The organism is Bradyrhizobium manausense (assembly GCF_018129685.1).
GTDB classification, from domain to species: Bacteria; Pseudomonadota; Alphaproteobacteria; order Rhizobiales; family Xanthobacteraceae; genus Bradyrhizobium; species Bradyrhizobium manausense_D.
Genome location: NZ_JAFCLG010000015.1, coordinates 1 through 110,041, shown reverse-complemented (window position 1 = coordinate 110,041; position 110,041 = coordinate 1). Strand labels below are relative to the sequence as shown.

Annotated in this window: 116 protein-coding genes, 4 tRNA genes and 2 pseudogenes (1 of these 122 cut by a window edge); 53 read left to right on the top strand and 69 right to left on the bottom strand. The window is 63.3% G+C overall.

What is annotated here, in order from left to right; translation table 11 throughout:
- Positions 1 to 927, bottom strand: the 5' portion of a protein-coding gene (locus tag JQ621_RS26920) for a hypothetical protein (protein ID WP_212238800.1). The gene continues 444 nt to the left of window position 1, outside the view; 927 of the gene's 1,371 nt are visible here — the first part of the coding sequence; it begins with the start codon at positions 925 to 927; the stop codon falls past the left edge of the window.
- Between the two features lie 271 nt (positions 928 to 1,198).
- Between JQ621_RS26920 and cysE the strand changes: the two genes are divergently transcribed.
- Positions 1,199 to 2,023, top strand: coding sequence for a serine O-acetyltransferase (gene cysE / locus JQ621_RS26915; RefSeq protein WP_212238797.1), 825 nt, complete (start codon positions 1,199 to 1,201; stop codon positions 2,021 to 2,023).
- Positions 2,024 to 2,147: 124 nt separating this feature from the next.
- The gene (locus JQ621_RS26910; protein ID WP_007602550.1) at positions 2,148 to 2,366 is read left to right on the top strand and encodes a DUF3126 family protein; all 219 of its coding nucleotides are present in this window, start codon (positions 2,148 to 2,150) and stop codon (positions 2,364 to 2,366) included.
- A gap of 162 nt (positions 2,367 to 2,528) precedes the next feature.
- Here JQ621_RS26910 and JQ621_RS26905 read toward each other — a convergent pair whose 3' ends face one another.
- A complete protein-coding gene (locus JQ621_RS26905) occupies positions 2,529 to 2,924 on the bottom strand; it encodes a PaaI family thioesterase (protein WP_312015450.1) in 396 nt (131 codons plus the stop codon).
- Between the two features lie 153 nt (positions 2,925 to 3,077).
- Positions 3,078 to 3,797, bottom strand: coding sequence for a hypothetical protein (locus JQ621_RS26900; RefSeq protein ID WP_212238794.1), 720 nt, complete (start codon positions 3,795 to 3,797; stop codon positions 3,078 to 3,080).
- A 224-nt stretch (positions 3,798 to 4,021) separates the two neighbouring features.
- On the opposite strand from JQ621_RS26900, the gene JQ621_RS26895 reads away from it, so the two are divergent.
- From JQ621_RS26895 to JQ621_RS26880, 4 genes are all read left to right on the top strand, one after another.
- Entirely contained in the window at positions 4,022 to 4,351 is a 330-nt protein-coding gene (locus tag JQ621_RS26895) for a DUF6949 family protein (protein WP_212238791.1), read from the top strand.
- 88 nt (positions 4,352 to 4,439) lie between these two features.
- Positions 4,440 to 4,970, top strand: coding sequence for a gamma carbonic anhydrase family protein (locus JQ621_RS26890; protein ID WP_212238787.1), 531 nt, complete (start codon positions 4,440 to 4,442; stop codon positions 4,968 to 4,970).
- A gap of 150 nt (positions 4,971 to 5,120) precedes the next feature.
- Positions 5,121 to 5,429, top strand: coding sequence for a hypothetical protein (locus JQ621_RS26885; protein WP_212238784.1), 309 nt, complete (start codon positions 5,121 to 5,123; stop codon positions 5,427 to 5,429).
- Between the two features lie 103 nt (positions 5,430 to 5,532).
- Positions 5,533 to 5,886 carry a hypothetical protein gene (locus JQ621_RS26880; RefSeq protein ID WP_212238782.1) on the top strand — a complete coding sequence of 118 codons (354 nt, stop codon included), beginning with the start codon at positions 5,533 to 5,535 and terminating at the stop codon, positions 5,884 to 5,886.
- A gap of 215 nt (positions 5,887 to 6,101) precedes the next feature.
- On the opposite strand, the gene JQ621_RS26875 is transcribed toward JQ621_RS26880, so the two are convergent.
- The 7 genes from JQ621_RS26875 to JQ621_RS26845 form a co-directional block, all read right to left on the bottom strand.
- A complete protein-coding gene (locus tag JQ621_RS26875; RefSeq protein WP_212238870.1) occupies positions 6,102 to 6,596 on the bottom strand; it encodes a hypothetical protein in 495 nt (164 codons plus the stop codon).
- A gap of 274 nt (positions 6,597 to 6,870) precedes the next feature.
- Positions 6,871 to 7,062, bottom strand: coding sequence for a hypothetical protein (locus tag JQ621_RS26870; protein WP_212238780.1), 192 nt, complete (start codon positions 7,060 to 7,062; stop codon positions 6,871 to 6,873).
- Between the two features lie 113 nt (positions 7,063 to 7,175).
- Positions 7,176 to 7,907 (bottom strand): aspartate/glutamate racemase family protein, encoded by a 732-nt coding sequence (locus tag JQ621_RS26865; RefSeq protein WP_212238778.1) that lies wholly within the window; start codon positions 7,905 to 7,907, stop codon positions 7,176 to 7,178.
- A gap of 21 nt (positions 7,908 to 7,928) precedes the next feature.
- Positions 7,929 to 8,807 carry an ABC transporter permease gene (locus JQ621_RS26860; RefSeq protein ID WP_212238777.1) on the bottom strand — a complete coding sequence of 293 codons (879 nt, stop codon included), beginning with the start codon at positions 8,805 to 8,807 and terminating at the stop codon, positions 7,929 to 7,931.
- A 3-nt stretch (positions 8,808 to 8,810) separates the two neighbouring features.
- Positions 8,811 to 9,770 carry an ABC transporter permease gene (locus tag JQ621_RS26855; RefSeq protein ID WP_212238868.1) on the bottom strand — a complete coding sequence of 320 codons (960 nt, stop codon included), beginning with the start codon at positions 9,768 to 9,770 and terminating at the stop codon, positions 8,811 to 8,813.
- Positions 9,770 to 11,059, bottom strand: a complete 1,290-nt coding sequence (locus JQ621_RS26850; protein WP_212238767.1) for an ABC transporter substrate-binding protein — start codon at positions 11,057 to 11,059, stop codon at positions 9,770 to 9,772. Before JQ621_RS26850 ends, JQ621_RS26855 begins: the two co-directional genes overlap by 1 nt.
- Positions 11,060 to 11,102: 43 nt before the next feature.
- Entirely contained in the window at positions 11,103 to 12,089 is a 987-nt protein-coding gene (locus JQ621_RS26845) for an ABC transporter ATP-binding protein (RefSeq protein ID WP_212238765.1), read from the bottom strand.
- Positions 12,090 to 12,353: 264 nt separating this feature from the next.
- Here JQ621_RS26845 and JQ621_RS26840 point away from each other — a divergent pair, with 264 nt between their 5' ends.
- Positions 12,354 to 13,061: a GntR family transcriptional regulator gene (locus JQ621_RS26840; RefSeq protein WP_212238763.1), complete on the top strand. Its 708-nt coding sequence runs from the start codon at positions 12,354 to 12,356 to the stop codon at positions 13,059 to 13,061.
- Between the two features lie 136 nt (positions 13,062 to 13,197).
- On the opposite strand, the gene JQ621_RS26835 is transcribed toward JQ621_RS26840, so the two are convergent.
- The 6 genes from JQ621_RS26835 to JQ621_RS26815 all read right to left on the bottom strand — a co-directional run bounded on the left by JQ621_RS26835 (position 13,198) and on the right by JQ621_RS26815 (position 17,702).
- Entirely contained in the window at positions 13,198 to 13,824 is a 627-nt protein-coding gene (locus JQ621_RS26835) for a transglutaminase-like cysteine peptidase (protein WP_212238761.1), read from the bottom strand.
- A gap of 330 nt (positions 13,825 to 14,154) precedes the next feature.
- Complete coding sequence (locus tag JQ621_RS26830; protein ID WP_212238759.1) at positions 14,155 to 14,766, bottom strand: PilZ domain-containing protein; 612 nt, start codon at positions 14,764 to 14,766, stop codon at positions 14,155 to 14,157.
- A 69-nt stretch (positions 14,767 to 14,835) separates the two neighbouring features.
- Positions 14,836 to 15,999, bottom strand: a complete 1,164-nt coding sequence (locus JQ621_RS26825; RefSeq protein ID WP_212238754.1) for an MFS transporter — start codon at positions 15,997 to 15,999, stop codon at positions 14,836 to 14,838.
- Between the two features lie 69 nt (positions 16,000 to 16,068).
- Positions 16,069 to 16,347 carry a hypothetical protein gene (locus tag JQ621_RS26820; RefSeq protein WP_249125598.1) on the bottom strand — a complete coding sequence of 93 codons (279 nt, stop codon included), beginning with the start codon at positions 16,345 to 16,347 and terminating at the stop codon, positions 16,069 to 16,071.
- 35 nt (positions 16,348 to 16,382) lie between these two features.
- Positions 16,383 to 16,520, bottom strand: coding sequence for a hypothetical protein (locus JQ621_RS35595; RefSeq protein WP_249125597.1), 138 nt, complete (start codon positions 16,518 to 16,520; stop codon positions 16,383 to 16,385).
- 159 nt (positions 16,521 to 16,679) lie between these two features.
- Positions 16,680 to 17,702 carry an AraC family transcriptional regulator gene (locus tag JQ621_RS26815; RefSeq protein WP_212238750.1) on the bottom strand — a complete coding sequence of 341 codons (1,023 nt, stop codon included), beginning with the start codon at positions 17,700 to 17,702 and terminating at the stop codon, positions 16,680 to 16,682.
- Between the two features lie 313 nt (positions 17,703 to 18,015).
- On the opposite strand from JQ621_RS26815, the gene JQ621_RS26810 reads away from it, so the two are divergent.
- From JQ621_RS26810 to JQ621_RS26790, 5 genes are all read left to right on the top strand, one after another.
- The gene (locus JQ621_RS26810; RefSeq protein ID WP_212238747.1) at positions 18,016 to 18,855 is read left to right on the top strand and encodes a class I SAM-dependent methyltransferase; all 840 of its coding nucleotides are present in this window, start codon (positions 18,016 to 18,018) and stop codon (positions 18,853 to 18,855) included.
- Between the two features lie 122 nt (positions 18,856 to 18,977).
- Positions 18,978 to 19,736 carry a methanethiol S-methyltransferase gene (gene mddA / locus JQ621_RS26805; RefSeq protein ID WP_212238744.1) on the top strand — a complete coding sequence of 253 codons (759 nt, stop codon included), beginning with the start codon at positions 18,978 to 18,980 and terminating at the stop codon, positions 19,734 to 19,736.
- A gap of 151 nt (positions 19,737 to 19,887) precedes the next feature.
- Entirely contained in the window at positions 19,888 to 20,235 is a 348-nt protein-coding gene (locus JQ621_RS26800) for a nuclear transport factor 2 family protein (protein ID WP_212238741.1), read from the top strand.
- A 577-nt stretch (positions 20,236 to 20,812) separates the two neighbouring features.
- Positions 20,813 to 21,964 carry a zinc-binding dehydrogenase gene (locus tag JQ621_RS26795; RefSeq protein WP_212238738.1) on the top strand — a complete coding sequence of 384 codons (1,152 nt, stop codon included), beginning with the start codon at positions 20,813 to 20,815 and terminating at the stop codon, positions 21,962 to 21,964.
- Between the two features lie 116 nt (positions 21,965 to 22,080).
- Positions 22,081 to 22,593 carry a hypothetical protein gene (locus tag JQ621_RS26790; protein WP_212238735.1) on the top strand — a complete coding sequence of 171 codons (513 nt, stop codon included), beginning with the start codon at positions 22,081 to 22,083 and terminating at the stop codon, positions 22,591 to 22,593.
- A gap of 14 nt (positions 22,594 to 22,607) precedes the next feature.
- Here the strand turns inward: JQ621_RS26790 and JQ621_RS26785 are convergent, their stop codons facing one another.
- Positions 22,608 to 22,961, bottom strand: coding sequence for a cupin domain-containing protein (locus JQ621_RS26785; protein WP_212238732.1), 354 nt, complete (start codon positions 22,959 to 22,961; stop codon positions 22,608 to 22,610).
- Between the two features lie 140 nt (positions 22,962 to 23,101).
- Here JQ621_RS26785 and JQ621_RS26780 point away from each other — a divergent pair, with 140 nt between their 5' ends.
- A complete protein-coding gene (locus JQ621_RS26780; RefSeq protein ID WP_212238729.1) occupies positions 23,102 to 23,719 on the top strand; it encodes an invasion associated locus B family protein in 618 nt (205 codons plus the stop codon).
- A gap of 9 nt (positions 23,720 to 23,728) precedes the next feature.
- Here JQ621_RS26780 and JQ621_RS26775 read toward each other — a convergent pair whose 3' ends face one another.
- Positions 23,729 to 24,238 (bottom strand): hypothetical protein, encoded by a 510-nt coding sequence (locus JQ621_RS26775; protein ID WP_212238715.1) that lies wholly within the window; start codon positions 24,236 to 24,238, stop codon positions 23,729 to 23,731.
- A 286-nt stretch (positions 24,239 to 24,524) separates the two neighbouring features.
- On the opposite strand from JQ621_RS26775, the gene JQ621_RS26770 reads away from it, so the two are divergent.
- A complete protein-coding gene (locus JQ621_RS26770) occupies positions 24,525 to 26,519 on the top strand; it encodes a DEAD/DEAH box helicase (protein ID WP_212238712.1) in 1,995 nt (664 codons plus the stop codon).
- Positions 26,520 to 26,534: 15 nt separating this feature from the next.
- On the opposite strand, the gene JQ621_RS26765 is transcribed toward JQ621_RS26770, so the two are convergent.
- The gene (locus JQ621_RS26765) at positions 26,535 to 27,038 is read right to left on the bottom strand and encodes a GNAT family N-acetyltransferase (RefSeq protein WP_212238708.1); all 504 of its coding nucleotides are present in this window, start codon (positions 27,036 to 27,038) and stop codon (positions 26,535 to 26,537) included.
- A gap of 143 nt (positions 27,039 to 27,181) precedes the next feature.
- Here JQ621_RS26765 and JQ621_RS26760 point away from each other — a divergent pair, with 143 nt between their 5' ends.
- The gene (locus JQ621_RS26760) at positions 27,182 to 27,571 is read left to right on the top strand and encodes a COG4315 family predicted lipoprotein (RefSeq protein ID WP_212238705.1); all 390 of its coding nucleotides are present in this window, start codon (positions 27,182 to 27,184) and stop codon (positions 27,569 to 27,571) included.
- A gap of 21 nt (positions 27,572 to 27,592) precedes the next feature.
- Here JQ621_RS26760 and JQ621_RS26755 read toward each other — a convergent pair whose 3' ends face one another.
- Positions 27,593 to 28,147, bottom strand: a complete 555-nt coding sequence (locus tag JQ621_RS26755; RefSeq protein ID WP_212238702.1) for a PAS domain-containing protein — start codon at positions 28,145 to 28,147, stop codon at positions 27,593 to 27,595.
- Positions 28,148 to 28,598: 451 nt separating this feature from the next.
- Between JQ621_RS26755 and JQ621_RS26750 the strand changes: the two genes are divergently transcribed.
- Both JQ621_RS26750 and JQ621_RS26745 read left to right on the top strand, forming a co-directional pair.
- Positions 28,599 to 29,408, top strand: a complete 810-nt coding sequence (locus JQ621_RS26750; RefSeq protein ID WP_212238698.1) for a rhomboid family intramembrane serine protease — start codon at positions 28,599 to 28,601, stop codon at positions 29,406 to 29,408.
- Positions 29,409 to 29,596: 188 nt separating this feature from the next.
- Positions 29,597 to 30,026, top strand: a pseudogene (locus tag JQ621_RS26745) (CBS domain-containing protein).
- 7 nt (positions 30,027 to 30,033) lie between these two features.
- Here the strand turns inward: JQ621_RS26745 and JQ621_RS26740 are convergent.
- Entirely contained in the window at positions 30,034 to 31,053 is a 1,020-nt protein-coding gene (locus tag JQ621_RS26740; RefSeq protein WP_212238696.1) for a patatin-like phospholipase family protein, read from the bottom strand.
- Positions 31,054 to 31,282: 229 nt separating this feature from the next.
- On the opposite strand from JQ621_RS26740, the gene JQ621_RS26735 reads away from it, so the two are divergent.
- Positions 31,283 to 32,368 carry a hypothetical protein gene (locus JQ621_RS26735; RefSeq protein ID WP_212238694.1) on the top strand — a complete coding sequence of 362 codons (1,086 nt, stop codon included), beginning with the start codon at positions 31,283 to 31,285 and terminating at the stop codon, positions 32,366 to 32,368.
- Between the two features lie 59 nt (positions 32,369 to 32,427).
- On the opposite strand, the gene JQ621_RS26730 is transcribed toward JQ621_RS26735, so the two are convergent.
- Positions 32,428 to 33,321, bottom strand: a complete 894-nt coding sequence (locus JQ621_RS26730) for a LysR family transcriptional regulator (RefSeq protein WP_212238684.1) — start codon at positions 33,319 to 33,321, stop codon at positions 32,428 to 32,430.
- Positions 33,322 to 33,421: 100 nt separating this feature from the next.
- On the opposite strand from JQ621_RS26730, the gene JQ621_RS26725 reads away from it, so the two are divergent.
- Both JQ621_RS26725 and JQ621_RS26720 read left to right on the top strand, forming a co-directional pair.
- Complete coding sequence (locus JQ621_RS26725; protein ID WP_212238682.1) at positions 33,422 to 34,405, top strand: aldo/keto reductase; 984 nt, start codon at positions 33,422 to 33,424, stop codon at positions 34,403 to 34,405.
- 234 nt (positions 34,406 to 34,639) lie between these two features.
- Complete coding sequence (locus tag JQ621_RS26720) at positions 34,640 to 34,900, top strand: hypothetical protein (protein WP_249125596.1); 261 nt, start codon at positions 34,640 to 34,642, stop codon at positions 34,898 to 34,900.
- Positions 34,901 to 34,915: 15 nt separating this feature from the next.
- On the opposite strand, the gene JQ621_RS26715 is transcribed toward JQ621_RS26720, so the two are convergent.
- Entirely contained in the window at positions 34,916 to 35,908 is a 993-nt protein-coding gene (locus JQ621_RS26715) for a zinc-dependent alcohol dehydrogenase family protein (protein WP_249125595.1), read from the bottom strand.
- Between the two features lie 104 nt (positions 35,909 to 36,012).
- Between JQ621_RS26715 and JQ621_RS26710 the strand changes: the two genes are divergently transcribed.
- Positions 36,013 to 36,864, top strand: coding sequence for a LysR family transcriptional regulator (locus JQ621_RS26710; RefSeq protein WP_212238680.1), 852 nt, complete (start codon positions 36,013 to 36,015; stop codon positions 36,862 to 36,864).
- A 552-nt stretch (positions 36,865 to 37,416) separates the two neighbouring features.
- Complete coding sequence (locus tag JQ621_RS26705) at positions 37,417 to 39,879, top strand: putative bifunctional diguanylate cyclase/phosphodiesterase (RefSeq protein ID WP_212238677.1); 2,463 nt, start codon at positions 37,417 to 37,419, stop codon at positions 39,877 to 39,879.
- Here the strand turns inward: JQ621_RS26705 and JQ621_RS26700 are convergent.
- The 3 genes from JQ621_RS26700 to thrS all read right to left on the bottom strand — a co-directional run bounded on the left by JQ621_RS26700 (position 39,865) and on the right by thrS (position 43,896).
- Entirely contained in the window at positions 39,865 to 41,133 is a 1,269-nt protein-coding gene (locus JQ621_RS26700) for a serine hydrolase domain-containing protein (RefSeq protein WP_212238674.1), read from the bottom strand. The genes JQ621_RS26705 and JQ621_RS26700 overlap by 15 nt on opposite strands.
- A 63-nt stretch (positions 41,134 to 41,196) precedes the next feature.
- Positions 41,197 to 41,760, bottom strand: a complete 564-nt coding sequence (locus JQ621_RS26695) for a nitroreductase family protein (RefSeq protein ID WP_212238671.1) — start codon at positions 41,758 to 41,760, stop codon at positions 41,197 to 41,199.
- 93 nt (positions 41,761 to 41,853) lie between these two features.
- Positions 41,854 to 43,896 carry a threonine--tRNA ligase gene (thrS, locus tag JQ621_RS26690; RefSeq protein WP_212238667.1) on the bottom strand — a complete coding sequence of 681 codons (2,043 nt, stop codon included), beginning with the start codon at positions 43,894 to 43,896 and terminating at the stop codon, positions 41,854 to 41,856.
- 186 nt (positions 43,897 to 44,082) lie between these two features.
- Between thrS and JQ621_RS26685 the strand changes: the two genes are divergently transcribed.
- Together JQ621_RS26685 and JQ621_RS26680 are read left to right on the top strand one after the other, a co-directional pair.
- A complete protein-coding gene (locus tag JQ621_RS26685) occupies positions 44,083 to 45,255 on the top strand; it encodes an MFS transporter (protein WP_212238664.1) in 1,173 nt (390 codons plus the stop codon).
- 89 nt (positions 45,256 to 45,344) lie between these two features.
- Positions 45,345 to 45,734, top strand: a complete 390-nt coding sequence (locus tag JQ621_RS26680) for a hypothetical protein (RefSeq protein ID WP_212238661.1) — start codon at positions 45,345 to 45,347, stop codon at positions 45,732 to 45,734.
- Between the two features lie 21 nt (positions 45,735 to 45,755).
- Here JQ621_RS26680 and JQ621_RS26675 read toward each other — a convergent pair whose 3' ends face one another.
- Both JQ621_RS26675 and JQ621_RS26670 read right to left on the bottom strand, forming a co-directional pair.
- Positions 45,756 to 46,082, bottom strand: coding sequence for a GrlR family regulatory protein (locus JQ621_RS26675; RefSeq protein WP_212238658.1), 327 nt, complete (start codon positions 46,080 to 46,082; stop codon positions 45,756 to 45,758).
- A gap of 40 nt (positions 46,083 to 46,122) precedes the next feature.
- Entirely contained in the window at positions 46,123 to 47,421 is a 1,299-nt protein-coding gene (locus JQ621_RS26670) for an alpha/beta hydrolase (RefSeq protein WP_249125593.1), read from the bottom strand.
- A gap of 399 nt (positions 47,422 to 47,820) precedes the next feature.
- Here JQ621_RS26670 and JQ621_RS26665 point away from each other — a divergent pair, with 399 nt between their 5' ends.
- Positions 47,821 to 49,176: an APC family permease gene (locus JQ621_RS26665; RefSeq protein WP_212238652.1), complete on the top strand. Its 1,356-nt coding sequence runs from the start codon at positions 47,821 to 47,823 to the stop codon at positions 49,174 to 49,176.
- A gap of 26 nt (positions 49,177 to 49,202) precedes the next feature.
- Positions 49,203 to 50,405, top strand: coding sequence for a hypothetical protein (locus tag JQ621_RS26660; RefSeq protein WP_249125592.1), 1,203 nt, complete (start codon positions 49,203 to 49,205; stop codon positions 50,403 to 50,405).
- On the opposite strand, the gene JQ621_RS26655 is transcribed toward JQ621_RS26660, so the two are convergent.
- Positions 50,406 to 50,618: a hypothetical protein gene (locus JQ621_RS26655; protein ID WP_212238647.1), complete on the bottom strand. Its 213-nt coding sequence runs from the start codon at positions 50,616 to 50,618 to the stop codon at positions 50,406 to 50,408.
- A gap of 91 nt (positions 50,619 to 50,709) precedes the next feature.
- On the bottom strand, positions 50,710 to 51,048 hold the full coding sequence (gene yidD, locus JQ621_RS26650; protein ID WP_212238644.1) for a membrane protein insertion efficiency factor YidD: 339 nt from the start codon (positions 51,046 to 51,048) through the stop codon (positions 50,710 to 50,712).
- Between the two features lie 230 nt (positions 51,049 to 51,278).
- Here yidD and JQ621_RS26645 point away from each other — a divergent pair, with 230 nt between their 5' ends.
- Complete coding sequence (locus tag JQ621_RS26645) at positions 51,279 to 52,181, top strand: COG3904 family protein (RefSeq protein WP_212238641.1); 903 nt, start codon at positions 51,279 to 51,281, stop codon at positions 52,179 to 52,181.
- A 16-nt stretch (positions 52,182 to 52,197) separates the two neighbouring features.
- Here JQ621_RS26645 and JQ621_RS26640 read toward each other — a convergent pair whose 3' ends face one another.
- Entirely contained in the window at positions 52,198 to 52,653 is a 456-nt protein-coding gene (locus tag JQ621_RS26640) for an iron-sulfur cluster assembly scaffold protein (RefSeq protein WP_212238637.1), read from the bottom strand.
- Between the two features lie 243 nt (positions 52,654 to 52,896).
- On the opposite strand from JQ621_RS26640, the gene folE reads away from it, so the two are divergent.
- Positions 52,897 to 53,589 (top strand): GTP cyclohydrolase I FolE, encoded by a 693-nt coding sequence (gene folE / locus JQ621_RS26635; RefSeq protein WP_212238635.1) that lies wholly within the window; start codon positions 52,897 to 52,899, stop codon positions 53,587 to 53,589.
- Between the two features lie 29 nt (positions 53,590 to 53,618).
- Positions 53,619 to 54,041, top strand: a complete 423-nt coding sequence (gene hisI, locus JQ621_RS26630; RefSeq protein WP_212238632.1) for a phosphoribosyl-AMP cyclohydrolase — start codon at positions 53,619 to 53,621, stop codon at positions 54,039 to 54,041.
- 99 nt (positions 54,042 to 54,140) lie between these two features.
- Here hisI and JQ621_RS26625 read toward each other — a convergent pair whose 3' ends face one another.
- Positions 54,141 to 55,622 carry an outer membrane protein gene (locus tag JQ621_RS26625; RefSeq protein ID WP_212238630.1) on the bottom strand — a complete coding sequence of 494 codons (1,482 nt, stop codon included), beginning with the start codon at positions 55,620 to 55,622 and terminating at the stop codon, positions 54,141 to 54,143.
- Between the two features lie 507 nt (positions 55,623 to 56,129).
- On the opposite strand from JQ621_RS26625, the pseudogene JQ621_RS26620 reads away from it, so the two are divergent.
- Positions 56,130 to 57,189 (top strand): annotated as a pseudogene (locus JQ621_RS26620) (lytic transglycosylase domain-containing protein).
- 157 nt (positions 57,190 to 57,346) lie between these two features.
- Complete coding sequence (locus JQ621_RS26615) at positions 57,347 to 58,522, top strand: DUF2336 domain-containing protein (RefSeq protein WP_212238624.1); 1,176 nt, start codon at positions 57,347 to 57,349, stop codon at positions 58,520 to 58,522.
- A 123-nt stretch (positions 58,523 to 58,645) separates the two neighbouring features.
- Here JQ621_RS26615 and JQ621_RS26610 read toward each other — a convergent pair whose 3' ends face one another.
- From JQ621_RS26610 to JQ621_RS26600, 3 genes are all read right to left on the bottom strand, one after another.
- Positions 58,646 to 59,224, bottom strand: a complete 579-nt coding sequence (locus JQ621_RS26610; RefSeq protein WP_212238622.1) for an Hpt domain-containing protein — start codon at positions 59,222 to 59,224, stop codon at positions 58,646 to 58,648.
- Positions 59,225 to 59,254: 30 nt separating this feature from the next.
- Positions 59,255 to 59,800 carry a response regulator gene (locus JQ621_RS26605; protein ID WP_008133731.1) on the bottom strand — a complete coding sequence of 182 codons (546 nt, stop codon included), beginning with the start codon at positions 59,798 to 59,800 and terminating at the stop codon, positions 59,255 to 59,257.
- Positions 59,801 to 59,887: 87 nt separating this feature from the next.
- Positions 59,888 to 60,667 (bottom strand): NAD kinase, encoded by a 780-nt coding sequence (locus JQ621_RS26600; RefSeq protein ID WP_212238620.1) that lies wholly within the window; start codon positions 60,665 to 60,667, stop codon positions 59,888 to 59,890.
- 243 nt (positions 60,668 to 60,910) lie between these two features.
- Between JQ621_RS26600 and JQ621_RS26595 the strand changes: the two genes are divergently transcribed.
- Entirely contained in the window at positions 60,911 to 62,494 is a 1,584-nt protein-coding gene (locus JQ621_RS26595; RefSeq protein ID WP_212238618.1) for a S10 family peptidase, read from the top strand.
- On the opposite strand, the gene JQ621_RS26590 is transcribed toward JQ621_RS26595, so the two are convergent.
- Both JQ621_RS26590 and JQ621_RS26585 read right to left on the bottom strand, forming a co-directional pair.
- Positions 62,484 to 63,869, bottom strand: a complete 1,386-nt coding sequence (locus tag JQ621_RS26590) for a serine hydrolase domain-containing protein (RefSeq protein ID WP_212238616.1) — start codon at positions 63,867 to 63,869, stop codon at positions 62,484 to 62,486. The two genes, JQ621_RS26595 and JQ621_RS26590, sit on opposite strands and share 11 nt — an antisense overlap.
- A 109-nt stretch (positions 63,870 to 63,978) precedes the next feature.
- Positions 63,979 to 64,521 carry a tetratricopeptide repeat protein gene (locus JQ621_RS26585; protein WP_212238614.1) on the bottom strand — a complete coding sequence of 181 codons (543 nt, stop codon included), beginning with the start codon at positions 64,519 to 64,521 and terminating at the stop codon, positions 63,979 to 63,981.
- Between the two features lie 250 nt (positions 64,522 to 64,771).
- Between JQ621_RS26585 and JQ621_RS26580 the strand changes: the two genes are divergently transcribed.
- From JQ621_RS26580 to JQ621_RS26565, 4 genes are all read left to right on the top strand, one after another.
- Entirely contained in the window at positions 64,772 to 65,164 is a 393-nt protein-coding gene (locus JQ621_RS26580) for a His-rich protein BRANT (protein ID WP_212238612.1), read from the top strand.
- A 344-nt stretch (positions 65,165 to 65,508) separates the two neighbouring features.
- Positions 65,509 to 65,943: a hypothetical protein gene (locus JQ621_RS26575; protein ID WP_212238610.1), complete on the top strand. Its 435-nt coding sequence runs from the start codon at positions 65,509 to 65,511 to the stop codon at positions 65,941 to 65,943.
- A gap of 286 nt (positions 65,944 to 66,229) precedes the next feature.
- Positions 66,230 to 66,937, top strand: coding sequence for an outer membrane protein (locus tag JQ621_RS26570; RefSeq protein WP_212238607.1), 708 nt, complete (start codon positions 66,230 to 66,232; stop codon positions 66,935 to 66,937).
- Positions 66,938 to 67,192: 255 nt separating this feature from the next.
- Positions 67,193 to 67,435 carry a DUF6719 family protein gene (locus JQ621_RS26565; protein WP_212238605.1) on the top strand — a complete coding sequence of 81 codons (243 nt, stop codon included), beginning with the start codon at positions 67,193 to 67,195 and terminating at the stop codon, positions 67,433 to 67,435.
- Between the two features lie 33 nt (positions 67,436 to 67,468).
- Here the strand turns inward: JQ621_RS26565 and JQ621_RS26560 are convergent, their stop codons facing one another.
- On the bottom strand, positions 67,469 to 67,723 hold the full coding sequence (locus JQ621_RS26560; RefSeq protein WP_212238603.1) for a hypothetical protein: 255 nt from the start codon (positions 67,721 to 67,723) through the stop codon (positions 67,469 to 67,471).
- A 322-nt stretch (positions 67,724 to 68,045) separates the two neighbouring features.
- Entirely contained in the window at positions 68,046 to 68,435 is a 390-nt protein-coding gene (locus tag JQ621_RS26555) for a hypothetical protein (RefSeq protein WP_212238601.1), read from the bottom strand.
- Positions 68,436 to 68,541: 106 nt separating this feature from the next.
- On the opposite strand from JQ621_RS26555, the gene JQ621_RS26550 reads away from it, so the two are divergent.
- The 3 genes from JQ621_RS26550 (at position 68,542) to JQ621_RS26540 (ending at position 71,568) form a co-directional block, all read left to right on the top strand.
- Positions 68,542 to 68,706: a hypothetical protein gene (locus JQ621_RS26550; RefSeq protein ID WP_212238598.1), complete on the top strand. Its 165-nt coding sequence runs from the start codon at positions 68,542 to 68,544 to the stop codon at positions 68,704 to 68,706.
- A 170-nt stretch (positions 68,707 to 68,876) separates the two neighbouring features.
- Complete coding sequence (locus JQ621_RS26545) at positions 68,877 to 70,574, top strand: methyl-accepting chemotaxis protein (protein WP_212238595.1); 1,698 nt, start codon at positions 68,877 to 68,879, stop codon at positions 70,572 to 70,574.
- Positions 70,575 to 70,860: 286 nt separating this feature from the next.
- Positions 70,861 to 71,568 (top strand): class I SAM-dependent methyltransferase, encoded by a 708-nt coding sequence (locus JQ621_RS26540; protein WP_212238592.1) that lies wholly within the window; start codon positions 70,861 to 70,863, stop codon positions 71,566 to 71,568.
- A 32-nt stretch (positions 71,569 to 71,600) separates the two neighbouring features.
- On the opposite strand, the gene JQ621_RS26535 is transcribed toward JQ621_RS26540, so the two are convergent.
- Both JQ621_RS26535 and JQ621_RS26530 read right to left on the bottom strand, forming a co-directional pair.
- Positions 71,601 to 71,675, bottom strand: a tRNA-Thr gene (locus JQ621_RS26535).
- Positions 71,676 to 71,840: 165 nt separating this feature from the next.
- The gene (locus JQ621_RS26530) at positions 71,841 to 72,287 is read right to left on the bottom strand and encodes a hypothetical protein (protein WP_212238587.1); all 447 of its coding nucleotides are present in this window, start codon (positions 72,285 to 72,287) and stop codon (positions 71,841 to 71,843) included.
- Between the two features lie 270 nt (positions 72,288 to 72,557).
- Between JQ621_RS26530 and JQ621_RS26525 the strand changes: the two genes are divergently transcribed.
- Together JQ621_RS26525 and JQ621_RS26520 are read left to right on the top strand one after the other, a co-directional pair.
- On the top strand, positions 72,558 to 73,043 hold the full coding sequence (locus JQ621_RS26525; RefSeq protein WP_212238584.1) for a hypothetical protein: 486 nt from the start codon (positions 72,558 to 72,560) through the stop codon (positions 73,041 to 73,043).
- Between the two features lie 44 nt (positions 73,044 to 73,087).
- Positions 73,088 to 73,582: a hypothetical protein gene (locus JQ621_RS26520; RefSeq protein WP_212238581.1), complete on the top strand. Its 495-nt coding sequence runs from the start codon at positions 73,088 to 73,090 to the stop codon at positions 73,580 to 73,582.
- Positions 73,583 to 73,635: 53 nt separating this feature from the next.
- On the opposite strand, the gene rlmB is transcribed toward JQ621_RS26520, so the two are convergent.
- Positions 73,636 to 74,466 carry a 23S rRNA (guanosine(2251)-2'-O)-methyltransferase RlmB gene (gene rlmB / locus JQ621_RS26515; protein WP_212238578.1) on the bottom strand — a complete coding sequence of 277 codons (831 nt, stop codon included), beginning with the start codon at positions 74,464 to 74,466 and terminating at the stop codon, positions 73,636 to 73,638.
- Positions 74,467 to 74,674: 208 nt separating this feature from the next.
- Between rlmB and JQ621_RS26510 the strand changes: the two genes are divergently transcribed.
- Positions 74,675 to 74,760: transfer RNA gene (locus JQ621_RS26510), tRNA-Tyr, on the top strand.
- A 111-nt stretch (positions 74,761 to 74,871) separates the two neighbouring features.
- On the opposite strand, the gene JQ621_RS26505 is transcribed toward JQ621_RS26510, so the two are convergent.
- Together JQ621_RS26505 and JQ621_RS26500 are read right to left on the bottom strand one after the other, a co-directional pair.
- Positions 74,872 to 75,903, bottom strand: a complete 1,032-nt coding sequence (locus JQ621_RS26505) for an LLM class flavin-dependent oxidoreductase (RefSeq protein WP_212238575.1) — start codon at positions 75,901 to 75,903, stop codon at positions 74,872 to 74,874.
- A 97-nt stretch (positions 75,904 to 76,000) separates the two neighbouring features.
- Positions 76,001 to 78,058 (bottom strand): ATP-dependent helicase, encoded by a 2,058-nt coding sequence (locus tag JQ621_RS26500; protein ID WP_212238573.1) that lies wholly within the window; start codon positions 78,056 to 78,058, stop codon positions 76,001 to 76,003.
- 126 nt (positions 78,059 to 78,184) lie between these two features.
- On the opposite strand from JQ621_RS26500, the gene JQ621_RS26495 reads away from it, so the two are divergent.
- Positions 78,185 to 78,748, top strand: coding sequence for a TMEM175 family protein (locus tag JQ621_RS26495; protein ID WP_212238570.1), 564 nt, complete (start codon positions 78,185 to 78,187; stop codon positions 78,746 to 78,748).
- A gap of 26 nt (positions 78,749 to 78,774) precedes the next feature.
- Here the strand turns inward: JQ621_RS26495 and JQ621_RS26490 are convergent, their stop codons facing one another.
- A complete protein-coding gene (locus JQ621_RS26490; protein ID WP_212238567.1) occupies positions 78,775 to 79,161 on the bottom strand; it encodes a YciI family protein in 387 nt (128 codons plus the stop codon).
- 207 nt (positions 79,162 to 79,368) lie between these two features.
- Here JQ621_RS26490 and JQ621_RS26485 point away from each other — a divergent pair, with 207 nt between their 5' ends.
- Both JQ621_RS26485 and JQ621_RS26480 read left to right on the top strand, forming a co-directional pair.
- Positions 79,369 to 79,554 carry a hypothetical protein gene (locus JQ621_RS26485; RefSeq protein WP_212238564.1) on the top strand — a complete coding sequence of 62 codons (186 nt, stop codon included), beginning with the start codon at positions 79,369 to 79,371 and terminating at the stop codon, positions 79,552 to 79,554.
- Positions 79,555 to 80,001: 447 nt separating this feature from the next.
- Positions 80,002 to 80,075, top strand: a tRNA-Gly gene (locus tag JQ621_RS26480).
- A gap of 264 nt (positions 80,076 to 80,339) precedes the next feature.
- Here JQ621_RS26480 and JQ621_RS26475 read toward each other — a convergent pair.
- Together JQ621_RS26475 and JQ621_RS26470 are read right to left on the bottom strand one after the other, a co-directional pair.
- Positions 80,340 to 81,131: an HNH endonuclease gene (locus JQ621_RS26475; protein ID WP_212238561.1), complete on the bottom strand. Its 792-nt coding sequence runs from the start codon at positions 81,129 to 81,131 to the stop codon at positions 80,340 to 80,342.
- Positions 81,132 to 81,252: 121 nt separating this feature from the next.
- Positions 81,253 to 82,245 (bottom strand): AlbA family DNA-binding domain-containing protein, encoded by a 993-nt coding sequence (locus JQ621_RS26470; RefSeq protein WP_212238558.1) that lies wholly within the window; start codon positions 82,243 to 82,245, stop codon positions 81,253 to 81,255.
- 417 nt (positions 82,246 to 82,662) lie between these two features.
- On the opposite strand from JQ621_RS26470, the gene JQ621_RS26465 reads away from it, so the two are divergent.
- Positions 82,663 to 82,854: a hypothetical protein gene (locus JQ621_RS26465; RefSeq protein WP_212238555.1), complete on the top strand. Its 192-nt coding sequence runs from the start codon at positions 82,663 to 82,665 to the stop codon at positions 82,852 to 82,854.
- 34 nt (positions 82,855 to 82,888) lie between these two features.
- Here the strand turns inward: JQ621_RS26465 and JQ621_RS26460 are convergent, their stop codons facing one another.
- A complete protein-coding gene (locus JQ621_RS26460; protein ID WP_212238553.1) occupies positions 82,889 to 83,119 on the bottom strand; it encodes a DUF6894 family protein in 231 nt (76 codons plus the stop codon).
- Positions 83,120 to 83,285: 166 nt separating this feature from the next.
- A complete protein-coding gene (locus JQ621_RS26455; protein ID WP_212238551.1) occupies positions 83,286 to 83,855 on the bottom strand; it encodes a hypothetical protein in 570 nt (189 codons plus the stop codon).
- A gap of 262 nt (positions 83,856 to 84,117) precedes the next feature.
- Between JQ621_RS26455 and JQ621_RS26450 the strand changes: the two genes are divergently transcribed.
- A tRNA-OTHER gene (locus JQ621_RS26450) sits at positions 84,118 to 84,189 on the top strand.
- Positions 84,190 to 84,702: 513 nt separating this feature from the next.
- Here JQ621_RS26450 and JQ621_RS26445 read toward each other — a convergent pair.
- Complete coding sequence (locus tag JQ621_RS26445) at positions 84,703 to 85,452, bottom strand: spermidine synthase (protein ID WP_249125590.1); 750 nt, start codon at positions 85,450 to 85,452, stop codon at positions 84,703 to 84,705.
- A 228-nt stretch (positions 85,453 to 85,680) separates the two neighbouring features.
- Between JQ621_RS26445 and JQ621_RS26440 the strand changes: the two genes are divergently transcribed.
- A complete protein-coding gene (locus tag JQ621_RS26440) occupies positions 85,681 to 86,001 on the top strand; it encodes a helix-turn-helix domain-containing protein (protein WP_212238545.1) in 321 nt (106 codons plus the stop codon).
- A 97-nt stretch (positions 86,002 to 86,098) separates the two neighbouring features.
- On the opposite strand, the gene JQ621_RS26435 is transcribed toward JQ621_RS26440, so the two are convergent.
- The 19 genes from JQ621_RS26435 to JQ621_RS26345 all read right to left on the bottom strand — a co-directional run bounded on the left by JQ621_RS26435 (position 86,099) and on the right by JQ621_RS26345 (position 104,277).
- A complete protein-coding gene (locus JQ621_RS26435) occupies positions 86,099 to 86,632 on the bottom strand; it encodes an NADH-quinone oxidoreductase subunit B family protein (protein WP_212238535.1) in 534 nt (177 codons plus the stop codon).
- A gap of 9 nt (positions 86,633 to 86,641) precedes the next feature.
- On the bottom strand, positions 86,642 to 88,153 hold the full coding sequence (locus tag JQ621_RS26430) for a hydrogenase large subunit (RefSeq protein WP_212238531.1): 1,512 nt from the start codon (positions 88,151 to 88,153) through the stop codon (positions 86,642 to 86,644).
- An 18-nt stretch (positions 88,154 to 88,171) separates the two neighbouring features.
- Positions 88,172 to 89,623, bottom strand: a complete 1,452-nt coding sequence (locus tag JQ621_RS26425) for a hydrogenase 4 subunit F (RefSeq protein ID WP_212238529.1) — start codon at positions 89,621 to 89,623, stop codon at positions 88,172 to 88,174.
- Positions 89,620 to 90,282 carry a hydrogenase-4 component E gene (locus tag JQ621_RS26420; protein ID WP_212238862.1) on the bottom strand — a complete coding sequence of 221 codons (663 nt, stop codon included), beginning with the start codon at positions 90,280 to 90,282 and terminating at the stop codon, positions 89,620 to 89,622. Before JQ621_RS26420 ends, JQ621_RS26425 begins: the two co-directional genes overlap by 4 nt.
- A 5-nt stretch (positions 90,283 to 90,287) precedes the next feature.
- Positions 90,288 to 91,244, bottom strand: a complete 957-nt coding sequence (locus tag JQ621_RS26415) for a respiratory chain complex I subunit 1 family protein (protein WP_212238527.1) — start codon at positions 91,242 to 91,244, stop codon at positions 90,288 to 90,290.
- Positions 91,235 to 93,250 (bottom strand): hydrogenase 4 subunit B, encoded by a 2,016-nt coding sequence (gene hyfB, locus JQ621_RS26410; protein WP_212238525.1) that lies wholly within the window; start codon positions 93,248 to 93,250, stop codon positions 91,235 to 91,237. The genes JQ621_RS26415 and hyfB overlap by 10 nt, the downstream gene beginning before the upstream one ends.
- Positions 93,250 to 93,570: a helix-turn-helix domain-containing protein gene (locus JQ621_RS26405; RefSeq protein WP_212238860.1), complete on the bottom strand. Its 321-nt coding sequence runs from the start codon at positions 93,568 to 93,570 to the stop codon at positions 93,250 to 93,252. The genes hyfB and JQ621_RS26405 overlap by 1 nt, the downstream gene beginning before the upstream one ends.
- Positions 93,571 to 94,124: 554 nt before the next feature.
- Positions 94,125 to 94,682, bottom strand: a complete 558-nt coding sequence (locus tag JQ621_RS26400; RefSeq protein ID WP_212238523.1) for a cysteine hydrolase family protein — start codon at positions 94,680 to 94,682, stop codon at positions 94,125 to 94,127.
- Between the two features lie 4 nt (positions 94,683 to 94,686).
- Entirely contained in the window at positions 94,687 to 95,127 is a 441-nt protein-coding gene (locus JQ621_RS26395; protein WP_212238521.1) for a MerR family transcriptional regulator, read from the bottom strand.
- A 312-nt stretch (positions 95,128 to 95,439) separates the two neighbouring features.
- Positions 95,440 to 96,543 carry a trypsin-like peptidase domain-containing protein gene (locus tag JQ621_RS26390; RefSeq protein ID WP_212238515.1) on the bottom strand — a complete coding sequence of 368 codons (1,104 nt, stop codon included), beginning with the start codon at positions 96,541 to 96,543 and terminating at the stop codon, positions 95,440 to 95,442.
- A gap of 137 nt (positions 96,544 to 96,680) precedes the next feature.
- Positions 96,681 to 97,019 (bottom strand): hypothetical protein, encoded by a 339-nt coding sequence (locus JQ621_RS26385; RefSeq protein ID WP_212238513.1) that lies wholly within the window; start codon positions 97,017 to 97,019, stop codon positions 96,681 to 96,683.
- 82 nt (positions 97,020 to 97,101) lie between these two features.
- The gene (locus JQ621_RS26380; protein WP_212238511.1) at positions 97,102 to 97,593 is read right to left on the bottom strand and encodes an Hsp20/alpha crystallin family protein; all 492 of its coding nucleotides are present in this window, start codon (positions 97,591 to 97,593) and stop codon (positions 97,102 to 97,104) included.
- Positions 97,594 to 97,674: 81 nt separating this feature from the next.
- Positions 97,675 to 98,133, bottom strand: coding sequence for an Hsp20 family protein (locus JQ621_RS26375; RefSeq protein ID WP_212238508.1), 459 nt, complete (start codon positions 98,131 to 98,133; stop codon positions 97,675 to 97,677).
- A 228-nt stretch (positions 98,134 to 98,361) separates the two neighbouring features.
- The gene (locus JQ621_RS26370; protein ID WP_212238503.1) at positions 98,362 to 98,550 is read right to left on the bottom strand and encodes a hypothetical protein; all 189 of its coding nucleotides are present in this window, start codon (positions 98,548 to 98,550) and stop codon (positions 98,362 to 98,364) included.
- Between the two features lie 62 nt (positions 98,551 to 98,612).
- Positions 98,613 to 98,942 carry a hypothetical protein gene (locus JQ621_RS26365; RefSeq protein ID WP_212238500.1) on the bottom strand — a complete coding sequence of 110 codons (330 nt, stop codon included), beginning with the start codon at positions 98,940 to 98,942 and terminating at the stop codon, positions 98,613 to 98,615.
- Between the two features lie 112 nt (positions 98,943 to 99,054).
- Entirely contained in the window at positions 99,055 to 100,674 is a 1,620-nt protein-coding gene (groL, locus tag JQ621_RS26360) for a chaperonin GroEL (RefSeq protein WP_212238497.1), read from the bottom strand.
- A gap of 36 nt (positions 100,675 to 100,710) precedes the next feature.
- Positions 100,711 to 101,025: a co-chaperone GroES gene (gene groES / locus JQ621_RS26355; RefSeq protein WP_212238494.1), complete on the bottom strand. Its 315-nt coding sequence runs from the start codon at positions 101,023 to 101,025 to the stop codon at positions 100,711 to 100,713.
- 478 nt (positions 101,026 to 101,503) lie between these two features.
- Positions 101,504 to 101,728, bottom strand: a complete 225-nt coding sequence (locus JQ621_RS26350) for a hypothetical protein (RefSeq protein WP_212238491.1) — start codon at positions 101,726 to 101,728, stop codon at positions 101,504 to 101,506.
- Positions 101,729 to 101,901: 173 nt separating this feature from the next.
- On the bottom strand, positions 101,902 to 104,277 hold the full coding sequence (locus tag JQ621_RS26345; RefSeq protein WP_212238489.1) for a glucose/quinate/shikimate family membrane-bound PQQ-dependent dehydrogenase: 2,376 nt from the start codon (positions 104,275 to 104,277) through the stop codon (positions 101,902 to 101,904).
- Between the two features lie 236 nt (positions 104,278 to 104,513).
- Here JQ621_RS26345 and xylB point away from each other — a divergent pair, with 236 nt between their 5' ends.
- The 5 genes from xylB to JQ621_RS26320 form a co-directional block, all read left to right on the top strand.
- Entirely contained in the window at positions 104,514 to 105,959 is a 1,446-nt protein-coding gene (gene xylB, locus JQ621_RS26340; protein WP_212238859.1) for a xylulokinase, read from the top strand.
- Positions 105,960 to 106,085: 126 nt separating this feature from the next.
- The gene (locus JQ621_RS26335) at positions 106,086 to 107,609 is read left to right on the top strand and encodes a sugar ABC transporter ATP-binding protein (RefSeq protein WP_212238487.1); all 1,524 of its coding nucleotides are present in this window, start codon (positions 106,086 to 106,088) and stop codon (positions 107,607 to 107,609) included.
- Positions 107,602 to 108,642 carry an ABC transporter permease subunit gene (locus JQ621_RS26330; protein ID WP_212238485.1) on the top strand — a complete coding sequence of 347 codons (1,041 nt, stop codon included), beginning with the start codon at positions 107,602 to 107,604 and terminating at the stop codon, positions 108,640 to 108,642. The genes JQ621_RS26335 and JQ621_RS26330 overlap by 8 nt, the downstream gene beginning before the upstream one ends.
- A gap of 77 nt (positions 108,643 to 108,719) precedes the next feature.
- Positions 108,720 to 109,667, top strand: coding sequence for an ABC transporter substrate-binding protein (locus JQ621_RS26325; RefSeq protein WP_212238483.1), 948 nt, complete (start codon positions 108,720 to 108,722; stop codon positions 109,665 to 109,667).
- A 174-nt stretch (positions 109,668 to 109,841) separates the two neighbouring features.
- Positions 109,842 to 110,041, top strand: a 200-nt coding sequence (locus JQ621_RS26320) for a GDP-mannose 4,6-dehydratase (RefSeq protein ID WP_212238481.1), incomplete at its 3' end; no start/stop codon positions are given.

Sequence of the window (110,041 nt, the reverse complement as noted above, 5' to 3'; positions counted from 1 at the left end):
CGGATAGTCGGCGAGCGACCGCTCGACGATGGTGGCCATCTCGTCGTTCATGCCTTCGAAGCGGCCGAGCGTGTTGAACATGCTCTTGCCCCACAGGAACTCGTCGGCCGTCGCCGGCAATTCGTTGCGGTAGGGACAAAGCTTGAAGTTTTCGCGCGGGCAGTGGTCGTTGAGGAAACGCGCGACGATGCCATCCTGCATCATGCGGCCGAAGGCGACACCGGTGCCGCCTGGGGTCCACGCCCATTTGCCTGACAGGGCGTGGTTGGCCGCGATCAGCATCAGGCCGCCCGCAACGATCGTCAGGCTCGCCTGGGTCAGTCCGGCAATCGGCAGACGAGTTCGCAGAAACGGCCGCGCCATCCAGCCGGCGGCGCAAAGCCCGAACAGCACGCCGAGCGTAGCGCTGTGGGTTGCGGCGGCAAAGGCGGTGAAGACGAACAGCGAGGCCTTCTCCAGCCCCGAGATTCGGCCGCCGCCGACGATCAGGAGAAACAGCGACAGCACCGACAGTCCCGCAAAGATGTCGGTGATCAGCATGCTGGCGAGCCACGGCAGCGCCGTCGCCAGGATCAGCAGCAGGCTGATCGCGACGAAGCGGAAGGTCTGCATCATCGCGAGCACGCGCAATGTCAGTTGCAGCAGCCACAGCGTTGCCAGCGACTGGAAGGCAATATTGATCCAGAAGCCGAAACCTTCGCCATAGTGCAGATAGAGGCCGAACACCGTGGAGCGGCTGGGGACGAGATAGCCCTCGTACCAGCGCGCCAGATAGCCGCCGGTATCCCATTGCAACAGCGGGTAGCCGTTCCAGAGCGCCGGTGCGATCATGAGGAGGGGCAAGAGAAGGGGCAAGCCCACCGCCGCCAGCCGCAGCCAAAGCTTACCCGCGGCGCGCGCGCGCAATTGATCGGTGGTGATGCTCAAAACCGTCCCATCCTCGTGCCGGACCATTCCGCAATAAGGGTTGGGACGAAATTCACCAATAGTTTGACGCCGCCCGGCTTGAATTTGGCGAAATGCTGACCATTTCCAACCGACCCTGCCGCTCGGGGGCGTCAGAAGAACCTCTTGTGTTTCAATGCGTTGGCGCACTGGCGCGGGGCAAGGCGCTGTTCACTCTCAGGCAAGCCCGTCAGGACTTTGTCGCTTACTGTGTGTTATAGAACCAGCCAAACGAAATTCGAAAGAGCAATCCATGGCAGTGCATCAGGTCAATCCGGGAGGAAAGCTCGCAACGCTCGATCCGATCTGGGACCGGATCCGCGGCGAGGCCGAGGACATCGTCCACCGCGAGCCCGAGCTTGCGACTTTCATCTATTCGACCGTGCTGCATCACAGCCGCCTCGAAGATTCGGTGGTCCACCGCGTCGCCGACCGGCTCGATCACGCCGCGCTCTCGGGCGACCTCGTGCGCCAGACGTTCGATGAAGCCCTGCGCGACGATCCGGATATCGGCAACGCCTTCCGCGCCGATCTCGTCGCCGTCTACGACCGCGATCCCGCCACCTCGCGCTTCATCGATCCCTTGCTCTATTTCAAGGGCTTTCACGCGATCCAGACCCATCGTCTCGCGCACTGGCTCTATCTGAAGGGCCGCAAGGATTTTGCGTATTACCTGCAGAGCCGTGCGTCCGCGGTGTTCCAGACCGACATCAATCCCGCCGCGCGCATCGGCCGCGGCATCTTCCTCGACCATGCGACTGGCTTCGTCTGCGGCGAGACGGCTGTCATCGAGGACGACGTCTCGATCCTGCATGGCGTCACGCTCGGCGGCACCGGCAAGGAGAACGAGGACCGTCACCCCAAGATTCGTCACGGCGTGCTGATCGGCGCGGGCGCGAAGATCCTCGGCAACATCGAGATCGGCCATTGCGCGCGCATCGCGGCCGGTTCGGTCGTGGTCAAGCCTGTGCCGCACAATGTCACGGTCGCCGGCGTGCCGGCCAAGATCGTGGGTGAGGCCGGCTGTGCCGAGCCGTCCCGCACCATGGACCAGATGATCAACGCGATGGGTCTTTAGACCCGTGAGTTTAAGGGCCGGATCTGCCGGCCCTTTTCGTCCCCACATTCTTTGGCAATTCATGCTGGCGGTTCGTCGCGTCTCGTCCTAAAACCCGCCGACCAAATTTGATCGGAGACTTGCCGTGGACGTCAAAGAAGTCAGAAAGCTCGATGCGTATCTGAAGCGCGTATTCGGCAATCCCAAGATCCGCGTCGTGCCGCGGCCGAAGAAGGACGACAGCGCCGAGGTCTATATCGGCGAGGAGTTCATCGGCGTGCTCTTCGTCGACGACGAGGATGATGATCGCTCGTTCCAGTTCCAGATGGCGATCCTCGAGGACGATCTGGTCGATCAGGAATAGCGTCGACGCCGTCATTGCGGGGCAGCGTCCGGGTTTGCGGACGTTCGCTACGCCTTGCTCGCCTCGACATGCGAGGCGAGCACTTTCCACATCGTCATTGCTTCGCTACGCTCGCAATGACGGATGATGGTCTTGAAGCCGCATCGCTACGGCCGCCTCACTCTATGTCTTTGTAAGAATGCGCAGCCGCGCCGTTGCCTCGGCGACCATGACGCCCTTGGCATCGATGAGCTCGGCCTGCACGACCATGTCGCGCTCCGCCTGCTCCGTCACCCGCGCGCGAGCCGTGATGGCGCCCACCGCCGCAGGTTTCAGGAAGCGCGTGTCGAGGCTCCTGGTGACCACAGTCAGGTCAGGCGAGAGTTTTGCCAGCGCGCAAAGCCCGGTGGCGGAATCCAGCATCGCCGCGAGAAATCCGCCCTGCACAGTCCCGTGTCTGTTGGTGAATGCGGGCTGAGCCTGGAAGCGGATCACGGCATCGCCGCTCTCGTCGAAGCCGAGCCATTCGCGTCCAAGGAGCCGGGCGCCTGGCGGCATGTTGGCGGCTGCGTCATTCACGCGATCACCCCATGATGGCATTTTGCCCCTGTTTTGCCCGACGGGTCAAGATTTATTTCGAAAAATACGAATTTTCGAGTACGCAGGCCAGGACAGGCGCTTCGCTACTGTGCATGGGGTTGTTTTCGACCCTTCGTCGCGAAGGCCGAGCGCTCAGCCCTTCGGCCCGCGCAATTGCACGGTCAGCCTGTCCATCGCCTCCGCGACGTCGCGCCATTGCGACAGCCAGTTGCGCGGAAAGCGGAAGGTGAGGTCGGCGCCATCGACGCGGCGCTCGGACAGGCACATGCCGGGCGTGGCCGCATCGCGCGTGCAGCGCGCGGTGAGCGCGGGGGAGCCCGCGGAGTACAGATCCTCGCCATCATAGGGCGTGTCGCTGCGGAACGGGCGCATGGTCAATCCGTCGCTGGGTGTCGTCGCTGACGGCTCGAGATAGCGCGGATAGATCGTCGCGGTGCGCTGCTCGGGCGACAGCGCATCGTGATGCGCCGCGATCGAGAGGAAGATGCGGTCGATCGGCTGCATCGCCGTGTCGACGGTGTCGGCGGTCACATGCGTCGGCCCGTTCGGTGCTTCCAGCGAGGGATAAAGAAAGTCGAGATCGATGCGCTCCTGCGGCCCGGAGTGCCGCTGGATCTTCATCCGGATCGCCTCATGCGGCAGGTTGAACAGCGTGCCGCCGACGCTGACCGGCAGCCTGTCGGGCGCATCCGAGCCGCCCGTGCTCCAGGTCGGCCACAACAGATAGGCGACCAGCGCGATCGCCCCTGCCGCCAACACGCCGCCGACCGCAAACGGGACGAGATGTGCGGAGGTACGCATCCTTGCGGTTGTCCTGGAAGTGCGAGGGGAGGCTGCCGAAAACACCGTCATGACGTCGCGAGAAATGGCCCGGAGGTCGGCCGGTGGCCGACGAATCACCGGCGAATATGCCACGCTGCGGCGATATCGCGGAAGGTTCCCGGCTACCGGATGCGGCAGGGGGCTCTGCGCGGAGAGAGCGGCGCCGTTAACCTTCGCTTAAGGATAATGTAGCGTTAACCGGCACGATTTGTCACAGGAAGGCTCCTCGCGTTGCGTAAGGGCGGACTGTTCCGATGACACCTGAAGCTCTCAACACCTTCTTCTCGATCTGCATCGGCTTCGCGCTCGCGGGTGCGCTCGCAAATGGATACCAGGCGCTGTCGCAGCGCCCCGCAGGTTTCGGCCTGCTGCAGGAGGGCGTGGCCGCGCGCACGTTCGCGGCGGTGCCGTTCCTCGTGTTCGCCGCGCCCTTCATCATCATGCGCAACACGCTGCGCGGCATGCGGCTGGAAAGCCGCCGGTTCGAATTCGTGATGATGGCGACCGTCATCGCCGGCTTCTGGAGCATGATGAGCGGCACCTTCTTCCTGATGACGCTGCGCGCGACCGGCGTCATCGGCTGACGGCCCTGCAGGGCCGCCCGTTGCGGCGGCCCTTTGCCTCGGCGCCATCGTTTCGCTATGGCTTGGGCTGGCGCGACAGGAGACCTCCATGGCGATATACGAGCTCGACGGGCAGGCGCCCGAGCTTCCTTCCGACGGCAATTACTTCATCGCGGAAACCGCGACGGTGATCGGCAAGGTGCGCCTGAAGCCGGGTGCGAGCGTCTGGTTCGGCGCCGTGCTGCGCGGCGACAATGAATGGATCGAGATCGGCGAGGGCGCCAACGTGCAGGATGGCTCGACCTGCCACACCGACCTCGGCTTTCCGCTTGTCATCGGCAGGAACTGCACCGTCGGCCACAACGTCATCCTGCACGGTTGCACGATCGAGGAAGGCGCGCTGATCGGCATGGGTTCGATCGTGATGAATGGCGCGAAGATCGGCCGCAACAGCATTGTCGGTGCCGGCTCCGTCATCACCGAGGGCAAGGAATTTCCCGAACGTTCGCTGATCATCGGCTCGCCCGCGCGCGTCATCCGCGCGCTCGACGATGGCCAGGTGCAGAAGATGGGAAGTGCGGCGAAGTTCTATGTCGCCAACGGCCCGCGCTTCAAGAAGGGTTTGACGCGGATCGGCTGAGACTGGCGCCGGAACCGCGCGGTCAAAGTCTTGGTGCGCGCAAAGCCGTTGCGCATATTCGTGGCTGTCTCCTTGCGTTCAAGCCGACGTGAAGGGATGTGCTCCGGAACCTGTCTTTGCCCCGGCCGTTGGTCGGACGAGGAGATTCCGATGCTCAGATTGTCCGCAAGCGCTTCAATCAAGACGTTGATCGTCGTCTTCAGTCTCGCCGCGCTGCCCGCGATATCCTTCGCGCAAAGCACTGGCGGATCCTCCGGTGCGACGGCTGGCGTTGCGAATGCGCCGGCACCGCCGCCCGGCACCAACGGTCTCGGCACGGCGCAATCCTCCGGCGCAAACACTGCGCAAGGTGTCACCACCGGGGCAGCCTCGGGGACCAACCCCGACGCCGATGCCACGGTGAGCGCCGAGAACAAGCTGCTCGACAAGAAGCTGAAGAGCATCTGCCGCGGCTGCTGACGCTCGCGTGGAAGTGAGCCGACGCGCCTATCATCGATGATCTGATGACATTAGCTTGGTCGTGTTTTGAAGTGTGGAGCGTGTCCACGCGGAGGGTGAGTTGATGTTGCGCAAGATGATGTTGGCGGCACTGGCCATCGCGGCAGTGGGTCTCGCGGTGCCCGAGGCGGCGCAGGCGCGGGGCGGTTTCGGTGGCGGCGGCCATTGGGGTGGTGGCGGTTGGCATGGCGGCGGCTGGGGCCATGGCTGGCACGGCGGCGGTTTCTGGCCGGGTATCGCGATCGGCGCCGGCATCGCGGGCGCCGGCTATTACGGCGCGTATGGTTATCCCTACTACGGCAACCCCTATTATTACGGCGTCGGCTACGAGGACTACGGCGCGCAGTGCTATCTCGTGCGGCAGCGGGTCATGACGCCATGGGGCTGGCGCATTCGCCGCGTTCAGGTTTGTGAATAGGCTGGCAAGAGGCGCTGGAGCCCGGCTGAAGCACCTGAATACCGGGGGTAAAAAACAAGGCCGTTGACGCAGTATACCGTCAACGACCTTGCCAGCCCCGGATATTGAAATCGGCTCACGCCATCCGGTAGAGCCCAGCATGGCGCGGAATCATACGGACGAATGTGATCCATTTCACAAGTCGCGAAAATAAAAGGCCGCGGCTAGGGATCCAATCAGCCGCGTGAGCGTTTCCGGCCGCTGGCATGAGCGTGGTGGCGAGCCGGTTTCCTTGAAGTAACCGAGGGCGTGTCGGCCTCATTGGCACGGACGCTGGCAAAGGATTGCCGCAAACTGTCGATGGATTCGTTCAGATTGGCGACCTGATCCGACAGGCGCTTGGTGTCTGACTGCTGCGCGGCGAGCAGTCGCTTCATGGTCTGAAGCTGATCCTGTACGACCTGAAGCTGGTCGATCGATTCCTGTTGGGTTGCTTCCAGCCCCTTGGTCTTCTCGACCAGTTGTTCCGAGGCCTGGGCCGCCCGCACCTGAAGCTGGCGCGAGGCAACCACGCGGTCGGTCTCCGGCGCAGCGCCGGTATAGGCGCGCCAGATCGCGATCGAGGTGACTCCCGCAATCAGCAGCAGGAGCGCCGCGGCCGTGAGCGCAATCGGCTGCGCGCCGAGACGAAGGAGAGGATTGGACGGCGTGTCCTCTGCGAGATCGATCATCGCTGACAAGACCCAAATTGAAACTTGGTGAGTGGCGAAGAGCGGCAGCACGAGAAACGCAGAACAATGCGGCCGGGACGTCCGGAAAGTGTTACTGTTCAGCAACAATTGGGACGAAAAGGTGGCCGGTTGGGAAAAAAGCGCAATTGACCCAGAGCGCATTTGATCCCATCCAGAGGTTCCGGAGATCGAAAGCGGCACCTCAAAAAGGAAATCCCGCCACGCCGAATACGGCGGAGCGGGAATGTCGCGGTACGATCAGCGAGAACGGCGGTTAGGCGCGCACGGCCTTCAACGAGGGCTGGATCGTCATCCGATAGGCGATGAACGCCGTTCCGTTAAATGTCTCCAGGACCTCGTCACATGCCGGACAGCGATACTCGCCGGAGTTGGCAGGCGGCGTGGCAAGTTCGAGCCGCCGAAAGCCTGCCCCGCAGGCCGAACAGGTGACATCGTTCTTTTTCATCTTGATCCCGTAAGAATACTGGTGCGGAGTCTTAGCACAGCTTGGGGCGAAACGGAGGTCGCTTGTGACAGACACATAAAAGTTGATCGCACAGTCACCGCGCCGACGCACTTTCAGGGCTGAAACGGCGCAAACGGACCCGAATATGTTTTCGCACGCGGTGCCGCGTACGGGCCGAGCCGGGATGTCGAGAGCCCCAGCCGCACCAGTCCTTCAGCCAGCGTCACCGCGGCGGCGACGCCGTCGACCACCGGCAGGCCGTGGGTGGCGGCGAGCTCGGCGGCGAGATCGGCCATGCCGGCGCAGCCAAGCACGATGGCCTCGGCACGGTCGTCACGGATTGCGGCCGTGATCTCCGCGGAGATCTTTCCAAGAGCGTCCGCGTTGCGCTCCTCGAGCGCAAGCACGGGGACCTCGGCGGCACGAACGCGGGCGCAGCGGTCGGCGAGGCCGTATTTCCGCAGATTATGTTCGATCGGCACGATGGAGACGCCGAGCGTCGTCACCACGGCAAAGCGCGCCGCGACCAGGCTCGCGAGGTGAAAGCCGGCTTCGCCGATACCGATGACCGGTGCCTTTGCCATGGCGCGCGCAGCATCCAGGCCAGTGTCGTCGAAGCAGGCGATGATGTGGGCGTCGGCGCCGTCGCGATCGGCCTCGCGGATGCAGCCGAGCATGCCGGGGACGGCAAAGGCCTCGTCGTAGAATCCCTCGATCGAAACCGGTCCCATCGCCGGCTGGCGCGCATCGACCACCGTGTCGCCCAGCGCGATCGATCGCGCCGCGGCGGCGATCTTCGCCGTCATCGTCGCAGTCGTGTTGGGATTGACGACGTGCAGTCGCATCGCGATCAGACGAGCCCTTTGTTAGACGAGTCCTTTGCCGGCGTCCGATCCCTTGGCCGCCTGGCGCTTGTTGAGCACGTGGATTGTGCCGAGCGCAAGGGTGATCACGGTGAACGAGACCGCCGAGATCACGGTGCCGAGTGCATAGATGTCCGGGTTGGTCACCGTGGTGGTGAGACCCTGAAGATCGAGCGGCAATGTATTGACCGCGCCGATCGCCTGGCTGGAGCGCGCAAGCTCGTCCCAGGACAGCGTGAAGCCGAACAGGCCGATACCGATCACGGATGGCAGGATGATCGGCAGCACGACATGACGGAAGGCCTGCCATGGCGTCGCACCGAGATCACGTGCGGCTTCCTCGAGCCTGGGGTCGAAGCGGTTGAAGATCGCGAACATGATGAGCAGGCCGAACGGCAGCGTCCAGGTCAGGTGCGCGCCGAGCCCTGAGGTGAGCAGGCCCATTGAAGTCTCGAAATTTTCGTTCCAATGCGCCTTGATCAAATCATCGATGATACGGAATTCAAGCGAGATGCCGAGCGAGGTGATGATCGAGGGAACGATGAGGCTGGCGATCGCCGAGTAGAACAGGATGCTCTGCGCCTTGAATTTGCGGCGGAACGCCATGCCGGCGGCGACCGACAGCACGACCGTGGTGATCATCACGACGATGCCGAGCAGCAAGGAGCGGCGGAAGGCCGCGCCGAGATCGACGATGCCGGTGCCCTGGAACAATTTCGAGATCCAGAAGGTCGAAACGCCGTTCATCGGGAAGGTGAGGCCGCCCTGCGGCCCCTGAAACGACAGCACGTAGATCGCGATCATAGGGCCGTAGAGAAACAGCACATAGACCGCAAAGAAGATCGCGAGCACGTAGAAGCTGCGCGGGCGTCCCTCCTTCATCGCTCACAGCTCCTTCTTGATGTCGACGATGCGCGACATCATGGTGATGATCATGAAGGTGATGACCAGCAGGATCACCGCATTGGCGGCCGCGGCCGGGAATTGCAGCGCGTTCACGCGTGTCTCGATGATCTTGCCGGCGGCCGCGATCTGCTGGCCACCCATCACGCCGATTGTGATGAAATCGCCCATCACGATGGTGATGACGAAGATCGATCCGATCACGATGCCGGGCTTGGCGAGCGGAATGATGACGTTGACGAGGGTCTGGAAGCCGGTGGCGCCGGCATCATAGGCCGCCTCGATCAGCGACTTGTCGATGCGCACCATCGAATTGAAGATCGGCACCACCATGAAGAAGGTGAAGAGGTGGACCAGCGCCAGCACCACGGAGAATTCCGAGAACAGCAGCCATTCGACCGGCTGGTTGATCAGCCCGACCTTGATGAGGCCGGAGTTGACGAGGCCGTTTCGGCCGAGCAGCGGGATCCAGGCGATCATGCGGATCACGTTCGATGTCCAGAACGGGATCGTGCAGAGCAGCGACAGGCCCATCTGCCAGGTCTTGGACTTGATGTGGAAGGCGAGGAAGTAGGCGACCCAGAAGCCGATGAAGAGCGTGATGGCCCAGACCAGGACGCAGAATTTCAGCGTCTTCACATAGGTCTTGGCGATCGTGCACAGATCAGGGAGCTGCGCGATGCAGCCTTCGAACGTGTCGGTGTAACCGCGGCCCGAGAAGGCCGGCAGCAATTGATATTCGTTATAGTCCCAGAACGAGACGATGACGACGAAGACTAGCGGGATCAGAAAGAAGGCGAGGAACACCAGCATCATCGGCCCGGCCTGGAGCCAGGAGATGACGGAGGGCGACAGGCGCGCCGCTTTGCTGCGGCGCGCCGTCTGCGATCCCCGGACAATGTCCGGGGATGTCTGTTGCAGGATGTCTTCCGACGTATCCATCACGCGGCGATGAACTCGTTCCACTTGCGGACCATGTAGTCGTTCTCGTCCATGACGGCGTTCCAGCACGCGACAGCGCCCATGCGGTCCTCGTAGGAACCGCCGTCACGCACCGCGCCGGCCTTCTCGAGCAGGGAGCCGTCGGGCGCCTTGATGTCCTTCTCGGCCGGCTTGCCCTCCATCCAATAGGCCCACTCGTAGGGCTCCATGTTGGCCTTCGCGGTCGAGAGCACGGCGGAGTAGTAGCCCTGGCGGTTGAGATAGGCGCCGGCATAGCCGGACAGGAACCAGTTGACGAACTCATAGGCCCAATCGAGCTTCGCACCCGACACGCCCTTGGAGACGCAGAAGCCTGAGGCCCAGGAGCGGTAACCTTCCTTGAGCGGCTGGAAGGTGCAGGCAATGCCCATCGAGCGGACCTTGGTCACCGCCGGCGACCACATCGACTGAATGACGGTCTCGCCCGAAGCCATCAGGTTGACGCTCTCGTTGAAGTCCTTCCAGAACGCACGGAACTGGCCGGCCTTCTTCGCCTCGGTCATCACCTTCATGGTGAGATCGATCTCTTCCTTGGTCATGTTGCCCTTGTCGGCATATTTGTACTTGCCGGTGGCTTCCACGACCATCGCGGCATCCATGATGCCGATCGAGGGGATGTTGAGGATCGAGGCCTTGCCCTTGAATTCGGGATTGAGCAGCTCCGACCACGAGCTGATCGGGCGCTTGATGAGATCGGGACGGATGCCGAGCGTGTCGGCGTTGTAGACGGTCGGGATCAGCGTGACGAACTCGGTCGCCGTCTTGGAGAAGGTCTTGGAGTCCTTGCCCTCGAGATAGAGCACCTTCCAGGGCGCGGTGCCCTGATTGCCGATCTTCTTGCCGCCGGGCGTCTCGCCCTTGGTGAAGACGGGCGTGATGTTGTCGAATTCCTTGATCTTCTTGGCATCGAGAGCAAGGATGTTGCCCGACGGCACCAGCTTCTTCAGCGAGAAATATTCGGTGTCCAGCACGTCGAAGGAGTTCGGCTGGGTCATCACGCGCTTGGTCACGTCGTCGGTGGTCGCGGTGATGTATTCGATCTTGATGCCGGTGTCCTTCAGGCACTGCTTGGAGATGTCGTCGCCCTCGTTCACGGCGGTGCCGAGATAGCGCAGCACCTTCGGCTCGGCCGACATCACATAGGGGAAGCCGGTGATGGCGCCGGAGCCGGCGGCGAGGCCCGCGAGACCCGCGGTGCTCTTGAGTAGCGTGCGGCGGCTGACGCCGGTCTTCTTGGTCGTCTCGGTCATTCCAGTCACTCCTCTGTGTTGCTCATTTTCTAAGGTGACGGCGCTATTGCAGGCGTTGCGCCTTGGCGGGATCCCAGGTGGCCAGCACGCGATCGCCCGGCCGGAACGGATGGACGTCGAAGGTGGACTCGGGAAGATGGGAGAACAGCGCGGTGCCGTCGTCGAGCGTGAGCGAGACGGCAACATACGAGCCCTGGTACTCGGTCTGGGTCAGCAGCGCCGGCGCGCCGTATGCGCCCTCAACGAACGGCACGATGCCGAGCTGATCGGCGCGCACGGCGATGAGGCTGCCGGCGTCACTGAGAACGTTGTGGCCGCCGATGAAGCGAGCCACGAATTCGGTGCGGGGATGGTGGAAGATGTCGCGGGCTGTGCCCTGCTGCTCGATCTTGCCCTGGTTCATCACCACGATGTGGTCGGCGAGCGCCATCGCCTCTTCCTGGCCGTGGGTGACCTGGATGAAGCTGATGCCGAGCTCGCGCTGCAGCCGCTTGAGCTCGCCGCGCATCCTGACCCGCAGGAACGGATCGAGCGCTGACAGCGGCTCGTCGAGCAGAAGGATCTGCGGCTCGGTAATCAGCGCGCGGGCGAGCGCGACGCGCTGCTGTTGGCCACCCGAAAGCTGGGCCGGCAGGCGGCTCGCATAGGGGCTCATCGCCACCAATTCCAGAAGCTCGCCGGCGCGCTTGTGCCTGGTGGCGCGGTCGATGCCGCGCATTTTCAGGGCAAACGCAACATTGTCGAGCACGGTGAGGTGCGGAAACAGCGCGTAGGACTGGAACATCATGGCCGTGCCGCGCTTGGCAGGCTCCAGGTCCGTGACGTTCTGTGGGCCCAGGATGATGTCGCCTTCGCTGACGGCCTCGTGGCCGGCGATCATGCGCAGGGTCGAGGTCTTGCCGCAGCCGGACGGGCCGAGCAGGCAGCAATAGGTGCCGGCGGGGATCTTCAGGTTGACGTTGTCGACCGCCAGCGTCGTGTCGTAGCGCTTGGTGACGGCGACCAGTTCAAGGGCGGCAGGAGTGGCCATGGCGTTTCCGCGAGAGGAGCGATGCTCCGGCTTCTCCGCAAGGTCCGTGCCAACAACCCCGGGATTGCCGAAATCCAAAACAGTGCAGCGGAGTCAGATCGTTAGATGAAATCCGGCGGTAGTCGGGCGTGTGCCGGAGTCGCGCTAATATGCACACAAAATGGGCGAAGATTGTATAAAGTTTCGCCTGTGATTGGATACAGCTCGTCGATTACCATCATAGGCCGAACCTCGATCGAGCCCTCAAACCAACGCTTCGAACTGATGGCCGCCAAACCCCGCCCGAAATCCGATGCGCCCGACGTGAGCGATCGCGTCAGCCGGATCAGGGAAGGCGTGACCGCGGCAATCCTCGAGCATCGCCTGCTGCCGGGCACCAAGCTCGGCGAGGACGAGATTGGCGAGATCTACGGCGCGAGCCGCACGCTGGTCCGCAGCGCTTTGCAGCAGCTCGCGCATGAGGGCATCGTCAACATCGAGAAGAACCGCGGTGCCTTCGTCGCGCGTCCGACACCGGCGGATGCCCGCGAAGTGTTCGAGGCGCGCCGCCTGATCGAGCCCACCATTGTCGATCACGCGTGCGAGGCTGTCTCGCCGATGTGGATCGAGCGCCTCCAGCGGCACCTCACCGAGGAGCGCGAAGCCGAGCTGCGCGGCGACGCGCGCGCTTCGGTCCGGCTGTCCGGCGACTTTCACCGGCTCATCGCCGAGATGAGCGGCCACAGCATTTATCTTGGTTTCCTGAAAGAGCTGATCGCGCGCTCCTCGCTGATCATTCTGCTCTATCGCCGTCACGACACGCCGGCCTGCGGCACCGATCACCACACCGAGATCGTCGCCGCGGTCCGCAAGCGCGACAAGCAGGCCGCGCGCGCGCACATGCTGTCGCATCTGAACGAAATCGAGGCCGAGCTGTTTCTGAGGGACCCCGCCGCCGACGAGTTGCGGCTTGCCGACGTGCTCGGCGCATAAATCTCGCACCCCAAAAAAGTTGCGGCCAGGCTTTGGGGGAAGCCTGGCCGCGCGCGAACCGGTCTGGGACGGGGAGGGGTGGGGATGTGACCGGGTCGCGTAACTTGTTGTCTCGTTCCTCGAACTACTGATCTAACTACTGATCTCTTGCGCTGGCGGTGGAGACCGCCGGCTTGGTATCGCCCAGCGAGACCCAGACATTGGGATCGCTCTGCGACTGGCGCTTGACGAAGCGGTAGCCGGTCTCCGTCCAGGCAACGACGTTCTCGTTCTGATTGTCGAGAACGAACTCGCCCTTGTCGGTCTTCACCGTCAGCACCGCGTGTCCTTCGCCCTTCTTGTCACGCACGACGGTGATGAGCAGGGCCTCGCGGGGCCAGCCGGCATCCATCAGCATCTTGCGCTTCAACAGCACGTAGTCTTCGCAGTCGCCGTAACCATCTGTCGGCAGCGACCATTTCTCGATGACGCCCCAGTGCTCCTGGTCGGTCAGAGGCTTGATCGTCTCGTTGACCCAGCGATTGACCTTGGTCAGGTCGCGCCACGCCGTCTGCGACATCACGATGTCGCGCGGCTGCGTCGGCCCGCCCTGACACTGAGCGGCATTCTCCGCACAAAACTCGATCCAGCCGATCGGCGCACGCGTGGTGTCGCCGAGGCTCGCGTAAAGCAGGCGGCTTTCACCGGCCTGCGCTGCCGCGCCGATCCCGAAGAGCATGACGGCGAGCGCCAGACCCTTCCCCTGTCCCCTGAAGTCCAACATTGCGGCCCCCGTTTCTTGTTGGGACCACATTGCGCACGGAGCTTTTGAGTTGCCGCTAAGTCAGCCAAGTCAAGTCGAGACGAATACAAGTAAAACGCGCGTAAAATTCGATCTATACTTGAATAGATTTCGAATAAAATTTGAGACTACTGCAATTGATTCAAATTGTAGGCATTAACGCGCGAACGCTGGCGGAGCCGGTGTTTGGCGACGCAAGAGCTTCGCGCGTTAACCGCCTGCCGCTGCGGACCGGATGCGAAAAAGGCGGCGTCCGGATCGCGGGCGCCGCCTTCGAGGTTTTGAAAACAGGGGTTTTGGCGCCGTCGCGCTTTACCGCGCGGTAACGCTCTCTTCGAGAGTCTCGATTGGCTGCGAGTGCAAGAACTCGAGTGCGAAGCCGTCTTCGAGGTTTCGGACCACGCGGCCCTGGACCCGGCCGAGGAAAACCGTCGATTTCAGCGGCGGGCGGTTCTCGGCGGCAATGGCCGCGCCCGACAGCGAGAGGTCGATGATGCGGCAGGTCATCTTGGTGCCGTCCTCGAGCGTCAGCACCGCGATCGGATTGCGCGGCACGATACGGTCGTGGCGGCGGTCTTCCGGCAAATTGAGGATGTCGCGGTTGGCGAGCCAGGTCAGCTGGGCCGCGAGCTTGTCGCGTTTGCGCGGCGTCGCCCCGACCGTCATGGCGAAGCCGTTGTCTATGATCCGGGTGATCTTGCCCTCGACCCGGCCGATATGGTCGAGATAGGCGACGACGCGGTCGCCGACATTGCCGATACCGGGGGCGAGCAGCGCGAGCCCGCCTGGCGACATGTTGATCACCTGGCAGGGGAATTCGCGGCGATCCGGCAGCATGTAACGGCCGAGCAGGTGCACCTTGACCCGCTGGAAACGCCGACGTTCCTCGGCGGCCGGAAGAAATTTTTTGTTCGCCAACGCCATTTTCACTACCCGACCCCCCGCCCGGGCGGAGTCCGACACGACCCTAAGGTGCATAGGGTTAATGCCGCGTTATGATCTGGCGCGGCGATTACGGACGGACACAATGCGTTCAAAAAGCCACATCAGCGGCGGGCAGGCCAATACCGCCAGGGCGCCGAGGTCGAGCGCGACCGCGGCCGTGCCGGTCGATTTGGCCAACCGCCCGGCGATCGCCGGTCCCAGCATCATCGTCGCATAAAAGAGAGTGTAGAACACGCCCATGCCGATCGCCCTTGTCTCCGGGGCAAGGACGCGGGCGGCCAGGCTCATGATCGGGCCGGCCGGGAAGCCCCCGATCAGGCCGATGAGGATGAGAATCGTGATCACGGCGTCCGACCTGGTTAGCCAGGCCAGTAGGGCGGCGACCGTGATGCTGGCCACGATCGTCAGCACGAAGGGCTTGGCACGATCAGCCAGATATCCGCCTGAGGGCACCGAGACCACCGACAGCCACATCACAAGGCTGATTGCGGAGCCTGCGGCGGCAATGCTCCAGCCCCGCTCGGCGAGCAGGGACGGGCCGAACGAGAAGATCATGGCGAAGCCGACATTATAGAGGCCCCAGATGAGGCCGGCGACGATCACCGCCAGCAAAGCGAGGCGATCGAGCCGGCCTGAGCCGGCTGCGCTCGCCGTGACGGCCGGCGGCGGCTGGTAAAGCATGGTCAGCAGGATGCCGATCGCGCTCAGCGTCCCGGTCGCCGCGAACACGGCGCCCGCGCCGTAGGCGGTGCCGATCGCCGGCAGCACAAGCAGCGAGATCGCAACGCCTGCGGGCCAGGAGTTGACGAAGATCGCCATCGCGGTGGCGATCTCTTTTCCGGCGAACCAGTCCGTGCCCATCTTGGTGAGCTGCACCGTCAGCAGCACGCCGCCCGCGCCGGAGGTGAGCCGGCCCGCCATCTGCAAGCCCCAGATGTCGGTGGTTGCCATCACGAGACTGCCCGCCGTCATCAGCAGCAGCGCCGCGATCGTCGTCGGCTTGTCGCCAAGCGATCGTCCGATCGCACCGCCCGGCAGCGCCAGCACGACGCCCGGGGTGAAATAGAGCCCGATCAGGATGCCGATGTCGGCGAGCCCAACGCCAAATGTCTTTTCAAGCAGCGGCGCGACCGCCGCCACGCTCTGGAACTGGAACGCGATGGTGAGGCGAACGACGAACAGGATCGCAAGAATGGCCCAGCGATTGCGCAATGCCTCAACTCCCCAACCCGCGGTTCGAGGGTGCGGTGGGGAGGGACGGGAGTCAACCGGTCCGCGTCGTTATGACTTTCTCGCGGCGCGATGATACGGGAGACACAGCAGCGCCAGCAACAGCGCGGCCGATACACCCAGCGACCAGTGGATGCCGGTCGCTGCGCCGAACACGCCGACGGTGATGCCGGCGGGCGATGTCATCGCCGTCAGCACCGGCTGCGTTCCGGTGGCGCGCATGGTGTCGACGATATCTGCGAATCCACGCACGGCGTAGCGACGCACGGCCACGCTCTTGTCGCGCACCGGCGCCCGGAACAGCCGCAGCAGCAGCGGCAGATAGAACATCGTGTTGAAGACAATGCCGTGCGAGGGACCGAGCGTCAGCAGATGACGCCGCCGACGGCCGGTCCAACCAGAATGCCGAGATAGCGCGCCATCGCGTTCAGCCGCACCGCGCTCGGAAGGTCCGCGGGGCCGGCGATCGCCGCGGCATTCTCGTAGCGAAAATCACGAAGCATTCTGGTCGTCCCCGCGTACACACACCTCGGCACGCGCGCATAACAGACGGGCTGAACAGCCATGGAACAGATCCGCGTCTGCACCCACGCCGCACCAGGCAGTGAGCCCGTGATCAAATCAGTGCCGGGACCCGACGGTCGGCCGCAAGGATGCTCTGATCAGGAAAATTGATCGACGTCAGCCAGCTCCAGCTTATCTGCTCGTCCCTGTGCGCCTCGCCACTGACCAGGCGATCGCCCGACAAACTTCTTGAAGGCGCGGCTGAACGCGGCTTCGGAGTCATAACCGACCTCGTGCGCAATGGCGGCCACCTTGGTGCTCGGGTCTGCCAATCGTCGCGCGGCCAATTGCATGCGCCATTGCGTGAGGTACTGAATGGGCGGGCACCCTACAAGATGAGTAAATCTGGCGGTCAGAACCGATCGCGATGTCCCGAGTTCAGACGCCAGTTCTTCGAGCGTCCATGGGTGCGCGGGCCGTCCATGGAGCAGCGTCAGAGCTCGGCCAACCTGTGGGTCGCGCAATCCCGCCAACCAACCGGTATTCTCGTCGCCGAGCTGGCGAATGTGCAGACGGATCACCTCGACAAACATCAGCTCGGAAAGCCGGATCAGCACGCTCTGACTTCCCGGCGTTTTGGAGGCCATTTCGGCAGATGCAAACTGGATGAACTGATCGAGCCGGCCATGCGGACTCGAGGGATCGCGACCGAAGCGCATGATACGTGGGAGTGAGCTTAAGAGCGGGTTGAACGGACGGGCGTCGCAGCTGAAGAATCCGCAGATCAGTTTGGCTTCTCCTGGGCCATCGCCGCCCGTCTGCAGAACGAAGGGGGGCGAGTCATCCCGTAAGCTTCTTCTATAAGCGTCCAAAGCCGGCGCTGCTCGCATGCCGGGGGCGCTTGATACGACATGGGGGTCGCCATGCGGAATGACGACGATGTCTCCCTCCTGGAGTTTCAGTGGCTCGGATGCATGCTCGCCCAGCAGGGAAATCCAGCACGAGCCACTGATAACGAGGTGGTACTCCATTGCATGCTGTGCGCCGGGAACGACTTCGTGGGCAACCTCCGCGGCTGGTGGAGCTTCAGCAACCCACGGCGTTGTAGCGATGACGTCGAAGAAGACCGAGCCGGATAGACTGACCGCTGAAAGAACCTGCGATAGCGTGTCTGAATTCATCGATGAGACCTTTCACCGCGACCAGTTGGCTTGGCCGCTCGGATAGCGGCATCCGCCCAATCTATGTGTCCTCCGCAAGAATAACAGGTTCAATGCCGGCGGCCTCAGATCATGACCGACCGATCATAGTCTGCATCCTCAAAGTACCGAGGCCTGCCCGGCCAGCGCAATGCGTTCAGGACGACGGAGCAAGTAGTTCGGCAGCGCAGTCATTCAGCGCTGATCCGGAGTGACCTAGGTATTGCGGGGCCAAAGCGAGAGATCCGGATCTCGCCCCTGGCAAGATGCGAAACCAGATCAAGCGAGAGACAGCATGACCAACATTATCGATTGCCATCCGTCCGCGACCGGGCCAGACCTCAACGCTCTGAAAGTCAAGCAGCAAGCAGCTTGGTCATCTGGTGACTACGCGGTGATCGGCACAACCCTGCAGATCGTCGGCGAGCAACTGGCGGAGAGCATGGACTTGCGAGCAGGCGACAAGGTGCTCGACGTGGCAGCCGGCAACGGAAACGTGACGCTGGCTGCTGCGCGGCGCTGGTGCGAGGTCACGTGCACGGACTATGTCGAGGCCCTGCTGGGCCGCGCACGTGCACGGGCTACGGCTGAAGGCCTTGAGGTTCGATTCGAGGTCGCCGATGCCGAGAACCTGCCGTTTGCTGATGGCGCGTTCGACGCTGTGGTCTCGACTTTTGGCGGTATGTTCAGTCCCAACCAGGATCGGACTGCTGCGCAAATGGTCCGGGTTACGAGGCCAGGAGGTAAGATCGGTCTGGCCAATTGGACGCCCGAGGGCTTCATTGGCCAGCTTTTCAAGACGATCGGCAAGCACCTGCCGCCTCCGCAGGGCGTGAAGTCACCGGCGGTCTGGGGCACGCGCTCGTTCCTCGACGCGAGTTTCGGTGACTCGGCGTCGGCGATTGCGACGACACCCCGGCACTTCGTTTTCCGATACCGATCGGCAGAGCACTTCCTCGATGTGTTCCGGACTTTCTATGGTCCCGTGCTTAAGGCCTTTGAGGCTCTCGAGGGGCGAGATCAGAAGGCACTTTCTCACGACATCCTGGAACTGGTCGGGCGCCTGAACGTGTCAGGTGACCGCTCTATGGTGGTCCCGAGCGAATACCTCGAAGTCATCATCACGAAGAGATGAAATCCTCGTCGGCCTGATGTCTCTCCCAGGCGGGCTTCCGCCACCCGCCGTCGGGAGCCCGTCCGGTTCGTCGCTGGAAGTTCTTGCCATCCTCACCAACCGAATCTGAAATGGAAGTAAACATGGCTTTGGCATCGTTTATCTATGGCGTCCTTGCCTACCTGATATCGTTTGTGACGCTGCTCTACACCATCGGTTTCGTCGGCAATCTCCCGGTTTCGAAGGCGATCGACACGGGCGACGCGGGACCAGCACCGGCCTCGTTCGCAATCGATCTGCTGCTGATCGGCGTGTTTGCACTTCAGCACAGCGTCATGGCCCGCCCCGCCTTCAAGCAGGTCTGGAGCAAACTCGTTCCGCCCTCGGTCGAACGGTCCACATACGTTCTGCTAACGAGCCTCGCGCTGCTGCTGTTGTATTGGCAATGGCGTCCAGTCACCGGGGTCGTGTGGTCCGTGACGAACCCGATGGTCACCATCGCTCTGCAGGCGATGTTCTGGGCCGGGTGGGGATTGGTCCTGCTCAGCACATTCCTAATCAACCATTTCGAGCTTTTTGGACTGCAGCAGGTGTATTCCCGTCTGCGTAACAAGACTTTCCCGCCATCGGAGTTCAGGGCACCGTTCCTTTACAGGTGGGTGAGGCATCCCCTTTATCTCGGTCTGTTGCTCGCCTTCTGGGCGACGCCGATCATGACGCTGGGACACCTGCTGTTTGCGATCGCAAATACTGGCTACATCCTCCTTGGCATCTCACTTGAAGAGAGCGATCTCGTGACGGCTTTTGGCGAACAGTATCTCCGCTACCGCCAACGAGTCTCGATGCTTTTGCCTTTCCCGCGGCGCAAGACTGACCCAGAGGGAAGAGTTCGGCCATTCTAGGAGCGCGCAGCCTGCGCTCCGTGACTTGCGGACCACAAGACCTCCTAACGAAGCTCTGCGGCGCTAGCATATACCCCCAGAGTTTCGCCTGGCACAAAAGGCTTTGCCGGACTGGGAGGATAACTTCAACGAAGATCGAAGGAACTGAACTGTGTCATCGACAAAAGAGATTCTAGACAACCACCTGGGCGCATTCTTCAGGCGCGACCTCGAGGCAGTCCTTTCAGACTATGCGCCTGAAGCCGTCATGTTCACGCAAAACGGCACGCTGAACGGTATCAATGGCATAAGACCGATCTTTCAAGCCCTCTTTGCGGAGTTCGGGAAAGGACGTCCGACGTTCGACATGAAGCAGCAAACGATTGAAGGTGACTTCGCCTATATCGTCTGGACTGCGGAGACCTCTGACAACGTCTATGAAATGGCTACCGACACATTCGCAATACGGGCCGGCAAGATCGTCGCTCAATCCTTCACCGCCAAAACGACGCCGAAGTAAGCTTCTCTGGTGAAGCAGGGCCCGTTTTCCGATGGCCAGCGTCAACACGATCATGAGCTGTTGAGCTACGTTGTTTTCGAGCGAATCTCCTTCGAGAGGTTCGACACCGATGTTCGCGTGGGAAGACCACTCCAAGAAGCAGTGAGTCTGCAATGAATCCGGGCCCGGCCGTTGAAATCATTCGCCTTGCAGGACAAGCAGGTGAACAGAATAAGGCGTCGTTTTGGATGCATGACACGAAATGCTAGCTCATGGGGCGGGACCAGACGGCGGGGCAGGGATGCGATCCGGTCGTTGGCTGGTCTCTGCATGGAAGAATGGATGGGACGCGCAGGTTAGCCGCGCGGAGCAAGTGGCTTGAAATCCGCGCTGCAGATTCATCAGTCGATTTCGGCACACAGCGGCGCGAGGAGCAACGCAAATCCGAAGCAGGCCAGGGCTCCGACAGAGCAAACCTGCTTAAACAGCCTTGGCGTGTCAACACCCGCGTCGGTATTTCCAATGTTGCGCGGCTGTCATAGGCTGACCGCAGGTCCGCGACCACGAGCACGACAAGCGGACTGCAGAGGAAACGGCCATGGAACAGATCCGCGTCTGCACCCACGCAGGTCCCGGCAGCGAGCCCGTGATCAAGACCGTGCCGTGGCCGAAGGTCGGTCGCAAGGGTGCGCTGATCAAGATCGGCGCGTGCGGTGTCTGCGGCACCGATCTGCATATCCTGAAAGGCCATTGGCCGAAGCCGCTGCCCTGGCCGTTCACGCTCGGCCACGAGATCGGCGGCGTCATCGTCGAGTGCGGCGATGAGTTTACCGAAGACTTCATGAGCAAGCCGCTCAAGGTCGGATCGAAGGTGATGATCCCGCCGCTGATGCCCTGCGGCAAGTGCTATTACTGCATCCACTATCCGCAGACCGCCAACAAATGCCTGACGCCTGTCTATTACGGCCGCTATCTCGGCTTCGACAAGGCGCCGCACATGTGGGGCGGCTGGGCCGAATATGTCTATGTCGATCTCGACATGCTGCCGGGCACCAAGATCTACAAATTGCCCGACGACATGTCGCTGCGCCTCGGCGCATTGTCCGAGCCGCTGACCTCCTGCATCCGCGCCTTCAACCGCGCGACCCGCGCAGGAGGCTTCACCTGGGGCGACACGGTCGTGATCCAGGGCTCGGGCCCGATCGGCATTCTAGCGGTCGCTGCGGCAAAAGAGATGGGGGCAGGGCGCGTGATCTGCGTCGGTGCGCCGGAGGAGCCGCGCCTCAAGCTCGCGCGCGAGTTCGGCGCGCAGGCGACGGTCGACATCGAGGAGATCACGTCGCCGGAAGACCGCATTGCCCGCGTGCGCGAAATCGTCGGCGGCTTCGGCGCTGATTTGGTGATGGATTGCTCGGGCCATCCGAGCGCGGGTCCCGAAGGCATCGAGATGCTGCGCGACGGCGGCACTTACGTCGAGATGGGCCAGTTCACCGACGCCGGCTCGATCGAGACCTCCTGGCACCGCATCTGCACCAAGGACCTGAACGTGCTCGGCTCCTGGGGGTTTACCGGCAACGATCTGCCGCTCGGCGTCGATATGCTCTACCGCACGGCGGGCAAATATCCCTGGCTGAAGATGCAGACGATCTATCCGTTCACGGAAGAGGGTGTCTCGCAGGCGGTGAAGGACGCGGTGGCGATGAAGACGGTGAAGTCGACCATCGTGCCGTGGCCGGAGCTGGTGGAATAGCTGAAGTCGTCTATCTCGCGGATGCTCCAAAAGTTCTGGAGCGAATCTCCGATAAATTCACGCGAAGGTGAAACCTAAACCCGTGTTCCGGCTTTAGGTTCACGGGAGAGTTCATCGTGAAGCGAATCCTGAAACCCGTCACCTACGTCCTGGCCGCCATCTACTTCCTGGTGGATGCGGTGTTCATGGCCGTGGCTCGGCCGATCTCGCGTTGGCTCGAGCGGCATTTCGAATTCAGGCGGTTGCGGGCCTGGATCAAGTCACGGCCACCTTACCAATCGCTGGCACTGTTTTCCGTGCCCGTGATCATTCTGGAGCCGATCAAGCCTTTGGCCGCATACCTTGTTGCAACCGGCCAGTTCCTGAGCGGCGCGGCGGCCTTCGTTGGCTGCGAGCTGCTCAAATTGGTGCTGGTGGAGCGCCTGTTCCATCTGACCCGGGACAAGCTGATGCGGATTCCGGCGTCTGCCTGGGCGTACGGGAAGTTCAGCGCGATGAAGGCGTGGCTCGAGGCAACCGAAGCCTGGCGCGCCATCCGCGCCTTGAGCCGCGCGGCGAAAGACTATGTCATGCAGGCGAGGGCACGGCTTGCTGGCGGCTTCACCAGGCTGGTGACCTCCAGAGATTAAGCCGCACGATATCCCTATGCGAGCTTGCGCGGAGCGGCGGTGGCTTTGTCGCCCGTGTTCGGCGTGCCGGAAGGCTCGATCAGCAGCAGGTGAACCTCCTCACGCGCCACCGGGCGATGCTCGACACCCTTGGGCACGACATAGAGCTCGCCCGGTCCAAGCGTCACGGTCCGGTCGCGCAATTCGATGTCCAGCTGGCCCTTCAGGACGAGAAAGAAATCGTCGGTGTCGTCGTGCTTGTGCCAGGTGAATTCGCCCTTCACCTTCACCACCATCACGTCGCAATCGTTGAAGGTCGTGACCGTGCGCGGCGACCAGTGGTCATCAAAGGTCGCGAGCTTGTCGGCGAGCGAAATGCTGTCGGCCATGTCGTCACCTGTCCTGTTCTGTTCTCTTGCGAGGCACGATTTGGGATGGAATGGCCGGTGTAGCAAGGGCTCCCTAATCCGGACAAAGTTTGTGGCATGCTTGTGCCCATGATCCTCTCGGGGAAGGCTCGAGGTCCAATATGCTGGTGCGTTGGTTCGGCTCGATTGCACTTGTTTGTCTCGTCGCCACGCCGGTGAGCGCAGAGGAGGCTGGCCTTCCAGCGCTCACTTTCTCTCCCTGGGCCAAGTTTTGCTTGGGCGAGACCTGCTTTATCGGCCGGGATGGCCGCCGAAATGTCATCGGTCCGGACAATCGCTCGAACATTAACTGCGGAGCGATTGTATCGGCGCTGCTCATCGAGCGAGGCGGAGGTGACAAGAAGGCATTGCGGGTCACGCTTCCACCCGGCGTGAACCGGGAGCGTGGGGTCCGGATCATCATCGACCAAAGCGAGCCGATAGAGCGGCCCTACATCCACTGCTTTGCTAATGGTTGCACGGCCGAATATGTGGCCGGACCGGAAATCCTCGATCAGGTCAGGCGGGGACACAGCTTGTTTGTAGGGGCGATCGACAAAACCAATTCGCCGATCAATGTGACCATACCGCTTGCCGGCTTCGCTGATGCCTACGACGGACCGTCACAAGAGACGAAAGTGTACGAGAAAGTGTATCATTCAAAAGAAGAAATGCTGGCGGACTCGGAAGCGCAGAAGCGCGCCGACGAGGAGCGCAAAGCGTGGTGCGAGGCGCGGTAGTTGCCGCGATCAGCCGGCGTCAAGCTCACCCGCCCTCAGCACCGTCGCGCCCACCACCTTCGTGCCCTCCAGCTCGCGGACGATACGCTCGTCCGGTCCCACGATGCCGAGATCGAACTCGCGCTCCGGCGTGACGAGGATCATGCGCCGGCCGACGATCACGACGACCGTCATGTCGTTGTGCTCGCCTTCCGCGGCCCAGGCGCGAATCTCGCTGGCGTAGGGCTCCCTGTGCCACGCGTTGGGTGAGCCGGGGTCGCAGCGGATTTCGACGCCGTCCTCGGAGGTGGTCAGGACCAGCTTGGAGCGGCTCGGCTTCCAGCGCTCGTCCAGGAGGTCGTTGACGAGCCAGAGGCAGCTGAAGCTGGCGCATTCGTCGGGCCGGCCGGCATAGTTGAGGCAGCCGCGGCCCGGCCGGCATTGCGCGCACCAGGTGCCCGCCGGCTTGGCGAGCGCCTCGATGGCCATCACCTTGCAGCAAAGCGTGCAGTCGCCGCACTGACGTTCGCCTGAGCTCACAGATGCATCCCTGACACCTCCGATCGCGCCTAATTTAGGCGAGATGGCCGCAAGAGTCCGCCGTTCCGCCTCAAAAGCGCGTCAAGAGCGCCGGGCCGAGCATCCCGGCCTTGTTCACCCTGTCGCCAACGCCATGCATCAAAAGCATGGTGATTTGGTCACCGCTGGCGTAAAGAGCGTCCAAATCAAGATCATCATGGGTGCGACCGGGCCTCCTGCATCGATTGCAGCGTCGAGGCCCCTTGGCTTTCCGTTCAGCGCCCCACCAACCAAGGTTTTTCATCTCGTGTCTTTTCCGGCCCTGACCCCGCCGCTCGCCCGTGCCCTGGCTGAGCGCAATTACGATTCACCGACCCCGGTTCAACTTGCTGTACTCGGCGAGGACGCCGTTGACCGCGATCTTCTGGTGTCGGCGCAAACCGGCTCGGGCAAGACCGTCGCCTACGGTCTGGCCATGGCCAAGGATCTGCTCGCCGATGCCGAGCGTTTCGCGCAGGCCGCAGCGCCGCTGGCGCTGATCGTCGCGCCGACCCGGGAGCTCGCCTTGCAGGTCCAGCGCGAGCTCACCTGGCTCTATGAGCATGCCGGGGCGCGCGTCGTATCCTGCGTCGGCGGCATGGACCCACGCCGCGAGCAGCGGGAGCTGGCCGCCGGCGCGCACATCGTCGTCGGCACGCCAGGCCGCCTGTGCGATCATCTTCGCCGTGGCCGTCTCGACATCTCGGAATTGAAGGTCGTCGTGCTCGACGAGGCCGACGAGATGCTCAATCTCGGCTTTCGCGAGGACATGGAGTTCATCCTCAAGACCACCCCGGACACGCGCCGGACCTTGTTGTTCTCGGCGACGTTTCCGCGCGGCATCGTGGCGCTGGCGAAACAATATCAGCATCAGGCGTTCCGGATCGAAGTCGCCGGCGACGAAGGCGGTCACGCCGACATCGAGTACCGCGCCATCCGGGTTGCTCCCGGCGATGTCGAGCACGCCGTCGTCAACGTGCTGCGCTTTTACGAGTCGCCGAGCGCGCTGGTGTTCTGCAACACGCGCGATGCGGTCAGGCATTTGCAGGCGGCGCTCTTGGAGCGCGGTTTTTCCGTCGTCGCTCTCTCAGGCGAATTGACGCAGAACGAGCGTACCCTGGCGCTCCAGTCGCTCCGGGACGGGCGCGCCCGCATTTGCGTCGCGACCGACGTCGCTGCTCGCGGCATCGATCTGCCGAGCCTCGATCTTGTCATTCACGCCGATCTGCCGAACGATCCGGAGGTCATGCAACATCGCTCAGGCCGCACCGGCCGCGCCGGCCGCAAGGGCGTCAGCGTTCTGCTGGTGCCGCCGATACGACGGCGGCGTGCCGAGGTGCTGCTGAATTTGTCGGGCATCGAGGCGAGTTGGGGCACTGCGCCGCAGGCGGATGAGATCCGCAAGCTCGATCACGAGCGCATGCTGAAGGACGCATTGTTCTCCGAGGAGACGACCGCCGAGGATCTGGCGCTGGCGCAGGCCTTGCTGGCCGAGCGGTCGGCCGAGGACATCGCGGCCGCGCTCGCGCGGCTCTATCGCGCGCGGCTGCCGTCACCGGAAGACATCGTTGATCCCGGCGAGCGAAGTGGCCGGCCGCGTGACGATCGCCACCGCGACGATCGCGCATCGCGTAGCGATGATCGCGCCGAGAGGCCTCGGCCCAAATCGGGGAAATCGTCGCCGAAGCATGGCATGACGGAGGCCACCGTATGGTTCCGGGCCAACATCGGACGAAGAAAGAATGCGGAAGCGCGCTGGCTCTTGCCGATGATCTGTCGTCGCGGAGGCATCGACAAGGGCGACATCGGCGCGATCAAGATCATGGACACCACGACGGAGTTCGAAATCTCCGAGCGGGTTGCGGACTCCTTCGCTGCCAAGATCAAGCGTCCGGACAAGGAAGACAATATCCGCCTCGAGCCGATGGCCGGTGCATCGCCGGCACAGGCGCCGGTGGAGAAGCGCGCACGCACTCCGCAGCGCGAGGATGGCGACGGCGATCAATTCGTCCGTCGGAGCGACGAATCCTGGAAGGCGAAGGAGCCGAAGCATCACGACCGGCCGCGGGGAAAGCCGGAAGGCAAGGGCAAGCCGCCCGCCAAGACTGACTTCAAGCCTCACGACGGCAAATTCGGCAAGCCGGCGTTCGGCAAGAAGAACAAGACATTCGGAGACAAATCCGGTGACGCCAAACATGCGCCGTCGGTCACCGAATGGCCGGGCGCGTCGGGCAAGAAAAACAAGAAGAAGCGCCGCGGCTGAGAGATCCGTGCGGCCCTATTCGGCGAGCTCGCGCAGCATATAGGTTGCACTCGGACCGTAGGATGCGAGCTTGTCTTGCAGCGCCGCATCCGCGGTGACGGGCTCGAATCCCAGACGCTCCCACAGCGGTCGCGTGCCGTAGACCGAGACCAGCGCAAGCGTCGCGATGCCGGATGATCGCGCGAGCTGTTCGATCCCTGCGACATAAGCGCGCGCCGCGCCGCCACGGCAATCGGGCAGTACGGCCACGTCGTGCACATAGAGGCAATCCGCCGCGTCAGGCAATCGGTCGAGAAAGCGATCGAGCGGCGGGATGTGGTGCTGCATCCAGGGATGCGCAAAACCGTAGCCCGCGATCTCGTTGCCTGCGGCGAGCACGCGGCAACCGTCCGGAGAAAGCCGCATCTTTTCGGCGAACACCTCCGGGCGCTCGGGGAGTTCTGGATGAATTCGCCCGGCGATCGCGCTGATCGCCTCGAGGTCTTCGGCGCATGCGCGGCGCCAATGCGGCTTTCTCATCGTCCCTGTTCCGTATCGTGCACCGCAATTTATTCCGCCGCGCTGTTGGACGCAGCCAAAAATATCTTTGCCCGATTTCGAGGAATAGTGCGCGCGATGCGGCGTCCTACCTCTTGCAAGCCAATTGCATGACAGGAGACACCATGACGACGTCCTCGATCCGCTTCGCGCTCACGCTCGTGTCAGCGCTCGCGCTCACCTCGGCTGCGCTCGCGGCACCGCCGACCAAGACCGGCAAGACCGACAAGGGCAACGTGCTCACCGACGCCAAGGGCATGTCGCTCTATACATTCGACAAGGACATGGACGGCAAGTCGGCCTGCAATGGTCCGTGTGCGACAAACTGGCCGGCGCTGAAGGCCGAGGCCAGCGATGCGCCCGGCGACGGCTACACCATCATCACCCGCGACGACGGCACCAAGCAGTGGGCCCACAACGGCAAGCCGCTCTACACGTTTGCCAAGGACACCAAGCCCGGCGACGTCACCGGCGACGGTTTCCTGAACGGAGCCTGGCATCTGGCGATGCCGTAAGCGGACATGGGGGAGGATGCCCTAGCGCAGCCCCTCGTACACCATCAGGCCGCGCGCGATCTGCAATTTGCGGATGGCGCGCGGCAATATCTTCTCCGGCTGGTGCAGATAGCGCCAGGACGTCACGGTGAACGGGCCAAGCGCGCCGCATTCGTCATCGAATGGCGCGAGTACGCCGGTCACGCTCACGGGCGTGTGCGGACGGGTGTTGAAGGGCAGCAGCAGCAGTTCGAGGTGCGCCTTGCTGCCGTCCTGGCGCTGAGCCGTGAGACCGGCGATGGCGCCCAACGTCTCGTCGGCGACGATGGTGGCGATCTCCTCGATCTCGCCGCGGCTGGTTTCCGCGAACAGTGCGGCAAAGCCCTGGTCCTTGAGATCGCGGCCGGCGAGCGCGCAGACGCGAGTGCCGGCGACACGGAATGGAAAACCCGTTTTCGGCTCGCACGACAGGACGAAGATATCGCCGAGCAGCTCGCGAACGGCGGCCGGGTCGATATCGGCCCGCTCAGGGGCCCGCGCGCTGCCGCGCTTCTTGTCCCAGTATGCGAAGAACGCGCGGCTCGATGGATGTTTCATGACTGACGCTTACCCCTCGGCGCAACCTCGTGGGACAAACCTGTCCCGCTTCAGTGCACCTGAGATCCCTGTGTTGTTGTGCAGGAGGGGAATTGCAGCGTCTATGCCGTGGGGACGTTTTCGGGGCCCTTCGCGCTGCCTTTGCGTCGTTAACGTTAAATTAACTATGCGCTTTCGTTCCGGCTCGCGGCTGCTAGGGTGATCGCGGTCGCAAGTCTCGCCGCTTCTTCCAGGTTCTCGGCGGGGCCTGTACACGGGCGTCAAACAGTTTGGTCACTGGCCGCGGGGAGGGGTGGGGATACTCCTTGTTCCTCCGCAGTGCCGGCAAGATCGACACGGACAGGCAGGGCTTCCCAGGGCCCTGCCTTTTCCTTTTGTGCACTTGCGCAAGGCCGGCAAACGCGACTATCTCCAAGCTGTTGCCTCGCTCGCGCCCGAAAGCGAAACCGCCTTGGATTCCCCGCCATCACTCCCGTCGGACCAGCCGGTCGTCGTCGAAGAGGCCCCGCGCGAGCCGATTCTGACCTTGCCGTTGCCGCTGACGTCTTATGTCGTCCTGCTGGCGCTCGTTCATTTGCGGGTGCTGCTGCCGCCGGAGCTGGAGAACTGGACGATCGACGTGTTCGGCTTCATCCCGAAGCGTTACGATTCCTCACTTGTCAATCTGCAGTTCGAGGGCGGCGCCGGCGCCAAGGTCTGGACCTTCGTCACCTATTCGCTGCTGCACGCCAATCTCACCCATCTTGCGTTCAACGTGCTGTGGCTGCTGCCGTTCGGCAGCGCGCTGGCACGGCGCTTCGGCGGCTTGCGCTTCTTCTTGTTCCTGGCGGTGACGGCCGCGGCCGGCGCGCTCGCCCATCTCGTCACCCACGAGCATGCGGTGGTGCCGATGATCGGCGCTTCGGCCTCGGTGTCGGGTGCGATGGCGGCGGCGATCCGGTTCGCCTTCGTGCGCGGCAGCTTCCTGTCGTTCAGCCGTTCGGACGCCGACACCGCCGCCAGGGTTCCTGCGCTGCCGCTGTTTCAGGCGCTGCGTGACCGGCGGATCGTCGGCTTCCTGCTGGTGTGGTTCGTGATGAACATCGTCTTCGGCGTCGGCGCGATCGGCGTTGAAAGCGATAGCGCCGGCGTTGCCTGGGAAGCTCATATCGGTGGCTTCTTTGCCGGCCTGCTGCTGTTCGCGCTGTTCGATCCCGTACCGCGCGTGCGAAGCGATGATGCTGCGGATGCGTCATCACAGGACATTTCAAACGGTATTTGAAGCGGCGCTTGCGGCGCGGCTCAAATTCATTCATCATTCAAGAGAAGAATGTTCCGAGGCGGCAAGCTGATAGAAGCTGCGCTTCGCAAAGCGCCTGAGCCTGAAACCGGCGCCCAAACTGTTAGTTGAAGACTCGCGAATAAGTCCCAACCGCGCCAAGCGGACGGATCCCATTCAGGGAGGCGACAATGACGGTACGTTCCATTCTCAATACCAAGGGCCACCAGATCATGAGCGTCGCGCCCGACGCCAAGCTCGCCGCCGCGGTCAAGCTGCTCGGCGAGAAGAAGATCGGCGCGGTGCTGGTGACTGGACCAGAGCCGGCTCGAGGGCATCCTGTCCGAGCGCGACATCGTGCGCGTGCTCGGCGAGCGCGGAGCCGGTGTGCTGGATGAGCCGGTCAGCCAGGTCATGACCCGCAAGGTCGTGAGCTGCAAGGAGACCGATACGGTCGCCGAGCTGATGGAGATGATGACAACCGGCAAATTCCGCCACCTGCCTGTCGTCGACAACGGCAAGGTGGTCGGGCTCATCTCCATCGGTGACATCGTCAAATGGCGTGTGCGCGAATACGAGTCTGAGCAGGAAGCCCTGCGCGACTACATCAAGACGGCCTGAGCCGGGCTTAGTCGACCGCCTTGGGCGCGGCGCCTTCGGGCGCCGGCGCCAGCACGTCGATCGTTTCCCGGATCGACTCGAGCGCGCGTTCGGCGGCGCGCGCGCCGTGTGCGATCAGATCCTCGGCGCGGTGGAAGTCGAACCAGCCGAACTGGCCGACCCGCGGCGTGATCAGGAGGTCAGGCGGATCGCCGGCGAGCCGCGCGCGGGTGATGCGGTCCTGCATGATGTTGAAGGCATCGACCATCACCGACGAGATGCCGGGACGTCCGGCGCTGCCGAAGAACTCGCGCTTGACGGTCCTTTCCGGCGAGAAGATGCGCGGAAAACGCCGCTTGGCAGAGGTCTCCTCCGTCACCGGCGTTGGCGTCGCGCCATGCGCATGGATCGTCGTCGCATGTGTGAAGCTGTCGGTGGACAGATTGACCGCGATGACGATTTCGGCGCCGAGCGCCCGGGCAGCCGACACCGGCACCGGGTTCACCAGCGCGCCGTCCACCAGCCAGCGGTCGCCGACCATCACGGGCGAGAAGATGCCCGGCAGCGCATAGGAGGCGCGCATCGCCTCGACCAGGCGGCCACGCGTCAGCCAGATCTCGTGGCCGGTGCGGATTTCGGTCGCGACCGACGCATATTTCATGGGCAGGTCCTCGATGAGGGTCTCGCCGATCGCCTCCTCGAGCCGGCTTGCGAGCTTCTCACCTCCGATCAGGCCCGAGCCGTCGAGGCGGATATCGAGATAGCCGAGAATATTGCGCACGCCCTGCAGGCTTCGCGCCCAGTCTTCCAGCGCATCGAGCCGGTCGGCCGCATAGGCGCCGCCGACGGCAGCGCCAATCGAGGTGCCGACCACGACATCTGGCACGATGCGGTTGGCCAGCAGCGTCCTCATGATACCGATGTGGGCAAACCCGCGTGCGGCACCGCCACCCAGGGCCAGACCAAGGACGGGCCGGCGGATACTGCCGAGGCCGACTTTCTCGCTATTGACGCCGTTCACGCCCCGACCTCGCAAGATTTCCAGCACAGCAACTCTCCTAACCCGGGGCCAGTCGCACGCGCCAGACTAGGCACCGTCCTCGCTCGCCGCCAGAATAGAGGACAAGCATGGTTTATACCGTTCGCGATGCAGGAGTGTGGCAAAGGTCCGTCGGCCCCGGTGTAATCACGCAGGCGTCAACCGGGTTCCAGTGAACCGTAATCCATGGGATTTCAGAGGCTTGAATTTGCCGCGTTTTCGGTGAAAAGCAGAGGGCATGACGATCGGGGGTGACGGCATCATCGGATGGCGGCGCGGCGGCAGGCTGCTGCCGGCGCTTGGCGTCGCCGCATCCCTGGCCGCATGCCTCGTTATGTCCGGCCAAAGGACCGCGCAGGCGCAGCTGTTCTCTGATCGTCCGCCGCCGATACCACCGGCTTCTGTGCCGGATCCAGGCGGCGCGGTGAGCCTCGCGCCGCCCTCAGGTCCAGGCGCCGGTCCGCCGAGCCTGCCGCCGACCCTGACCCAGCCGAATACGCCCAGCATGCCGCCGCCTGCGGTGGCCAACGTGCCGCCGGCCGCCCCTCTCAATGCCGCCGCACCCGGGCAGGCCGTGCTGTCGCTATCGGCGAAATACGGCAAGGACACGGGCGCGATCACCAGCGGCCTGGTGTGGCGGGTGTTCGCCGATCGGCCCGACGAGAACGGCACCTTCAAGCTGATCCGCGAGGATCGCAGCGCCAGCCCCAACATCGTGCTGCCGCCCGGCAATTACGTCGTGCACGTCGCCTTCGGTCTCGTCAGCGCGGTGCGTACCGTCAGCCTGAAGGCCGAGACCGACCGCGAATCCTTCGTGCTGCCGGCCGGCGGTCTGCGCATCGAGGGGCGCGTCGGCACCAGCCGCATTCCGCAGAACCAGATCTCGTTCGCGATCTACAAGGGCAGCCAGTTCGAATCCGGTGAGCGCGCCTCGCTGGTGCCGAACGTCGCCGCCGGCGACGTCGTGCTGCTGCCTGAGGGCACCTACTACATCATCTCGAACTATGGCGATGCCAATTCGGTGGTGCGCTCGGACATCCGCGTCCAGGCCGGCAAGCTCACCGACGTCACCATCACCCACCGCGCCGCCGTGATCACGCTCAAGCTCGTCAGCGACAAGGGCGGCGAGGCGCTCGCCAACACCGCCTGGTCGGTGCTGACGCCCGGCGGCGACGTCATCAAGGAATCGATCGGCGCCTTCCCGCGCGTCGTGCTCTCCGAAGGCGAATACCGCGCCATCGCCAAGAACGAGGGCAAGGTCTTCGAGCGCGGCTTCAACGTCGTCAACGGCGTCGACGGCGAAGTCGAAGTCGTCGCGCGCTAGGTTTCGTGTCCCGGACGCGGTGCGGCGCGAAGTGCCGCTCCGCAGCGCACCGCTGATCCTCACTTCCGATACCTCAGCGCCTCGACCAGCACCGCAAACGCCGGCGTCGGCTGTCGCCGGCTCGGGTAATAGAGGTGATAGCCCGGGAAAGGCGCGCACCAGTCGGCGAGCACTCGGATCAGACGGCCGTCGGCGATCTCGCGCTTGACGAGATCCTCGGGGATGTAGGCGAGGCCAAGGCCGGCCAGCACGGCATTCATTCGCAGCAGGCCGGTGTTGAACATGAGCTGGCCGTCGACGCGCACCTTCATAACCCGGCCGCGCTTCTCGAACTCCCAGGCATAGACCCCGCCATAGGTCGGCAGGCGGAGGTTGATGCAATTGTGCTCGGTGAGATCCTGGGGCTGCTTTGGCTTGCCGCGCGCAGCGAAATAGGCGGGCGCGCCGACCACGGCCATCCGCATCTCCGGCCCGATCCTGACAGCGATCATGTCCTTGGCGACCTGCTCGCCAAGTCGGACGCCAGCGTCGTAGCGCTCGGCGACGATGTCGGTGAGGCCATAGTCGACGACGAGCTCGACCTTGATATCGGGGTAGCGCGGCAGAAGCCTGGCGAGCGCTGGCCACAGCACCGTCTGCGCCGCGTGCTCGCCCGTGGTGATGCGAACCGTGCCGGCCGGCGTGTCGCGCAGCGCGGTGAGGGCTGACAGCTCTGCGTCGATCTCATCGAAGCGCGGCCCGATCGTGCGCAGCAGTCGCTCGCCGGCCTCCGTCGGCGCGACGCTGCGCGTGGTGCGGGTCAGGAGCCTCAAGCCCAAGCGTTCCTCCAGTCCGCGCACGGTGTGGCTGAGCGCCGATTGCGACACGCCGAGCTGGGCTGCGGCACGGGTGAAGCTGCGCTCACGCGCGACCGCGAGAAAGGCGAGCAGGTCGTTGGTTTTGGTGCGGGCCATTCATGAATCCTGATCATGAGTACATGCCTATTTTACCACCTAATCGCGGGCTCATGCGCGGCCTAAATTCGGGTCTGAATTCGAATCAAGGAGAGATGCGATGCAGACGCGCAAACTGGGCAAAAGCGGTCTCGAGGTCTCGGCCCTCGGCCTCGGCTGCATGGGATTGAGTTACGGCTACGGCCCGGCGACCGAGACGTCGCAAGCGATCGCGCTGATCAGGACGGCCTTCGAGCTGGGCGTCACCTTCTTCGACACTGCGGAAGCCTATGGCCCCTTCGTCAACGAGGAGCTTCTGGGCGAGGCGCTGGCGCCGTTCCGCGACAAGGTGGTGATCGCCACCAAGTTCGGCTTCAAGGGCGGCAAGGTCGACGCCGGGCTCGACAGCACTCCCGCTAACGTCAAAGCGGTGGCGGAGGCCGCGTTGAAACGGCTGAAGATCGACCGCATCGATCTGTTCTATCAGCACCGCGTCGATACTGATGTACCGATCGAGGATACCGCGGGTGCGGTGAAGGAGCTGATCCGCGAGGGCAAGGTGCTGCATTTCGGCCTGTCGGAGGCGAGCGCCGCGAGCATTCGGCGCGCCCACGCGGTGCAGCCCGTTACTGCGTTACAAAGCGAATATTCGCTGTGGTGGCGCGAGCCGGAGCAGGAGATCCTGCCTGTTCTGGAAGAACTCGGCATCGGCTTCGTGCCCTTCAGCCCGCTCGGCAAGGGTTTTCTGACGGGCGCGATCAATGAGAGCACTACGTTCGACGCCAGCGATTTCCGCAACATCGTACCGCGGTTCTCATCCAGCGCACGAAAGGCCAATCAAGCACTGGTCGATCTGCTCGGACAGATTGCCGCGGCGCGGAGAGTGACGCCGGCGCAGATCGCGCTGGCCTGGCTGCTTGCGCAGAAGCCGTGGATCGTGCCGATTCCCGGCACCACCAAGCAGCATCGGCTCGAGGAAAATCTCGGTGCCGCTGCGGTGACGCTCTCGCAAGCCGATCTTTCGGCCATTGCGGAGGCGCTGGCAAGGGTCGAGGTGCAAGGCGATCGTTACCCCGCGCATCTCCAGGCCCGAGTCGGACGCTAACATAGTTGGGAATGTCCGGTGAGCGTCTCCTTACCGGACATTCTGTCTCGTGTTTCGATTTGAACACACCCGTCAGCGCGACCTGGCCGCGCAGTCGAGGCAGTTAAACACCCCGGCCGCCGGCTTATTCCCGGCTCACTGCGACTTCGTCATTACCGGTGCAAGATACGTATTTTCGATAATCAATTTCATTCGCTTTCCGTCTTGCTGGGTTATATGTCGGGCATTCCTCCTATGGAGGAGGCTGGCGCGGCCGTGTGGCGCGCGCCCGGCAGGGAGCAGGGGACCAAGCTCGTCGGCATGTTCGAAGTGATCCTTACCAGGCGCAAACGGTTCGGTTGGCGGTGGCAGGTCTGCGACCAGTCCGGCAAGATATTTGCCGATGGCTTCGAGCGCACGCGTCCAGCCGCGAAATATCACGGCGAGCGTGCGCTGTTCTTCCTGTTGTCGCAGGCCTATCTGCACAACCGCTTCACGGCGTCCAGTGAGGATTAGCCGGTGCTTGCGCCGTCAGATATCGACGACCAGCTTGCCCCTGGCGGCGCGATCCCTGATCAGCGCATAGGCCTCGCCAACGCTCTCCATCGTGAAGCGCCTGGCATCGAGCAGCGGCACCAGCTTGCCGGCCTCGGCAAGGCGCGTTGCTTCCGCCATGATCTCTCCGTGATGCGCGCGGCCTTCGCCTGACAGTAGCGGCAGCAGCGTGAACACGCCGGAATAGGTCGCGGCACGGAACGACAGCGGTGCCAGCGCATGCGTGCCCCAGCCGAGCGCACTCACGACATGACCGAAGCGGCGCACCGCGGCAAAGGACGCATCAAGCACCTTGCCGCCGATGGTGTCATAGACGATGTCGAAGCCGCGGCCGCCCGCGTGCTCCGCGACGTAAGCCTCGACCGCAGCGTCGCGTTCGATGAAGGTCGCTCCAAAACCCTCAATGGTTGCGCGCTGTGACGCCGAGCCGGTCGCGAACACCCGCGCGCCAAAGGCGCGCGCGATCTGGATTGCGACATGGCCGACGCCGCCCGCGCCGCCATGGATCAACACCTTCTGGCCGGCCTTCAGCGCGGCGCGATCGATCAGGCCTTCCCAGGCGGTGATGAAGATGAGCGGGAGGGCCGCCGCTTCCCGCATGCTGAGATTGGTTGGCTTCAAACCCAATAGGTCGGAATCGACGGAAGCGAATTCGGCCAGCGATCCCTGCACGCCGCCGACCCCGCCGGTCATGCCGTAGACTTCGTCCCCAACCCTGAAGCGCGTGACCTCGCGCCCGGTCTGCTCGACCACGCCAGCGAGATCGATTCCGGGGATCGCGGGCAGCGGGTGCCGCGCATGCGCCGCAGCACCGGCATGGATCTTGGTATCGAGCGGATTGACCCCGCTTGCATGGACCCGCACCAGCACCTCGCCTGGGCCGATCTCGGGTGTGGAAATGGTGGAGATGCGCAAGGGGGCGTTATGGGTCTCCAGCACGCCTGCGCGCATGGTCGCTCGTCGGGTCATGATCGTCTTGCTCCGTTGATGCCCTCCAATATGCCCATAAATTTTTGCATGAGAAGGAACAAGGTTGTACGATGGTCGTGCATTTTTGAATGAGGTGGGGTCCGATGGAGTGGAGCGATCTGCGCATCTTCCTGGCGATTGCACGTGAGGGAACGTTAGGTGCTGCCGCGCGGAAGATCGGCCAGACCCAGCCGACGATGGGGCGGCGGCTGCGGGCGCTCGAAGCGGCGCTCGGGCAGACGCTGTTCCAGCGCACTGCCGACGGTTTTGTCCTCACCGACGAAGGCGCGGCCGTGCTCGCCCATGCCGAGCGGATTGAGGACGAGGCGATCGCGCTTCAGCGGCAGGCCGCGGGCAGGGAGACGCAGCTCGACGGGACCTTGCGTCTCTCCTCGTCGGACTGGTTCGGCACGATGATGCTGTCGCCGGTGATCGCGGCTTTCGGCAAACGCCATCCCAGGGTGATCGTCGAACTCCTGACCGACGCGCGGCTCTACAGCCTGCCGCGGCGCGAGGCGGACCTGGTGTTTCGCATCAAGCCGTTCGACGAGCCCGAAGTCATTTCCAGGAAGTTGCTCCACATTCCCTATGCGCTCTACGGCAAGAAGGGCAGCAAGCCGCCACGTGCCGGCGACGGCGGCGGCGTGCGCGTCGTGACCATGAATGCCGAATTCGCTGACATGCCCGACGCGATCTGGTTGAAGCGAACGCTGCCGAAGGCGGAGATCGCCTCGCGCAGCAACAACCGCCAGGCGCAGGCCGAGCTTTGCGCCAGCGGCGGTGGGCTTGCCGTGCTGCCGCGTCCTCTCGGCGACCGCGACCGCCGCCTGGTCGCGCTCGATATCGGCACGACGCCGCCCGGCCGCGATACCTATGTCGGCTATCACCGCGACCTCAGGCGGCTGGCACGTCTGCGCGCGTTGCTGGATCTGGTGATCGAGAAGATGGCGGGATGAGCGGCCGACAAGCGCTTTCATCAGGGGGTGAGGCGATGGAGCAGAGCTCGAGCGAGATGAGCCGCGAGGATGCGGAGGTGTGTCTGTGATGAAGATGTCGATTGAAAGAGCGGCGCCGCTGCCACGTACTCCGTCATTGCGAGCGCGGCGAAGCAATCCAGACTGTTACCGCGGAAGGACACTGGATTGCTTCCGCCTTCGCCGAGGCTTCGGCGGACAAGTCGCTGCGCTCGCAATGACGATGTGGAGAGACTGTGCGTTCAACACTCCGTTCTCCTGCCCCGGACGCAGCGCAGCGCTCCCGGCGATGCGAAGCATCGTCCGGTGCGGTGCGCTGCAGAGCCGGGGTCCACGCATCAGCGAGTCCGCGGCTTCCCGGGTCTCGGCAACGCATCGCATTTCAAGCAACTGTCACAGTCGCTAACACACGCTAACCAACATCAGACTTAAAACTGTCACAATGCCCCAATGGAACCCGCAATTGCGTCCTTTTTACAGGCCATTAAGTCAGCCGGCGTTCTGATGCGCAGGGAAAGTGCGTCGGGGACTGCGATGAGTGCCGCCAAGAAAGCGCCGGGAAAGCCGGCGACCGAAATGTTTGACGACATTCCGGTGCTTCAGCGCAAATGGCGCGCGGCTTTGAAGCCGGGCGAACGGCTGCCGCGCTATGAGGACGTGATGCTCGGCAGCCTCGGACGGCTGGCCGATCACATCGCGCTGCTCAAGGGCGACGGCACGCTCGAACTGTCACGCAGCGGACGCTATGTGCAGAAGTGGCTCGGCGAGGAGCGTTGGGACATTCCGCTTTCGGAGTTGCCGCCGGACTGCGCAACGGCATTGTCGGAAGCGGTCGCGAGCGCGCTCAAGAACGGACGGCCGCACCAGGCCAGCGCCCATTGCGTGCGCGATGGCATGGTCAGGACCTACGATCTGCTGGCGCTGCCGACCGCCTCGCGCTGGGGCGCGACGCTGGTCGGCGCCTATGTCAACGAGCGCGGCGCGCAATACAATCTGCTGGATGCGATCTTCGCCGCGACCGACGACGCGGTCGTCTCGCTGGCGACACTGCGCGACGCGGCCGGTCAGCCGTTTGATTTCCAGGTCGTGCATCACAACAAGGGCGCCGAGCTGTTGTTGAACGTCGCGAGTGGCAGCCTTTTGTGGCGCCAGATCAGCCAGGGCGCCACGCTGCTGGCCGCGCCTGATGTCATGGAGTTCCTGCTGAAGGCGGTTTCGGGCGGCCGCGGCGAGCAACTCGAGATCGAGAGCGACGGCCGTTACTTGCGCATGACCGCGGCGGCCTTCGCCGACGTGATTTCGCTCACCATCTCCGATGTCACGGCGATGAAGCGGCGCGACGCCTCGTTCCGCCTGCTGTTCGACAACAACCCGATGCCGATGTGGGTATTCGACGCCGAGACCAAGCAGTTCCTCAGCGTCAACGACGCAGCGGTCCAGCATTACGGCTACAGCCGCGCAGCGTTCCTGCGCATGAAGCTGCATGAGATCTGGCCCCATGACGAGTGGGAAAGTCATGACGAGGCGCTCGAGCGCGTCGGGGAAACCTATCATTCCTCGCGCAACTGGCGCCACCTGCGTGCTGACGGCAGCGAGATCGAGGTGCTCACCTTCGGTCGCCGCGTCACCTTCAACGACCGCGACGGCTATCTGGTTGCGATGGCCGACATCACCGAGCGGCGCAAGGCCGAGGCGCGTATCGCCTATATGGCGCATCACGACGGGCTCACCGACCTGCCCAACCGCGAATATTTCCAGGATCGGCTCAGGCAGGCGCTCGACCAGGCCGGCGGAAAACGCGTCGGCGTGCTCTATATCGATCTCGACCTGTTCAAGAACATCAACGATTCCTTCGGGCATCCTTCCGGCGACCGCGTGTTGAAGGAAGTCGCCGAACGTCTCTCCTCCGCTGTCCGGGGCGCCAATCTCGCGGCCCGGCTTGGCGGTGACGAATTTGCCGTGATCCTCGCTGCGGATGTTTCGCCGAACGAGGCGAGCGCTTGCGCGACCCTGCTGATCGACACGCTGAAGGCACCTTACGAGATCGACGGCCAGGAGATGATCATCGGTGCCAGCATCGGGATCGCGCTGTCGCCGGGCGACGGTACGACGTCCGAGGAGCTGATGCGCAACGCCGATATGGCGCTGTACCGGGCGAAGTCCGACGGCGGCGGCGTTCACCATTTCTTCGAGCGCGAGATGGATCTCCAGGCGCAGAAGCGCCGCGACATGGAGGTCGATCTGCGCCGCGCCTTTGCAAATGGTGAGTTCGAGCTGCACTATCAGCCGCTGGTGTCGATCGCGTCCGACCGCATCTCCGGTTTCGAGTCGCTGTTGCGCTGGCGCCACCCCGACAAGGGCATGATTTCGCCGGCCGAATTCATTCCGGTTGCGGAAGACATCGGCCTGATCACGCAGCTCGGCGAGTGGGTGCTGCGCGAGGCCTGCCACGAAGCGGTGAAGTGGCCCTCCGACGTCAAGGTCGCGGTCAATCTGTCGCCGGCGCAATTCCGCAGTCGCAATCTGGTCCAGGTCGTGATCTCGGCGCTGGCGCAATCCGGGCTGTCGCCGAAGCGGCTCGAGCTCGAGATCACCGAGTCGATCTTCCTCGCCGAGACCGATGCCAATTTGGCGATCCTGCATCAATTGCGCGAGCTCGGTGTCGCCATCTCCATGGATGATTTCGGCACCGGCTATTCGAGCCTCAGCTATCTCCGCAGCTTCCCGTTCGACAAGATCAAGATCGACCGTTCCTTCGTCAAGGATCTGGTGCAGCGGCCCGATTGCGTCGCGATCGTGCGCGCCATCTCCGGGCTTGGCCGCAGCCTCAACATCACCACGACAGCCGAGGGTGTGGAGACCGAGGATCAGCTCGACTGGCTCCGTGCCGAAGGCTGCAACGAGGTGCAGGGCTTTCTGTTCAGTGCGGCGCGTCCCGCCGCGGAGATCGCAAAGCTGCTGGCCGATTTCGGCCAGCGCGCCTCACGGGCGGCTTAGCTCGGGCGGAAAAGCCCCGTAGACCAGTTCCTTGAAGGCGGGCGTGATGCGGCCGCGTTCGTTCTGGGTCTGCTGCATCAGGACGTAGACCATGTCGAGCTTGGGATCGACACCGAAATAGGTGCCGCTGCCCGAGTCCCATTTCAATTCGCCGATCGAACCGGCCGGCGGCGGCCTGGCGTTGCCGGCATCGGTACGTACGGCGAGGCCATAGCCATAGCCGAAGCCATCACCGGGGAAATAAAAGTAGTCGCGCTCGACGCCCGAGCCCGGTCCGATCTGGTCGGTCGTCATGTCCTTGAAGGCGGCGGGGCTGAGATAGCGTTTGCCTTCGAATTCACCGCCGTTGAGCAGCATTTGCGCGAAGCGTTGATAGTCAGTGATGGTCGAGAGCAGCCCGCCGCCGCCGGATTGCCATTCGGGATGGTCGAGACGATCTCGCTCGGCATCGAGCAGGATCTGGTCGCTCGGCAGCGGCCGCGCCATCCGTTCGAGCTCATCAGGCGCCGACAGCACGAATTTGGTGCTGGTCATGCCGAGCGGATCGAAGACGCGCTGTTTCAATGCATCGTACAACCTCTGCTTGGTGATGATCTCGATGACGCTGCCGAGCACGTCGGTGGAATGACCATAGCGCCACAGCGTTCCGGGTTGGCGCGCCAGCGGCAGCCTGGCGATGCGGTCGGCGAATTCCCTGTTGTTGAAGGGACCGTCGAAAATCCGGGCCGACTTGTAGGCCAACTCGACCCATCTGCCGCCGATATAATCGTAGGTGATGCCCGACGTGTGCCGCATCAAGTCCCGGATCGTCACCGGATGGACAGGCGGCACCATCTCGAGCGCCATCGAGCCGTCGGGCCTGGTGACCTCCATCCCCACCTTCGTGCCGGCGAAGAGGGGGATGTATTTCGACACGGGATCGGTGAGCGCGAGCTTGCCTTCGTCGATCAGCATCATCGCCGCGAGGCTGGTGATCGGCTTGGTCATCGAATGGATGGCGAAGATCGTGTCCGGCGTCATGGACAGGCGGGTCCTGACGTCGCGCACCCCGAACATCTTGAAGTAAACCGGCTTGCCGTGCTGCTGGATCAGCACGATTGCGCCCGGCAAACGGCCGGCGGTGACCTCGTTTTCGAAGAACGCGGTGATGCTGCGAAGCTTGTCGGGTGCGGGAGCGGGGACGTCGCTGGCGCGGCTTCGCGTCATCGCGCCGGCCAGCATCGCGGCCCCGACCAGAAATTCACGACGCTTCATCCGGGCTTCCTCCCCAGCCGGGAACAAAGCCGCAAGACGTCAGGGGCGTCAACGAAACTTCGATTAAAAACGCGTGACGATTTCAGAAAGGACCGGTCGCGGACGATCCTCGCTCGGCTTGGTCGGTTTACCGATGTGGACGAGGCCGGCAAGTTTTTCGTCCGCCTTGAGGCCAAGTCCGTCAAGTACGTCGCGATCGAACGAGAACCAGCCGGTCAGCCAGCATGCGCCGTAGCCGAGCGCGGTCGCTGCTGTCACGATGTTCATGACGCTGGCGCCGGCCGACAATTCCTGCTCCCACGCCGGCACCTTCGGATGCGGCTTGGTGAAGCTGACGATGCCGATCACCAGCGGCGCGTCCGTCAGGCGCTTGCGCTCGGTCTCGATATCGGCGGCGGGGGCGCCGGGATTCCTGCGGGCAAACACTCCGGCGATCACCTCGCCGGCGCGCTCGCGTCCATCGCCCTCGAAAATGATGAAGCGCCAGGGCGCGAGCTTGCCATGATCCGGCACGCGCGCGCCGATGGTGAGAATGGTCTCGAGCTCGGCCGGGGAGGGGCCGGGGCCGGTCATCTCACGCGGCTTGACCGAGCGGCGGGTCTTCAGGAGTTCGATGGCATCAAGCATTGCGATGTCCTCTTCGGATAGTCGTCGGGCGTGCCACGCCGAGATAGGCATGCACGCCCGCAACCGAAAGCGAGTTTAGATCGATTTCAACGATCAGGCCGAGCCGCGCGCCCGCCGGACATCCGGCGGGGTCGCCTCGTCGACGAGGGCGGCGATTGCCTCCTCCGTCGTCATCACCTTCTGACCGTCGCTGCCGAGCCGGCGAACCGAGACCGAATGCGACTCGGCCTCCTTCTTGCCGACCACGAGCAGCGCCGGGATCTTGGCCAGCGAGTGCTCGCGGACCTTGTAGTTGATCTTTTCGTTGCGCAGGTCGATCTCGACCCGAAGCCCGGCGCGCCGCGCCTGCTCCAGCACCACCTTGGCGTATTCGTCGCCTTCCGAGGTGATGGTCGTGACCACCGCCTGCACCGGCGAGAGCCAGAGCGGAAAGTTGCCGGCATAGTGCTCGATCAGGATGCCGATATAGCGCTCCATCGAGCCGCAGATCGCGCGGTGGACCATGACCGGCGGTTTCTTGCCGCCGTCGTGGTCGATGTAGAACGCACCGAACCGCTCCGGCAGGTTGAAGTCGACCTGCGTGGTGCCGCACTGCCAGTCGCGGCCGATGGCATCGCGCAGCACGTATTCGAACTTCGGCCCGTAGAACGCGCCTTCGCCCGGATTGATCTCGGTCTTGATGTGGTTGTTCTGCGACTGGATCTCGCGCAGCACCGTCGCCATCACGCGCTCGGCGTGATCCCACATCTCGTCAGTGCCGACGCGCTGGTCCGGCCGCGTCGAGAGCTTGACGGTGAGTTCACCGGTGAAGCCGAAATCGGCATAGGTCGACAGGATGAGATCGTTGATCTTCAGGCACTCTTCAGCGAGCTGGTCCTCGGTGCAGAAGATATGCGCATCGTCCTGCGTGAAGCCGCGCACGCGCATCAGGCCATGCATGGCGCCCGACGGCTCGTAGCGATGCACCACGCCAAACTCGGCGAGGCGCAAGGGGAGGTCGCGATAGCTCTTCAGGCCGTGCTTGAAGATCTGGACGTGACCGGGGCAGTTCATCGGCTTGAGCGCAAACCAGCGCTTGTCCTCGGCCTCGTCGCCGGCCGACTGCGCCGCGAACATGTTCTCGCGGTACCAGCCCCAGTGACCCGAGGTCTCCCACAGCGACTTGTCGAGGATCTGCGGGGCGTTGACCTCGCTGTAGTCGCGGGTCAGACGACGGCGCATATAGGCGATGAGCTGCTGGAAGATGGTCCAGCCCTTGGCGTGCCAGAACACGACGCCCGGGCCTTCCTCCTGGAAATGGAAGAGGTCGAGCTCGCGTCCGAGCTTGCGATGGTCACGCTTCTCGGCTTCCTCGATCTGCTTGAGATATGCGTCGAGGTCCTCCTGCTTGGCGAAAGCGGTGCCGTAAATGCGGGTCAGCATCGGGTTGTTGCTGTCGCCGCGCCAATAGGCGCCTGCCACCTTCATCAGCTTGAAGGCATTGCCTACTTTGCCGGTGGAGGTCATGTGGGGGCCGCGGCACAGATCGAACCAGTCGCCCTGGTAGTAGATCTTGATCGGCTCGTTGCCGGGGATGGCGTCGACCAGCTCGACCTTGAAGGCCTCGCCCTTGTCGCGGAACACCTGCTTGGTCTTTTCGCGATCCCAAACCTCTTTCGTGAAAGGCTTGTCGCGCGCGATGATCTCGCGCATCTTTTTCTCGATCGCGGCAAAATCGTCCGGCGTGAATGGCTCGTTGCGGAAGAAGTCGTAGTAGAAGCCGTTCTCGATCACCGGGCCGATGGTGACCTGCGTGCCCGGCCACAGCGATTGGACGGCCTCCGCCAGCACGTGCGCGCAGTCGTGCCGGATCAGCTCGAGCGCGCGCGGATCGTCGCGATTGACGAGCTCGATCTTGGCGTCGGCTTCGATGGGATCGTTGAGATCGGCAAGCTCACCGTCGAGCGCCATCGCCACGGTGCGCTTGGCGAGCGAGGGCGAGATGCCCTTGGCGACGTCGAGGCCGGTGATGCTCTTGTCGTATTCGCGCCGGGCGCCGTCGGGGAAGGTGAGGGTGACTTTGGCGGCGGGGTTCACGGGCTTCAGGTTGCTGAGGGAATATTGGAAGCCGGATTCGGATTTGGGCTGGTCGGACATTGCTTTTCTCCTGAGGCTCACTCCTGCGAACGAGCGCAGGTAAGCGGGAACGAGCGATATATCAGGCGATTCGGCCCGCGCAATCCGGCATTTCCAAGAAAGTGGCTGGCAAGAGCGCGGGCGCTGCGCGAACTATTTCGAGCGAAGCCCTTTTGCCGGCCGCTGGTCCGGTCTACATGCAGCTGCATGGAAAATCCCCCTGCTGGCCGTTTCACGGCAACCGCCCTGATGCTCGGCAATCTCGTCACCGGCTGCTCGGTGCTGGCGCCGGCGGGCATGCTGCCGGAATTGTCGATGGGACTCGGCATCAGCATCCATGCGGCGGGCCTGCTCATCACTTTCGGTGCGATCACGCTCTGCATAGGTTCGCCGCTGACGGCATGGCTGACCAGCCGCATCGAACGGCGGATGTTGCTCACGACCACGCTCGCGGTGCTCGCCCTTGGCAATCTCGCCTCGGCCTTTGCGACTGACTACGCAAGCCTCCTCGTCATTCGTCTGGTGATGCTCGCGGTCGGTGCGCTCTACACGCCGCAGGCTGCAGGCACGGCGGCGCTGGTCGTGCCGGCGGAGCGGCGCGGCAGCACGATTGCCTACATCTTCCTCGGCTGGTCGCTCGCTGCCGCCGTTGGCCTTCCGCTGATCACCTTCATCGCCAGTCGCCATGGCTGGCGCGCCGCTTATGGCACGATCGGTGCGCTCGGCTGCGTCAGCTTCCTGTTGCTGCTGGTGCGCCTTCCCGCCGGGTTGAGGGGCACGCTGGTCGATCTGAAGACCTGGAGCGCAGTCGGTCGCAGCGGCACGATCCGGCTGCTGCTTGTGATCACGATGCTGCAGATGTCGGGTCAGTTTGTGGTGTTCACCTTCATGGGTCCGCTGCTCAGGAAGCTGACGGAGGCGAGCCCGGATGCGGTCGGCTTGGTCTTCGGCATTTATGGCGTGTGCGGCTTCCTCGGCGTTGTGGTGGCGAGCCGCATCGTCGATAGGTGGGGGCCGTACCGGACATCGTTGCTGTTCACGTGCCTGTTACTGACGGGAGTTACCGGCTGGGCGCTGAGCGCGGGCACTCTTGTGCCGATGGCGATCGCGGTCGCGATCTGGGGTCTTGGATTTGCCTCGACCAATTCGATGCAGCAGGTGCGGCTGGTTGCGGCCGCGCCGCCGCTGGCTCCTGCAACCGTCGCGCTCAATACGTCAGTCCTCTATATCGGCCAGGCTGTCGGGTCTGCGGTTGGAGGGCTGCTGTTTGCGCGCGAATTGCTGCACAGCGTCGGCTTCGTAGCGGTCGGCTTCGTCGTCCTGGCGCTTATCCTGGTCATCGTGAGCCGGCCACGGCCGGCCGCTGTGGCCCCGGTCTGATGGCTTGGTTGCCTTGCGCAAGGCGCTTGGCAAACGGCGCGGGAGGGCGCTAGAAGGCCAGACATGGGGACCAAAGAGAGTTGACTGAGATGAGGATGATTTTGGCGGTTGTCGCGGTGCTCTATTCAGCCTCCGCGTTTGCGCAAACCGACAAGCCACCGATGGTGGGGGACAAGCCGCTGGTGCAGGTCAAGCCCAAGGGGACCAAGGCGGGGACCAAGGAGGCGGCTGCCAAGCCGGCCGCGGCGCCGAAGGGCAAGCCCCAGTCGGTCGCAGCCCGGCTGCAGGCCTGCCTCGACACCGACGATGGCACCAAGGACCGGCTCAATTGCTACGATGCCATTATCCCGCCGACGCCGAAGCCGAAGCCGGCCAAGGCCAAGGGCTACGCCGATTGCCGTTTCTTCAAGGAAGAGGACGAGCGGCTGGCCTGCTTCAACGGCTTTGCCGAGAGCATCCCGAAGCTGCCGAAAACCTGAAGATCTTGAGGATCGAGGCGCCTAGTCGGCGATCCGGCTCAACACTGCCCTGAAGGCAACGCCCGGCAGTTGTAGAGCGGTGCCTTCGAACTCGGCCGTGTCGCCGTCCTCCCGGCCGACCAGCGTCAGCGTGATCCGGTCGATCCCGAACAGGGCCTTGAACGCCGGATCGTCGTTGTAGCGCTCGGTCGATATCTTGACCTTGATGCTGTCGCCCACGCCCGTGTAGGTGCCGATGAAGGCGAAGGCCGAATTGCCGCCGCGCATCTTGCCATCCGTGACGTAGACGACACCGCAGCCGGTCCCATGAACGGTGTGGAAGTCGACCTTGTACAGTCCCTGATGCACTGCCTGTCCCCGCAGAAATGCCGCCGCGCGCAAATCCAGGTTAACGATTTGATCCGGACGGACTGGTGGCGGCAACGCGCGTCAGCGCCAGCGCCGGCGTTGCCGACATCTTCACCAGCACGTCCTTGAGCGGGTATTGCGTCCACGCGCGGTTGACATAGTCGCGGTGAGTAATGCCGTCGCCGGTTTCGACGAACACGACGCTGCCCGGGCGCAAGGGGCCGTCCATGTCCTCGGAGACGCCGATGCCTTTCTGCCTGAGCATGCTCATCAACTCGCGGTCGCGCCGCGCGGTGTAGTGGGTGTAGGAACTAACGAAAAAGCCGTTGCGGTGGCTCTCGATCCAGGACGCGAACTTGTCCATTTCGCCGTAGACCGCATCGAGCAGCACGACGCCGCGGACGCGATCGCTGATGCCGCCAACCTCCAGGCTCCAGGCGGTCGGCAGGAAGCCGCCGCTGTAGCCGACGATCACGATCGGCATGTTGGCAAAGGCGCGCGCGCTGTTGGGATCACCGGTGAGCTGCGCGAGGTGGTTGGCCGATTCTTCCATGAAACGTTTGAGGCCGCCGGGCTGCCAGAATTTTCCGGCGCTGGAATCGGCGGCGTCGACCGCCATCTGCGGCGCAAGCAGCACGGCATTGGCGCCGGAATCGGTGATCTGCTGCGGCACGAGCTGCCGGTCTCGTACGTCGCGCTCGAGGGTGGCGCCGTTGCCGTGGAAGAACACCACAATCACGCCCGGCTTGCGCACGTCGAAATGTTCGGGGACATGCACCAGCACGCGGCTGTCATTGTAGGTCTCGTCTTGCCAGAACACGCGGCCCGAATAGCTGCGGTGGCCGCGGCGATCGCCCTTGGAGATGTTGAGGAACGGCGCGTCCGAGGCGGGGTTGTTGCCGAAATAAGGGAAGGCCGACGACTTCATGCTAACGAGCGTCGTCAGGTCTTCACGGGGGGGACGCTGATAGGGGACTTGCGGCGCGAGCGAGGCGACCTTGTAGGGGGCCTGCTCCAGCTTTTGCTGCACGGCGCGCTTGGGCGAGAAGTCGGACATCTGTCGTTGCAGGAGACTTTCGCTCGGCGAAGGGAAGCGCTCTTTGAATTGCGGGGCAGGGAAACGATCCTCGAACGAGTCGCCGCTGGCCACTCGCTGGACTTGCGGACTGGTCTTTGGAACGACCTGAACGTTCGCCTGCGAGTTCGCCGCGAGTGCAGTCGGATTGGGCGCGTTGCCGCATTGAACCAGCGTCAGAGACATCGGTACCAACGTCGAGATCAGGACGATCCGAAGCACACGACCGCGTGCTCCGGACACCTTGGTCCGGTCAGCACGCATGTCTGCTTTCAATTTCGGAACGGCCCCGACCATCCACCCATGACCCCAAGCCACGAAACCCCAAGCCACGAAACCCCAAGCCACGAAACCCCAAGTCACGAACCATCGGCAATCTTTAGAACAATTGAGCCGACTGGCGTTTAGGCGACGTTAAGTGTCCGGAGAAACTTCCCCACATCCGGAACGCTCAAAAAAGACCACGCAATCGTGTCGCGATTGTGGGAGGAAAACGCGTAGTTCTGCGGTCGACCGCGGTTTATTGCCCAAGAGCGGGCATAAAGGGTGGCCAAATACCTATTGTGACCGCCTCATTTAGCCCTTGTTAACCCTGCTTGAATTGACTGAGCCAATCTGCACGATGCCTCCCACGAGGCTCGACGCCTGAGGCGAAGGACCCAGATGACGGCATCAGATGCGGGAACCACGCCCTGGACCGGGCGGCTGACCGGAGGCGGTACTGGGGTTTCCGTTCTGGTTGCAACGGCCATCGTCGTTGCCGACATGATCGGGGTCGGCGTCTTCACCAGCCTCGGCTTTCAGGTCAAGGATATCCCGTCCGGCTTTTCGATCCTCGCGCTGTGGACCGTCGGCGGCATCGTCGCGCTGTGTGGGGTGTTCTCCTACAGCGAGCTTGGCGCGATGTTTCCGCGCTCGAGCGGCGAGTACAATTTCCTCGGCCGTGCCTATCACCCGGCCTTTGGTTTTCTCGCCGGCTGGGTCTCGGCGACGGTTGGCTTTGCAGCGCCGGTGGCGCTCGCGGCCATGGCTTTCGGCGAATACGCAAAGTCCGTCGTACCCGAGGTGCCGCCGATTCCGCTCGCGATCGGCGTGGTCTGGCTGGTCTCGATCGTGCAACTGACCGGCGTCAGGCACTCCTCGACCTTCCAGCTGATCTCGACCATCCTCAAGGTCGTGCTGATCGTCGCCTTCCTCGTCGCCGGTTTCGTCATCGGTACGCCGCAGCCGATCTCCTTTGCGCCGCATGCCGGCGATTTCGCCCATATCGTCAGTGCACCGTTCGCGATCGGGCTCGTCTTCGTGATGTATTCGTTCTCGGGCTGGAATGCCGCGACCTACATCATCGGCGAGATGAACACGCCGCAGCAGAGCCTGCCGCGCGCGCTGCTCGCGGGCACGCTGATCGTGCTGGTGCTGTATGTCGCGCTCAACGCGGTGTTTCTCTATTCGACGCCAACAAGCGCGCTGGCCGGCCAGCTCGACGTTGCAAGCGTCGCCGGCCGCGCCATCTTCGGCAGCCTCGGCGGCCGGATCGTCGGCGCGATGATCTGTGTCGGCCTGATCTCCTCGATCAGCGCGATGATGTGGATCGGCCCGCGCGTGATGATGACGATGGGGGAGGACATCCCGGCGCTCCGCGTGTTCTCGCGCAAGTCGACCACGGGCGCGCCGGCCTATGCCATCCTGTTTCAACTCGCAGTCTCGAACCTGCTGCTGTTCACGCGCAGCTTCGAGGCCGTCCTCGACTTCATCCAGTTCGCGTTGCTGTTCTGCTCGTTCTTCACCGTTGCCGGGGTCATCAAGCTGCGCATCACCGATCCCGACCTGCCGCGACCCTATCGCACCTGGGGATACCCGTTCACGCCGCTGATATTCCTGCTCGTGACCGCGTTCATGATGTACTACCTTTTGACCGAGCGGCCGGTGCAGTCGCTGTCGGGGATGCTGGTCATGCTCTCGGGCCTGTTGATTTATGCTGTTTTCCGCAGGCGGCCGGTCGCCGCTGCCAATTCATGACATCGCGAATAGACATGTTTCGACCCATGAGATTTGCGGCCGTCGCTCTTGCCCTTGTGGCTGCGGCCATCTCGTCCGCGCGTGCGGCCGAGGTCACATTCGACGACACCGCGCGCTTCCTTGCGGGCATGCAGCCATCGACGGACTCGCCGCTGGTGCCGCTCACCAAGGATCCGTCCTGGCAGCATCACGCAAAATTCTTCGACGGCGCCTTCGGCCAGCTCGAGCAGCGGCAATTGTCGAAGATCCGGAACTGGTCCGACGTCAATCTCGCCGCGCCGCGGCCGACCATGTTCTATTTGTTCAGCGGCCCGGACTTTCTCTACGCCAATGCCTTCTATTCCAAGGCCAGCACCTATGTGCTGGGCGCGCTGGAGCCGGCCGGTGCGGTGCCCGATCTGACCAGGATGTCGCGTGGCTCGGTCGATGCTGCGCTTTACAATGTCGAGCGTTCGCTGGGCTCGATCCTGAGCTTTTCATTCTTCATCACCAAGCAGATGAAGGTCGACCTGCACAGCAACCAGGTCAACGGCACCTTGCCGATCCTCTACGTGTTCCTGGCGCGCTCCGGCAAAACCATCCGCAACGTCGAGATGGTCGCGCTCGACGACAAGGGTGGAGTGCATACGGGCAGTGAGAATCCGGGGCCGAACGCCACGCGCGGCGTCCGCATCAGCTTCGCCGGTCCCGATGGAGAGGCGCGCACGCTGTATTATTTCTCGACCGACCTTTCCAATTCCGGCGCTCGGGCGGCCGGCTTCTTGAAATTCTGCGAGACGCTCGGACCCGGCAACAGCCTGATCAAGAGCGCGTCGTATCTCTTGCACGCGGGCAATTTTACCGTCGCGCGCGACTGGCTGCTCGCCAACAGCGCGACCATCATCCAGGACGATTCCGGTATTCCGCTCGCCAATTACAATCCGCGGCAGTGGCGTTTCTTCCCGTTCGGCCGCTATCTCGGTCCGATCGGCGAATTCCCGGGGCGCTATCAGGAGCGTTACGCCGAATTGTTCACGCGGGCCCAGCCGATCGATTTCGGCGTCGGCTATCGCTGGCGGATGCATGAGTCGAATCTGCTGCTGTCGGTGAAGGTCGCGGGGAGCGACGCGACGCCGACGGCGGAGACCACCTCGTCCGCCGAGCCGCCGCCGAAACCGCCGCGGCCGAAGCGACCGCGTCCACCCGAGCCAATCCCGCCGCCGCCCGGCCGCTTTTTTTGGTTCCGCTAGCTACCAGTGCACGTTCTGGCTCGGCACGATGAATGCCGTCGTGCTGGGTGGCATCGCAAGACTTGTTGCCAGATACCAGCCGGAGCCGAGCACGAGTGTCAGGAGCGCGATCATCGCGAGCACATCAATGGTTCGGGGATCGTGATCCCTCGGATGAAGCTTGGGATGTGGACCGAACCCGAAGTGAAAGTTGGGGCTGATTTTCCAGCGCATTGTTGTTTCCTCCCTGGGGAGCATCACAATAACGCGAGGGGAAAGTTCCGGTTCCAGTCAGAGCAGCGATGCGCAAAGCACTGCAGCATGCTTACGAAGCGTTGACGCCGCGCCAGCGGGCATAGCGCCATGGCAAATACCAGCGCGCGTTTTGCGGCACATTGAGAGGCACGTTGTCGATGCCCGACGTGCCGAAAGGATTGCAGCGCAACACGCGGGCAAGCGTCATCCAGCCTCCGGCCCAGAGCCCGAACCGCTCGATCGCCTCATCGCCGTAAATTGAACATGTCGGCAGATGCCGGCAGTTGTAGCCGACCAGAGGCGATAGTGTATGCCGGTAGAGCCAGATCAAAGCGCGGCCGAATCGGCGCGGCAGCCGCAGCACTTCGGCGACGTGGGCGGAACAGTGCTCGCAGGTTGATTGCTTCATGTGCGCTGTGCCGACATCCTGAGCGCTCTGTTGCGCGGTTCCAGTGCAGGGAACAGCGCGCTGTTGTGTCCGCGCCATATTTTGTCTGCTTTCAGGGAGCAGTGCAGCAAGTACCTATGGACGATCTGTATTCCCCCGGATACCATTTTTGTGACGTTCATGTGTAGACTCAAGGGAACGTTGAAACGGTGCTGACCTGATTGCTTTTGGGGCTTGGGGAAGGAACCAGTTTGAGAGTTCTGAAGTCGCTCAACCTTCGCGGCTGGTTGCTGGTGGGAACGGCCGCCTGCGGGGTCGTATTGGCCGGAGCCGTCGCAACCTTCGGTTCGCCGGCCCGGGCCGGCGCCTCGCTCGAGGAGCGCAAGCTGCCGATGAAATTCGGCTGGGTGTCCTGCGAACCCAATTGCCGCGGTTGGGTCAGCGCTGTCGGCATCATCACCGCCGATACTCCGAAAGATTTTGACGACTTCGCCCGCGGCCGCCAGCTTGGCGGCGCGACCGTGGTGCTCGACTCCAGCGGCGGTTCCGTCAACGACGCGATCACGCTCGGCCGGCGCTTCCGCAATCTCGGCCTTCTGACCACGGTCGGTACCACATTGCAGAATAGCGGCGGGAAGAGCGGCCGTCCGGCGGTTGCCTCGGAAGCCTATTGCGAGTCCATGTGCGTGTTTCTGCTGCTGGCCGGCAAGAAGCGCTACGTGCCGGAAGCGGCCCATGTCCGCGTCCATCAGATATGGATGGGTGACCGCGCCGATGACGCCAAGGCGGCGAGCTACACCGCGCAGGATTTGATGATCGTGGAACGCGATATCGGCCGGCTCGCCAAATACACCTTCGATATGGGCGGGGCGGGGGATCTGTTGTCGCTCGCGCTCAACGTGCCGCCTTGGGAAGATCTGCATGAGCTCGACGCGGCGGAGCTGAAGTTCACCAATCTGGTGACGACCGATCTGGTGGCAGACGTGCTGCCGCATGTCGATGTTACCGCCCCTGCGATGGCCGAGCTGGCGCCGAAGACGCAGGCTCGGTTCGGAGAGGAGCCCGAGCCTCAGCCTGCCAAGTCGACCAAGACGGCGGAAGCGGTGGTCCCGACGGGCGGGGTTGCGGCACCGGCTGTGGCACCGCAGAAGTAACACCTTCAGTTCCGTCTCAGTCCTGCGCGGTGGCCGGCTGCTTCGCCTTGGCCTCGATCTGGCCGATCGCATCGACCACGGCATCGAAGGTCAGCAGCGTCGAGGCGTGGCGCGCCTTGTAGTCGCGGACCGGCTCGAGAAACTTGATCTCTTCCCATTTACCTTGAGGAGGAGCGCCATTCTCTTTCAGCATCTTGCGAACGGTTTCGCGTAACTCACGGAGTTCGCTCGCAGTCGAGCCGACCACGTGACTTGCCATAATGGATGAAGAGGCCTGGCCCAGAGCGCAGGCCTTCACGTCATGCGCGAAATCGGTGACGGTGTCCCCATCCATCTTGAGGTCGACCTTTACCGTCGAGCCGCACAATTTGGAGTGGGCCGTCGCGGTGGCATCGGCGTCCGATAGCCGTCCGAGGCGCGGAATATTCCCGGCGAGCTCGATGATGCGCTTGTTATAGATGTCGTTCAGCATGTGATGGAGTCCAACACTTACGGGCCGGATCGGCCTTGGCGGGCGCCGTCCACGGTCCTATATAGGGTCGGAACTGGCGGAAAAACAGTCCGGCGGTGCGTTGGCGGTGATCCAGATCTGCGCGGCCGGCGTTGTTGCCAAGTGACCACCTTCGCCGAATACTGTGCTCTTCAGGCGTCCGGCGGCTTGTCCGCCCCGTCTGCCGGTGACACTCCGGCCGCAAGGCCGTCGAACGGAGTAGACATGGACGTTGCAATCAAATCCATCCGACCCAGCAAGCCCGCCGACAGGCAGCCCGAGAGCCGTCCGGCCGAGCTTGATCCTGCCGAATTCCTCGCGGCGGCCGTCCGCGCCGACCAGCCGCGCCCCGCGCGTGCCGAGGCGGAAGCTGCCGTGAAGACGCTGCTTGCCTATATCGGCGAGAACACCGAGCGCGAGGGCCTGCTCGACACACCGCGCCGCGTGGTCGAGGCCTTCGACGAGCTCTACCAGGGCTATCACCAGTGTCCGGCCGAGGTGCTCGACCGCACCTTCGGCGAGACCGCCGGCTACGACGACTTCGTGCTGGTGCGCGACATCGAGTTCACGTCCCAGTGCGAGCACCACATGATGCCGTTCTACGGCAAGGCGCACATCGCCTATACGCCGGTGGAACGCGTCGTCGGCCTGTCCAAGCTGGCGCGCCTGACCGACATCTTCGCCCGCCGGCTCCAGACCCAGGAGCATCTGACGGCGCAGATCGCGGCCGCGATCGACGAGATCCTGAAGCCGCGTGGCGTTGCCGTCCTGATCGAGGCCGAGCATACCTGCATGTCGGTGCGTGGCGTTGCCAAGCATGGCGCCTCCACCTTCACCAGCCGCTACACCGGCATGTTCCGCGACAATCCGGCGGAGCAGGCCCGTTTTCTGTCCATGGTGCGAGGCCTGACGCGCTGACCTCGCGAACAGACCAAGCGAGGACGTACGTGTCCGCTCACTCCCACGACCTTGAAGAAGGCCTCGACTTCCGGCCGAAATTCGATGCGGCCGGTCTCGTCACCTGCGTCGCAACCGATGTCGCGACCGGCGACGTGCTGATGGTCGCGCATATGAACGACGAAGCCTTGCGCAAGACCATCGCGACCGGCGAGGCCTGGTATTTCAGCCGCTCGCGCAACGCCTTGTGGCGAAAAGGTGAGAGTTCAGGTCAGACCCAGCAGGTGATCGAGATTCGCACCGATTGCGACCAGGACGCGGTCTGGCTTCGCGTCGAGCAGATAGGGGCTGCCTGCCACACCGGCCGCCGGTCCTGCTTCTATCGCAAGGTGGAGGCCGAGGGCGGTGGTGCGAAGCTCGTCTTCGTCGACGCCGAGCGGCTGTTCGATCCGAGCGCGGTGTACAAAAAGTAACGTCGTGGCACGCGAAGCGGGCCCCGGAATGCGGATGGCCACAACGAAGAAGGTCCGGACCCTGCCGGGGCTTCTTTGGGAACTGCATCCGCTGTCGGATCAGTACTTCGCGGTCACAGGTCCAGCCCAATTGAAGCGGTAGACGAGTTCGCTGCGCACGTTGTGCTCGCGGAATTTCTCGGTTACCGAAAATCCGGTTGGGCCTCCGCCCAGGCCGGGCGTGAAGCTGACGGGCACATTTGCCCGATCGAATTCCGAATAGCGATACTCGGTCTTCCAAAAGAGCCCACGCAGGAAGCCCAAGGCATACTCGTCGCCGGCACCGATGAACCATCCACCTTTGGTAGTCCCAGGCATATTAACAGAAGGCGTAGCAAGTGTGGGGACGAACAGATCCGCCGATTGCCAATGGGCCTGTGTGTAGCCGGCCGAGACATAAGTCAGCAATTGCGGTAACATCGCATAGCCGGCTCGGGCGCCTACGGCCCACTGTCCATCCTGTTTCTGCGAGCCGGCGGTCCTGCCCCCAGCACCGTTGAATCCAATGTCGCCCTTCACATCCATGAAGTCATAGTCGCCGAAGGCGCCGACAAGCCACTTGCTGAACTGGTAGTCGCAGCCGGCCTGAACCGTGCCAAACCAACCATACGCACCGGCGGATTCATTGCCACTGGCGGCAAGCCCCGTCGCGGTTACATACTCGTTGTGGTCGTTCGCTGTGTAGGCGGCGCCGCCGCCAGCGCCGACATAGCAGCCTGTCCAGTTCGCGGCCGGAGCAGCAGCAACCGGAGCCTTTGTGTAGAGCTTTGAAGCCGGATCGGCTGCTGCGGTCGCAGAGCCGCCCCAGTTGAAGCGGTAGACGAGCTCGCTGCGGACGCTGTGCTCGCGGAATTTTTCGGTCGTCAGGATCGCGGTTGGCGGGGCGGCGAAAGGCGTGTAAGCCACAGGAACAGTGGTCCGATCAAATTCGGAGTAACGGTATTCGGTCTTCCAGAACAGGCCGGGCAGCAAGCCCAAGGCATACTCGTCGCCGGCACCGATGAACCAGCCACCCAGGGTCGCTCCGGGCAAGTTGAGGGGAATAAAGCCAGGAGCGAGATCCGTCGACTGCCAATGCGCCTGCGTGTAGCCCGCCGAAACGTAAGTCAGCAACTGCGGCAACACCACGTAGCCGGCACGCGCACCCACAGCCCATTGCCGGTCCTGCTTCTGCGAGCCGACCCTCCGTGCGAACTGGAAGGAGCCGTCGAACCCAAGATCGCTTGTCACGTCCATGACGTCGTAGTCCGCAAAGCCACCGACAACCCAGTTGCTGAACTGGTAGTCGCATCCGCCCTGGATCGTGCCGAACCAGCCGCGCCCACTGGCGGTCTCATTGCGATCAAAGAAAGGTGTGCTCGCTGATCGATCATCATGATCATTGGCCGTGTAGGCACCACCGCCGCCGGCACCGACGTAGCAGCCGGTCCAACTTGCGACCGGAACGGCAGCAACCGGCGCCTTGAGGGTCGCCAGGTCTGCCGCCGACGCGGACCCCGTCATCGCCGCAACTGCGGTCAGACAGAGCACGAACTTTCTCATCTTCAATCTCCAGCAGTAAGACCAAGGCGGTTGGGCATTTCATCCATCGTCGCAAACTAGAACGGAGCGGGCGGGGATAGCTTGGACGGGAGTGAAGCGCGGATAGGACTGGAGGGAAATCCGCGCAGGTTCTGCGCACGCGATGTAAAAATCACACAGGGACCGGACAAAGGCGGGACGAAAAGCGCTCGCGTGGGGTGCACGCATCGTGGCGACGAGAATGACGACGTCTGCTATTCGGTCACGTCTCCATTCAGGCCGGCGGCGAGGCCACGAGATAACCCCCGGCATGAGTGGCATCGGTCGACGTGGCGCCCCGGCGATTCTTGACTATCCGGCGGGGGGCGCGGCTTGTGGACATTCGGCTGCGGCGCAAGCTGATCGGCGCGTCGCCGACACAGGTTCGCGCGGCGTCCCGCGCCCCGGAATGACCGGGGGCGTCCGACAAATTTTTTTAACCCCGCATTAACCATAAATGTCCCACGGTGGGACGATCAGGCCGCCGAATTGCCGGCGCCGCTCAACGCCGCGCGGGGCGCGCAAGTCCATCATGTCGGTCGACAATTCCAGCGCCTCGCAGACAGCCGCGACCGACGGCTTCAGGCGCGTCGCTGGCGCGATCAAGCACGGCTCCAACCAGACCGGCGTCAGCTTCGAATACATGCTGACCACCGCCAAGATGGAATCGGATTTCGATCCCTCCGCCGGCGCCAGCACCTCGTCCGCCCATGGCCTTTATCAGTTCATCGACCAGACCTGGCTCGGTACGGTGAAGGAGGCGGGCCCCCAACTCGGCTATGGCAATTATTCCGATGCCATCACCAGGACGTCGTCCGGCAGCTACACCGTCGATGATCCCTTCATGAAGCGCTCGATCATGAAGCTGCGCGACGATCCGGAGGCCGCATCCAGCATGGCCGCGGCGCTGACGCAGTCCAACAGTTTCAAGCTCACCGGTCTGCTCGGTCGCCGGCCGTCCGACAGCGAGCTCTACATGGCGCATTTCATGGGCGTCGGTGGCGCGGCGAAACTGATCGCCAATGCCGAGGACAATCCGCAAGCTGTCGGTGCGCGGCTGTTTCCCAATGCGGCATCCGCGAACCGCTCGATCTTCTATGCCAAGGACGGCCGTGCGCGCAGCGTCTCCGAAGTCTATTCGGTGCTGAATGCACGTTACGCCAGCGCTGCGAACGCCAGATCGACGCGCAGCGCCATGGCGATGTATGGCGACACACCGTCGACCACGCAGGTTGCCGCCGCCAACGGCGTGCAGCCCACCGCGCCGATGGTCAACAGCGCTGCCTATCTGCAGACCTTCCCTGACTCACGCTCAGTGACGCCCGTGAGCGCGACAACTTCGACGACGGTTGCGGATAGTACGCCGACTGCACCGGCGTTCCGATCGATCTATCAGCCGGGCGAAGCGACGCAGCCGGTCTCGACGACGGTGCAGAAATTGTGGGGCAACAACGCTTCGCTGACGTCCATTGCGTCCACCACGCCGGACGTGCGGCCGCCGCAGCCGCTCGATCTCTTCAGCGATCGCAGTGGCACGTTCTCGAGTTAGCGCGCGGCAAGGCCTCTGGGCTGCTTCCAGGCCTTAACAAATCATCAATAAAACCAGCCAGTTATGGTGAACGCTTTGTTAAGCGTCGTGGTTTATTTTGTGTTGCAGGTGACGCGCCGTCACCGTTTCGTTTTTCGTTGCGTAAGCCGGAAGCAGCATGATTGTTCGGCAGTTCATCAATTGGATCAGGACCGCGCCCGCCGGCGAGCGGGCGGAGGCAACGCGGGCATTGGCCCGGGCCTGGCTGATCTCGGACCTTTCCCATGACGACCGTGTCGCCGCCGAAGGCGCGCTGCTGATGTTGCTCGACGATCCCTCGCCGCTGGTGCGGCAGGCGATGGCCGAGGCCTTTGCGCGCAGCACGGATGCGCCGGCATCGATCGTGCGGGCGCTGTCGGCGGACCAGCCGACCGTGGCGCTGCCAGTGCTTGAACATTCGCCGCTGCTGATCGATGCCGATCTCGTCGACATCGTTGCGACCGGCAATGACGAGGTGCAATGTGCGGTCGCGCGTCGCATCGCGCTGCCGGTCTCCGTCTGCGCCGCCATCGCCGAGGTCGGCTGCGCGGCGGCCGCGCTGGAATTGATCGAAAATCCCCACGCGGAGCTGGCGCCGTTCTCCTGGACGCGCATTGTCGAGCGTCACGGCCATCTCGCGGCGATCCGCGAGGCAATGCTGGTGCTGGACGACATTCCAGCCGCGACGCGCGCCGCGCTGGTCGCGAAGCTTTCCGAGACGTTGGCGCAATTCGTCGTGGCGCGGAACTGGCTCAGCGCCGACCGCGCCGAGCGCGTGACGATCGAGGCGCGCGATCGCTCCACCATCAACATCGCAGCACGCTCGCGCGGCGACGACATGCAAGGCCTGGTGAAGCATCTGCGTATCACCGGACAGCTCACCGCGGGCCTGATCCTGCGCGCGCTGCTGTCGAGCAATCTCGACCTGTTTGACGCGGCCCTTGCCGAATTGGCCGACCTGCCGCTGGCGCGCGTCACCGCGCTGCTGCACGACCGCGGCGGCAACAGCCTGCAGGCGCTGCTCCGTCGCGCCGGATTGCCGGAGACGACGTTCGCGGCATTCCAGGTCGCGCTCGATGCCTGTCACGAGCAGGGCTTTGTCGACACCGACGACACCGCGGCGCGCCTGCGCCGCCGCATGGTCGAGCGCGTGCTCACCCATTGCGAGACCGACCGCGGCGCCACCGAGCCGCTCATGGTCCTGCTCCGCCGCTTCGCCACCGAATCCGCGCGCGAAGAGGCGAGGCTGTTCTGCGACGAGCTGGTCGCAGAAGACGCAGTTGATCCCAGGTATGACGATCTGATCGCCGCGTAGACAGGTGGGTAGGGTGGATTAGCCGAAGGCGTAATCCACCATCTTACTTTCCGTTTAGACAGAGAAGAGGTGGGGTTACGCTTCGCTAACCCGCCCTACCACGCTTGCAATACCAGTGAGCCGCTACTCCGCCGGCACGATGCTCGGTGCCAGGATCACTTCGAGATGCTCGGGACGGTCGCGGTTGACATCGGCGAGATAGTCGTCGGCGACCTTGCGTAAGCGGCGGCTGAGTTCGGCGGAGACGCTGATGCTGTCGAGCTTGGTGTTCTCGTGCACGATAGCGAGGATCGCGTTGATGTGGTGCGTGAACAGCTCGGCCGGCACTCTTTCCAGATCCGGCGCGTGTTCGATCACGCGGCAGAGGCTCTCGGCGACCCCGGCAGCGGCCGGAAAACCGAACGTGGCGGCGTCGCCCTTGATGTCGTGTGCGGCATGGAACAGCTCGTCACGCCGTTCCTTGGTGAAGCCGTCGTTGCGGATGGCGACGTAGGCGGTCGAGAGCCGATTGACCTCGGTGGTCATCCAGTCCTTGAACTCGCTGGACAGGCCGGCAAGCGCCTGCTCGGCGCGGCCGACCGGATCGTCCATGTCCTTTTCCTCGACCCGGCGCAGAACTTTACGCAGCGGATTGGGCTGCGTGATGACCTGATGCGTGGCGAAGGCCTTGACCTCGATGTCCTTTGCGCTGTTCTTCGCCATGATGCCTGCCTCGTCGTGTCTGACGTTGCGCTAGATGGAGGAGCGGGCCTTGTCGAGCAGCGAGGGCTGCTGGAGCACCTCGTGCTTTTCGCCGACGCGGCGCTCCGGGCCCATATAGGCGGAGTTGGTGTTGCGGCGCCGGTCCGGACCGAAATAGGTCTTGGTCTTGATGAAGGGACGGGGACTGGCGACGACGTTGAGGATGCGCTGGTAAAGGCCCTTGGCCGAGATCGGCTTGGCCAGGAATTCGGTGACGCCGGCATCGCGCGCGACGGTGACGCGGCGCTTCTCGGAATGACCGGTCAGCATGATGATCGGCGCGTAAGGATTACCCTTGGATTCCGGCTGCCGGATCATCTGCGCGAGCTCGAGCCCGTCGAAGATCGGCATCGCCCAGTCGGTGATGACGATATCGGGCACATAGTGGCTGTACATTTCGAGCGCGGTCGCGCCGTCCTCTGCCTCGTACACCTCGCGGGCGCCGAACGAATGCAGCAGCGTCCGCAGAATGCGGCGCATGTGCGGATTGTCGTCGCAGACGAGAAAGCGCAGCTTGTTGAAGTCGATGCGAAACATGACGCCCGGGCCAAAGCGGTCAACCTTCGTTAACCATATCGTGCCGAGGGTTAACGAAGCGTTGCGAAAGGGCGCCCGGGCAGCGGCTCAATACCCGAACTGCTCGCGCAAAATGCGCTCTTCCAGGCTGTGGCCGGGGTCGAACAGCATGCGCATCGAGATGGTCTTGTCCGACAGGATCTCGACGCGCCGGACCCTGCGCACTTCCTCGTGGTCGGCGACCGCGGCGACGGGCCGCTTGTCGTCTTCGAGCACCTCGATCACGACATAGGCGGTGTTGGGGAGCAGGGCGCCTCGCCAGCGCCGCGGCCGGAAGGCGCTGATCGGCGTCAGCGCCAGCAGTGCCGCGTTGATCGGCAGGATCGGGCCCTGCGCCGACAGATTGTAGGCGGTCGAGCCTGCCGGCGTCGCCACGATGATCCCGTCGGCAATCAGCTCCGGCATGCGCTCGCGCTCGTCAATCAGGATGCGCAGGCGCGCCGCCTGGGAGGTCTGGCGGAACAGGTAGACCTCGTTGATGGCGTGGTGCAGGTGGACGCGGTCGTTGACGTCGGTCGCGCGCATCAGCAGAGGATTGATTTCGGATTCATGCGCCGCCTCGAGCCGCCCGCGCAGGTCGTGCGCCGAGTACTCGTTCATGAGGAAGCCGACCGTGCCGCGGTGCATGCCGTAGATCGGCTTGCCCGAGCGCATATGATGGTGCAGCGTCTGGAGCATCAAGCCGTCGCCGCCGAGGGCGACCACGACGTCGGCCTCGTCGGGATTGCAATTGCCGTATTGCGCCGTGAGCTGGTGGAAGGCGGCCTCTGCCTCGTTGCTCGGGCTGGCGACGAAGGCGATCCGGTCGTATCGCGATGGCTTGGTCATGGCTTCCGGGGCAGGGCCGCTGGCTTGAGAAAGTTCCGCCGAGGTCGTCTATACGACCTGGGCCTGTATTGTCGAGGATGACCGGCCGGCAAGGCAAACGCGGGGCCGGCCAGGCATTCGCGGTTCTGGGCAAAACCGGGCGGAAAAGCCAGTCTCCAGCCTCCGATCCCCCAAACCGTCGCAATTGGCGGCTAAAGCTGTGACCAACGAATTGAGCGCGCAGGCGGGGCAGGGAGAACAATCATGATCATGAGTTTGCCGACGCTGCGTCGCGTTGGACTGGCGCTGGCGCTGGCGCTGGCGGTCTCGGCGTTCGCGCTCGCCGGCCTGGCGCGCGCGGACGATCCGCCGCAGCCGCGCAACGAGGCGCCCGTGCCTGCGGGACAGAAGGGCGGCGGACGCGGTGGAAATGCGCAGAGTACCGCGCAGCCCTCGCCGTCTGCCGCTGAACAGCATCGTCTGCCCGCAGACTCCACCACCAAGCAGACCCTCGATCTGCCCGGCCGCACCCTCAACTTCGCCGCGACCGCAGGCTCCATCCGCGTGTTCGACGAGAAGGGCGAGCCGCTCGCCGACATCGCCACCACGTCCTACGAGCTCGACGGCGCCGACCGCGCCGCGCGCCCGGTGACGTTCCTGTTCAACGGCGGCCCCGGCGCGTCTTCGGCGTGGCTTCAGTTTGGCGCGGCCGGACCATGGCGGCTGCCGCTCGACGGTGAGGGACTATCGCCGTCGGCCTCGCCCGAGGTGAAGCCGAACGCGGAGACCTGGCTCGACTTCACCGATCTCGTCTTCATCGATCCCGTCGGCACCGGTTACAGCCGTCTCGTCGCGAGTGGGGAAGATGCCCGCAAGCGGTTCTATTCGGTCGACGGCGACGTCAATTCGATCGCGCTCGTCATTCGCCGGTGGCTCGAGAAACACGGCCGGCTGACATCGCCGAAATATGTCGCGGGCGAGAGCTATGGCGGCATTCGTGGACCGAAGGTCGTGCGGCAGTTGCAGCAGCAGCATGGCGTCGGCGTCAAAGGCTTGATCCTGGTGTCGCCGCTGCTGGATTTCCGCGAATTCACCGGCACGAGCCTTCTGCAATATGTCGCGAGCCTGCCGAGCTATGCGGCGGTGGCGCGCGAAGCCAAGGGACCGGTCAAGCGCGCCGATCTCGCCGATGTTGAGGCCTACGCGCGCGGCGAATTCCTGGCCGATCTCGTCAAGGGCGAGGCGGACAGCGAAGCCTCCAATCGTGTGGCCGATAAGGTCGCCGAGCTCACCGGCATCGACCAGGCGGTGAGCCGAAGGCTCGCCGGCCGCTTCGACGTCAGTGAATTCCGCCGCGAATTCGATCGCAAGAACGGCATGGTGACCGGTCGCTATGACGGATCGGTTCGTGGCCTCGATCCCTATCCGGATTCGAACAGTTCGCGTTTTGGTGACCCCTCGGGCGATGCGCTGCAGGCGCCGCTGACGAGCGCCGCTGTCGATGTGCTCACGCGAAAACTCAACTGGCGGCCGGATGGCTCCTATGAAGTCCTCAACGGCGCCGTCGAGCGCAACTGGGATTTCGGCGGCGGCATCAACCCGCCGCAATCGCTGTCGGAGCTGCGTCAGATCCTCGCCAACGATGCTAAGCTGAACGTGCTGGTCGCGCACGGTCTGTTCGATCTCGCTACGCCCTATTTCGGTACGAAGCGTGCGCTCGACCAGTTGCCCGCCTTCGTGACGTCGCGCGTCAAGTTCGTCGTCTATCCCGGCGGACACATGTTCTATTCGCGCGACGGGTCGCGGCAGGCGCTGCGCGGCGAGGTCGAGGCTTTGATCAGGGAGTAGGGCGCCTCTTGCGCGGCGGGTAGCGCCGCTCGATTTCGCGCGCCACGACGCCGGCAGGTTTGAGGTTTGCTCCCCCCAGCCAGACGTCGCTGACATTGCCGCGTCCGTTGCGGACGCGGCGCACGGGTTCGCCGTGGCTGGAATAACCGGCAGCCCAGACGAGCTTGCCGGCGTCGCGGCCGGTGACCTCGATCTCGGCGGCATCCATGAACGGATTGTTGAACTGCGGATTGGCGACCAGCACGCGGTTGCCGACGGGTACCAGATCGTTCGCGCCCCAGATCGTCCACCAGCGGCCGGTCCAGTCGCGTACGCGCCGGTCGGGTGCGCCGCGGGTCTTGAAAACGCGCAGGATCTGCATCGCGCCGTCCATCCAGAGCGGCGCGACGCCGTCGATGGAGTTGCTGAGGATGCTGATCGCGAGTTCGCAGCCGGGAATGGAGCAGGTCCGGGAGATGTAGCCCTGAAAGCCGCCGCCGTGGCCGAACCAGTCCCAGCCGTCGGTCTTTCCGGCGTTGACGCCGAAGCCGTAATGGGCCTCGAAGCTCTGCGGGACGCGCCAGTGATTTCGCGTCATCTCACGGCGGCTCGCGACCGACAGCACGCTCTTCTTCGCATTGGGAGCGAGCTGGGCGAAGAATCGCGCAGTGTCCGCGGCCGTGGCAACGAAACCTGCGGCGGATGCCATGGCGTGCGCGGGATTGTCGCCTGGGATCACGCAGCGTTCGCCGAACGGCAGGCGTCGCGTGTGGCCGCGCGCAAACAATGCGCCCTTGGGAAGCGGCACATTCGGTTCGGTCTCGCGCAGGCCGGCAGGCTCGATGATCTCGTGCTTGATCCAGGCGGGATAGGACTCCTTCGTGATTGCTTCGATGACGAGGCCCATCAGGGCAAAGCCGTGGTTCGAATATTTGAAACGGGTGCCTGGCTCGATCGCGGTCGGCAGCTTCAAATCCGCGAGCAGCTCCTTTGCATTGAGATAGGGACGGCTGTCGATGAACTGGCCGGAGTCGGCGCCGTCGCGCGTCAGCCCGGCGCTGTGCGAGAGCACCTGCGCAATCGTGGTCTCGGCGACCCGCGGATGCAGGCCGCTGACATATTGGCCGACGGGATCGTCGAGCCGGAGCTTGCGCTGCTCGCGCAGCTTCATGATGCCGGCGGACGTGAAGCTCTTCGAGTGCGAGGCGATGCGGAAGCGGTGGCGCGGCGTGAGCTTCTCGCCGGTGTCGAGATTGGCGAGCCCGAATGCATGCTCGGCGACGACTTCGCCGCGATGCACGAATGCAACCAGGACACCGGGCTGCTGGAAGGCGGTCTGCTGGAATTCAATCCAGGAGCCGATGTAGTCGATCGCGGATCGCAGCCACGTGTCCATTGCGCTACCGGTTTGCGAGGGGAATGGGTGCGCGAAGGCTAGCCGAGAAAGCAGAACGGGCACAACCCGGAAGGTTGTGCCCGTTCGCGTCAAGCCAAGCCGTGAAGTCTCAGTAGACGAGCGTCGCGCCGGTCGGCTTGTCGAGTGCGGCAGCCAGCGAGCGATACTCGGAGCTGTCGGTGCCGGCGAGCATGGCGATCTTGTTCAGGTGGTACTGCGCCTGTTCGCGGTTGCCCTGCTCGAGCTGCCAGAGGCCGTAATACTGCCAGGTGCGGACGTGGTTCGGATCGTCCTTCAGCGCGATCTCGTAATAGACCTTCGAGGACTGGTAGTCGCCGAGCTTGCGATAGGAGTAGCCGATCAGGTTCGCGACGTCGGCGACGTCGTCACGCTTGAGCTGCTTCAGCTGGCCGATCGCGCTCGTATAATCGTGGTTGTCGTAGATCGTGGTGTAGGCGGTGCGATAGGCCGCGAGGAATTTGGGATCGCTGACCGAGGAGCTCTTCTTCTTGCCCTTCTTGGTCGAGGTATCAGACTTCGGCGGCGAGGAGGGCTCGTCACTGCCCGCGGCATAGGCGCTGGTCAGGGCCGGTCCGGCCGCCAAGCTCACGGCGACAAGTCCCGGCACAAGAAGCGTTGAGAGTTTGCGCATTGAAGTTCTCCCGAATGGAACGTGGCGATCCTACACGATTGCCCAAAGACCGGAACACCCGGCCGGCAAAAACATTCCCGGCACCCGAGCCTATTCGCCATTCCTGAGATGACAAACTTGTCATCCAGATGAACGGAGGCTGGCCGCGCGCTTCAGACTGGGTTCAGTGCGCCCCCACTAGGCTCTGACCCATGATCGAAGAGTTGGCGAGAGGGCGCCGCCTCAAGATCCTTCCAAGAGGAGACCAACCATGTTGAAGACCATTTCCGCAGCTTTGCTCGCCGCCTCCGTCATCGCAGCCCCGGCCTTCGCCGCGGATGCCGCCAAGACCACGACCAAGACCACCACGACCGCGCCGGTGATCAAGGCGGACCAGACCCAGAGCAAGGTCTCGACCACCGCGGCCAAGCCCGACGCCGGCGTCAAGGCTGATGCCAAGACGGATGCCAAGACGGCCGACGTCAAGTCGAGCGCCAAGGTCGATACCAAGACGAAGGCGATGAACGCCAACGCCGCGGTCACGCCGGACGAGCACAAGACCGTGCGGACTCACCGCCATCACCACAAGCATCTGTCGGCCAAGAAGTCGCTGAAGACGCCGTCGGACCTCACCAAGCCGGTGACCACCGAGAAGCGCAGCTAACCCCTGACCCCAGCGAGGCGGCATCCCTGACATTGCCCGCCGCCTCGCGCGGAGTTCAGGCCCGGCCCGTTCGTCATGCTTCACGCGAAAGCGCGAAGTTCTGGCGGCGGGCCGGTGCGCTGTTTGCCGCAAATGAAATCTCCCCGTTTCGAGATTCACGATCGGGCATCGCCAAAACAACCCCATGCACAGTAGACGACGATAGGTGAATCAATGGGTTGATGAACATCAATCTACGGATTTTGCGAATCCGGTTGACTCGTCGGGCAAAACATCTCTAGACCTGCATCATTGCAATTCTGAGGCTGGACCACTCCAGGTCGATTGAGCGGCGAGCGCGAACTGTGAGGCGATTGGCGAAACGCGCGGCGAGGCTGGCATCGGTCCTGGCGCTGCCCCTGACGCTCGCGGCCTGTTTTGGCAGCGACAGTGACCGCCCATCCCTGATGGAGGGCGGCCAGGCTGGAGGGCCGCAGCCGTTCCCCGACAATTTCCGTACCGACACGGTGGCCCTGATGCGCGCCTATCTCAACAATCCGGTCGGCGTGCGCGAGGCCAGCATGGCCGATCCGGTGCTGCGCGAGGTCGGCGGGCGGCAGTTCTATATCAGCTGCCTGCACTTCACGCCGCGCGAGGCCGACGGCGGCTACAAGGGCATGCGCGAACGGGCCGCCATCTTCGTCAACGGTCGGGGCGACCGCATCGTCGACCGCACGAGCGAGATCTGCGCAGGCGCGGTTTACGCACCCTTTCCAGAACTGGAAAAGATGACGCGGTAACGCAAAGCCGGCCTTCATCGCGCAGTGCTAGGACAGGTGCTGCCGGAGCCGCTGCATCACATTTCGGCGAGCTTTGAACGGGGTGGTTTCGCCTTGCGACAAATCCTTATGGTGGGTCTTGCCCAAACGATAAAATCGGTCGGCGCAAGCGGACGTGATGGAACAAAATCGCGATGTTGCCACCCCGTCACAGTCACGAACGATCAACGTTCCGGCATCGCCGCGAAGCAACCAAAATCACGCCACGTTGTTTCCTGAGGGTCGATTTGAAAGAACGGGGATGACAATGAAAACGATTTTGCTCGGTGCCGCGGCTCTGCTGGCCCTGGCCGCGCCGGCGGCCGCTGCCGACATTCAGCCGCGCACCTACACCAAGGCTCCGGCCTACACGCCGCCGCAGCTGATCTACAACTGGACCGGCTTCTACATTGGCGGCCATGTCGGCGGGGCCTTCGCCGGCGACACCACCTTCCAGTCCAGCGACGCCCGCTTCCTGGGCGGCGTGCAGGGCGGCTTCGACTACCAGTTCGCGCCCAATTGGGTTCTGGGTATCGAGGCCCAGTATTCCTGGCTGCCGACCAACAACAAAGGTGTCGCGTTCCCGCTGGGCACGCAGGTGACGTCGAACACCGACCAGCTCGGGTCGGTGACCGGTCGCCTCGGCTACACCTGGGGCCCGGCGCTGCTCTACGCCAAGGGCGGTTACGCATGGCGCAACGGCGGCCTCGGCGTCAACATCGCCGGCGTGCCGCAAGCCTTCACGACCACCGGCAACAGTAAGGATGGTTATACCGTCGGCGCCGGCCTCGAATACATGTTCGCGCCGAACTGGTCGGCCAAGGCCGAGTACCAGTATTACAATTTCGGCAGCACCACGATCACGTCAGGTCCGGCCGACGTGGTGGGCGTCCGCGGCCGGGACGACGAGCATACCGTCAAGGTCGGTGTGAACTATCGTTTCGGCTGGGGTGGTCCGGCAGCCTCGCGCTATTGAGCCGCAGCAAGCGGTACGACCACGGACTGACAAAGGCCGGCTTTCCGCCGGCCTTTCGTTTGACCGGCCGTGTTTGGCAAGCCGTGTTTGGATTGCGTGAACCATCTGGCGCGTCATTTGCAAGCAAACAGTCTGGCGCGCGCATTCTCACGCGTGTCACGGGGATCGGGTAAAGCAAAAATAATTTTTGCGACTTACGGAACTCGCGCTCCGGTACGCGTATTAGGGGATTACCGGGCTGGTGGGATGGCGAACATGCGTATCTTGGCGTCGGTCGTGGTGCTCGCGTGCTTTGTCGCGCTGCCTTGTTCTGCCCAAACAATCCTCAAATCCGAGCCTCTGATGTTGGCACCTTACGAGGTCGCCTTCGTCAAGGACCTGTCCTGTCCGTATGGCAAGGTGCTGAAGGTCACCGGAGCGATCCGCGGGCTGCACCGCCGCAAGGCCTGTGTGTCGCTGGCCGGTGAGCAGGCGTCGCTGGCGACCGCGACCCCCTGAGCCCTCCGACCGCCTCGGACCTCCTGGCCGATCTCACGAGCCGAGCTGAAGCTCGATCCTGGACGCCCGCTCGGCGTCCGCCTTGTTCTGGGCGGGGTCCTCGCCATGGGCGGCCCGGCAGGCTCTGATCTCATAGTCATTGTCGAGCACCCGGCGGGGGCCGTGCCGCTCCTCATCGGCGCTGACGTCCACGACCAGGCCGCTCCGTTGCGCGAGCTGCCAGACATCGGCTTCATCAGGATAGGCTTTGCTGATCTGGCTGTCGTTGCAAAACAGGGCGTAGGGCACGTCTGCCGCTCCAGGAAAGCGAAAGGAAACGCATCAACGAATTCATGCGGGAAGGGGTTCCGGCGCGATCACGGGGCCGTGAACGAAGCCGCAAGGCCCCTGGGTCCTGAGTCCTTAACGAGTCCTGAATCCGCGAGAAAAGATACTTTGTGACTCGTTTGGCGGAATCAGCGGATGTTTCCGGCCATGACGACCGACCTTAAAACCTGCTGCGGGCACATGCTGCTGCCACTGACGCTGGGATTGCTCGGCGCCTGTGCGGCCAATCTCTGGCTGGTCTGGTCCTGGCTATAGGCCACCCGCGGTGAGGCGGTGGGCCGCTTCACCTGTCTGCTTCCGGACGGATTGATGGGTCGCGGATCGCCGCGCGGAGCTTGCTCAAGGTCGCCGCACAATATTCCTCTCGCTCGCGCTCGAAGCGCTCCTGATGCTTCCTGAAACTGGCGATGCGAGCCTGCATCTCGCCGCGAAAATCGTTGCCGGTCCGTGGGGCAGACAAAGGCTGTGGAGCCGTGGCCGCCTGCGGGAGCGGATCGGCTTGCGGTGGCTCGAGCGCAACGGTCACGGACTGGACGGAGACGATTTCAGTGGTGAAGGTCGGTGCAATCGTACCGGTCGCCGGCCGACGGACATCGTCCTTCCTGCCGGACACCGATTGTACGAACGCCAGTGTCTGCGCGATCAGTGCGTCGCGTTCCCGGATCCACTTCATGATCCCACCACCCTGTTGGAGCCATTCCACCAAAGGCTGGACGCCGAATCAAGGAAGCTGTTGGCAAGGGATTGCATATTTTTCCCGATCATCTGACATTGGTCGCATGGATTCCATGGCCGACCCGTCGGACGAAGCGCAGGGCCTGCGGCTCGTGCGCGCCTTTCTGTCGCTGCCGCCGGAGAAGCGGGCGGAGGTGATCGCATTCGTCGAGGATCTGGTGCGCGCTCACGTCGCGCCCGTTGACGGCCGGGAGGCGACACCGACCTGATCGCGGCCGGGTTGCCCCTCAGCGTCCAAAGCTTGCGCGAAGCTTACGGGCAGCCGCCGAATGCGTATTTTTCCGCAGGGTTCCATTGAGTATTAAATTTTAACGTTAACGGGTTCCAATACCGCCGGACCGGTTAGGTCCATGGGACCTTAAGATTATTGGGCGGGGCAATGAGCTTTTTGAACAATTTGAAGATCGTCTTGAAGGTTGCGCTGATCGTGACCGTGATGGGCATTGCCCTGGTCGCCGTCGCGGGCTTCGGCATCCAAGAGCTGACGGCGACCGTCGATGGCTTCGGCGAACTGAGCGCCATGCAGTCGGCGGCCCTCAACCTCACCCGCGGCCAGCGTCGCATCGAGACCTATCATGCCGCGCTCTATGCGGTGTTCACCGAGACGACGGAAGCGGGCAACGCTGCCCGCCTGAACACGGCCAACCAGAACCGCAGCGAAATTCGTCAATATCTGGATGCGGCGGAGAAAGACGACCCGACGAGGGCGAACGAGATCAAGGGCATCAGCGACCAGCTGAAGGCCGTGTTCGCCGGCTGCGATCCGGTGCTGCAGGCCGGCGCGGCCGCCAGCAGCCCGGCGGAAAACGCCAAGGCTGCCGAGCGTGCGCACAAGGAGTGCGACCCGCTGATCGACGCATCGCTTGCGCGGGTCGCAAAGTTTACGGCCGATGTCAGCAAGGCAGTGGCCCAGCGCAGGGAAGTCATCAACCGCGACGCCAAATCCGCGATCTGGACCGTGATCAGCGTCAGCGCCGCCGGTCTGGTGCTCGGTATCGCGGTTGCGCTCTTCATTGGCCTTGTGGCGATGTCGAGGCCGATTGCCCTGCTCAAGCGCGCCATGGAAGGCCTGGCGCGCAATGATCTCAAGACCGAAGTGCCCGAGAAGGAGCGCGGTGACGAGATCGGCGATATGGCCAGGACGGTCGAGGTGTTCAAAACGAACGCCATCGAGGTCGAGCGCCTCAAGGCAGCACAGGTGGAAGTCGAGAAACAGGCCGCCGAGCAGCGCAAGCGCGACATGGTCAACCTGGCTGATGGTTTCGAGCGCGCGGTCGGCGAGATCATCGACACCGTGGGATCCGCGTCCACCGAGCTCGAGGCGTCGTCCTCGACGCTGGCCACCACCGCGCAGCGCGCGCAGGAGCTGACTTCGGTCGTCGCGGTTGCTTCAGGCGAAGCAACCAGCAATGTCCAGTCGGTTGCGACCGCGACCGAGGAATTGTCGTCGTCGGTCAACGAGATCAGCCGGCAGGTGCAGGAATCCGCACGGATGGCGAGCGAAGCCGTCAACCAGGCGCGCACCACCACCGAGCGCGTCAGCGAGCTCTCGGTTGCCGCGACGCGCATCGGCGACGTCGTCGAGCTGATCAACACCATTGCCGGCCAGACCAATCTGCTGGCGCTGAACGCCACCATCGAGGCGGCGCGCGCAGGCGAGGCCGGCCGCGGCTTTGCCGTCGTCGCCTCCGAGGTGAAGACGCTGGCCGAGCAGACCGCGAAAGCGACCGGCGAGATCAGTCAGCAGATCTCCGGCATCCAGAACGCCACCCAGGAATCGGTGACGGCGATCCGCGACATCTCCGCGACCATCGAGCGGCTGTCTGAAGTGTCCTCGACCATTGCCGCGGCCGTCGAGGAGCAGGGCGCCGCGACCCAGGAGATCTCGCGCAACGTGCAGCAGGCAGCGCACGGCACCCAGCAGGTCTCGACCAACATCACCGACGTGCAGCGCGGCGCGGCCGAGACCGGTTCGGCCTCGTCGCAGGTGCTCGCGACCGCGAAGATGCTGGCGACCGACAGCAACCGCTTGAAGGACGAGGTCGGAAAATTCCTGCGGACGGTGCGCGCCGCCTGAGCCCGCGCGACGAAGAAAGCCCGGCGGCTTCGCGCCGCCGGCACGCCGCGGCTCCTATTGCGGCAGCAGGAAAGCCATCGCGATCGCGAAAAGGAAAAGCATCGCGACGACAGCCGCGACGGCTCCGGCGATGACCTTGGCGCTGTCTCGGCTGGTGTGGGAAGGCATGCGGCGCGCATGCTACCTCATGTCGAACTCTGATCCAATCCATCGTCGTCGGGTTTCGGAACGAATGCCTCGCGCGTATAGTATGCTTGCGACGGAATCTCGACGCGAGTCCTGTCAGATGATCTCCAAACGTCCCGCCGTGCTCGCCCACGAGCGTTTCGTTGCCGACCGCCAGAATTTTGCCGGCCTTGATCTTGCGGCGCGCTTCGAGCGGATCCAGCGGACCAATTTGTGGGGAGCTGCGACCTCGGTCTCGGGCCTCGGGTCCGAAGATCGCGCCACCGCCGCGATCCGCGAGGCGCTGCCGGGCCTGTTGCGGCGGTGTGGCGCGCGTTCGCTGCTCGATGCGCCCTGCGGCGACGCCGGCTGGATCGGCAGCATGCAACTCGACGTCGACTATACCGGCATCGATATCGTTCCATCGCTGATCGCGGCCAACAGCGCGCGCGCCGCGCGCGGTGAAATCCGCGGCCGCTTTCTCGTCGCGGACGTCACGCGCGATGCGCTGCCGGCATGCGACCTGATCCTGTGCCGCGACTGTCTCGTGCATCTGAGCTTCCAGAAAATCGCGCGCGCCATTTCCCGCTTTCGCGCGAGCGGAGCGCAATGTCTGCTGGTCACGACGTTTCCGGAGTGGGACAATAACAGCGATTGCGAGGACGGCGACTGGCGCGCGCTCAACATGACGAGACCGCCGTTCGACTGGCCCCCACCGCGCGAGTTGATCGACGAGCGCTGCGACGAGGGCGGCGGCGGCTGGCGCGACAAGAGCCTCGGGCTCTGGCGGCTCGATGATTTGCCTGAGAGCGCAGCTGAGCCCGAGTGACACGCGCGGCCATCATCGCCGCGACTTGGCGCTGGTGCCGGCTGAGGGGATTGAACCCCCGACCTTCGGTTTACAAAACCGCTGCTCTACCGCTGAGCTAAGCCGGCAACGCCTTGAGAAAGCGGGCAAGGGCCGGCATGCGCCGGGCTGCCCGCCCGCGCGTCGCAATACCAGACTTGATTGGAAAGTGCCAGAACCCGCAAGGCCCGTCGCGCGCATGAAACAGGCGGCCTTTTCGGCCGCCTGTTTGCGTGCTTTCCCGTTAGATTGGCTTACTGGCAGATGTGCCGGCGGCCGTCTTCACCCTTGAACCAGGTGCCGGGCGTGCAGACGAAGCCGTTGCGCTGGGCATAGGTGCGGGTGTCCCAGCCACGATTGTCCCAGCCATTGTCATAGGCGTAGCTGTTGTCCAGGGCGCGGAACGGGGCGGTCGCGATCGCGCCCGCGGTGCCGATCGCGGCGCCTGCGACATCGCCCGCGGCGTCGGCCGGCCAGAAGCCGGTATGGGTCCTGTTCCAGTCGTTATTCCAGTCGCGATTGCTCTGGCGGTAGCTCACCCGGTGGTGACGATATCCGTCGCGTCCGAGATTCTGGCAGGCGGGGTCGGCGGATTGCATCGCGCAGCGTTCGGAATTGGTGACGACCGATTGGGCCATCGCGGAGCCGGTCACCATGGTCGCCGCAATCGCCGTCGCGCCGAGGAGTTTTGTGATCGTCATTGGTTGTCTCCCTTCGAATTGACGGTGGCTCAATGTCGTGCGGCGGGGGTCGTTCCGGGGCATCAGGCGGATTTTCCGCAAGCGTCGGTCAAACGGACGTGAGCGAATGGAACACAGGCTGCGGCCGTTAACACTTCGCTAGCGCGCGTTGGAACATTTGCGCGGCGCGCGATCCTTACGCGTTAGGCTTACCGGAATTTGGTCAGCGCTCCTTAACCCTCTCTACGCTGCGATCCGGTAGGTTGTAGCCAGGATAACCGGGATCGTTCCATGCGCGCATTCGCGCTCGCAGCCATTCTGATCGGACTGCCCGCAACGGCCTTTGCCGGCGGCGGGTTCGATATCGTCGTGCCCAGCCGTCCCGGTGTGCCCATCATCATCAACAATATCGATGCGTCCTACGCTGTCATCGAAGGTGCCTGGGGCCTCGGCAAGAACATCCAGGTGCAGCCCACGATCTATGGCGGCGTGTACGTCCCGGATCGGCAGCCATCCGATGTCGGGCATTATTATCCGAGCTCCGGCCTGCAGCCCGGCTATGGACGCCTCGAGATCGAGCCGCCCACGAACCGCAAATTGCCCAAGCCTGCGGAGAGCTATCATCAGACCTGGGGCGCGTCGTCCGCGCCGCTGCCGCCGCAAATGGATGTGCCGGTCAACCCGCCGCCGGTGATCCTCGCGCCCGAATTCAACGACCGTCCGCGGCCTCCGCGACCACGGCCGCATGCAGGAATGCCCGGCAAGCCGCCGGGTTAAGAAACGTCAGAATCCAACAAGACGGACATCAACAGGAGAGAGTAATGCGTCAGATGATTTCAGGACTGGTCGCGGCCGCTGCCGTGATGATCGTGGGCAGCGCGCCGGCCATGGCCTGCGGCTTCAACCCGTGCCAGCCGGTCGCGCCGGTGTTCTCCGGCTGCAACACCGGTTGCGGTGGTTATGGCTACGGCGCCGGCTATGGTTATGAGCGCCTCGCCGAGCCGACCACGCAGTACTACTACGTCAACCAGGGCCCGACCTATACCGGCCCGGGCGCCTTCGCGCCGCAGCCGACCTACCAGGAAGACGCGGTCGTCGCCCCCGCCAATTACGGCTACGGCTATCGCGCTGCCGCCGTCGAAGCGCCGGCCGCTTATCCCTATCGCCGCCCGTATTACCGCCCGTATCGCTACGGCTACGGTCCGCGCTACGGCTACCTGCCGCGCCCGCATTACGGCTACGGTCCGCGCTATGGCTATGCCCATCGCTACGCGCCGTACTACGGCGGCCATCGCGTGCTGCGCCGCTATTACTGATCTCTGATCGGTTCAGCCAATCAAGCGCCCGGCCTACGCCGGGCGTTTTTTTGTCAGCGCTTCATCAAACCCAGTCTGACAGCCCCGACATAGAGCGAGAGCACCGCGGCGTTCGAGACGTTGAGGCTCTTGATCTCGCCGGGCATGTCGAGCCGCGCCACGACGCTGCAGGTCTCGCGCGTCAATTGACGCAGGCCCTTGCCCTCGGCGCCAAGCACCAGTGCGAGCGGCTCGCGCAAGGTCACCTCGGAGAGATCTGCGCTGCCTTCGCTATCGAGGCCGACGGTCTGGAAGCCGCTGTCGTTGAGTTCGTTCAGCGCGCGGGCGAGGTTTTGCACCGTGACCATCGGCACCAGCTCCAGCGCGCCGGAGGCGGCCTTGGCGAGCACGCCTGTCGCTTCGGGGCTGTGACGCGCGGTGGTGACGATCGCCTTCACCGCAAAGGCCGCGGCCGAGCGCAGGATGGCGCCGACATTGTGCGGGTCGGTGATCTGGTCGAGCACCAGCACCATGCCTTCCTGCGCCAGGTCCTCGATGTCGGGCGAGGGCAGGGGATCGGCCTCGGCGAGCAGGCCCTGGTGCACGGCGTCGGGCGAGAGCAGGCGGTCGATCTCCTGGGGACGGACGATCTCGGGCGCGATCCGGGTCGGGATCTTTTCGTCCGCCAGGCGCCGCGCGGCGTTCTCGGTCAGCGTCAGTTTGCGGATCTGCCGCTGCGGGTTGGCGAGCGCCATGGTGACGGTGTGCCAGCCATAGAGGATGACGGGCCCGTCGGCATGCGAATCGCGTTCGCGCCAGGCCGGCCGGCCGGCCGATTTCCCGGGTTTCTTGAAAGGCTTAGACCCGCCGCGGGGGCCCTTGGGGAGGAATTTTCGATCCTTCATGGGCTCGCTTGTGTCACGGGTCCCGGAATATGGCAATTTGGGTGCGTTCGGGGGCGATTTTAGCTGTTCGCCTCGGTTGACTTTACCCCACCGCTTCGCCCATAACCGCGCCCGGTCGCGCCCCCATCCGGGCTGTCGCGGCCTTCACGTTCCATGGCCGTCTTCGGTCCGCCGGCACAGGTCCGGCCCGATTGTGCTGCCGTCGAGCGGGGGAGTGTCCCGAGTGGCAAAGGGAGCTGACTGTAAATCAGCCGCCTCATGGCTTCGCAGGTTCGAGTCCTGCCTCCCCCACCACGCTTCGCCCTTCGGGCTACGCGTGGCGCAGCCACCTGATGCCTGAAGGGCGAAGTGCGGTGTCCGGCGAAGCCCGTAGGGCGAAGACGGACTGAGGCAAACGCGACGTTCTCACCCCATCATCTCCCTGACCATCGGCACCACCTTGCCCCCGTAAAGCTCGATGCTCTTCATCAGCTTGTCGTGCGGCAGCGGGCCCGCCGAGTATTTGAGCTGAAACCGCGCAATGCGAAGCGTCTTCGCCGTCTTCGCGATCTTGCGCGCCACCGTTTCCGGCGAGCCGACATAGAGCGAGCCGTGCTCGGCCTCGCTGACGAACTCGTCGCGGCCCATCGGCGGCCAGCCGCGCTCGCGGCCGATGCGATCGCGCATCGCCTTGTAATCGGGCCACAGCTCTTCGCGCGCCTGCTCATCGGTTTCGGCGACATAGCCGGGCGAATGCACGCCGACCGGCTGCGCGGGCTGGCCGAACTCCTTGAAGGCACGGTGATAGAGGTCGACGTAAGGGGCGAAGCGCTCCGGATCGCCGCCAATGATGGCGAGCATCAGCGGCAGGTCGTAATGCGCGGCGCGCACCACCGATTTCGGACTGCCGCCGACGCCGATCCAGGTCTTGAGCTGACCGTTCTCGACCGGCGGATAGACCAACTGGTCCCTCAGCGGCGGGCGCAGCTTGCCCTGCCACGTCACCGGCTTCTGCGAGAGCAGTGCAGCGAACAGATCGAGCTTCTCCTCGAACAGCTCTTCGTATTTGCGCAGGTCGAAGCCGAACAGCGGAAAGGATTCCGTGAACGAGCCGCGGCCGAGGATCACTTCGGCCCGTCCGTTCGAAAGGGCATCAAGCGTGGCAAAGCGCTGGAACACGCGGATCGGATCGTCCGAGCTCAGCACCGTCACGGCCGAGCCGAGACGGATGCGCCTGGTGCGCGAGGCGACCGCGGCGAGAACGGTCTCGGGCGAGGAGATCGCGAAATCCGCGCGGTGATGCTCACCGAGCCCGATGAAGTCGAGCCCGAGCTCGTCGGCCAGCACCCCCTCGTCGACGACGTTGCGGATCACCTGCGCATGCGCAAGCATGTTGCCGGCGGCATCCCTGGTGACGTCGCCAAAGGTATCCAGTCCGAATTGAAGCGGTGCGGTCATCGATCAGGTCTCTGTGGGGAGGATCGACCGGATCTAATGGATGGCAGCTGCATCACAAGGCGGCATTCCGGAAATGCTCGGTTTCCGTTTGTTCGTCCTACCGCCACATCCCCCGCATCCGCGCGCCGATGTCGATCTTCGGTCCCTGCGATGCGGTGCGCGCCGCGCCTGCGGCGGCTTTCGGCCAGGCGGTGCGCTCGAACAGATGGATCAGCTGCTCGGGGATGAAGCGGGTGCGCGAGGCGTAGACGTGGCGGTCGCCCTTGGCGGCCTGGCCGTGGACGAAGAAGCGCTGGGGAACGACGAGATGCAGATCGTCCTTGGCGCGCGTCATCGCGACATAGAGCAGGCGGCGCTCCTCTTCGAGCTCGGCGCTGGTTCCGGCACCGAGATCGGAGGGCATGCAGCCGTCGACGACGTTGAGCACGAACACCGACTTCCACTCCTGGCCTTTGGCCGAGTGGATGGTGGAGAGGATCAGATAATCCTCGTCGCGCAAGGGCGGTCCTGATTTGTCGCTGGTCGCATCCGGCGGATCGAGCGTGAGCTCGGTCAGGAATTTTTCGCGGCTGGGATAGCCGCTGGCGATCTGCTCGAGCTGCATCAGGTCGGCGCGGCGCGTCTCGGAATCCTCGTGGATGCGATCGAGATGCGGCTCGTACCACAAACGCACGCGCTCGAGATCGACGGGCCATTCCGAATGGCGCAAATTCTCGACCGTGCGGACGAAGTCGGTCCAGTCGGCGCCGGTGCGCGGCGGCACCGCAAGCCGAGCGAGCGCGTGCAGCGGATCCATGCTCTCCGCCATCTGGTCCAGCACGCGCTGCGCGGTGGCAGGGCCGATGCCCGGCAGCAGATGCAGGATGCGAAAGCCGGCGACGCGGTCGCGCGGGTTCTCGGCAAACCGCAGCAGTGCCAGCACGTCCTTCACATGCGCGGCGTCGAGGAACTTCAGCCCGCCGAATTTGACGAAGGGAATGTTGCGGCGGGTGAGCTCGATTTCCAGCGGACCCGAATGCGAGGACGTGCGGAACAGCACCGCCTGATGCTTGAGCAGCGCGCCTTGCTCGCGGTTGGCCAGCACCTGCTCGACGATGTAGCGGGCCTGGTCGGCCTCGTCATGCACGGTGACGAGCTGCGGTTTTTGTATCGAGGTGCGGTCGGTCCAGAGATTCTTGGTGAAACGCTCGCGCGCGAGCCCAATGACGCCGTTGGCCGCGGCGAGCACCGGCTGCGTCGAGCGATAATTGCGGTCGAGCGTGATCATCTCCGCGCGCGGCGCAAAACGCTCCGGAAAGTCCAGGATGTTGCGCACGGTGGCGGCGCGGAACGAATAGATCGACTGCGCATCGTCGCCGACCACGGTGAGCCCGCGTCCGTCCGGCTTGAGCGCCAGCAGGATCGAGGATTGCAGGCGGTTGGTGTCCTGATATTCGTCGACCAGCACGTGATCGAAGCGGCCGCCGATCTCGTCGGCGATCATCGCATCGCTCATCATCTGCGACCAGTAGAGCAGCAAATCGTCGTAATCGAGCACGTGCTGGGCCTGCTTGGCCTCGACATAAGCGGCGAACAGCGCCTTCAGCTCTGCGGCCCAGCCCGCGCACCAGGGATAATGCGCCCCCAGCACCTTCTCGATCTCCATCTCGGCATTGACGCAGCGCGAGTAGATCGACAGGCACGTGCCCTTGGCCGGGAAGCGGCTCTCGGTTTTCGACAGCCCGCGTTCGTGCCGGACAAGATTCATCAGGTCGGCGGAATCCTCGCGGTCGTGGATGGTGAAGGCGGGATCGACGCCGATCCGCTCGGCATATTCGCGCAAGAGCCGCGCGCCGATGCCGTGGAAGGTGCCGGCCCAGCTCAAGGCGTCGCGCATGATCGCGGCATTGTTCTCGCCCAGCACTTTTCGGGCGATGCGTTCGACGCGGCCCGCCATCTCGGCGGCGGCGCGGCGGGAAAACGTCATCAGCAGGATGCGGCGCGGGTCGGCCCCTGCGACGATCAGATGCGCAACGCGGTGGGCCAGCGTATTGGTCTTGCCGGAACCGGCACCGGCAATGACGAGCAGGGGGGCGCCCACGGTCGCGCCGTCGGCCACGCCATGCTCCACGGCGCGGCGCTGCTCCGCATTGAGCGTGTCCAGATATGACGTCACGAATCGCCCCGATGAAGCCGGCAGATTCGACGATCCCCCGCCGAATCGCAATGAGGCTGGACGCAAGTCGCCTGAGCATTTAGGGGAGAGGGACAACCCAGGTTCCAGCCCCACCAGCGAACCGCCATGACCGAGCCCAAGCCCGAAAAGTTCGAGATGCGACGGCTGGAATCACTGAGCAATACCATCTTCGGTGTTGCCATGACCCTCCTGGCCTATGATCTGCCCAAGGCGGCGGTGTTCACCAGCGTCCCTGATTGGCACGATCTCGCCCGGACCTATTCCGGCAAGCTCGCGGGTCTGGCGCTCAGCTTCATCATCGCCGGCCTGTTTTGGTTCAGCCATCACCGGCGGCTCGCAGCTCAACCCATCGGCAGCCGCGGCGTCGTGATCCTCAATCTCTTCTTCCTGCTCTCGATCGTGCTGCTGCCGGTGACGAACGGTCTCTACACCAACTACGCCATGAGCAGTGCGGTCGCCGTCCTGTACGGTCTGCACCTCACCGCGATTGCCGGCCTCAATGCCTGGCTGTGGTGGACCATATTGGGCAAATGGCCTCTGGCCTCGCTGTTTCCGCTGCTCGTGTTCATCCCCGGAACGATCGTTGCGGCATTCGCGCCGCAGGTCGCGCCCTTCTTGTGGTTCATTGCCTTCGGCGGGCTCCTGATCCGGCGCGTCTACGAGACTTAGCTCGGGCCGGATGGATCGGCGGGCTGCTATCTGCCTGTCGTCGTCGCGCCGAACCCATCGGCCGGCACGTAAAGCTTGATCGGACGGATCTCGTAAGCCGCGGTCGGATTGACCGCGCGCAGCTTCCGCGCCGCCTCGATCGCCTCTTCCTCCGTGTCGTAGTTGACGAGATGGAAGCCGAGCAGCTGCTCCTTGGTCTCGGCAAACGGGCCATCCAGCACCATGCCGGCGCCTGGGCCGCGCAACGTGCGGGCCTTTTTGGTGTCATCCAGACGAGCGGCCGGCCCGAGATGTCCGCTGGCTCTCAACGGCCCCTGAACCTCGATGACCTTGGCGAGGACCGCGGCATCCTGCTGCGGCGTCCATGACAGCAACTCGTCTTCCACATGATAGGCCAGGATGGCGTAAAGCATCTTCAACTCGCTTGTTTTTCAGGGCGCGCAGCCCAGAGGACGTATGAACGCCGCCGGAACCGACAACGGCCGGGCGCAATATATTGCGTCACGGCGATGCTGACGAAACCATTCTGAAACCCGATTGCCGCCGGGCGGCGTGAACGCCGGCCAAAGCCGACGCGACTGATGGCCACCAACAGCAATCAAGGACCATCGGAGGCGGCAATGTCGGGTCGGACCATCAAGATCATCTGCGACGCGCGGCGCATAGGCACGTCCGAACCTGCCGACCTGCACGATCAGGCAGGCCATCACCGCTATTACGGCAGCTCCGCCGAGAGCGGCGGCGAACGCATCGTCGAGACACGCCGCGGCAAGCGCCGGTCCGTGCTCGCCATCTTCAACGTCTGATCTCGCCAAGGGGCGCGCAACAGCGCGCGTCGTGCAAATCACGATCGCCAGCGCCGCCATTCCTCGCTGCCGCGGCGATCGAGAGCGAAAGGGGCGCGCGATGAGGCTGTTCCTGCCGCGATAGTTACCAAAGAAAAAGGCGCGGCGGGCAAGGCCCGTCGCGCCCGATTTCTTGCTCGCTGGTCCAGGGCTGAGAGCGCCCCGATGCCAAGTCCTGTTGAGCGCTTAGCGGGCGATCCCAGCGAGGTGACAGCGCTTGGTAAAAGACACTGGATCACCTCCTTTCGTTGATTGCGGGAGACATCAATATAGGCGGAAAGGCCGCCGCTGTTAAGGGGCCGGCGGGCGAGGGCGGAACCTGGCCTGTGCGCAAGCCACGGAAAGCCGGCGAAAGCGCTCCCGGGAGCAGTTGAGACCGCCGCCCGGCCGTGTTAGGGAGCGGCTGACGCGGGTGTAGCTCAATGGTAGAGCAGCAGCCTTCCAAGCTGAATACGAGGGTTCGATTCCCTTCACCCGCTCCAACGCGCCCCTAAAAATCATTGGCAAGTCAGCAGGTTGCATAGCGGATTCGCACAGACAAGCTCCGCAGTCGGTTTTTTCACAGGCTTTTCGGGCGCAGGTCGGGCGCACTTTGGAGCATCCTTTTTTCAGGCTGGTGATCTACGCGCGCAACGATCTTTTTTGATCACGCGGTGTCACGCGAAGCCGATGATCAAAAGGGCGGAGCCGGAGTTGGCGAAGCTACAGGCTAGCTAGAGTGGTAGCAGGCGGCCAAGAAGACCGTATCACTCCTCCACCGGGTGGCTCTCAATGAATTGTTCAAGGACGTCGCGGTAAGCGGACCAACTACTGGTGCTTTTCGCCAATCTATCTAGCGAGTCGAAATCAACATCTCGTTTGGCGCATTCCTCCAGCAAGTGCATGACCAACCGCTCGTCGACGTATGACAGCCGAGCGCGAAGGATTCCTCGAACGTAGAAAGCGCGCCGTAGCCAAGGCTTCTCCTCCGAATCCCTCAAAACTCGGCACACACCGCCCAGCTTTGAAAAAGCATGGTCGATCGACTCCATCGTGAGCAAGTGTTCGTCGCCACTTCGGCGACCGTAGGTTTCGATAGCCTCAGGAATTGCGCGGAGAACAAGATCAAGCCCGTATTCCTTGACCAGCTTCCTGACCTTATCCTTTCCAGTCTTGGTGAGTGAAGCTCGTCCCTCCACGGCGGCGCTCCAATGCTCGGCTACCTTTTCCGTGGTGTCTTCCTTGATCTTCTCCAGGGCGGTTCGCCATTCAATGAGCATTTCAATCTGCTCACGGCGCGCCTGCAATTCCGCAAGCTGATCCATTTGCTTATTGAGAACTGCTTGATCCGAGAGACTTCTGGCACCTTTTCCGCTGTTGCAGTCAAAGCAGGAGGTGATGAGGTTGAGAATGTCGTTCGTTCCTCCTTCGGCGACGGGATCTATGTGGTCACATTGCAAGATGACTTCAGGGGCTTTTTGGCCGCAATACTGGCAAGTAAAGGAGTCCCGTTTGAAGACCTCAAACCGAAGTTTTTTTGAAACGGTAATTCGTGGCATGTCATTTCCCGCTGGGCCGGCGAGATTGCACAGCCTAGGGTCTCGGCCGACCGTAAGCATACCCGGCGCGCTCTCGTGTTGCGTGTGTCTGTTGTCTGTTTCCACGGAAAATTTACGGGCGCTATTCGGGCGCAAGATACCGCTTCTCGTCGCTAAGGTTGTTCTTCAGCCCGTACCTAGCAATGCACTCCTTTGATCCGAACGCTTGTAGTGCCTCTTTCGGCCGCGTGCGGATGAAGTTCTCAAGTGCTTTGAGGCCCAGTCGGGTCACGTATTTTCGTTTGAGCTTCTTCTCGTAAAGGCAGTGCCTGTTGTCCTTGTCGATGCCGAGGTGCTGCAAAAGCTTCGTGACCTGAGCGGGGTGTATCTTTGCTGGATCACCGTCGTAGACTTCGTTCACAACTGGAGACAAAATCGCCGCAGCCTCCATTGGAATGTTCTTGTCTTCATCTTCAAATGGGGCGTGCACTATCTCCTTGGTCGCGACGTTGCCCATCATTACGTAGGCTGGTGCGCCTTTCTCCTGAACGATAGTTGCCTTGTCGATGATCGATAAGCCTTTTGCCGCCTCCGCCGACATATAGACGCTGGATTGTGGGGTGGACATATCCACCACGCCAGCGTTCTCCAGGCCTACCTTTTGCACCACCTGAAGCGTTTCCATCATTTTCTTGAGATAAAGAGATTCGCGCTCAGACAGCATTGCGCTCAGGTCAGAGTAGTTGATGGGTCGCGTCTGGCCCGAGTATCGATAGTAGATCGCACCCTCTCTGAGGACTTCCACGTCCTTGGGCCCCTTATTGCTGGTGACCGACTTAGTCCGAGTTTTCTTGCACAGCACGGGCTTGTGGGTGGATGGGCCGACGCCAATTACGCGCAATGCCGCAGCACCTACCTGGTAGTCGCGAACTGCAAATGGGATTTCTGGATCAAAGTCCTCGCGCAAGCGGTCGGCCCAAGCCGCTTCGTCGGGAAGGGGAAGACAACCCTCAACGCGGCGGGGGCTGTCACTGACCCCGAAGACGATGACGCCGCCCAAGGCATTGGCAAATGACGCCAAGACCTTCGTGTACTCAGAGAAGTCTGGTTTTGCGAAGTCGCGCTTGAACTCCAAGCGCTTTCCCTCACGGGTAGAGACCGCGCCCGTAGTCAGGTCGTGTACCAACAGAGCGCCTACGTCGTCAGGCAGTTCCAACATTCCTACCGCTCTAACTAGCTTCGTTCTGGTGCGTTACGATGCTTGTAGGCGAGCGGTCGGACAACGTGGAAGTGAGTGTTCTACACCGTATTTTCGGGCGCTCACCGGGCGCAAAATTCCCAGATCAGGCGTGTTTTTGAGTGAAGTTGGGTGATGCGCGCTTTGTGCCTAAAGCTTTGAAATGTTAACGGAAATGACGCTGAGTGAAGTTGGGTGAGCGAGCCGAAATTAGACTTCCAAGCTGAATACGAGGGTTCGATTCCCTTCACCCGCTCCAAAGCTCATTCAATGGCTTAGCCATGAGCGTTGAACTTCCTTTCTGATAACAATCCGATGATTTCGACACATCGCGGCTGGACGCTGACTCAAGTGATCGCCTCCAAGATGGCCCGTCGCGTTGTAGCAGCAATGACGACCGCCCCCGTCGCGCCGCTGACGATCGCGACACGCCGCTGCGGCAGGATGCCCTACGCCGGCGAGTCCATCGCCGCGCTGTCAAAGAAGGAGCACGTTGCGCCGGAGTGACGACTTGACCGGCTCCTCCGCCAGTGAACGAGCCTCACACCGGCTTCGCCGCGCGAATGTGCAGCACGAAGAGTGTATTTTGGAGCTCGTCCATCACTTCCATCCGCCAGTCTCGTCCCGGCGCTAGCTTTCCGTCAATGGATTGGAGAATCTGGCCAGCCGTAACCGTGGCCTCGTTCCACGCTGCATGCTTGTCCGGAAGCTCCTCACCGAATTGGTCGATTTCGGTGTCTTCGTGCTTGATGTGAAAATAGTATCTCGGCATGCGGGGCAATGCGCCAAGGCAGGATAAAGTTCCTAGCGGGGCAACTATTCCGGTGGTCTCAAACCGGGCGAGGACAGCCACTCACTCATGTGCTGGATCAAGGTCAAGAACCGGACCCATGCGGCGATGACGCGATGCGTCTGACCTCGCCTTCCTCGTCGACGCGTCAACCCCGGGCCGATGCGGCGGCGATATTGCGCAGGCCGGCGAGCCGCATGATCGATTCGGCGGCAAGTTTCTGCGCAAGCTCCATGCTGGTCTGATCGCGCGCGCTGTCCGCGTCGTCCAGATAGATGTTCGACAGTTGCTCGGCGCGGCGCAGCGCGCGCTGCTTGATCTGTTCGATCTCTCCGGAGGCGGGCTCGACGTCAAACCCCTCCGGCGGAACCAGAAAATGCTGTGGCAGCCGGGAACGATCCATGGCAAGCACGCGCTCGCGCTCGGCGGGGGTCAATCCCAGCGACCACGCGATGATGTCCCTGAGGAGAAGACTTTCCAGCAGCGCAGCCGACGGCGGCTCGCCGGTTTCGTCAGCCATCGCAATCTCGTCAGCCGCAATTTTCTGCTCGTTCCTCCACGCCCGCCGCCGCTCACGGCGCAACTGATTTCCGCCGAACAGCGCTTCGCGCGCGAAGCCTTCCGCAGCCTTTCTGACCGCGGGATCCTCGGCGAGAGCGATGACGTAAGTCCGGAACACGAAGGCGCGCTGGCGGTGGCGCGTGGCCAGCGTCCACACGGTGTAGGGCGTCGATAATCCGGAGTTCCCAAGCTCGGAATCTCTTCCGCGGGAACGAGATCGATCGGTGTCCAGGGCAGATCCGCGGCGTCCGGGCGCTTGCCGCAGGCAGCGAGACAGGCCGCCGACAAACTGTCGGCACGATCGCGTTCTCGTGCGACGAGGACCTCAAAGACACGACGCACCGAACCAAAGCTTTCGTCGGTTCGTTTCGCCAGGGTGCCATAGCGCTGGCCCGCCTTTTGCTTAGGGAGCGGCTGACGCGGGTGTAGCTCAATGGTAGAGCAGCAGCCTCCAAGTGAATACGAGGGTTCGATTCCCTTCACCCGCTCCAGCGTTTTCAGGCATGTCTCGCCATTTTGGCCGGATGCCGCGAACGGCCTCGTCCGGCGGCACGCCGCGCATCGCGCGGGCCATCGTTGAAGGGGCAACCTCGAATTTTTCCGCCAGATTATTTAGGGGAAAGGTCTCCGCGGCGCGGTTCCTAGCAGCAACTGATTCGAGCTAATGTCTTGACGATGAGTTTTCGCAAGGACAGCTCCGATGGCTCAAAAACCCTTCTTTCTGATCTTGAGGGACGACAGCGCTAATACCTTTTCAGTCGAAGGCCCAATGATCGATGATCGTCCGTGGGTTACCCAGATTGTAACCGCTCAACGCGCAGGCCGGAAGGTTCGTTGCGTTGTGGCGACCGGGGCTACGCGGGAAGCGTGCATTAAAGATTGGTTGGCATCCAATCCTCGTATGAAGCTCGTCGAGCCGGGCATGTTGCCTTGAGATTTCGTCTCGGTTCGTCGCCCTCTAAAAAAGCCAGCGCTGACGCCGGCGCCATCGGATAATTGCAACGTCAGCGCGATTCAAAGGAAAGATCGCGGCCCCGCGATCGTCCTCGGCGGACAGCCCACCGTTCATGGCTATGGCGGATGACGCGATCGAGCGCTGCCTGCGAACCCAGTGTCTTCTCGGGCACGCAGGCGATGACTGCATTCCGGTCCTCGATGCCTTGCTCGTCGACGATCCATGTCCGCAGTTCCGCGCCGGCAAGCCGCGCGGCGATCCGGTCGGGTGTCGGATCAATGTCGTTGGAGACGGTCACGTTCATCACGATCCGGCCACCCGGCGCCAAGCGCGCGCGGATTGCGTCGCAGGTCTCGGCATCGAACTCATCGGTAAACCGAAATCCGGGGCCGCCGACGTCGATCGCAATGCCGTCGTAGTAAGTGAGATCATCGAACACGAATTCCCTGAAGTCGGCGACGATGCAGGGCAATTCGTCCGGCAGGTCGAAGTACCGGTGTGCCAGCACGAAGCTGATCGGGTTGTGGTCAACGATGGTCAACTTCTTGCCAAGACGCCACAGCCGTGTCGCAAGATTTCCGCCGCCGCAGCCCAGCACCAGGATGTGTTCGGACCGCGACAGGAGTTCGTCCATCAGCTTGACGTATGTAAAGACGCTTTCGCCGTCGGGCGTTGCCTGACTTTGTCTCACACCTTCTTCGAAATAGACCCGTGTTCCGTCCCAGGAGCACTCGACGATCTCGATCCGCCCATTCCTCCCCTGATAACGTCCCAGCAATTTCACGTCGGACAACCACATTAGGAGTCGAGCATCATAACACATGCTTCAAACATCTCTTATCATGTGACGTGTGGTGCGCAAACGGTTTCAGGGACGGTGCGATGAATCGGGGGGCCGGGCACCGCGGTTCGTCTGAGCGTTCCGGGCTTTGCGGTTGATATATTTTCCATCTAAACTGATGCTTGAACCTCAAATTCGTGCTGTGTAGATCTATTCGAAGCAAATCGCACTGGAGACTGCCATTCCATGATTACGGCCAACCAGCTCAGGGCGGCCCGCGCGCTCCTGAACATCGATCAGCGGCAAACCGCCGATCTTGCAGATCTTTCAGTCCCGACCATCCAGCGGATGGAGGCGAGCGACGGCGTTATCCGCGGCAACGTCGATTCTCTGATGAAGCTGGTTTCCGCGCTGGAGAATGCCGGCATCGAATTGATCAATCCGGGTGTTACGAGCTCAGCGGGTGGCCGCGGCGTTCGCCTCAGGGACCATGTTGCGAAGCCAAAGGCGAAGAACATGAAGCAGTCCAAGCCCTCGCCACAGCGGACACTGGAGCGGACTCGATAGGTGGCGTGGTTCTCCAAGAACGGATTTTCAGGTCGAAGACGATAACGACGATTGCGGCTTGAACCCATTCCGCGGGTCAAACCGGCCTGGAATGGCCTCACGTGGAAGCGGCGCTTTGCGTGGTTCGATCGAGCAGGGCAAGCAGACCCTGCAAAATCGCAAGCGGCGGTGGCGGACAGCCCGGAATATGAAGATCGACGGGAACGATCTGCGAGACCCCTCCGACCACCGCGTAGCTGCCGGCGAAACACCCGCCATCCCGTGCGCAGTCGCCGAGGGCAATGACCCATTTCGGGTCGGGGGTCGCATGATAGGTCCGCTCCAGGGCATCGCGCATGTTCCTGGTCACGGGCCCCGTGACCAGGAGAACGTCCGCGTGGCGTGGCGAAGCGACGAAGCGAATACCGAAACGTTCGACGTCGTAATAGGCATTGTTCAGCGCATGGATCTCCAGCTCGCAACCATTGCATGACCCGGCATCTATTTCGCGGATCGAGAGGCTTCGGCCGAGGCGTCGCCGTGTGGCGCGCTGAATCGCGCCGGCGAGCTCCTCGACAGCCGTCTGGTCGAGGGCAGGAGCCTGCTCCGTGAGCGGCCTCTGGAAGAAACTTTGAAACAGAAGTTTGCGCATCGTCTCCCCCTACAGATCCTGTCCGGAATAGGAACAGTTGAACGATTTGTTGCAGAGGGGAAAGTCGGCGACGATGTTGCCTTCGATGGCGGCTTCGAGCAGCGGCCACTGAAACCAGGATGGATCGCGAAGATGGCAGCGCTCGACCCGGTCGCCGTCGAGCCGGAGCCAGACCATGATGTCGCCCCTGAAACCTTCCACCAAAGCCATGCCCTCGCGCGGTCCCGCTTCGGCACCGACTGGTATGCGTAACGGGCCGTCGGGAAGGCGGTCCAGAATCTGGTTGGCCAGCGAAAGACTCTGCTCGACTTCCCGAATCCGAATCCAGACGCGGGCGTTCACGTCACCCTCCTCGAGCACCGGTACCTCGAAGCTCAGATCGTCATAGGGGGGATAGCCCGGAGCCCGACGGGCGTCGAACGCGCGCCCGGACGCGCGCCCGACATATCCTCCCGCACCGTACTGCCTTGCCAGCGCGGCAGCGACGATGCCGGTACCGACGGTCCGATCCTGAAGCGAGGCGGTGTTGTCGTAAAGTTCGGTCAATTCGGGAAATCGCGCCCGGACATTGGCGAGCGCCGCACGGATGGCTGATTGCCCGACGGCGTCGAGGTCGCGAGCCGATCCACCGGGGATGATGACGTCTCGCATCAGGCGGTGGCCGAAGGCGCTGTTCGCAGCGCGCAGAAGGTTCTCGCGCAGCACGTTGCAGTGGGCCTGCATCAAGCCGAAGGACGCGTCATTGCAGATCGCGCCGATGTCGCCGAGATGGTTGGCGAGCCGTTCGAGTTCCGCAAGCAGCGCCCGCAGCCAGACCGCGCGATCCGGCACGACGAGTTGCAGCGCTGCCTCGACGGCCCTCGAAAAGGCGTAGGCGTAGGCGACGGTGCTGTCGCCCGATACCCGTCCGGCCAATTGAGCGGCGCGCTCGATCGGTGCGCCCCGCATCAGCCCTTCTATCCCCTTGTGGGTATATCCGAGCCGCTGTTCCAGCCGAACCACGGTTTCCCCGCTGGCGGAAAAGCGGAAATGTCCGGGCTCGATGATGCCTGCATGCACGGGCCCGACTGCAATCTGGTGCACGCCATCGCCTTCCACGGGCAGGAAACGGTAGGGCGCCGCGATCGACAACGCGTCGATGCGATCGCCGAGCGGGAACCGTAGGCCCCATTGGTTGTGATCGAGCCAGCGCCGGGGGTCGGGCAAACCTTCTGCCGATAATCCAAACAAGTCGTTGACCGTGCGCTCCAGACGAAGCGCCGGCGGGTGGTGCTTGCTGACCGAGGGATAGACGCGATCGGGGCAATCGATGCTGACGACGGCGATTTCCGTGGTGTCGCGGTCGATGATCGCCATGTGGGCCGTCGAAGGCTCGCCCCAGAGGCCGAGCAGGCCCCAGCGCCCCTGTGCCAGCTCGTTGGCGGCAAACGCCCAAACGGAAGCATCGACCACGCTGCGCGGCCAGGGCAGGTGCTGCGGGTTCGCGCGGCCTTCCAGCACCAGATCGATCAGCGACGGCATATCCCGTTCATCCCTCGATTATCCAAGAAGGCGTGCCACGTGCTGGAACCAGACGACGAGCGGTGCGGGAAGATAGATTCCCGCACACAGAACCAATGCGATATGCGCAAGCATCGGCACGTAGGAGGCTTCCGCAGACGCCTTGCTGCCGCGAGGCTCGCCGAATGCGACGCTCGTCAGGCGCAACGTCAAGGCGCCAAAGGCCAGGAGAAGCCCGAACACCAGCGCGATCGCGAGCAGTGGCTGGCGTGCGAAGGTCGAGCTCACGATGAGGAATTCGCTCATGAAGATGCCGAGCGGCGGCAACCCGGCGATTGCGACGACGCCGGCCACGAACCCCCAGCCAAGCGCCGGATGGGTCACCGTCAGGCCCCGGATCCGGTTGATCCTCTGCGTACCCTTGATCTGGGAGATGTGGCCCACGGCGTAGAAGATCGCCGACTTGGTCAGGCTGTGCATGACCATGTGCAGCAGCCCGGCAAAATTGGCAAGCGGACCGCCCATTCCGAACGCAAAGACAATGATGCCCATGTGCTCGATCGAGGAGTAGGCGAACAGCCGTTTGATGTCCCGCCGGCGGTACAGCATGAATGCTGCAAAGATCAGCGAGACGAGGCCCATCGTCACCATCAACGGGCCCGGAGCGATCGCGTGCGGATTGGCGGCAAGCAGGATCTTGAAGCGCAGCAGCGCATAAAGCGCGACGTTCAGCAACAGGCCCGACAGCACGGCCGATATCGGAGTTGGGCCCTCGGCGTGGGCGTCCGGCAGCCAGGCGTGCAGCGGCGCGAGGCCGACCTTGGTTCCGTAACCGAGAAACAGGAAAATGAAAGCGACGTTGAGGAGGGCCGGATCGAAGGCCGCCGCATGCTGGATCAACAGGGTCCATATCATGCCATCCTGACCCTCGCCGACGATCGGGCCCGCCGCCATGTAGACGAGAATCGTGCCGAACAGGGCGAACGCAATTCCGACGCTGCCGAGGATGAAATACTTCCACGCCGCTTCCAGGGCCGCGTGCGTGCGATAGATCCCGACCATCAGCACCGTGGTGAGCGTCGCGATTTCGACCGCGACCCACATCAGGCCGATATTGTTCGACACGAAAGCCAGATTCATGCCGAACATCATGATCTGGTACATGGCATGGTAGAAGCGCAGGTACACCGGCGTGAGCCGCCCGGTTTCGAGTTCGTGGGCGATGTAGCTGGCGCTGAAGATGCTGGTCGTGAAGCCTACGAAAGTATTGAGCACGATGAAGACGATATTGAGATCGTCGACCAGCACGTACGCCCCCGGCTGGGGACGTTCGACAACGAACAGCGAGAGCGCCGCAACAAAGGTCAACAGGCTGGCGACGACGTTCAACCGCGCCGTCAGCCGGTAGCCGGGCAGCACGGCAAGCAACGCAGCCGAAACGATCGGGATCAGCAGGACCGCCGACACGGGATCCAGGGAGGTCATGGTCATCTTCGCTCGCCCCGGTAATCGTCGAGGGCGGAGACATCGACCGAATCGAAGCGCTCGCGGATCCGGAACAGGAAGATGCCGATGACGATGAAGGCGATCAGGATCGAGAAAGCGACGCTGATTTCGACGACCAGCGGCATCCCTTTGGCGCCGGTCGCTGCCAGCACCAGTCCGTTCTCGAGCGACATGAATCCGACGACCTGACTGACGGCATTGCGCCGCGTCACCATGACGAGGAGTCCGAGAAGCACGACCGACAATGCGAAGGCAAGATCCTCACGGGCCAATGGATCGGCGTCGGCGGTGACCCGCAGCATCAGGACCATGGAGAGGGCGACCAATGCCATCCCGGCCAGCATGGTCGGGCCGATGCTCAGCGCCGACTCGATGTCGCGATGAATGCCGAGCTGCTTGACGATACGATGCAATGCCACCGGAATGACGATGGCCTTGAAGACAAGGGCGATGGCCGCCGTGATGTAGAGATGAGGCGCGTCCTGGATGTAGGCCTGCCAGGCGACGGAAAGTGCGAGGACCACGGCGTGGAGTGCGAAGACGTTGAGCAGCGAATAAAGCCTGTCCTGGTACAGCATCATGAAGCTGATCAGGACGAGGCCGCCGGCAAGCGTGTGCGAGATGTCGAAGGCGAGGCTGTGCATCTGCATCAGAAACTCCTCGACACGAACAGGAGGAGCGTACCGAGCAAGCCCAGCATGAGCGCGGCCCCCAGAAATTGCGGAATGCGGAAGACCCTCATCTTGGCGGTGGCGGTCTCGAACAGCGCAAGGAAAAAGCCGGCAGCCGCCAGCTTGACGACGTAGGCACCGGCGCCGACGGCGTAGGCCAACGGGCCGGCGCCGAACAGGGCGATCTTCCAGGGCAAGAACACGCAAGCGATCAGCGAGATGTAGAGCAGGAGCTTGAGAAACGCGCCGAATTCGATCATGGCGAGATGGCGGCCCGAATATTCGAGCACCATTGCCTCATGCACCATGGTGAGCTCCAGGTGAGTGGTGGGATTGTCGATCGGGATGCGCGCGTTTTCGGCCAGCGCCACCATTATGAGTGCGATGACCGCCATTCCCAGCGAGACCCGCAGTCCGACGTAGGACGAGGCCATGAAATTGGCGACGGTCGAAAGTTGGGTCGAGCCGGCAACCAGCGCAATGCAGAAGAAAACCAGCAGCATCGCGGGCTCGGCGAGGGCTGCGATCATCACTTCGCGGCTGGAGCCGATGCCGCCGAAGCTGGTGCCGATGTCCATTCCGGCAAGCGCCAGAAAGAAGCGCGCGCTTCCGAGCAGCGCAACGATGGCGATCAGGTCGGCCGTCCAGTTGAACAACAGGCCCGTCGCAAAGGTCGGCACCAGGGCCGCGGCAACCCAGATCGCCGCAAAGGTCACATAGGGCGTCACCCGGAACAGCCACGAGGCGTTCTCGGCCAGCACCACCTCCTTGCGAAGCAGGCGCAGCAGATCGCGATAGGGCTGGAAGACCGAGGCACCCTGGCGGCGTACCAGCCTCGCCTTGATCTTGCGGACGAAGCCGGTCAGAAGCGGCGCAAGCAGCAGCACCAGCAGCATCTGCCCACCCTGCACCACGATGTCCGAGATCACGACCATATCGCAAGCACCAGAAGCAGGGTGACGAGGGTGGCAAAGACGAGACTGAGATATCGTCGGATGGTCAGGAACTGCAGGCGGTTGAGCCGGTCGGAAGAAAAGCCGACCGCGCCCGCGATCGGTCGATAGAGTCCCTCCCAGACCAGATCGTGCAGTTCGATCCTGAGCCGCGCCGGCCTGACGTCTCCGGGCGCGGGCATATCGACATGGTCGCTGGCGCGGAACACGGATGTGCCGAAAACGCGGCGGATCGGCTGCGCGAAACTTGCAGCCGAATACTGGGCCGCCGGCGTGGGATCGGAAAAACCGCAACCCCACGCGGGTCCCCGCCGTACCGCATGCGAGGCGAAGCGATGGATCACGAATACGGAGATGGAAGCCGATATCGTGATGAAGAGCATCACCAGCAAGCCGTTGTATGAACTGCGGCTCTCCGCGATCGGTGCGATCGAAAGCCAGGCTTCATTGGCCTGGACCGGCATGCGGCCACCCAGGATATCGATCGTGATCGGCGCAAGCGCATCGATCACCAGCCCCGGCAGGATTCCGGCAAGCAGGCAAAGCGCGGCAAGGATAGACATGGCCGACAACGAGTACCGATCGACCTCGTGGGCGGTTTCTGCAGCCGGACTGCGCGGCCGGCCGAGAAACGTCACGCCGAACGCCTTGACGAAGCATGCTGCGGCTAACGCCGCCGCCAGGGCCAATAGCGCGCCGACCGCGGGCACCATGATTTTCAGTGCCCATTGCGGCAACTCCGGGCTTTGCAGCACGGCCTGGAACATCAACCATTCCGAAACGAAGCCGTTGAAGGGCGGCAGTGCCGAGATCGCGACGCAGCCAACCAGAACGACGAAGCTGGTGAAGGGCATGCGATGGATGAGACCACCGAGCTTGTCCATGTCGCGCTCGCCGGTCGCGGTCAGGACGGCGCCGGCTCCAAAAAACAGCAGGCTCTTGAAGAAGGAGTGATTGAGCACGTGGAACAGCGCGGCGGTGAAGGCGAGCGCCGCCGCCAGCTTCTGCCCATTGGCCTGGAAGGCCAGGGCAAGGCCGAGGCTGGCAAAGATGACGCCGATATTCTCGATCGTGCTGTAGGCCAGCAGGCGCTTCAGATCCTTTTCCATTAAGGCGTAGAGAATGCCCATGACGGCGGTGATGCCGCCGAGGAAAAGCACGACGACACTCTCGGGCCAGATTGGCTGCCCCAGCAGATCGAAGATGACGCGAATGAAGCCGTAGATCGCCACCTTGGTCATGACGCCGCTCATCAGGGCCGAAACGTGACTTGGCGCTGCGGGATGGGCGAGCGGCAGCCAGACGTGCAGCGGCACAAGGCCGGCCTTCGAGCCGGCGCCAAACAACATCAGGATCAACACGAGCGTGGCGACATAAGGGGTGTGCGGGGCCGCCCGAATGGCCGCAAATCCGTAGTCTCCCGTCGGTCCGGCCAACAGACCGAAGGCCAATAGCAATGCCAGCGTACCGAAGCTCGCCATGACCAGATAGACGTAGCCTGCCTTCGCATTGCCCGGCTCGCGGTGATGCGCCATGACCAGCGCCCATGACGCCAGCGACATGAATTCCCAACAGAGCAGATAGGAAAACGCATCGTCCGCCAGCACCACAAGATTCATGCCGGCCAGAAAGGCGGGAAAGAAAGGCAGCACGCGTTGCGGCGCCGGATCATGGTGGCCGTAGCCCAGACCATAAAGGCTTGCCGACGCCCCACCGAGATTGACCACAAGAAGAAAAAACGACGCCAGCGCATCCAGGCGGAAGTGGGCGCCGAGCCACGGTAGCCCGATCGGCAAGATCAGGCCGGAGGCATTCGCTGCATCGCCGACCAGGAAGCGGACCGATCCGAACAATGCCACACAGGAAACCGCTGCGGTGGCGCAGTAGATGGTTGTCGTGGCGGTCTTCCTGCCACTGAGAATGATCGCGAGCACGGCGATCCCCAACAATCCCGCGACGCATGACATTTGCAGAACGACGGGAGACATCAGGCAGAGCCCCTCGTTCCGTTCGATGAGTCCTGTTCTGTCTGATTGTGCGGGTGGGTCTCTTCCGAGTCCAAATTCATCCTCAGTCGCACGCCGCGTCCTCGAGAGTTGCTGACGGCGCCTTCGTCGATCATCTCGATTCCTGCTGCGTCGAATGCGGCGATCAACTTGACGAGCGAACCGACATTGCCTCGAACCATCGTTTCGCTCGCCTCCATTCGCTGGATTGTTGGCACCGAGAGTCCGGAGAGTTCGGCAAGCCGGCGCTGATCGATGCCCAGAAGCAGTCTGGCAGCCCGCAATTGAGCGGCCGTGATCATCGATATCTGCTTCACCCTCGGGATCCCGGCCAGGATTGAATCATTTTTGTATCCTAACTAGTGAGGTAATCTTGTCAATAAATGATATCTAAGACATCTATTCTAAGGGCTGCGTTCCGGTGTTGGAATACGGGTTTGCGGAAGGACTGACACGGGATCGCCGTGCAGCCTGAACGGGGACATCGGCCGCAAACGGTCGTGTCTCAGTGCTTCTTTGAGCCGATCGGGGGCGGGAGGCGGCTGCCGTTTCTTTCAGGCTGTGCCGATGACGTCGGCCTTGGCTCAGATCGGCGACCAACACGCTCATTTTCTCGAAGACCGCCCGACGAGAATCAATGACGCGTCAAATGCCTAGCATCAGTGAATGTCAGTATTGGCGGCCGCGAGTCCAAAATTGTGAGAATGTCAGAACGGGGCTGAAAGCATCCCGCCTTCCAAGCTGAATACGAGGAGCCGATTCCCTTCACGCGCTCCAGTCTTTTCATGGACTTGGGTCGTGTACTCCAAAGCCGTTGGCTATGTCCGCTTCGCTCCGATAGCGACCGGCACGACAATTACCCGGCATCACGCAGGACAGTGATGCCTTTGGTTTGAAGTCGTTTGAGCGCACGGGCTCGCGTGGCGTCGCTGACGCACGCTATGGCGTCGGCCAGAACCTCCACCGAATAGCCCTTTGCGAGTGCGTCCTTCGCGGTGGCAGTGACGCATGCTTTCGCCTGAAGTCCCGCCAACACCAGTTTTGTAACGGACTTCTCCTTAAGCCATTTGTCCAAGTCGGGATTGACGAACGCGCTTCCCGACCATTTCGGGAAATACACCGCGCCGTCGATGGGCAGCTTCTCCGTCCACTTTGCCCCGTCGGAACCCGCGATGCTCGCATGCCTGCGGAGCAGGTTCATGAAGAGATCGTTCGGCCGAAACTCGTTGCCAATGGCTAAAACGAATTCGCCTGCTCGCCTGGCATCGGCAATTGCTTTTGCGGCCGCTCTCAATACCGAAGCAACTTGGTTCCTGGCAACGGGCATTCTGCCGGAAGATTCGATGAAATCTCGCTGAAAGTCGATCAACAGAAGTGCGCGGCCCGGCGTTGGGGCCGTCGTTGCAGATTGCATTTGTCTAACTCCGTCGTGGAGAGGCGGCGGCGACCACCGCCGAGTCAAGATTTGCCAGTTCCTCGACGATCGGGCAGGGCAAGCTTGGATCGCGACTACGGCAACGCTGCAGGAATCCGCTCAATTCCTGCTTCAACCGCGCAATAGCCTCTGCCTCTCGTTCGAGAGAAACCAGTTTGTCTTCGACCATTGCGCGCAAGGAGGCGCAGAAAGTCTGCTTGCTGGTCAACTTTCCTTGCAGGCTCTGGATTTCCTTCAGGGTGAACCCGAGCCGCTGGGCAAGCTTCAAGTAACGAAGCGAAGCAAGCGTCCTGTCGTCATAGTGGCGCGGTCCCTCGGATTTGCGGGGCTGCTTTATCAAACCCTTGCGTTCGTAGAAGCGGATGGTCTCTACACCGACTCCGACTTCCTTCGCCAGTCGACCGATCGTTCTGGTTTTTGCCATGACTTCCGTCTCCGACCTACTCGATAGCATCCGTACTAAGGTACGGAGTCAAGGGTCGAGTCGGCACGTCGATCGCGCCGCGGGACGATGATTTCGAAACGGAAAGAGGGCCCGTACGTCGGATTCTTACGTGTCAAACAAGACAGGTAATCTCCTACGGAAAATGATCTTGTCTTCGCCGTTCGTTGGCGGCGGGCTGGCCGCTGGGGCCGTATCATGGACGCGCTTGCTTCTGCCCACGATGCCGCTGTCCAGTGTCGCGCATCTCCGATGCGCGTCGTGTTCTCCGCGATATCAGAAACCGGAAGCAGCCTAATGGAGGCGGCGACCGGTCGCGACGGACGCATTGCTCTGTTCCGGCGGACGCGCGACCTGCACCACGACGGACAACGGAGCATTATCGCGCCGCACGGTGAGTTTCACGTTCTGGCCGATCCGGGCAAGTCCGATTTCATTGCGCAGCTGCGCTGCGGTCCTGATAGGGCGGTCATCGACGTTGGTGACGACGTCTCCCTTCTGCAGGCCCGCCCTTTGTGCCGGCGAATCCGCCGCCACCTCGGCGATGACCGCACCCGGACGGCGGTCCTGATTCTCGGACTGGCTCAAGTCGCGCAGCGAAACGCCGATGCGGCCGCGCTCAACCCGCCCGGTCGCGATGATCTGCGCCATGACCTTCTGCGCCATGTTGGCCGGAATGGCGAAGCCGATTCCAACATTTCCTCCGGCAGGCGAGATGATCGCCGAATTGATGCCGATCAGTTCGCCGCGCAGGCTGACGAGCGCGCCGCCCGAATTGCCCGGATTGATCGCGGCATCCGTCTGGATGAAATCCTCATAGCCTTGCTTGCCGAGCCCGGTGCGGCCGAGCGCGCTGACCAGACCGGAGGTGACGGTCTGGCCAAGCCCGAAAGGATTGCCGATTGCCAGCACGAAGTCCCCGACCTCCAGCGCGTCGCTGTCGCCAAACGTAAGCGCCTTGAGTCCGACCGGATTCTGGATCTGGAGCACGGCGACATCGGTCGGCGGATCGCGACCGACCACTTTCGCCGAAAATTGCCGGCCGTCCTTGGTGGTGACCTGGACCGTGGCAGTGCCTTCGACCACGTGATTGTTGGTGAGAACGTAGCCGCGCAGGGCATCCACGATGACGCCCGATCCGGTCGCATTGACCTCTTTCTCGATCTGCCTTGGGGCGTCGAAGAACTCGCGGAAAATCGGATCGCGGTAAAGCGGATTGTCTTCACGAACCCGGCCGTGCACGGAAATATTGACCACCGCCGGGGTAACCTGCCGCACCAGCGGCGCAAGCGTGGGGATCGAGCCGCCAGTCTTCAGGTCGGGGACTTGCGCTGTCACGGGAGTCGAGGCCGCGCACGTCAATACGCAGACAGAAAGCAGCAGGCGCAGCAGTCGCATTTTGATGCCTCTTCAGGAACGAAATCAGACAATCGGCTGACCATCGTGGTCGCTTACGGGAAGCCAGGCGATAAACGGAACGGTCACCGCCGCGGCCAAATTTCCGAACAGGACGAGCCCGAGGATGGCATGCGTGATCATCGCACCGTACCTCCCTGCGCGGCGGCCCCGGGCCGCCGCAGGCGCATCGGCACGCCTCCGCCGCGCGGAGGATCGTCGTTGTCATTGTCGCCATCGAGCCGGCGCAGTGCCGCGAGAATATCGGCAAGCTTGATCGTGTGGCTCATGCCGGGAATCTCGCGCAGCGCCGGACGGGACTCCACCGCGTACATGTCGGACGCCCAGGACGACAGGATGATGCGCTTCTCCGGCGTGGAGAGCTCATTATCGTTCAGGATGTCCGCCGGGGAATCGTGGTGAGTGGCGGGGTGAAAGATTGGATGAAGATTGTGGGCATTGACTCCGGTGCTCGTCATCGTCGTGCTCCCTGATCTCTCCTTTCCAAGGGATGGCTGTGGGGAGAAACGGCGGCGTGGGGCCGCCGTTTCCTGTTGCAGATCATTGCGCGTTGATCGCGATGCGCTTCACGCCCTCGCGCGGCTTGTCCGATTTCGGCAGCGAGACGGTCAAGACGCCGTTCTTGAACGTCGCATCAACCTTGTCCTCCTGCACGTCGTCGAGCGGAATCTGGCGCTCGAAGGCGCCGTAGTAGCGCTCGCTGAAGTACCGGCCTTCGCCATTGCGTTCGGCTTTCTTCTCTCCGCGGATGGTCAGGACGCCATTGCTGATTTCCACTTGAACGTCCTTTTCTGTCATCCCGGGCAGTTCGGCCGACACGGTCAATGCCTTGTCGGTTTCGCTGAGCTCGACCTTCGGCCAGGCGAAACGACCTTCCATCACTGACGCGAGGGGCGGGCCGCCGAAGCCGCGAAAGACATCGTCGAACAGACGATTCATTTCGCGGTGCAGGGTCAGGAACGGATCGAAGCTGTCCCGTGCGGGCGCAAGCTCCTGCGGTTTCGACCACGGAATCAGATCACGAATAGCCATTGTTTGACCTCACTTGTTCATGGGGAAGGGGGTGCGGACGCTTTGCGCGCCGCACGCCCCGTCTCGATGCTCAAATCGCGCCTAAGCTGCTTTCTTCTGCGCGATCTGGGGTGAGGAGGATGGTGCCGTACCGATCTCGATGCGGCGGGGCTTCATCGCTTCCGGCACCTCGCGCACCAGATCAATGATCAGCAGACCGTCCTGGAACGAGGCCTGCTTGACCTGGACGTACTCAGCGAGGTTGAACACGCGCCGGAACGGACGGGCGGCGATTCCCTGGTACAGGTATTCGCGCGCGGCGCCGTCGGACTTCCTGCCTTCGACGGTCAGCACGTTCTGCTCCGCCGTCACAGCGATGTCCTGAACGCCGAAGCCGGCCACCGCCAGTGTGATCCGGTAGTGGTCTTCGCCGAAGCGTTCGATGTTGTAGGGGGGATAGTTGTCTTCGGTCGTCTGACGCAGCGTCGAATCGACGAGGTCGGCCAGGTGATCGAAGCCGATCGTGGAGCGCCACAGGGGCGCGAAGTCGAGTGTCCTCATAGCCAAGTCCTCCAAAGAGCAAGATGGATACGAAGGAGCGCAAGGCCGAGGTTTCGGAACGGTCCGACGACCCGGTCCGGCGCCCATGCCGAACCCGAATCTGGCGTTCGGCATACCGCTCTCGCGGCGAAAATCGATTTAGAAAAACGGCCGACGTTTTCAAGAGGGTGGCTCGAAAAATTCTTCAAACCGCTCGGCCGCGGCTTCCAGCCCTCTCGGAACGCTGGATCAGGCGGCTTGTGCGAAGGTCAGCCGGGCCAGCTCGGATTCAGCCTCGTCGCGCAGGCGCAGAAGACGAGCGCGATCCTCGGCAGGAAGCTCGTTAACCATTAAAAGCCTCTCGCAATGCGAAATCACACGCTGCTGGCCTTCGATCATGAATGCCAGCGTGTCGCTGGAGATGGGATGATGCGGCATGGCAATTCCACCGGCCTCCGATAGAGAATGGAGCGGCCGGCAAACGGCCGCTCCATTCCCGGCTAGCTCGTCGCCGGCAGCGATCCACTGCGATCGGGCGGCGAGGGATCAACTCTCAAACGCGGCAGCTCCGGAATTGGCGAAAGCCATGTATCGACCTTCATCGTCGACGCGGGCCGCCAGGTCAGCCATGGCATCGTGTCCAGATAGGGGATCGGCGGCAGTGCAATTTGTTCGACGGCGCCTGTTCTGGAGCCAAGGCTCGGTGCCTCCGTGCCATGGGCCGCGTACGCTGTCATCGACATGACGCTGCCGATCGTCAGTGCGAGGAGACTGCGTAACTTGCGAGAATTCTCCGCCCGAGCGGAGAACGTGACGTGATCTTTGATCATTTCATGCTCCTACCGTTCGAAAACAGATCCAGGTGATGGTCGCGAAGTCCAATCGTCCTTTCCGGCTTGATCGAAAGGTGGGCCCGGCCGGATCGGCCGGGCCCGATACGCGTTAGAAGTCCATGGCGGGAGCCGGCGCGGCTTCCGTCTTCTTCGGCTTGTCCGCCACCAGAGCTTCCGTGGTGATGAGCAGCGAAGCGACCGAGGCCGCGTCCTGCAGCGCGGTGCGTACGACCTTGGCAGGATCGATGACGCCGGCCTTCACCATGTCCTGGTATTCGCCGGTCGCAGCATTGAAGCCCCAGTTGTAGCTCTCGTGCTCCAGAAGCTTGCCGACGATCACCGACCCGTCTTCGCCGGCGTTCTGGACGATCTGCCGCGCGGGAACCTGGATCGCGCGGCGGACGATATCCACGCCCGCCTTCTGGTCGGAATTGGCGGTCTTGACGCCGTCGAGAGCCTTCAGCGAGCGCAGCAGCGCCACGCCGCCGCCCGGCAGGATGCCTTCCTCGACGGCCGCCCTGGTCGCATGCAACGCGTCGTCGACGCGATCCTTGCGCTCTTTCACCTCGACCTCGGTCGCACCACCGACACGGATCACCGCGACGCCGCCGGCAAGCTTCGCCAGCCGCTCCTGCAGCTTCTCGCGATCATAGTCGGAGGTGGTCTCCTCGATCTGCGCCCTGATCTGCTGGCTCCGCGCCTCGATGTCCTTCTTGGCACCGGCGCCGTCGACGATCGTGGTGTTCTCCTTGTCGATCACCACCTTCTTGGCGCGGCCAAGCATCTTGATCGTGACGTTCTCGAGCTTGATGCCGAGGTCCTCGGCGATCACGGTGCCGCCGGAGAGGATCGCGATATCCTCGAGCATCGCCTTGCGGCGGTCGCCAAAGCCCGGCGCCTTGACGGCGGCGACCTTCAACCCGCCGCGCAGGCGATTGACGACGAGGGTGGCGAGCGCTTCGCCTTCGATATCCTCGGCAATGATCAGAAGCGGCTTGCCGGACTGCACCACCTGCTCGAGCAGCGGCAGCATGGTTTGCAGGCCCGAGAGCTTCTTCTCGTGGATCAGGATATAGGGGTCTTCGAGCTCGACCCGCATCTTCTCGGCGTTGGTGACGAAGTAGGGCGAGACGTAACCGCGGTCGAACTGCATGCCTTCGACGACCTCGAGCTCGGTGTTCAGGCTCTTGGCTTCTTCGACCGTGATCACCCCCTCATTGCCGACCTTCTGCATGGCGTCGGCGAGGAAGCGGCCGATCTCGGTGTCGCCATTGGCCGAGATGGTCCCGACCTGGGCGATCTCGTCGTTGGACGTGACCTTCTTGGCGTGGGTCTTGAGGTCGCTAACCACGGCTTCGACCGCCAGATCAATCCCGCGTTTCAGGTCCATCGGGTTCATGCCCGCCGCAACGGCCTTGGCGCCCTCCTTGACGATGGCTTGCGCCAGCACGGTCGCGGTGGTGGTGCCGTCGCCCGCCAGATCGTTGGTCTTGGAAGCGACTTCGCGCACCATCTGCGCGCCCATATTCTCGAACTTGTCCTCGAGTTCGATCTCCTTGGCGACCGTGACACCATCCTTGGTGATGCGGGGGGCGCCGAACGATTTCTCGATGACGACGTTACGTCCCTTGGGACCGAGCGTGACTTTCACCGCATTGGCCAGTGTGTCGACGCCGCGCAGCATGCGCTCGCGGGCCTCGGTTGCGAATTTGACGTCCTTGGCAGCCATGTTGAATCACTCCTTTCCGTTCAATGACTGTCAGCCTCAAGCGGCCTTCTTCAGCGCGCCGGTCTTTTCGATGACGCCCAAAAGGTCGCTCTCCTTCATGATCAGGAGTTCTTCTCCATCGATCTTGACCTCGGTGCCCGACCATTTCGCAAACAGCACGCGATCTCCCGGCTTGACGTCGAGAGCCACGAGCTGTCCCTGCTCGTTGCGCCCGCCGGGACCAGCCGCGATGATCTCGCCCTGCTGCGGCTTCTCCTTGGCTGTGTCGGGAATGATGATGCCGCCAGCGGTCTTTTGCTCGGCATCGAGACGGCGCACGAGCACACGGTCGTGCAGTGGTCGGAAATGCATGCACATCCTCCTTGATTAGGTTCAGCGATGTCCAAAACCCGGGTCCGGAACCGGCCCCCAGGCGGAAAACGAACTTGGAGCGCGAATTTTTCCGTTCAAGAGGTCTGTTCAAAAAAATGTCTTCGGCTTGATGCTCGATAGTGGGCGTCTGCAGACGGTCGGGTTTGATCTGCGAAAAAGGGCCCCGGCCGGGAGGATGGCCGAGACCCTTCAAGCGAGTGACAATGTCGGTCGTCACGACCCGACGACCGGGATGGTCAAACTCTGTTGCAAGACGCTGGGCGAATTCGAAGGCGTGCCTTTCAGGCCGCCCGACGATCCCCCAATCCGCTTCGGAGATCGTCAAGCAGCCGCTGCTCACGCTCCATTCGCGTACGGTAAAGGTCGCGTTCGTGATCGGATTTCGCGCTCGTGTAAAGAAACCGGTAGTGGCCGATCACCTTTTCGCTGCAGCGTATCAGCGCCTCTCGAACGCTGCTCATGGGCGAGCCCCCGTGTTAACGTTCGCAGTCTGGGATTTAACTGAAAAGAGGCCGACTGGAAGAGCCGGGGCGGCCGAGGCCTCGAAAGCGGATTCCTCTTCGGCGAGGCGCTTTTGGACAAACTGGCGTTCCAGCTCAGACAACTGCGTGCAAAGCAGGCGGCGGTAACGGTGAATGTTGTCGCGATGCGCGCGCAAGCGCGCCAAGTCATCATCAATCATCGTCGTCACTCCTGACGGTCGTCCACTGTCCTTTAATTCTGATATACGGAATCACTTTCCACGCCGAAAATATTCGCGCCGGAAAAGTTGTCAAGCCGCCGCGCACCGCGCGCGCAAGGTCTCGGTGGCCGGAATCGGGCGTAGCGAAGCAGCCCGGGCCGAACGAGCCCGGTTCAATCCTTCAGCGCGTAGGCGATGACATAATCGCCGCGCTTGGTGCCGAACGAGCCGTGACCGCCGGCCGCGGTGACGACGTATTGCTTGCCGCCGGCCTCGTAGCTCATCGGTGTCGACTGGGCGCCGGCCGGCAGGCGGTCTTGCCAGAGCACCTTGCCGTCGCGCACGTCGTAGGCCCGGATCGTGTACTCGTAGGTGCCGGTGTAGAATGCGACACCGCCTGCGGTCGTGATCGGTCCGCCCAGCATCGGCACGCCCATCTTGAAGGGCAGCGGCAGCGGCGTGGTGTCCCGGATCGTGCCGTTCGGATGCTGCCAGACGATCTTCATCGTCTTCAGGTCGATCGCAGCCATCGCGCCCCATGGCGGCCGGTAGCACGGCACGGAGAGCGGCGACAGGAAGCTCCAGATCTCCACCCCGAATGGCGTGCCATACATCGGTTGCGTCCCGACCTCGCTGCCGACAGGCTTCTCGGCGGTCGGCGCGGGCGGATTTTGCGGGCCGCGCGGAATGAGCCTTGAGGCGAACGGCAACGACATCGGGTTGGCAATGGCGATCTGTCTCACCGGATCGACAGCGATGCCGCCCCATTCGAACATGCCGAGATTGCCGGGGAAGACGAGCGTGCCTTGCAGCGACGGCGGGGTGAACGTGCCGTCGTAACGCAGGCGGTGGAACATGATCCGGCACAGCAGCTGATCGAAGATCGTGCCGCCCCACATGTCAGCGCCGGTCAGTTTCGCCTCGGGGCGGAACGTCAGCTCGGAGAACGGCTGCGTCGGCGCGGTGCGGTCGCCGGGCGCGGCGCCTTGCGGCACGGCGCGTTCCGGCGCCGGCACGATCGGCTCGCCGGTCCTCCGATCGAGCACGAAAATGTTGCCAACCTTGGTTGGCTGGACGATCGCGGGAACGACGCCCTTGGCCGTGGTCACATCGACCAGGCTCGGCTGCGAGGGAACGTCCATGTCCCAGAGATCGTGATGCACCGTCTGGTACGACCAGGCGCGCTTGCCAGTGTTGACGTCCAGCGCGACGATCGAGCTGGAATAGCGCTCGACCAGCGCATTGCGATTGCCGCCCCAAATGTCGGGCCCGTTGTTGCCGGTGGGGATGTACACGAGGTTCAATTTCGGATCGAACGAGGCTGTGATCCACGAATTCGGCGAACCGTTGGTGTAGTGACGCGTCGGCGAGGGCAGTTCGTTTTCATCCGCCGCACCGGAGTCCCAGGCCCAGACCAGCTTGCCGCTGTAGACGTCGAAACCGCGGATCACGCCCGAGGGCACATCGACCCCATAATTGTCGATCACCGCGGCGGCGACGACCAGGATCCTGTCGCTGACGACAGGCGGCGACGTCGGCTCGAAGAAGCCCGCCGTCTTGTTTCCCATGCCTTGCTGGAGGTCGAGGCTGCCGTGATCGCCAAAGCCCTCGCACAGCTTGCCGCTGTCGGCATCGAGGGCGATCATGCGCCCGTCATTGACGGGCAGGAAGATCCGCCGGGGACATTCGGCTGGCGCGGGACCGCCGCTGCTGTCGACGGCACCCGCCGCGGTCTCGTGATAGGAGACCCCGCGGCAGGTCATATGCTGGAACGTCTTGTTGAACACGAGCTTGGGATCGTAGCGCCAGCGTTCCTTGCCGGTTTGGGCGTCCAGCGCAAACAGCACCTGGTGCTGTGAGCAGAGATAGAGCGTGTCGCGCACCTTGATCGGCGTCACCTCGAAGGTCGTCTCGCCGGAATCCTCCGGCGTTGGCACGTCGCCGGTGCGGAATGTCCAGGCGACCGCGAGCCTTCCCACATTGTCGGGCGTGATCTGCTTCAGCGGCGAATAACGCTGTCCGAATTGCGTGCGCCCATAGGCGCGCCAGTCGCCATCCGGCTGAGGATCGCCTTCGCTTTGCGGGACCGTCGACGCCTGCTCGGAAATCGTGCCGTTGACGTCGTGATAGCTGGACAGCAGCGCGATGATGAGCGCAATGGAAGTAGCGGCTACGCCGATCCAGAGTGGCAGCGTCGCGCCTCGGGAGGATACCGGCTGATCTCGCAGCAGACCGCGAACGATCACCGGCGTCAGGAGCCAGAGCGCCATGGGGAAGACGATGTCGCCGCGCGATGCGAGCGGCCACCAGTCGAATTGCACTTCGGAGATGGCCCACGCCAGAGTGCCGACCAGTACGATCGCAAACAGCCACAGCGCCGAGCGGCGGCGCAGCAGCAGCAACACCGCCGTCGCGACAATGCCGACACCGAGAACGGCATAGAAGATGGATCCACCCAACGCGGCGAGCCAAAGGCCGCCGCCCGCGAGCACCAGGCCAATCACGGCGTAGACGAGACCGGTGATGAAGACGGCCCTGGATCGCTGCATGGCTGCTCCGGCGCGGCAAGGGGATCGAGCCGATCCATTGCAAACGCAGCAGACGGCACTTGGTTGCGATCAATGTGGTCCAGTCAACCACGGCTGGCAACCTTCAACTGCTGCGCCCACGCAACATCCGCCGCAAAAACTTGCAATTCGACGTGATAAGTCTTGGTCTGGAATTGCGCGCTCAATGAATGGGATCATTGTTGCGGCTCATGTCCAATTCGGGAACCACATCCGTCATGTATCTCGGCATCGATCTCGGCACCTCGGCCGTCAAGACCGTTCTGGTCGACGGCGCCCAGCGCGTGATTGCGAGCGAGAGCCGGGCGCTGACGATCGCCTCGCCGCATCAAGGGTTTTACGAGCAGGATCCTGCGCAGTGGATCGAGGCGACCTTTGCCACGTTGGACGCCTTGAAGGCCTCGCATGGACAACAGCTGGCCGCGGTCGAAGGCATCGGACTCTCCGGGCAGATGCACGGCCCCACGCTGCTCGATGCGAATGACAAGCCGTTGCGGCCCTGCATCCTCTGGAACGACGGACGTTCCGCCGCGGAGTGCCGCATCCTGGAGCAACGCTGGCCGGCCTTGCGTGCGATCACGGGCAACAAAGCGATGCCGGGCTTTGCGGCGCCAAAGCTGCTCTGGATTGCGACGCACGAGCCCGAGATCTTCGCGGCAACCAAACGCGTCCTGCTGCCCAAGGCCTATCTGCGCCTGGTGCTTTGTGGCGAGGCGATCGAAGACGTCTCCGATGCATCGGGATCCCTGTGGCTCGACGCGGCGCGCCGGGACTGGTCGGATGCCGCATTGGCCGCGACGGGCCTGTCGCGGGCGCAGATGCCGCGTCTGGTCGAGGGATGCGCGCCCGCGGCAGCATTGCGCGGCGAGCTTGCGCAACGCTGGGGCATGGCGAGGCGCCCGATGATCGCGGGCGGCGCCGGCGACAATCCCGCGGGCGCCGTCGGCATCGGTGCGATCAAACCCGGAGCCGCGTTCATCTCGCTGGGAACCTCAGGCGCCCTGCTGACGCCGACCGACCATATCGCCGCCAATCCGGACCGCGTGGTGCACACCTTCTGCCACGCCATCCCCGGAATGTGGATTCAGGCCGGCGCGATCCTCTCGGCGGCCTCTTGTCTGTCCTGGGCCGCGCGCCTGTTCGGCGTCGCCGAGGCCGAGCTGCTTGCGCCGCTGGGGCCGCGCCCACAGGCGCCCTCGCCCGTGAGCTTCTTGCCTTATCTTGCGGGCGAGCGAACGCCGCACGACGATCCAATTGTACGCGGCATGCTCGAGGGCCTCAGTCACGGCACCGACCGCACCGCGATCGTGCAGGCCGTGCTCGAAGGCGTTGCTTTCGCGCTCGCCGATTGCCGGGACGCGCTTGGCGATGCCGGCATCGCGGTGACGGACGCCGATGTGATCGGCGGCGGTTCGCGATCCCGGTTCTGGCTATCGGTGCTGTCAAACGTTCTCGATGTTCCGATCCATCGCTTTGCCGATGGAGAGACGGGAGCCGCGTTCGGTGCGGCGAGATTGGGGCGGCTAGCTGTCACCGGCGAGGCAATCGCAACCGTCTGCACGCCACCGCAACGCGTCGAGACATTCGAGCCGGATCGCACGCTGGTCGAATCCTATGCCGAGCGGCTTCCCGCTTGGCGCGAACTGTATCGGCGGCGCCACTAGCAGCGCATTGCGTCCGCATTTCTGCCTGTTCGCTGTTGCCCTGCGCTGCGGCGTTTTGTTTAATGGGCGAACCGCGCTGAACAAACGAGACGCGGACAGCAAACGCGTTGTGCGCCGGGAGGCACGATGAATGAGCCGATCCTCGAGATGCGGGGAGTTTCGAAATCCTTCTTCGGCATCAAGGCGCTGTGTGCGGTTGACCTGACGGTCTATGCAGGCGAGATTCATGCCTTGATGGGTGAGAACGGCGCCGGCAAATCGACCCTGATGAAAATCCTGTCGGGCGCCTACCGGCCCGATCCCGGTGGCGAGATCCGTATCGAGGGCAAACCGGTGCGGATCGAGGGTCCGCTCGGCGGCCGCGCCGCCGGCATCTCGATCATCTATCAGGAACTGTCTTTGGCCCCCAATCTGAGCGTTGCGGAGAATATTTATCTCGGCCGCGAGATGTCGCGTTCAGGTTTGCTGGCGCGCGGCGCCATGCGCGAGGGTGTCGGCCCGATCCTGCAGCGTCTGGGCGCGGACTTCCTGCCATCGACATTGGTGGCACATCTGTCCATGGGGCAGCGCCAGCTCGTCGAGATCGCGCGTGCGCTGCACGTGCGATCGAAGATCCTGATCATGGACGAGCCGACCACGGCGCTGTCCGCCGGCGAGAGCGAGCGGCTGTTTACCCTGATCCGGCAACTTCGCGCCGAGGGGCTTGCCATCATCTATATCTCGCATCGCATGGACGAGGTCTATGCACTCGGCGACCGCGTCACCGTGCTGCGCGACGGCCGACTGGTCGGCTCGCTCGACAAGCAGGATATCCGTGCTGATGCCATCGTCCGCATGATGGTCGGGCGCGACGTGTCGTCTTTCTATAAAAAGGATCATGATCCCGGGGCCGGGAAGGGGCATCCTGTTCTCACGGCCAGCGACATGTCGGACGGGCGGCGCGTCAAGGGCTGCTCGCTCACCGTGCATGCGGGCGAGGTGGTGGGGCTTGCAGGCCTGATCGGCGCCGGTCGCACCGAGCTTGCCCATCTGATCGTTGGTGCAGCACCGAAGATTTCGGGCCGTCTGGAGCTCGAAGGCCAGCCGATCGACATCCGCACGCCCGGCGAAGCCCTCGCGGCCGGCATTGCCTATCTGACCGAGGATCGCAAGGCGCTTGGCCTGTTCCTCGACATGTCGTGCCTGGACAATATCAATCTTGCCGTGCTCGGGCGCGATGCCAAACTCGGCTGGTTCCTGGATCGCGACAAGGCGCGCGAGCGCGCCGACAGGGCGTTTGCGGGACTCAGCATTCGCGCCGCCAATGTCAGTGTGCCCGCCGGAGGCCTCTCCGGCGGCAACCAGCAAAAGGTGCTGTTGTCGCGCTTGCTCGCCATTGCGCCGAAGGTGCTGATCCTCGACGAGCCAACGCGCGGCGTCGACGTCGGCGCCAAGTCGGAGATCTATTCGATCATCGACAATCTCGCCAAGGCCGGCACCGCGATCCTCGTCATTTCGTCCGATCTGCCTGAAATCATCGGCATCTGCGACCGCGTCCTGGTGATGCGGTCAGGGCATATCGCAGGCGAGGTCAGGCGAACCGAGACGGCACCTTTGACCCAGGAAGACATCATGGCCCTCGCGACGGGGACGGAGCATCTCGATGCCTGATAACGGATCGACGCAGGCGAACGCCGCGACAGCAAACAGTCCTGCCGTTGCCGAGGCGACGAAGCGCCAACGCATCAGGCTCATGATCCGCGCGGCCGGCATGCTGCCGGTGCTGCTGCTGCTCTGCATCGGCTTTCACTATATGTCGGAGGGCCGCTTCTTCACCGGCCAAAATCTCGGCATCGTCCTGCAACAGGCTGCCGTCAACACCGTGCTTGCCGCGGGCATGACCTTCGTCATTCTCACCGGCGGCATCGATCTGTCGGTCGGCTCGATCCTGGCGGCATCCGCAATGGCGGGCCTGACGATGTCCAAACTGTCCGAGCTGAGTGCGCTGTGGCTGCCGGTTGCGGTGCTCACCGGGCTTGGCTTCGGCGTCGTCAATGGCGCGCTGATCGCACTGTTGCGCCTGCCGCCCTTTATCGTCACGCTGGGCTCGCTGACTGCCGTGCGCGGTCTGGCGCGGCTGCTCGGCGCCGACACCACGGTGTTCAACCCGTCGATTCCCTATGCCTTCATCGGCAATGGCTCGCTGACGCTGATACCCGGCGTGGCGTCGATCCCGTGGCTCTCGGTGATCGCGCTGCTCGTCATTCTGGCGTCGTGGCTCGTGCTGCGGCGAACCGTGCTCGGCGTGCACATCTATGCGGTCGGCGGCAACGAGAGCGCGGCGCGGCTTGCCGGCATCAAGGTCTGGGCCGTCCTGATCTTCGTCTATGGCGTGTCGGGATTGCTGGCGGGCCTCGGCGGCGCAATGCAGGCGGCGCGGCTTTATGCGGCCAACGGCTTGCAGCTCGGCCAGAGCTACGAGCTCGACGCCATCACCGCGGTGATCCTCGGCGGCACCTCCTTTGTCGGCGGCATCGGTTCGATCTGGGGAACGCTGGTCGGCGCGTTGATCATCGCCGTGCTCTCGAACGGCCTGATCCTCACTGGCGTCTCCGACATCTGGCAATATGTGATCAAGGGCCTGGTGATTATCGGCGCCGTGGCGCTGGATCGCTATCGGCTGCAAGGCTCGGCCAGAACTTGAGATTGCGCGGTTCAAAATTCGGTTGCGGCAACTGGTCTGCCGTGCCCGGGGATGAAGACAGACCAGGGAGGAAGACAATGTTGAAGACCACCATGCTCGCCGGCGCAGCGATGGCGCTTGCCCTGTCCACCACACCGTCCTCTGCCAAGGAGCTCAAGTCGATCGGCGTTTCGCTGGGCTCGATGGGCAACCCGTTCTTTGTCGCCTTGTCGAAGGGCGCCGAGTTCGAGGCCAAGAAGACCAATCCCAATGTAAAGATCACCACCGTTGGCTTCGAATATGATCTCGGCAAGCAGGTGACCCAGATCGACAATTTCATCGCCGCCGGCGTCGACCTGATCCTGCTCAACCCGGGCGATCCCAAGGCGATCGGGCCGGCGATCAAGAAGGCGCAGGCGGCGGGCATCGTCGTCGTCGCGGTCGACACCGCGGCCGAGGGCGCCGATGCCACGGTGACCACCAACAACGTCCAGGCCGGCGAGATCGCGTGCCAGTACATCGTCGACAAGCTGGGCGGCAAGGGCGACGTCATCATCGAGAATGGGCCGCAGGTCTCGGCCGTGATCGATCGCGTCACCGGCTGCAAAAACGTCTTGGGCAAGAATGCGGGGATCAAGGTGTTGTCCAGCGACCAGGACGCCAAGGGCTCTCGCGAAGGCGGCCTCACCGTCACGCAGGGCTATCTGACCCGTTTCTCCAAGATCGACGCCATCTTCGCCATCAACGACCCGCAGGCGATCGGCACCGATCTCGCGGCAAAACAGCAGAACCGCAGCGGCATCATCATTACGTCGGTCGACGGCGCGCCAGACATCGAGGCCTCGCTCAAGGATGCCGGCTCGCCGCAGATCCAGGCCTCGGCCTCGCAGGACCCGTTCTTCATGGCGCGGCGCGCGGTGCAGGTCGGCGTCGGCATTCTCAATGGGCAGAAGCCGGCCTCGACCGTCGAGCTGCTGCCCTCGAAGCTCGTGACCCGCGACAATATCGGGGATTACAAGGGCTGGACCTCGGACCGGTCGCAGTAACGCCCCCCGCAGCTTCTGGGTGTTACGACCCAATTCGCGTGTCGCGTCCCGGGAAACCCCGGGGCGCGCATGTGAGGTTGACCCTAGCGACCGATATGTCAAAGAAGGGGCCTTTTTGACGGCGGGGCAACCGGATGGCCGCGCCCATGGACGCTATCGGGAGCAATTTCTGACATGGCTGAGCGGGTTGCTCTCATCACCGGCGTGACCGGGCAGGACGGCGCCTATCTCGCCGAGCATCTGTTGTCGCTCGGCTATGTCGTGCACGGCATCAAGCGGCGCTCGTCCTCGTTCAACACCGCGCGCGTCGATCATCTCTACCAGGATCCGCATCTCGGTAACGTGCCGTTCCTGATGCATTACGGCGACATGAC

Coding starts and splice junctions, on each gene's coding strand:
- JQ621_RS26490 (WP_212238567.1), bottom strand. CDS start 79,161: ATGCTTTACGCCATCCTGGCCTATCATGTGGAAGACGAGTTGCTGTCA.
- JQ621_RS26345 (WP_212238489.1), bottom strand. CDS start 104,277: ATGCAGCGATCCAGGGCCGTCTTCATCACCGGTCTCGTCTACGCCGTG.
- groES (WP_212238494.1), bottom strand. CDS start 101,025: ATGCATTTCCGACCACTGCACGACCGTGTGCTCGTGCGCCGTCTCGAT.
- JQ621_RS26430 (WP_212238531.1), bottom strand. CDS start 88,153: ATGCCGTCGCTGATCGATCTGGTGCTGGAAGGCCGCGCGAACCCGCAG.
- JQ621_RS26755 (WP_212238702.1), bottom strand. CDS start 28,147: ATGAAACATCCATCGAGCCGCGCGTTCTTCGCATACTGGGACAAGAAG.
- xylB (WP_212238859.1), top strand. CDS start 104,514: ATGTATCTCGGCATCGATCTCGGCACCTCGGCCGTCAAGACCGTTCTG.
- JQ621_RS26395 (WP_212238521.1), bottom strand. CDS start 95,127: ATGGCAAAAACCAGAACGATCGGTCGACTGGCGAAGGAAGTCGGAGTC.
- JQ621_RS26875 (WP_212238870.1), bottom strand. CDS start 6,596: ATGATCGATCTCGCAGAGGACACGCCGTCCAATCCTCTCCTTCGTCTC.
- JQ621_RS26760 (WP_212238705.1), top strand. CDS start 27,182: ATGACGACGTCCTCGATCCGCTTCGCGCTCACGCTCGTGTCAGCGCTC.
- mddA (WP_212238744.1), top strand. CDS start 18,978: ATGGCTTTGGCATCGTTTATCTATGGCGTCCTTGCCTACCTGATATCG.
- JQ621_RS26595 (WP_212238618.1), top strand. CDS start 60,911: ATGATCATGAGTTTGCCGACGCTGCGTCGCGTTGGACTGGCGCTGGCG.
- JQ621_RS26435 (WP_212238535.1), bottom strand. CDS start 86,632: ATGCGCAAACTTCTGTTTCAAAGTTTCTTCCAGAGGCCGCTCACGGAG.
- JQ621_RS26350 (WP_212238491.1), bottom strand. CDS start 101,728: ATGATTGATGATGACTTGGCGCGCTTGCGCGCGCATCGCGACAACATT.
- JQ621_RS26850 (WP_212238767.1), bottom strand. CDS start 11,059: ATGACCGAGACGACCAAGAAGACCGGCGTCAGCCGCCGCACGCTACTC.
- JQ621_RS26880 (WP_212238782.1), top strand. CDS start 5,533: ATGTTGCGCAAGATGATGTTGGCGGCACTGGCCATCGCGGCAGTGGGT.
- JQ621_RS26380 (WP_212238511.1), bottom strand. CDS start 97,593: ATGGCTATTCGTGATCTGATTCCGTGGTCGAAACCGCAGGAGCTTGCG.
- JQ621_RS26600 (WP_212238620.1), bottom strand. CDS start 60,667: ATGACCAAGCCATCGCGATACGACCGGATCGCCTTCGTCGCCAGCCCG.
- JQ621_RS26900 (WP_212238794.1), bottom strand. CDS start 3,797: ATGACGGTGTTTTCGGCAGCCTCCCCTCGCACTTCCAGGACAACCGCA.
- JQ621_RS26895 (WP_212238791.1), top strand. CDS start 4,022: ATGACACCTGAAGCTCTCAACACCTTCTTCTCGATCTGCATCGGCTTC.
- JQ621_RS26605 (WP_008133731.1), bottom strand. CDS start 59,800: ATGTTTCGCATCGACTTCAACAAGCTGCGCTTTCTCGTCTGCGACGAC.
- folE (WP_212238635.1), top strand. CDS start 52,897: ATGGACGTTGCAATCAAATCCATCCGACCCAGCAAGCCCGCCGACAGG.
- JQ621_RS26705 (WP_212238677.1), top strand. CDS start 37,417: ATGAGTGCCGCCAAGAAAGCGCCGGGAAAGCCGGCGACCGAAATGTTT.
- JQ621_RS26890 (WP_212238787.1), top strand. CDS start 4,440: ATGGCGATATACGAGCTCGACGGGCAGGCGCCCGAGCTTCCTTCCGAC.
- thrS (WP_212238667.1), bottom strand. CDS start 43,896: ATGTCCGACCAGCCCAAATCCGAATCCGGCTTCCAATATTCCCTCAGC.
- JQ621_RS26830 (WP_212238759.1), bottom strand. CDS start 14,766: ATGGCGTTGGCGAACAAAAAATTTCTTCCGGCCGCCGAGGAACGTCGG.
- JQ621_RS26540 (WP_212238592.1), top strand. CDS start 70,861: ATGATCTCCAAACGTCCCGCCGTGCTCGCCCACGAGCGTTTCGTTGCC.
- JQ621_RS26855 (WP_212238868.1), bottom strand. CDS start 9,770: ATGGATACGTCGGAAGACATCCTGCAACAGACATCCCCGGACATTGTC.
- JQ621_RS26390 (WP_212238515.1), bottom strand. CDS start 96,543: ATGCGACTGCTGCGCCTGCTGCTTTCTGTCTGCGTATTGACGTGCGCG.
- JQ621_RS26465 (WP_212238555.1), top strand. CDS start 82,663: ATGATTTCGACACATCGCGGCTGGACGCTGACTCAAGTGATCGCCTCC.
- JQ621_RS26700 (WP_212238674.1), bottom strand. CDS start 41,133: ATGAAGCGTCGTGAATTTCTGGTCGGGGCCGCGATGCTGGCCGGCGCG.
- JQ621_RS26565 (WP_212238605.1), top strand. CDS start 67,193: ATGCGTATCTTGGCGTCGGTCGTGGTGCTCGCGTGCTTTGTCGCGCTG.
- JQ621_RS26460 (WP_212238553.1), bottom strand. CDS start 83,119: ATGCCGAGATACTATTTTCACATCAAGCACGAAGACACCGAAATCGAC.
- JQ621_RS26625 (WP_212238630.1), bottom strand. CDS start 55,622: ATGAGAAAGTTCGTGCTCTGTCTGACCGCAGTTGCGGCGATGACGGGG.
- hyfB (WP_212238525.1), bottom strand. CDS start 93,250: ATGTCTCCCGTCGTTCTGCAAATGTCATGCGTCGCGGGATTGTTGGGG.
- JQ621_RS26520 (WP_212238581.1), top strand. CDS start 73,088: ATGCGTCAGATGATTTCAGGACTGGTCGCGGCCGCTGCCGTGATGATC.
- JQ621_RS26815 (WP_212238750.1), bottom strand. CDS start 17,702: ATGAATTCAGACACGCTATCGCAGGTTCTTTCAGCGGTCAGTCTATCC.
- JQ621_RS26795 (WP_212238738.1), top strand. CDS start 20,813: ATGGAACAGATCCGCGTCTGCACCCACGCAGGTCCCGGCAGCGAGCCC.
- JQ621_RS26670 (WP_249125593.1), bottom strand. CDS start 47,421: ATGCGTGCTGACCGGACCAAGGTGTCCGGAGCACGCGGTCGTGTGCTT.
- JQ621_RS26400 (WP_212238523.1), bottom strand. CDS start 94,682: ATGCAATCTGCAACGACGGCCCCAACGCCGGGCCGCGCACTTCTGTTG.
- JQ621_RS26845 (WP_212238765.1), bottom strand. CDS start 12,089: ATGGCCACTCCTGCCGCCCTTGAACTGGTCGCCGTCACCAAGCGCTAC.
- JQ621_RS26580 (WP_212238612.1), top strand. CDS start 64,772: ATGTTGAAGACCATTTCCGCAGCTTTGCTCGCCGCCTCCGTCATCGCA.
- JQ621_RS26780 (WP_212238729.1), top strand. CDS start 23,102: ATGCTGGTGCGTTGGTTCGGCTCGATTGCACTTGTTTGTCTCGTCGCC.
- JQ621_RS26445 (WP_249125590.1), bottom strand. CDS start 85,452: ATGTGGTTGTCCGACGTGAAATTGCTGGGACGTTATCAGGGGAGGAAT.
- JQ621_RS26485 (WP_212238564.1), top strand. CDS start 79,369: ATGTCGGGTCGGACCATCAAGATCATCTGCGACGCGCGGCGCATAGGC.
- JQ621_RS26665 (WP_212238652.1), top strand. CDS start 47,821: ATGACGGCATCAGATGCGGGAACCACGCCCTGGACCGGGCGGCTGACC.
- JQ621_RS26610 (WP_212238622.1), bottom strand. CDS start 59,224: ATGGCGAAGAACAGCGCAAAGGACATCGAGGTCAAGGCCTTCGCCACG.
- JQ621_RS26590 (WP_212238616.1), bottom strand. CDS start 63,869: ATGGACACGTGGCTGCGATCCGCGATCGACTACATCGGCTCCTGGATT.
- JQ621_RS26640 (WP_212238637.1), bottom strand. CDS start 52,653: ATGCTGAACGACATCTATAACAAGCGCATCATCGAGCTCGCCGGGAAT.
- JQ621_RS26375 (WP_212238508.1), bottom strand. CDS start 98,133: ATGAGGACACTCGACTTCGCGCCCCTGTGGCGCTCCACGATCGGCTTC.
- JQ621_RS26820 (WP_249125598.1), bottom strand. CDS start 16,347: ATGTTCTATCTGCCGCTGCTGCTGCGGCTGTTCCGGGCGCCGGTGCGC.
- JQ621_RS26415 (WP_212238527.1), bottom strand. CDS start 91,244: ATGGTCGTGATCTCGGACATCGTGGTGCAGGGTGGGCAGATGCTGCTG.
- JQ621_RS26555 (WP_212238601.1), bottom strand. CDS start 68,435: ATGAAGTGGATCCGGGAACGCGACGCACTGATCGCGCAGACACTGGCG.
- JQ621_RS26885 (WP_212238784.1), top strand. CDS start 5,121: ATGCTCAGATTGTCCGCAAGCGCTTCAATCAAGACGTTGATCGTCGTC.
- JQ621_RS26765 (WP_212238708.1), bottom strand. CDS start 27,038: ATGAGAAAGCCGCATTGGCGCCGCGCATGCGCCGAAGACCTCGAGGCG.
- JQ621_RS26860 (WP_212238777.1), bottom strand. CDS start 8,807: ATGAAGGAGGGACGCCCGCGCAGCTTCTACGTGCTCGCGATCTTCTTT.
- JQ621_RS26495 (WP_212238570.1), top strand. CDS start 78,185: ATGACCGAGCCCAAGCCCGAAAAGTTCGAGATGCGACGGCTGGAATCA.
- JQ621_RS26545 (WP_212238595.1), top strand. CDS start 68,877: ATGAGCTTTTTGAACAATTTGAAGATCGTCTTGAAGGTTGCGCTGATC.
- JQ621_RS26420 (WP_212238862.1), bottom strand. CDS start 90,282: ATGCACAGCCTCGCCTTCGACATCTCGCACACGCTTGCCGGCGGCCTC.
- JQ621_RS26505 (WP_212238575.1), bottom strand. CDS start 75,903: ATGACCGCACCGCTTCAATTCGGACTGGATACCTTTGGCGACGTCACC.
- JQ621_RS26330 (WP_212238485.1), top strand. CDS start 107,602: ATGCCTGATAACGGATCGACGCAGGCGAACGCCGCGACAGCAAACAGT.
- JQ621_RS26570 (WP_212238607.1), top strand. CDS start 66,230: ATGAAAACGATTTTGCTCGGTGCCGCGGCTCTGCTGGCCCTGGCCGCG.
- JQ621_RS26695 (WP_212238671.1), bottom strand. CDS start 41,760: ATGCTTGATGCCATCGAACTCCTGAAGACCCGCCGCTCGGTCAAGCCG.
- JQ621_RS26865 (WP_212238778.1), bottom strand. CDS start 7,907: ATGCGACTGCACGTCGTCAATCCCAACACGACTGCGACGATGACGGCG.
- JQ621_RS26720 (WP_249125596.1), top strand. CDS start 34,640: ATGGAGGAGGCTGGCGCGGCCGTGTGGCGCGCGCCCGGCAGGGAGCAG.
- JQ621_RS26870 (WP_212238780.1), bottom strand. CDS start 7,062: ATGAAAAAGAACGATGTCACCTGTTCGGCCTGCGGGGCAGGCTTTCGG.
- JQ621_RS26335 (WP_212238487.1), top strand. CDS start 106,086: ATGAATGAGCCGATCCTCGAGATGCGGGGAGTTTCGAAATCCTTCTTC.
- rlmB (WP_212238578.1), bottom strand. CDS start 74,466: ATGAAGGATCGAAAATTCCTCCCCAAGGGCCCCCGCGGCGGGTCTAAG.
- JQ621_RS26425 (WP_212238529.1), bottom strand. CDS start 89,623: ATGACCATGACCTCCCTGGATCCCGTGTCGGCGGTCCTGCTGATCCCG.
- JQ621_RS26660 (WP_249125592.1), top strand. CDS start 49,203: ATGAGATTTGCGGCCGTCGCTCTTGCCCTTGTGGCTGCGGCCATCTCG.
- JQ621_RS26525 (WP_212238584.1), top strand. CDS start 72,558: ATGCGCGCATTCGCGCTCGCAGCCATTCTGATCGGACTGCCCGCAACG.
- JQ621_RS26440 (WP_212238545.1), top strand. CDS start 85,681: ATGATTACGGCCAACCAGCTCAGGGCGGCCCGCGCGCTCCTGAACATC.
- JQ621_RS26385 (WP_212238513.1), bottom strand. CDS start 97,019: ATGACGAGCACCGGAGTCAATGCCCACAATCTTCATCCAATCTTTCAC.
- JQ621_RS26710 (WP_212238680.1), top strand. CDS start 36,013: ATGGAGTGGAGCGATCTGCGCATCTTCCTGGCGATTGCACGTGAGGGA.
- JQ621_RS26585 (WP_212238614.1), bottom strand. CDS start 64,521: ATGCGCAAACTCTCAACGCTTCTTGTGCCGGGACTTGTCGCCGTGAGC.
- JQ621_RS26370 (WP_212238503.1), bottom strand. CDS start 98,550: ATGCCGCATCATCCCATCTCCAGCGACACGCTGGCATTCATGATCGAA.
- JQ621_RS26365 (WP_212238500.1), bottom strand. CDS start 98,942: ATGATCAAAGATCACGTCACGTTCTCCGCTCGGGCGGAGAATTCTCGC.
- JQ621_RS26840 (WP_212238763.1), top strand. CDS start 12,354: ATGGCCGCCAAACCCCGCCCGAAATCCGATGCGCCCGACGTGAGCGAT.
- JQ621_RS26685 (WP_212238664.1), top strand. CDS start 44,083: ATGGAAAATCCCCCTGCTGGCCGTTTCACGGCAACCGCCCTGATGCTC.
- cysE (WP_212238797.1), top strand. CDS start 1,199: ATGGCAGTGCATCAGGTCAATCCGGGAGGAAAGCTCGCAACGCTCGAT.
- JQ621_RS26680 (WP_212238661.1), top strand. CDS start 45,345: ATGAGGATGATTTTGGCGGTTGTCGCGGTGCTCTATTCAGCCTCCGCG.
- JQ621_RS26655 (WP_212238647.1), bottom strand. CDS start 50,618: ATGCGCTGGAAAATCAGCCCCAACTTTCACTTCGGGTTCGGTCCACAT.
- JQ621_RS26725 (WP_212238682.1), top strand. CDS start 33,422: ATGCAGACGCGCAAACTGGGCAAAAGCGGTCTCGAGGTCTCGGCCCTC.
- JQ621_RS26835 (WP_212238761.1), bottom strand. CDS start 13,824: ATGTTGGACTTCAGGGGACAGGGGAAGGGTCTGGCGCTCGCCGTCATG.
- JQ621_RS26530 (WP_212238587.1), bottom strand. CDS start 72,287: ATGACGATCACAAAACTCCTCGGCGCGACGGCGATTGCGGCGACCATG.
- JQ621_RS35595 (WP_249125597.1), bottom strand. CDS start 16,520: ATGCTTCGTGATTTTCGCTACGAGAATGCCGCGGCGATCGCCGGCCCC.
- JQ621_RS26325 (WP_212238483.1), top strand. CDS start 108,720: ATGTTGAAGACCACCATGCTCGCCGGCGCAGCGATGGCGCTTGCCCTG.
- JQ621_RS26735 (WP_212238694.1), top strand. CDS start 31,283: ATGACGATCGGGGGTGACGGCATCATCGGATGGCGGCGCGGCGGCAGG.
- JQ621_RS26615 (WP_212238624.1), top strand. CDS start 57,347: ATGATTGTTCGGCAGTTCATCAATTGGATCAGGACCGCGCCCGCCGGC.
- groL (WP_212238497.1), bottom strand. CDS start 100,674: ATGGCTGCCAAGGACGTCAAATTCGCAACCGAGGCCCGCGAGCGCATG.
- yidD (WP_212238644.1), bottom strand. CDS start 51,048: ATGAAGCAATCAACCTGCGAGCACTGTTCCGCCCACGTCGCCGAAGTG.
- JQ621_RS26475 (WP_212238561.1), bottom strand. CDS start 81,131: ATGCCACGAATTACCGTTTCAAAAAAACTTCGGTTTGAGGTCTTCAAA.
- JQ621_RS26730 (WP_212238684.1), bottom strand. CDS start 33,321: ATGGCCCGCACCAAAACCAACGACCTGCTCGCCTTTCTCGCGGTCGCG.
- JQ621_RS26405 (WP_212238860.1), bottom strand. CDS start 93,570: ATGATCACGGCCGCTCAATTGCGGGCTGCCAGACTGCTTCTGGGCATC.
- JQ621_RS26810 (WP_212238747.1), top strand. CDS start 18,016: ATGACCAACATTATCGATTGCCATCCGTCCGCGACCGGGCCAGACCTC.
- JQ621_RS26715 (WP_249125595.1), bottom strand. CDS start 35,908: ATGACCCGACGAGCGACCATGCGCGCAGGCGTGCTGGAGACCCATAAC.
- JQ621_RS26550 (WP_212238598.1), top strand. CDS start 68,542: ATGGATTCCATGGCCGACCCGTCGGACGAAGCGCAGGGCCTGCGGCTC.
- JQ621_RS26785 (WP_212238732.1), bottom strand. CDS start 22,961: ATGGCCGACAGCATTTCGCTCGCCGACAAGCTCGCGACCTTTGATGAC.